This window comes from Micromonospora sp. R311 (genome assembly GCF_056780015.1).
The window spans coordinates 1-99752 of record NZ_JBSWCE010000031.1 but is presented as its reverse complement, the minus strand read 5'-3'; the positions used below and the strand labels follow the sequence as shown (position 1 = coordinate 99752).

At 73.6% G+C, this 99752-nt stretch carries 88 protein-coding genes and 4 pseudogenes; 51 read left to right on the top strand and 41 right to left on the bottom strand.

The window, feature by feature from the left end; genetic code table 11:
• Both AC1WTP_RS25015 and AC1WTP_RS25010 read left to right on the top strand, forming a co-directional pair.
• A pseudogene (locus AC1WTP_RS25015) lies at nucleotides 1–90 on the top strand (C39 family peptidase); the annotation flags it as partial.
• Nucleotides 91–245: 155 nt separating this feature from the next.
• Nucleotides 246–1919 carry a right-handed parallel beta-helix repeat-containing protein gene (locus tag AC1WTP_RS25010; RefSeq protein ID WP_481651701.1) on the top strand — a complete coding sequence of 558 codons (1674 nt, stop codon included), beginning with the start codon at nucleotides 246–248 and terminating at the stop codon, nucleotides 1917–1919.
• Nucleotides 1920–1941: 22 nt separating this feature from the next.
• Here the strand turns inward: AC1WTP_RS25010 and AC1WTP_RS25005 are convergent, their stop codons facing one another.
• A complete protein-coding gene (locus tag AC1WTP_RS25005; RefSeq protein ID WP_481651700.1) occupies nucleotides 1942–2130 on the bottom strand; it encodes a hypothetical protein in 189 nt (62 codons plus the stop codon).
• A gap of 87 nt (nucleotides 2131–2217) precedes the next feature.
• Between AC1WTP_RS25005 and AC1WTP_RS25000 the strand changes: the two genes are divergently transcribed.
• Entirely contained in the window at nucleotides 2218–2895 is a 678-nt protein-coding gene (locus AC1WTP_RS25000; protein ID WP_481651699.1) for a hypothetical protein, read from the top strand.
• Between the two features lie 37 nt (nucleotides 2896–2932).
• Nucleotides 2933–3322: a hypothetical protein gene (locus AC1WTP_RS24995; RefSeq protein ID WP_481651698.1), complete on the top strand. Its 390-nt coding sequence runs from the start codon at nucleotides 2933–2935 to the stop codon at nucleotides 3320–3322.
• Nucleotides 3323–3326: 4 nt separating this feature from the next.
• On the opposite strand, the gene AC1WTP_RS24990 is transcribed toward AC1WTP_RS24995, so the two are convergent.
• The gene (locus AC1WTP_RS24990) at nucleotides 3327–3872 is read right to left on the bottom strand and encodes a GNAT family N-acetyltransferase (protein ID WP_481651697.1); all 546 of its coding nucleotides are present in this window, start codon (nucleotides 3870–3872) and stop codon (nucleotides 3327–3329) included.
• Nucleotides 3873–4054: 182 nt separating this feature from the next.
• On the opposite strand from AC1WTP_RS24990, the gene AC1WTP_RS24985 reads away from it, so the two are divergent.
• The 3 genes from AC1WTP_RS24985 to pulA all read left to right on the top strand — a co-directional run bounded on the left by AC1WTP_RS24985 (nucleotide 4055) and on the right by pulA (nucleotide 11151).
• Nucleotides 4055–4732 (top strand): cellulose binding domain-containing protein, encoded by a 678-nt coding sequence (locus AC1WTP_RS24985; protein WP_481651696.1) that lies wholly within the window; start codon nucleotides 4055–4057, stop codon nucleotides 4730–4732.
• A gap of 87 nt (nucleotides 4733–4819) precedes the next feature.
• A complete protein-coding gene (locus AC1WTP_RS24980) occupies nucleotides 4820–5503 on the top strand; it encodes a cellulose binding domain-containing protein (protein WP_481651695.1) in 684 nt (227 codons plus the stop codon).
• A gap of 152 nt (nucleotides 5504–5655) precedes the next feature.
• On the top strand, nucleotides 5656–11151 hold the full coding sequence (gene pulA, locus AC1WTP_RS24975; RefSeq protein WP_481651694.1) for a pullulanase-type alpha-1,6-glucosidase: 5496 nt from the start codon (nucleotides 5656–5658) through the stop codon (nucleotides 11149–11151).
• Nucleotides 11152–11230: 79 nt separating this feature from the next.
• On the opposite strand, the gene AC1WTP_RS24970 is transcribed toward pulA, so the two are convergent.
• Together AC1WTP_RS24970 and AC1WTP_RS24965 are read right to left on the bottom strand one after the other, a co-directional pair.
• Entirely contained in the window at nucleotides 11231–13597 is a 2367-nt protein-coding gene (locus AC1WTP_RS24970; protein WP_481651693.1) for a hypothetical protein, read from the bottom strand.
• Between the two features lie 481 nt (nucleotides 13598–14078).
• Nucleotides 14079–15560 carry an aminopeptidase P family protein gene (locus AC1WTP_RS24965; protein ID WP_481651692.1) on the bottom strand — a complete coding sequence of 494 codons (1482 nt, stop codon included), beginning with the start codon at nucleotides 15558–15560 and terminating at the stop codon, nucleotides 14079–14081.
• A 284-nt stretch (nucleotides 15561–15844) separates the two neighbouring features.
• Between AC1WTP_RS24965 and asnB the strand changes: the two genes are divergently transcribed.
• Entirely contained in the window at nucleotides 15845–17806 is a 1962-nt protein-coding gene (gene asnB / locus AC1WTP_RS24960) for an asparagine synthase (glutamine-hydrolyzing) (protein ID WP_481651691.1), read from the top strand.
• A 112-nt stretch (nucleotides 17807–17918) separates the two neighbouring features.
• Here the strand turns inward: asnB and AC1WTP_RS24955 are convergent, their stop codons facing one another.
• Nucleotides 17919–19040, bottom strand: a complete 1122-nt coding sequence (locus tag AC1WTP_RS24955) for a lytic polysaccharide monooxygenase auxiliary activity family 9 protein (protein WP_481651690.1) — start codon at nucleotides 19038–19040, stop codon at nucleotides 17919–17921.
• Nucleotides 19041–19309: 269 nt separating this feature from the next.
• Complete coding sequence (locus tag AC1WTP_RS24950) at nucleotides 19310–19630, bottom strand: 2Fe-2S iron-sulfur cluster-binding protein (protein ID WP_481651710.1); 321 nt, start codon at nucleotides 19628–19630, stop codon at nucleotides 19310–19312.
• 228 nt (nucleotides 19631–19858) lie between these two features.
• Between AC1WTP_RS24950 and AC1WTP_RS24945 the strand changes: the two genes are divergently transcribed.
• Nucleotides 19859–21013, top strand: a complete 1155-nt coding sequence (locus AC1WTP_RS24945) for an XdhC family protein (RefSeq protein ID WP_481651689.1) — start codon at nucleotides 19859–19861, stop codon at nucleotides 21011–21013.
• 70 nt (nucleotides 21014–21083) lie between these two features.
• On the opposite strand, the gene AC1WTP_RS24940 is transcribed toward AC1WTP_RS24945, so the two are convergent.
• On the bottom strand, nucleotides 21084–21302 hold the full coding sequence (locus tag AC1WTP_RS24940; protein WP_481651688.1) for a hypothetical protein: 219 nt from the start codon (nucleotides 21300–21302) through the stop codon (nucleotides 21084–21086).
• A 108-nt stretch (nucleotides 21303–21410) separates the two neighbouring features.
• Between AC1WTP_RS24940 and AC1WTP_RS24935 the strand changes: the two genes are divergently transcribed.
• Nucleotides 21411–22346 (top strand): PfkB family carbohydrate kinase, encoded by a 936-nt coding sequence (locus AC1WTP_RS24935; RefSeq protein ID WP_481651687.1) that lies wholly within the window; start codon nucleotides 21411–21413, stop codon nucleotides 22344–22346.
• A gap of 11 nt (nucleotides 22347–22357) precedes the next feature.
• On the opposite strand, the gene AC1WTP_RS24930 is transcribed toward AC1WTP_RS24935, so the two are convergent.
• From AC1WTP_RS24930 to AC1WTP_RS24920, 3 genes are read right to left on the bottom strand one after another with little or no spacing between them, the layout of a single operon-like run.
• On the bottom strand, nucleotides 22358–23188 hold the full coding sequence (locus AC1WTP_RS24930; protein ID WP_481651686.1) for an MBL fold metallo-hydrolase: 831 nt from the start codon (nucleotides 23186–23188) through the stop codon (nucleotides 22358–22360).
• Nucleotides 23185–23589 (bottom strand): thioesterase family protein, encoded by a 405-nt coding sequence (locus AC1WTP_RS24925; protein WP_481651685.1) that lies wholly within the window; start codon nucleotides 23587–23589, stop codon nucleotides 23185–23187. The genes AC1WTP_RS24930 and AC1WTP_RS24925 overlap by 4 nt, the downstream gene beginning before the upstream one ends.
• A gap of 57 nt (nucleotides 23590–23646) precedes the next feature.
• Nucleotides 23647–23982: a VOC family protein gene (locus AC1WTP_RS24920; protein WP_481651684.1), complete on the bottom strand. Its 336-nt coding sequence runs from the start codon at nucleotides 23980–23982 to the stop codon at nucleotides 23647–23649.
• An 83-nt stretch (nucleotides 23983–24065) separates the two neighbouring features.
• Here AC1WTP_RS24920 and AC1WTP_RS24915 point away from each other — a divergent pair, with 83 nt between their 5' ends.
• Both AC1WTP_RS24915 and AC1WTP_RS24910 read left to right on the top strand, forming a co-directional pair.
• Nucleotides 24066–24668 (top strand): CGNR zinc finger domain-containing protein, encoded by a 603-nt coding sequence (locus AC1WTP_RS24915; protein WP_481651683.1) that lies wholly within the window; start codon nucleotides 24066–24068, stop codon nucleotides 24666–24668.
• 59 nt (nucleotides 24669–24727) lie between these two features.
• Nucleotides 24728–25759 (top strand): phosphatase PAP2 family protein, encoded by a 1032-nt coding sequence (locus AC1WTP_RS24910; protein ID WP_481651682.1) that lies wholly within the window; start codon nucleotides 24728–24730, stop codon nucleotides 25757–25759.
• Nucleotides 25760–25830: 71 nt separating this feature from the next.
• On the opposite strand, the gene AC1WTP_RS24905 is transcribed toward AC1WTP_RS24910, so the two are convergent.
• The 3 genes from AC1WTP_RS24905 to AC1WTP_RS24895 are packed head-to-tail and all read right to left on the bottom strand — an operon-like array spanning nucleotide 25831 to nucleotide 28098.
• Nucleotides 25831–27258 carry a PH domain-containing protein gene (locus tag AC1WTP_RS24905; RefSeq protein WP_481651681.1) on the bottom strand — a complete coding sequence of 476 codons (1428 nt, stop codon included), beginning with the start codon at nucleotides 27256–27258 and terminating at the stop codon, nucleotides 25831–25833.
• The gene (locus tag AC1WTP_RS24900; RefSeq protein ID WP_481651680.1) at nucleotides 27255–27833 is read right to left on the bottom strand and encodes a PH domain-containing protein; all 579 of its coding nucleotides are present in this window, start codon (nucleotides 27831–27833) and stop codon (nucleotides 27255–27257) included. Before AC1WTP_RS24900 ends, AC1WTP_RS24905 begins: the two co-directional genes overlap by 4 nt.
• Nucleotides 27834–27855: 22 nt before the next feature.
• On the bottom strand, nucleotides 27856–28098 hold the full coding sequence (locus AC1WTP_RS24895) for a hypothetical protein (protein WP_481651679.1): 243 nt from the start codon (nucleotides 28096–28098) through the stop codon (nucleotides 27856–27858).
• A gap of 235 nt (nucleotides 28099–28333) precedes the next feature.
• On the opposite strand from AC1WTP_RS24895, the gene AC1WTP_RS24890 reads away from it, so the two are divergent.
• From AC1WTP_RS24890 to AC1WTP_RS24880, 3 genes are read left to right on the top strand one after another with little or no spacing between them, the layout of a single operon-like run.
• A complete protein-coding gene (locus AC1WTP_RS24890) occupies nucleotides 28334–29440 on the top strand; it encodes an AAA family ATPase (RefSeq protein ID WP_481651678.1) in 1107 nt (368 codons plus the stop codon).
• A complete protein-coding gene (locus AC1WTP_RS24885) occupies nucleotides 29419–30423 on the top strand; it encodes a DUF58 domain-containing protein (protein ID WP_481651709.1) in 1005 nt (334 codons plus the stop codon). The genes AC1WTP_RS24890 and AC1WTP_RS24885 overlap by 22 nt, the downstream gene beginning before the upstream one ends.
• A complete protein-coding gene (locus AC1WTP_RS24880; protein ID WP_481651677.1) occupies nucleotides 30420–31370 on the top strand; it encodes a VWA domain-containing protein in 951 nt (316 codons plus the stop codon). The genes AC1WTP_RS24885 and AC1WTP_RS24880 overlap by 4 nt, the downstream gene beginning before the upstream one ends.
• Before the next feature lie 489 nt (nucleotides 31371–31859).
• Here the strand turns inward: AC1WTP_RS24880 and AC1WTP_RS24875 are convergent, their stop codons facing one another.
• The 4 genes from AC1WTP_RS24875 to AC1WTP_RS24860 all read right to left on the bottom strand — a co-directional run bounded on the left by AC1WTP_RS24875 (nucleotide 31860) and on the right by AC1WTP_RS24860 (nucleotide 35870).
• Nucleotides 31860–32981 (bottom strand): acyltransferase family protein, encoded by a 1122-nt coding sequence (locus AC1WTP_RS24875; RefSeq protein WP_481651676.1) that lies wholly within the window; start codon nucleotides 32979–32981, stop codon nucleotides 31860–31862.
• The gene (locus tag AC1WTP_RS24870; protein WP_481651675.1) at nucleotides 32978–33886 is read right to left on the bottom strand and encodes an alpha/beta hydrolase; all 909 of its coding nucleotides are present in this window, start codon (nucleotides 33884–33886) and stop codon (nucleotides 32978–32980) included. Before AC1WTP_RS24870 ends, AC1WTP_RS24875 begins: the two co-directional genes overlap by 4 nt.
• A 98-nt stretch (nucleotides 33887–33984) precedes the next feature.
• The gene (locus tag AC1WTP_RS24865; RefSeq protein WP_481651674.1) at nucleotides 33985–34647 is read right to left on the bottom strand and encodes a response regulator; all 663 of its coding nucleotides are present in this window, start codon (nucleotides 34645–34647) and stop codon (nucleotides 33985–33987) included.
• On the bottom strand, nucleotides 34644–35870 hold the full coding sequence (locus tag AC1WTP_RS24860) for a sensor histidine kinase (RefSeq protein ID WP_481651673.1): 1227 nt from the start codon (nucleotides 35868–35870) through the stop codon (nucleotides 34644–34646). The genes AC1WTP_RS24865 and AC1WTP_RS24860 overlap by 4 nt, the downstream gene beginning before the upstream one ends.
• A 151-nt stretch (nucleotides 35871–36021) precedes the next feature.
• On the opposite strand from AC1WTP_RS24860, the gene fabG reads away from it, so the two are divergent.
• From fabG to AC1WTP_RS24840, 4 genes are all read left to right on the top strand, one after another.
• Complete coding sequence (gene fabG, locus AC1WTP_RS24855) at nucleotides 36022–36726, top strand: 3-oxoacyl-ACP reductase FabG (protein WP_481651672.1); 705 nt, start codon at nucleotides 36022–36024, stop codon at nucleotides 36724–36726.
• A 37-nt stretch (nucleotides 36727–36763) separates the two neighbouring features.
• Complete coding sequence (gene fabI, locus AC1WTP_RS24850; RefSeq protein ID WP_481651671.1) at nucleotides 36764–37531, top strand: enoyl-ACP reductase FabI; 768 nt, start codon at nucleotides 36764–36766, stop codon at nucleotides 37529–37531.
• Nucleotides 37532–37645: 114 nt separating this feature from the next.
• On the top strand, nucleotides 37646–38677 hold the full coding sequence (locus tag AC1WTP_RS24845) for a ferrochelatase (RefSeq protein WP_481651670.1): 1032 nt from the start codon (nucleotides 37646–37648) through the stop codon (nucleotides 38675–38677).
• A 46-nt stretch (nucleotides 38678–38723) separates the two neighbouring features.
• On the top strand, nucleotides 38724–39503 hold the full coding sequence (locus tag AC1WTP_RS24840; RefSeq protein WP_481651669.1) for an HAD-IIA family hydrolase: 780 nt from the start codon (nucleotides 38724–38726) through the stop codon (nucleotides 39501–39503).
• Between the two features lie 133 nt (nucleotides 39504–39636).
• Here AC1WTP_RS24840 and AC1WTP_RS24835 read toward each other — a convergent pair whose 3' ends face one another.
• The gene (locus AC1WTP_RS24835; RefSeq protein WP_447136350.1) at nucleotides 39637–40431 is read right to left on the bottom strand and encodes a hypothetical protein; all 795 of its coding nucleotides are present in this window, start codon (nucleotides 40429–40431) and stop codon (nucleotides 39637–39639) included.
• Between the two features lie 200 nt (nucleotides 40432–40631).
• On the opposite strand from AC1WTP_RS24835, the gene AC1WTP_RS24830 reads away from it, so the two are divergent.
• Nucleotides 40632–41444 carry a DUF3097 domain-containing protein gene (locus AC1WTP_RS24830; RefSeq protein WP_481651668.1) on the top strand — a complete coding sequence of 271 codons (813 nt, stop codon included), beginning with the start codon at nucleotides 40632–40634 and terminating at the stop codon, nucleotides 41442–41444.
• A gap of 538 nt (nucleotides 41445–41982) precedes the next feature.
• Here the strand turns inward: AC1WTP_RS24830 and AC1WTP_RS24825 are convergent.
• A complete protein-coding gene (locus AC1WTP_RS24825) occupies nucleotides 41983–43299 on the bottom strand; it encodes a serine hydrolase domain-containing protein (RefSeq protein ID WP_481651667.1) in 1317 nt (438 codons plus the stop codon).
• A gap of 87 nt (nucleotides 43300–43386) precedes the next feature.
• Here AC1WTP_RS24825 and AC1WTP_RS24820 point away from each other — a divergent pair, with 87 nt between their 5' ends.
• The 4 genes from AC1WTP_RS24820 to AC1WTP_RS24805 all read left to right on the top strand — a co-directional run bounded on the left by AC1WTP_RS24820 (nucleotide 43387) and on the right by AC1WTP_RS24805 (nucleotide 48665).
• Complete coding sequence (locus tag AC1WTP_RS24820) at nucleotides 43387–43860, top strand: NfeD family protein (RefSeq protein ID WP_481651666.1); 474 nt, start codon at nucleotides 43387–43389, stop codon at nucleotides 43858–43860.
• A 4-nt stretch (nucleotides 43861–43864) separates the two neighbouring features.
• Nucleotides 43865–44971, top strand: coding sequence for an SPFH domain-containing protein (locus tag AC1WTP_RS24815; protein ID WP_474582366.1), 1107 nt, complete (start codon nucleotides 43865–43867; stop codon nucleotides 44969–44971).
• A gap of 450 nt (nucleotides 44972–45421) precedes the next feature.
• Nucleotides 45422–46234, top strand: coding sequence for a hypothetical protein (locus tag AC1WTP_RS24810; protein ID WP_481651665.1), 813 nt, complete (start codon nucleotides 45422–45424; stop codon nucleotides 46232–46234).
• Between the two features lie 220 nt (nucleotides 46235–46454).
• On the top strand, nucleotides 46455–48665 hold the full coding sequence (locus tag AC1WTP_RS24805; protein ID WP_481651664.1) for a transglycosylase domain-containing protein: 2211 nt from the start codon (nucleotides 46455–46457) through the stop codon (nucleotides 48663–48665).
• A gap of 102 nt (nucleotides 48666–48767) precedes the next feature.
• On the opposite strand, the gene AC1WTP_RS24800 is transcribed toward AC1WTP_RS24805, so the two are convergent.
• Together AC1WTP_RS24800 and AC1WTP_RS24795 are read right to left on the bottom strand one after the other, a co-directional pair.
• Nucleotides 48768–49376 (bottom strand): dTMP kinase, encoded by a 609-nt coding sequence (locus AC1WTP_RS24800; protein ID WP_481651663.1) that lies wholly within the window; start codon nucleotides 49374–49376, stop codon nucleotides 48768–48770.
• Between the two features lie 67 nt (nucleotides 49377–49443).
• Complete coding sequence (locus AC1WTP_RS24795) at nucleotides 49444–51309, bottom strand: thiamine pyrophosphate-requiring protein (RefSeq protein WP_481651662.1); 1866 nt, start codon at nucleotides 51307–51309, stop codon at nucleotides 49444–49446.
• Nucleotides 51310–51438: 129 nt separating this feature from the next.
• On the opposite strand from AC1WTP_RS24795, the gene AC1WTP_RS24790 reads away from it, so the two are divergent.
• From AC1WTP_RS24790 to AC1WTP_RS24775, 4 genes and pseudogenes are all read left to right on the top strand, one after another.
• Nucleotides 51439–52248 carry a TrmH family RNA methyltransferase gene (locus tag AC1WTP_RS24790; RefSeq protein ID WP_481651661.1) on the top strand — a complete coding sequence of 270 codons (810 nt, stop codon included), beginning with the start codon at nucleotides 51439–51441 and terminating at the stop codon, nucleotides 52246–52248.
• Between the two features lie 37 nt (nucleotides 52249–52285).
• Nucleotides 52286–52864 carry a hypothetical protein gene (locus AC1WTP_RS24785; protein WP_481651660.1) on the top strand — a complete coding sequence of 193 codons (579 nt, stop codon included), beginning with the start codon at nucleotides 52286–52288 and terminating at the stop codon, nucleotides 52862–52864.
• A 69-nt stretch (nucleotides 52865–52933) separates the two neighbouring features.
• A pseudogene (locus AC1WTP_RS24780) lies at nucleotides 52934–54229 on the top strand (PucR family transcriptional regulator ligand-binding domain-containing protein); the annotation flags it as partial.
• Nucleotides 54230–54313: 84 nt separating this feature from the next.
• Nucleotides 54314–54802: pseudogene (locus AC1WTP_RS24775) on the top strand (PucR family transcriptional regulator); the annotation flags it as partial.
• A gap of 121 nt (nucleotides 54803–54923) precedes the next feature.
• On the opposite strand, the gene AC1WTP_RS24770 reads toward AC1WTP_RS24775, so the two are convergent.
• Nucleotides 54924–56273, bottom strand: coding sequence for a MurL-like N-terminal domain-containing (locus AC1WTP_RS24770; RefSeq protein ID WP_481651659.1), 1350 nt, complete (start codon nucleotides 56271–56273; stop codon nucleotides 54924–54926).
• Nucleotides 56274–56360: 87 nt separating this feature from the next.
• Here AC1WTP_RS24770 and murD point away from each other — a divergent pair, with 87 nt between their 5' ends.
• Nucleotides 56361–57707: a UDP-N-acetylmuramoyl-L-alanine--D-glutamate ligase gene (gene murD, locus AC1WTP_RS24765; protein WP_481651658.1), complete on the top strand. Its 1347-nt coding sequence runs from the start codon at nucleotides 56361–56363 to the stop codon at nucleotides 57705–57707.
• Between the two features lie 75 nt (nucleotides 57708–57782).
• Here murD and AC1WTP_RS24760 read toward each other — a convergent pair whose 3' ends face one another.
• Complete coding sequence (locus tag AC1WTP_RS24760) at nucleotides 57783–58835, bottom strand: hypothetical protein (RefSeq protein ID WP_481651657.1); 1053 nt, start codon at nucleotides 58833–58835, stop codon at nucleotides 57783–57785.
• Nucleotides 58836–58983: 148 nt separating this feature from the next.
• Here AC1WTP_RS24760 and AC1WTP_RS24755 point away from each other — a divergent pair, with 148 nt between their 5' ends.
• The 4 genes from AC1WTP_RS24755 (at nucleotide 58984) to AC1WTP_RS24740 (ending at nucleotide 63640) form a co-directional block, all read left to right on the top strand.
• The gene (locus AC1WTP_RS24755; RefSeq protein ID WP_481651656.1) at nucleotides 58984–59853 is read left to right on the top strand and encodes a hypothetical protein; all 870 of its coding nucleotides are present in this window, start codon (nucleotides 58984–58986) and stop codon (nucleotides 59851–59853) included.
• Between the two features lie 6 nt (nucleotides 59854–59859).
• Nucleotides 59860–60711, top strand: a complete 852-nt coding sequence (locus AC1WTP_RS24750) for a hypothetical protein (protein ID WP_481651655.1) — start codon at nucleotides 59860–59862, stop codon at nucleotides 60709–60711.
• 113 nt (nucleotides 60712–60824) lie between these two features.
• A complete protein-coding gene (locus tag AC1WTP_RS24745; protein WP_481651654.1) occupies nucleotides 60825–62132 on the top strand; it encodes an aspartate aminotransferase family protein in 1308 nt (435 codons plus the stop codon).
• Nucleotides 62133–62149: 17 nt separating this feature from the next.
• Complete coding sequence (locus AC1WTP_RS24740) at nucleotides 62150–63640, top strand: CoA-acylating methylmalonate-semialdehyde dehydrogenase (RefSeq protein ID WP_481651708.1); 1491 nt, start codon at nucleotides 62150–62152, stop codon at nucleotides 63638–63640.
• Here AC1WTP_RS24740 and AC1WTP_RS24735 read toward each other — a convergent pair.
• Complete coding sequence (locus tag AC1WTP_RS24735) at nucleotides 63612–65033, bottom strand: acyltransferase family protein (RefSeq protein ID WP_481651653.1); 1422 nt, start codon at nucleotides 65031–65033, stop codon at nucleotides 63612–63614. The two genes, AC1WTP_RS24740 and AC1WTP_RS24735, sit on opposite strands and share 29 nt — an antisense overlap.
• A gap of 204 nt (nucleotides 65034–65237) precedes the next feature.
• Between AC1WTP_RS24735 and ngcE (AC1WTP_RS24730) the strand changes: the two genes are divergently transcribed.
• The 6 genes from ngcE (AC1WTP_RS24730) to AC1WTP_RS24705 all read left to right on the top strand — a co-directional run bounded on the left by ngcE (AC1WTP_RS24730) (nucleotide 65238) and on the right by AC1WTP_RS24705 (nucleotide 69725).
• Nucleotides 65238–66653, top strand: coding sequence for an N-acetylglucosamine/diacetylchitobiose ABC transporter substrate-binding protein (gene ngcE / locus AC1WTP_RS24730; protein WP_481651652.1), 1416 nt, complete (start codon nucleotides 65238–65240; stop codon nucleotides 66651–66653).
• Between the two features lie 69 nt (nucleotides 66654–66722).
• Nucleotides 66723–67631, top strand: coding sequence for a carbohydrate ABC transporter permease (locus tag AC1WTP_RS24725; protein ID WP_481651651.1), 909 nt, complete (start codon nucleotides 66723–66725; stop codon nucleotides 67629–67631).
• Complete coding sequence (locus tag AC1WTP_RS24720; RefSeq protein ID WP_481651650.1) at nucleotides 67628–68536, top strand: carbohydrate ABC transporter permease; 909 nt, start codon at nucleotides 67628–67630, stop codon at nucleotides 68534–68536. Before AC1WTP_RS24725 ends, AC1WTP_RS24720 begins: the two co-directional genes overlap by 4 nt.
• 77 nt (nucleotides 68537–68613) lie before the next feature.
• Nucleotides 68614–68991, top strand: a complete 378-nt coding sequence (locus tag AC1WTP_RS24715) for a VOC family protein (RefSeq protein ID WP_481651649.1) — start codon at nucleotides 68614–68616, stop codon at nucleotides 68989–68991.
• Nucleotides 68984–69304: an ArsR/SmtB family transcription factor gene (locus AC1WTP_RS24710; protein WP_481651648.1), complete on the top strand. Its 321-nt coding sequence runs from the start codon at nucleotides 68984–68986 to the stop codon at nucleotides 69302–69304. Before AC1WTP_RS24715 ends, AC1WTP_RS24710 begins: the two co-directional genes overlap by 8 nt.
• On the top strand, nucleotides 69297–69725 hold the full coding sequence (locus tag AC1WTP_RS24705; RefSeq protein WP_481651647.1) for an SRPBCC family protein: 429 nt from the start codon (nucleotides 69297–69299) through the stop codon (nucleotides 69723–69725). The genes AC1WTP_RS24710 and AC1WTP_RS24705 overlap by 8 nt, the downstream gene beginning before the upstream one ends.
• Before the next feature lie 297 nt (nucleotides 69726–70022).
• Here the strand turns inward: AC1WTP_RS24705 and AC1WTP_RS24700 are convergent, their stop codons facing one another.
• Nucleotides 70023–71012 (bottom strand): N-acetylglucosamine kinase, encoded by a 990-nt coding sequence (locus tag AC1WTP_RS24700; protein WP_481651707.1) that lies wholly within the window; start codon nucleotides 71010–71012, stop codon nucleotides 70023–70025.
• A gap of 198 nt (nucleotides 71013–71210) precedes the next feature.
• Between AC1WTP_RS24700 and AC1WTP_RS24695 the strand changes: the two genes are divergently transcribed.
• The 8 genes and pseudogenes from AC1WTP_RS24695 to AC1WTP_RS24660 form a co-directional block, all read left to right on the top strand.
• Nucleotides 71211–72167, top strand: a complete 957-nt coding sequence (locus AC1WTP_RS24695) for a MurR/RpiR family transcriptional regulator (RefSeq protein ID WP_481651646.1) — start codon at nucleotides 71211–71213, stop codon at nucleotides 72165–72167.
• Entirely contained in the window at nucleotides 72164–72913 is a 750-nt protein-coding gene (locus AC1WTP_RS24690) for a sugar isomerase domain-containing protein (RefSeq protein ID WP_481651645.1), read from the top strand. Before AC1WTP_RS24695 ends, AC1WTP_RS24690 begins: the two co-directional genes overlap by 4 nt.
• Nucleotides 72914–72939: 26 nt before the next feature.
• Nucleotides 72940–74373: an N-acetylglucosamine/diacetylchitobiose ABC transporter substrate-binding protein gene (gene ngcE, locus AC1WTP_RS24685; protein ID WP_481651644.1), complete on the top strand. Its 1434-nt coding sequence runs from the start codon at nucleotides 72940–72942 to the stop codon at nucleotides 74371–74373.
• 31 nt (nucleotides 74374–74404) lie between these two features.
• The gene (locus AC1WTP_RS24680; RefSeq protein ID WP_481651643.1) at nucleotides 74405–75316 is read left to right on the top strand and encodes a carbohydrate ABC transporter permease; all 912 of its coding nucleotides are present in this window, start codon (nucleotides 74405–74407) and stop codon (nucleotides 75314–75316) included.
• Between the two features lie 14 nt (nucleotides 75317–75330).
• Nucleotides 75331–76266 (top strand): carbohydrate ABC transporter permease, encoded by a 936-nt coding sequence (locus AC1WTP_RS24675; protein WP_481651642.1) that lies wholly within the window; start codon nucleotides 75331–75333, stop codon nucleotides 76264–76266.
• Between the two features lie 386 nt (nucleotides 76267–76652).
• The gene (locus AC1WTP_RS24670; protein ID WP_481651706.1) at nucleotides 76653–78320 is read left to right on the top strand and encodes a bifunctional 3'-5' exonuclease/DNA polymerase; all 1668 of its coding nucleotides are present in this window, start codon (nucleotides 76653–76655) and stop codon (nucleotides 78318–78320) included.
• Nucleotides 78321–78511: 191 nt separating this feature from the next.
• The gene (locus AC1WTP_RS24665; protein ID WP_481651705.1) at nucleotides 78512–79105 is read left to right on the top strand and encodes a nucleotidyltransferase family protein; all 594 of its coding nucleotides are present in this window, start codon (nucleotides 78512–78514) and stop codon (nucleotides 79103–79105) included.
• 79 nt (nucleotides 79106–79184) lie between these two features.
• Nucleotides 79185–79306: pseudogene (locus AC1WTP_RS24660) on the top strand (IS5-like element ISFal3A family transposase); the annotation flags it as partial.
• Between the two features lie 64 nt (nucleotides 79307–79370).
• Here AC1WTP_RS24660 and AC1WTP_RS24655 read toward each other — a convergent pair.
• Entirely contained in the window at nucleotides 79371–79745 is a 375-nt protein-coding gene (locus AC1WTP_RS24655) for a carboxymuconolactone decarboxylase family protein (RefSeq protein ID WP_481651641.1), read from the bottom strand.
• 491 nt (nucleotides 79746–80236) lie between these two features.
• Nucleotides 80237–81058: an alpha/beta fold hydrolase gene (locus AC1WTP_RS24650; protein ID WP_481651640.1), complete on the bottom strand. Its 822-nt coding sequence runs from the start codon at nucleotides 81056–81058 to the stop codon at nucleotides 80237–80239.
• A 114-nt stretch (nucleotides 81059–81172) separates the two neighbouring features.
• Here AC1WTP_RS24650 and AC1WTP_RS24645 point away from each other — a divergent pair, with 114 nt between their 5' ends.
• A complete protein-coding gene (locus AC1WTP_RS24645) occupies nucleotides 81173–82192 on the top strand; it encodes a sigma-70 family RNA polymerase sigma factor (RefSeq protein ID WP_481651639.1) in 1020 nt (339 codons plus the stop codon).
• Here the strand turns inward: AC1WTP_RS24645 and AC1WTP_RS24640 are convergent.
• Nucleotides 82106–82426 carry an STAS domain-containing protein gene (locus AC1WTP_RS24640; protein ID WP_481651638.1) on the bottom strand — a complete coding sequence of 107 codons (321 nt, stop codon included), beginning with the start codon at nucleotides 82424–82426 and terminating at the stop codon, nucleotides 82106–82108. The genes AC1WTP_RS24645 and AC1WTP_RS24640 overlap by 87 nt on opposite strands.
• A gap of 119 nt (nucleotides 82427–82545) precedes the next feature.
• On the opposite strand from AC1WTP_RS24640, the gene AC1WTP_RS24635 reads away from it, so the two are divergent.
• Together AC1WTP_RS24635 and AC1WTP_RS24630 are read left to right on the top strand one after the other, a co-directional pair.
• Complete coding sequence (locus AC1WTP_RS24635) at nucleotides 82546–83793, top strand: FAD-binding oxidoreductase (RefSeq protein WP_481651637.1); 1248 nt, start codon at nucleotides 82546–82548, stop codon at nucleotides 83791–83793.
• Nucleotides 83794–83863: 70 nt separating this feature from the next.
• Nucleotides 83864–84439: a DinB family protein gene (locus AC1WTP_RS24630; protein WP_481651636.1), complete on the top strand. Its 576-nt coding sequence runs from the start codon at nucleotides 83864–83866 to the stop codon at nucleotides 84437–84439.
• A 46-nt stretch (nucleotides 84440–84485) separates the two neighbouring features.
• Here the strand turns inward: AC1WTP_RS24630 and AC1WTP_RS24625 are convergent, their stop codons facing one another.
• From AC1WTP_RS24625 to AC1WTP_RS24570, 12 genes are all read right to left on the bottom strand, one after another.
• Nucleotides 84486–85895, bottom strand: coding sequence for a GH1 family beta-glucosidase (locus AC1WTP_RS24625; RefSeq protein ID WP_481651635.1), 1410 nt, complete (start codon nucleotides 85893–85895; stop codon nucleotides 84486–84488).
• Complete coding sequence (gene yicI / locus AC1WTP_RS24620) at nucleotides 85892–88123, bottom strand: alpha-xylosidase (protein WP_481651634.1); 2232 nt, start codon at nucleotides 88121–88123, stop codon at nucleotides 85892–85894. The genes AC1WTP_RS24625 and yicI overlap by 4 nt, the downstream gene beginning before the upstream one ends.
• On the bottom strand, nucleotides 88120–89013 hold the full coding sequence (locus AC1WTP_RS24615) for a carbohydrate ABC transporter permease (protein ID WP_481651633.1): 894 nt from the start codon (nucleotides 89011–89013) through the stop codon (nucleotides 88120–88122). Before AC1WTP_RS24615 ends, yicI begins: the two co-directional genes overlap by 4 nt.
• Nucleotide 89014: 1 nt before the next feature.
• The gene (locus AC1WTP_RS24610) at nucleotides 89015–89986 is read right to left on the bottom strand and encodes a carbohydrate ABC transporter permease (protein ID WP_481651632.1); all 972 of its coding nucleotides are present in this window, start codon (nucleotides 89984–89986) and stop codon (nucleotides 89015–89017) included.
• A gap of 64 nt (nucleotides 89987–90050) precedes the next feature.
• Nucleotides 90051–91355, bottom strand: a complete 1305-nt coding sequence (locus AC1WTP_RS24605; protein WP_481651631.1) for an ABC transporter substrate-binding protein — start codon at nucleotides 91353–91355, stop codon at nucleotides 90051–90053.
• A gap of 77 nt (nucleotides 91356–91432) precedes the next feature.
• Nucleotides 91433–92572 (bottom strand): LacI family DNA-binding transcriptional regulator, encoded by a 1140-nt coding sequence (locus tag AC1WTP_RS24600; RefSeq protein ID WP_481651704.1) that lies wholly within the window; start codon nucleotides 92570–92572, stop codon nucleotides 91433–91435.
• A 227-nt stretch (nucleotides 92573–92799) separates the two neighbouring features.
• A complete protein-coding gene (locus AC1WTP_RS24595; RefSeq protein WP_481651703.1) occupies nucleotides 92800–93693 on the bottom strand; it encodes an amidohydrolase family protein in 894 nt (297 codons plus the stop codon).
• A 50-nt stretch (nucleotides 93694–93743) separates the two neighbouring features.
• Nucleotides 93744–94553, bottom strand: coding sequence for a metal-dependent hydrolase (locus AC1WTP_RS24590; RefSeq protein ID WP_481651630.1), 810 nt, complete (start codon nucleotides 94551–94553; stop codon nucleotides 93744–93746).
• A 102-nt stretch (nucleotides 94554–94655) separates the two neighbouring features.
• A complete protein-coding gene (locus AC1WTP_RS24585) occupies nucleotides 94656–96215 on the bottom strand; it encodes a serine/threonine-protein kinase (RefSeq protein ID WP_481651702.1) in 1560 nt (519 codons plus the stop codon).
• Between the two features lie 167 nt (nucleotides 96216–96382).
• Nucleotides 96383–96613, bottom strand: coding sequence for a cation:proton antiporter regulatory subunit (locus tag AC1WTP_RS24580; RefSeq protein ID WP_481651629.1), 231 nt, complete (start codon nucleotides 96611–96613; stop codon nucleotides 96383–96385).
• Nucleotides 96614–96638: 25 nt separating this feature from the next.
• Nucleotides 96639–97445: a rod shape-determining protein gene (locus AC1WTP_RS24575; protein WP_481651628.1), complete on the bottom strand. Its 807-nt coding sequence runs from the start codon at nucleotides 97443–97445 to the stop codon at nucleotides 96639–96641.
• Between the two features lie 144 nt (nucleotides 97446–97589).
• Nucleotides 97590–97796: a hypothetical protein gene (locus AC1WTP_RS24570; RefSeq protein ID WP_481651627.1), complete on the bottom strand. Its 207-nt coding sequence runs from the start codon at nucleotides 97794–97796 to the stop codon at nucleotides 97590–97592.
• A 153-nt stretch (nucleotides 97797–97949) separates the two neighbouring features.
• Here AC1WTP_RS24570 and AC1WTP_RS24565 point away from each other — a divergent pair, with 153 nt between their 5' ends.
• Nucleotides 97950–98825 (top strand): rod shape-determining protein, encoded by an 876-nt coding sequence (locus AC1WTP_RS24565; RefSeq protein WP_481651626.1) that lies wholly within the window; start codon nucleotides 97950–97952, stop codon nucleotides 98823–98825.
• A gap of 12 nt (nucleotides 98826–98837) precedes the next feature.
• Here AC1WTP_RS24565 and AC1WTP_RS24560 read toward each other — a convergent pair.
• Nucleotides 98838–99752, bottom strand: a 915-nt coding sequence (locus AC1WTP_RS24560) for a glycosyltransferase family 4 protein (protein WP_481651625.1), incomplete at its 5' end; no start/stop codon positions are given.

Below are 99752 nucleotides of genomic sequence, written 5' to 3'. Positions count from 1 at the left end.
GCCGACTCGGCCAACCCGGACACCGCCTCCTACCGGATGAGCGTGGACAACCTGGCCGACTGGATCGCCACCCGCGGCTACACCGCCTGACCCACAACACCACACCACCAGAACACACCGTGAAGGGCCGACCCCCACCCCGGGGGCCGGCCCTTCACCGTCTCCGGCGCGCGTTTTCGGGCACCGGGAGCGGGAACCCGGCCGGCGGGAGGGGCAACCGGCCGAACGCCGAGGGGAGTGGTCCGGTGGGGCAGCGCAGCGTGGGTACGGTCGCCCCGGTGCGGCGTACGCCCGTGGCTGGCGCGCCGCTGTACTGCGACGCCCGGGAGTACGGGCTCACCGGCGACGGCGTGACCAACGACCAGCCCGCGCTGGCCGCGCTGGTGGACCGCCTCGGCGAGGGCTACGCGGCCGACGGGCGGGCGCGGGTCATCCACTGCCCGCCGGGGATCTACTCGATCCGGGACGCGGGCACGGTCTGGCGCAGCGGGGTGTCGCTGATCGGCGCCGGACCGGGGGCGACCCGCTTCGTGCTGAGCAACGAGGGAAACCGGGCGGAGCCCACCCCGCTGGCGTTCTGGACCACCGAGCAGCACGGCGCGGACCGGGACCGGCACATCGCCGACTGCACCTTCGCCGACTTCGAGATCGACGGCTCCGGCGTGGCCATGGTGGAGTACAACTACCTGGCCAAGGGGCTCGGCCTGCAGTACGTGGTGCGCGGCGTCTTCCGCAACCTCTACATCCACCACACCGGGGCGACCGGTCTCGGCTGCGACTTCCTCCAGGACAGCCTGATCGACGGGGTGGTGGTGGTCGGTTGCGGCCGGCTCGACAACGGCGAGGAGATGGGCGGCGCCGGCATCGGCGTGGGCATCGGCGGCTGGGGCGCGGTGGAGCGGCTCACCATCGCCAACTGCACCGCTCTCGGCAACGGCACCAACGGCATCTTCCTGGAGCTGCAGAAGGACTACTGGACCCCGCCGCGCGGCTACCGCATCATCGGCTGCCACAGCGAGGCGAACCGGTTCGGCATCTCCGACTGGGGCGCGGACGGCCTGATCGTCTCGGCGTGCACCATGACCGGCAACCTGGAGGCCGGTTTCGACGTGTCGGCCAACGGCACCGCAGGGATCGCCGGTCGCGGCGGCCTGCTCACCGACTGCGTCATCGACGGCAACATCGGCGACGGGGTGAACATGGGCAACACCCCGGGCCCGTACGCGGTGCGGGGGAACCGGATCAGCCGCAACGGCGGGCACGGCTACCGCGAGCACGTCCTCGGCGACGGCTTCCAGGGCCCGGCCCTGGACGTCGTGATCGAGAGCAACGAAATCTGGGAGAACGGCGGCGACGGGATCCGGATCGACCGGCCGATGACCGACCTGGTGCTGGTCGGCAACCGGATCCGCAACAACGGGCGGCGGTGCGCGCCGGCGGCGAGCGGCGGCGGCGAGTCGGTGCGGTACGGCAGCAAGTCCGTGACGGACCGGAGCGCTCACTGGACGCCCGACGGGCACCGGGGCAAGGTGCTGCGGGTCGGGTCCCGTACGGCGGTGGTGGCCGGCAACACCGACACCGAACTGAGCCTGGCCGAGATCCGGCCGGACAGCGCGACCGCCTGGAACGAGGACACCCCGACCCCCGGCACCCGGTACGAGCTGCCCGAGGCCCGGTCGACGCGGGCCGGGATCACCGTCAACGCCGCCGTCGACTCGGCCATCGTGCGCGGCAACCGGATCTGGGACCGGCGGGACCAGCAGACCCAGACCTACGGGGTGTGGGTCACCGAGCGCGGCAGGTGCGTGGCCTGTCGGATCGAGGACAACGACTTCGCGGGCAATGCCCAGGGCCCGGTGCGGCTGGACGCGCCCCTGACCGGCGGGGCCTGGGAACGCAACCACCACGACGTCCCCTGACCGCGCCGTCCCGGCGGGACGCTCAGGCCGCGTCGTCGGCCGGTTTCGCCGCGCTGGCCTGCGCGTGCCGGTCACGCAACCGGGCCCGGATCTCCTCCGGGGTGTACGCGCGCCGCCGCCGTTCCGCGCGGGCGATCACCACGCCGGACGCCGCGACCCCGGCGAGACCCGCGAGCCCGAGCACCTTCCACCACCGCATCCGTCGCCGCATCGGCCTAGGGTAGACGCCCATGAGGGTGCGAATCAGCGGTCCGGCCCCCGGTGGCGTGTCGCCGGCGGCCGTCGAGCGGGCGCGGGCATGAGTATCAGCCTGGACGAGGCGGTCGAGCTGACCCGGACCGGTGACCTGTGGGTGTTCCGCGGTCGCAGCGTGCCGGACCGGGCGATCCAGTTCACCACCAACAGTCCGGTCAACCACGTCGGGATGGCCGTGGTGCTGGACGACATGCCGCCGCTGATGTGGCACGCCGAGCTCGGCCGGTCGCTGCCGGACCTGTGGTCGGGCACCCACCAGCGCGGCGTGCAACTGCACGACCTGCGGGACGCGGTCTGCGTCTGGGCGAACCGGTACGGCCAGCGGGCCTGGCTGCGCCAGCTCGATCCGCCCGCCGACGCCGGGATGGAGGACGCGGTGCTGCGCACCGTCGCCCGCCTCGACGGCACGCCCTTCCCGTCCACCGCCCAGCTCGCCTGGCGCTGGCTGCGCGGCCGGGTCCCGGCGGTCCGGGTCCCGGCGGTCCGGCCGCCCGCGCCGGGGCGCCGGGGTGGTTCCGGCACGCCGGTGCGCGACCGCGCGCTGGAGTCGGCGTACTGCGCGGAGGTCGTCGCGGTCACCTACGAGGCGATGGGGCTGCTCCCGGCCGGACGGCGGCCGAACTGGTACGACCCGGGCCGGTTCTGGAGCGGCGACGATCTCGGCCTGGCCGGCGGTGCCCAGCTCGGGGCCGAGATCGAGGTACGCGTCCCGGCGCGCTGAGGTTTGGCGGGCCGGCTGACCGGCAATTGTCAGCGCCGTGAGAGCCTCCACCGATCTGGACACGCTGACCGACTTCTTCGACCGGTACGGCGTGGCGCTGACCGCCGGCGACGTGCCCGCCATCGCCGGCTGCTACGCCCTGCCCGGGCTGGTGGTGGCCGACACGTACAGCTTCTCGTTCACCTCGCCGGCGGCGGTCGCACTGTCCTTCGTGGGCGCCGCGCCGGATTACCAGGAGCGCGAACTGGTCGCCGCGCACGCCGCCATCGAGGACGTGCAGCCGGTCTCCGCCCTGCTGACCATGGTGGCCGTCGAGTGGGAGTTCCTGGACAGCCAGGGGCGGGCGGTGCCCGGGGAGCGGTACCGCTACCTGGTGCGCACCACCGACCAGGGCCCGGTCATCTGCACGGTGGTGCGGGCCGGCTGACGGGTCAGGGCCGGCCGGTGGGCACCCGGAACCGCAGTTTGCCGGCCCGCTCGTCGGCGAGCACCCCGCCGTTGCGCTCGATCACCCGGCGCGAGCCGACGTTGTCGACGTCGCAGGTGACCAGGGCCGGGTCGATGCCGAGCCGGTGGGCGACCGGCAGGGCCGCCCGCAGCATCGCGGTGGCGTGCCCGCGTCGGCGGGCGGTGGGCCGTACGTCGTAGCCGATGTGGCCGCCGACCTCCCGCAGCAGCGGGGTGAGCCGGTGCCGGACGGAGATCCGGCCGAGGTACTCGTCGCCGTCGACCCACCACAGTGTGGTGTCCGGCGCCCAGCCCTCCGGCCGGGGCGTGTCCGACAGCGCCTGTGCCCGCAGGTCGGCCACGAAGCGGGCGAACGCCGCCGGTCGGTGCCAGGTCGCGGCGTACCGGCGGATCTCGGCGCCGACCATGGTGTGGTCCTGGCGGTCGCCCCGGCCCTCGGCCCGGAACTCGGCCATCGCGGCCAGGAAGCTGGCGTGTACCCGTTCGGTCGGCGGCGTCAGGGCGGGCATGTGTCGATCACACCCGAACCGCCGTCGGCCGGCCAACCGTTTTCGGCGGCGTACCGGCCGGTCGGTCGGATCGCGGTCGGCCCCGTTCCGGCCGACCGGACAGGTGGTTAGGCTGGCGCCTCGGCTCGACGTGCGGTGGGCCGGAGATCTCCGACGAGGAGGCTCTGACAAAAGGGGGACGGATGTCGGTGCGGCCCGCCGGGGAGCCCGGCCCGCGTACCGCATCCCGGGTGCTGGCGTCGGCGCCCTGGGTCATCGTCCTGCTCGGTGTCGGCCTGCTGGCCGCGATGCTCGTCGTCGCGCTGGTGGCGTTCCGCGGTCCCGAACGCCGTCCGGCGGCGGCGCCACCCCCGGCGCAGCCGCTGTCCATGCCCTCCCTGCCGGCGCTACCCGGGGAGCCGGCGGCGTCCCCGCTGGCACCGACGCCGACCCGGACGGCGGTTTCGCCCTCGGCTTCGGCGCCCTCCCGCCCGCCGGCGCCCGCCGTCGACCCTTCGCCGGACACCGCCGCCGGCCGCCCGAGCGTCGACGACGACGGCGAGCTGACCGCCAGCTACCAGGTGACCGAGAGCGACCGCGACTCCTTCACGGCGCGGCTGGTGATCCGCAACGGCACCGACCAGGCCCGCGACTGGCGGGTGGAACTGCTGTTCAGCGGCAACGTGAAGAGCATCGCGGTCTCCTCCGGCGGCTCCGGGATCTCGGTGACCGCCACCGGCGGCGGCGGGTACGTGCTGCGCGGCACCAGCCCGCTCGGTGCCGGGCAGACCCGGACGATCGGCCTGCGGTTCACCCGGCACGGCACCGGTGACCGTCCCGGCACCTGCACGGTGAACGGCGCCGCCTGCGTCATCGGCTGAGCGGCGGTACCGGGCAGCGCGGGACCGGGCCGACGCCACCACCGCGCCGCCGACCGCTACGCTGCGGACGACCGCTGGAGGAGAGACATGTCCGGCACGCGCCGACCCCCGAGCAAGTCCTACGGCAGGACCGCCCTCGCGTCCTCGCCCTGGATCGTGGTGTCGATCGGCGTGGCTGTGATGGTGGTCCTGCTGGTCGTCGCGCTCGGGGCGTACCGGGGGCGCAGCCCGGGGTACGATGCGCAGCCCGGCCCGCCACCCACGGTCGCCCTGCCCGAGCTGCCGCTGCCCACGACCGGTTCCGCCACGCCCACCCCGCGCGCGTCGCGTACGCCGGCCGCCCGCACGTCCAGCCCGTCCACACCGGACCGGCCCACGCCGAGCCGCGGCAGCCGCTCGCCCTCGCCCACGTCGAGCGGTGACGACGCCCCGCTGGCCGCGCCGCCGCCCGCGTCGTCGCCGACGAGCGGCCGGTACCGGGTGGTGGAGTCGTTCCACGGCGGGTTCGTCGGCGAGGTGCTGGTCCGCAACACCTCGCCGACCGGACGAGACTGGCGGGCCCGGTTGGTCTTCCCGGGCGGGCGGCTGGTCAGCGCGTGGCTGGAGGGTGCGCCACAGGGGACCGCGGATCGGTTCGAGGACGGTTTCACCTATCGCAGCGGCGAGGATCTGGCCGGCGGTGCCTCGGTCGCCCTGCGGTTCTACGTCGAGGACGCCGACAGCCGCCCGGCGAGCTGCACCGTCGACGGCGTCGCCTGCACCGGGCGGTAGAACACCAGGAACGTCACGGCCCGGCGCGGGACAGCGCCGGGCCGTCCTTTTGCAAGCGCACTGCTTTGTTGCGACGCTGTTTGCAAGGTATTGCAGAATGTTTCGGCAAGGGCTAGCGTGCGGGCGAATCAGCGACCAGAGGAAGGCCGTCGATGAAACCCCCGCCGATACCGCGCAAGGCCCTGCTCGCCCTCGTCTGCCTGCTCGCCGTCACCCTCGTCGCGGCTCCGGTCGCCGTACGCCAGTTCGACGGCACCGCCACCGGCCAGGCGGGCACCGACCCGCTCGCGGTCGCCGGCGCGGTCCAGTGGCCCGCCGAACCCTCCGCCGCGGCGCTGCTCGAGGCGGGCGCCGACGACGCCCGGGCCGAGCAGTTCTACTTCGTCCTGCCGGACCGGTTCGCCAACGGCGACCGACGCAACGACCGGGGTGGACTGGGCGGCGACCGGCTGAGCACCGGCCTCGACCCGGCCGACAAGGGCTTCTACCACGGCGGCGACCTCAAGGGCGTGATGGACCGGCTCGACTACATCCAGGGGCTGGGGACGACGGCCATCTGGCTCGCCCCGGTCTTCAAGAACCGGCCGGTGCAGGTCAGGGGAGCCGACGTCTCCGCCGGCTACCACGGTTACTGGATCACCGACTTCACCCAGGTCGACCCGCACTTCGGTACCAACGAGGACCTGAAGCGGCTGGTCGAGCTCGCCCACCAGCGCGGCATCAAGATCTACCTGGACGTCATCGTCAACCACACCGCCGACGTCATCCGGTACGGCGAGTCCGCCACCTACGTGGACAAGGCCAGCGCGCCGTACCGGGATGCGCAGGGGCGCGCCTTCGAGGACCGCAACTACGCCGACGGCAGCCGCGACTTCCCGGCGGTGAACGCGAAGTCCTTCCCGTACCCCCCGACCTTCGCCAGCCCGACCGACGCCAGGGTGAAGGTGCCGGCGTGGCTGAACGACCCGACCATGTACCACAACCGGGGCGACTCCACCTTCGCCGGGGAGAACAGCGAGTACGGCGACTTCTTCGGCCTGGACGACCTGTGGACCGAGCGTCCCGAGGTGGTGCGCGGCCTCACCGAGGTCTACTCCGACTGGGTGCTGCAGACCGGGGTGGACGGCTTCCGGCTGGACACCGTCAAGCACGCCAACCTGGAGTTCTGGCCGCAGTTCAGCCAGGGCGTCGAGCGGGCCGCCGCCCGCGCCGGCAAGCCGGACTTCTTCATGTTCGGCGAGGTCTACAGCGCCGACCCGGAGTTCACCTCCAGCTACGTGCGGCGGGGCGGGTTGCCGGCCACCCTCGACTTCGCCTTCCAGGAGGCCGCCCGCGGCTACACCGCCGGCGACGGCTCGGCCAGGGCGCTGGCCGACGTGTACGCCCGCGACGACCTCTACAACGCCCGGGACACCGACGCCCGCCGGCTGCCCACCTTCCTCGGCAACCACGACATGGGCCGGATCGGCGCGTTCATCGCGGGCGGTGGCACCGACCCGGCCAGCCACCTGCGCCGTGACCAGCTCGCCCACGAGCTGATGTTCCTCACCCGCGGCCAGCCGGTGATCTACTCCGGCGACGAGCAGGGCTTCACCGGCCCGGGCGGCGACAAGGACGCCCGGCAGGACATGTTCGCCTCGCGCACCCCCGACTACCTCGACGACGACCTGCTCGGCACCGACCGCACCCACGCGGTCGACCAGTTCGACCCCACGCACCCGCTCTACCGCTCGATCGCCGAGCTGGGCCGGCTACGCCAGGCCCACCCGGCGCTGCGCGACGGCGTCCAGGTCACCCGGTACGCCGCCGACGGCCCCGGCGTCTTCGCCTTCTCCAGGATCGACCCGAAGCAGCGCACCGAGTACGTCGTCGCGGTGAACAACGCCGCCACCGCGCAGACTGTCACCGTGGAGACCTGGTCGGCCGGCGCCATGTTCACCGGCGTCTACGGCGGGTCGGCCGCCCCGGTCGCCGCCGCCGACGGCCGGCTCACCCTGACCGTGCCGCCGCTGTCGGCCGTGGTGCACCGCGCCGGCACCCCGATCGCGCTGCCCGACGGCCCGCCGTCGGTCACCGTCACCGCCCCGGCCCCCGACCAGCCGGTCGCCACGAAGGCCGCCGTCACCGCGCAGGTCGCCGGAGACCCCCTGGCCACCGTCACCGTCGCCGCCCGGGTCGCCGGCGGCAGGTGGACCCTGCTCGGCAGCGCCGACCGGGCGCCGTACACGGTGCACCACGACCTGACCGGCCTGGCCGGCGGCACGACGATCGAGTACAAGGCGGTGGTGCGGGACGGCAGGGGGCGGACCGCGACCGCCCGCTCCACCGCCACCGTGGGCACCCCCGGGCAGGCGGCCGCGCGGGACTGGGTGGTGGTGCACTACCAGCGCCCCGCGGGTGACTACGCCGACTGGGGCCTCTACGCCTGGGGCGACATCGACCCGGCGTACGCCACCGAGTGGCCGAAGGGTCAGCCGTTCGCCGGCGAGGACTCCTACGGCCGGTTCGCCTGGGTGAAGCTCAAGCCCGGCGCGAAGTCGGTCGGCTTCCTGGTGGTCGACAAGGACGGGAACAAGGACGTCGGGCAGGACCGCACCATCGACGTGACGCAGACCGGCGAGGTCTGGGTCAAGCAGGGCGACCCGACGGTCCACCCGACCCGGCAGGCGGCCACCGGCGAGCCGGACCCGCCGGTCGCCGACGGCACCGCGGTCATCCACTACCGGCGGGCCGACGGCAACTACGACGGCTGGGGCCTGCACCTGTGGGACGGCGCGGCCAACCCGACCGACTGGGCCACGCCGATGCCGCCGACCAGCGTGGACTCCTTCGGCGCGGTCTTCCGGGTGCCGCTGGCCGCCGGCGCCACCGGACTGAGCTACATCATCCACTCCGGCGACGAGAAGGACCTGCCCGAGGACCAGCGGCTCGACTTCGCCAGTGCCGGCCGGGAGGTCTGGCTGCTCGCCGGCACCCGCGGCCGGCTGCTGCCGTCGACCGCGACCGGCAGCGGGCGGGACACCGACATCACCAAGCAGCAGGCGCACTGGATCGACCGGTCCACCGTCGCCTGGCGGACCGGTCCCACCGACGGCCGGACGTACGCCCTGGTGACCGCGGCGGCCGGCGGGGTGACCGTGGTCGACGGCGAGCTCGCCGGCACGTACACCTCGCTGCCGCTGCGGGCGCAGCGTAACGGGCTCACCGAGGCCCAGCGCGCGGCCTTCCCGCACCTCTGGGCGTACCAGAGCTTCACGCTGGACCGGCGGGACCTGGCCCGGGTGCCGGCGGCCCTGCGCGGCCAGCTGCTGGTCACCGAGCGGGACGCCGAGGGCGCGCTGCTCGCCGCCACCGGCGTGCAGATTCCCGGGGTGCTCGACGACGTCTACGCCCGGGCCACCGACGCCCGCCTCGGCCCGACCTTCACCGGCGGGGTCCCGACGCTGGCGGTCTGGGCGCCCACCGCCCGCACGGTCTCGCTCCAGCTCTTCGACTCGCCCACCGGGCAGCCGAGGACGGTGGCGATGAGCCGGGACGACCGCACCGGCGTCTGGTCGGTACGCGGCGCGCGCGCCTGGACCGGGAAGTACTACCGCTACCGGGTCGAGGCGTGGCAGCCGGCGGCCCAGCAGGTGGTCACCGCCGCGGTGACCGACCCCTACTCGCTGGCCCTCGCGCCGAACTCCACGCACAGCCAGATCGTCGACCTGGCCGACCCGGCGCTGGCCCCGGCGGGCTGGGCGCGGCTGCGCAAGCCGGCCACGGTGCCGCCGACCAGGGTGCAGATCTCCGAGCTGTCGGTGCGGGACTTCTCCATCGCCGACACCACCGTGCCGGCGGAGCGGCGGGGCACCTACCTGGCGTTCACCGACCCGGCCACGGCCGGCATGAAGCACCTCACCGCGCTCGGCGCGGCCGGGGTGACCCACCTGCACCTGCTGCCCGCGTTCGACTTCGCCACCATCCCCGAGCGGCGCGCCGACCAGCGGCAGCCCGCGTGCGACCTGGCCGCGCTGCCGCCGGACTCGGACGAGCAGCAGAGGTGCGTCGCGGCCGTCGCCGACACCGACGGCTACAACTGGGGGTACGACCCGCTGCACTACACGGTGCCCGAGGGCGGCTACGCGGTCGACCCGGCCGGGGCGCGGCGGACCACCGAGTTCCGGCGGATGGTCGCCGGGGTGAACGGCGCCGGCCTGCGGGTGGTGATGGACGTGGTCTACAACCACACCTCGGCCGCCGGCACCGACGCCAGGTCGGTGCTCGACCAGGTGGTGCCGGGCTACTACCACCGGCTGCTGGAGGACGGGACGGTGGCCACCTCGACCTGCTGCGCCAACACCGCCCCGGAGCACGCGATGATGGGCAAGCTGGTGGTGGACTCCGTGGTCACCTGGGCCCGGGCGTACAAGGTGGACGGGTTCCGGTTCGACCTGATGGGCCACCACCCCAAGGCGAACATCGTGGCCGTGCGGAAGGCGCTGGACGCGCTGACCCCGGCCCGGGACGGGGTGGACGGGAAGTCGATCCTGCTCTACGGCGAGGGCTGGAACTTCGGCGAGGTGGCGAACGACGCCCGCTTCGTGCAGGCCACCCAGGCGAACATGGCCGGCACCGGGATCGGCACCTTCAACGACCGGCTCCGCGACGCGGTACGCGGCGGCGGGCCGTTCGACGCCAACCCGCGTGCGCAGGGCTTCGCCTCGGGCCTGTTCACCGACCCGAACGGCGACCCGGTGAACGGGTCGGCCGCCGACCAGCGGGCCCGGCTGCTGCACCAGCACGACCTGATCAAGGTGGGGCTGGCCGGGAATCTCGCCGGCTACCGGTTCACCAACTCGGCCGGCGACCGGGTCACCGGCGCCCAGGTGGACTACAACGGCTCGCCCGCCGGCTACACCGCCGCGCCGGGGGAGGCGGTCACCTACGTCGACGCGCACGACAACGAGATCCTGTACGACGCGCTGGCGTACAAGCTGCCGCAGGACACCTCGGCGGCGGACCGGTCCCGGATGCAGGTGCTCGCGCTGAGCACGGCGGTGATGGGGCAGGGCACCGGCTTCGTCACCACCGGCACCGAGCGGCTGCGCTCGAAGTCGCTGGACCGCAACTCGTACAACTCGGGGGACTGGTTCAACCAGATCCGCTGGGACTGCACCGGTGGCAACGGGTTCGGCGTCGGCCTGCCGCCCGCGCAGGACAACCAGGACAAGTGGTCGTACGCCCGGCCGCTGCTGGCCGACCCGGCGCTGGTGCCGGACTGCGCGGCGATCGACACCACCGCCGCCCGGTACGCCGAGCTGCTGCGGATCCGGTCCTCCTCGCCGGTGTTCGGGCTGACCACCGCCGAGCAGGTGCAGCAGCGGGTCGCCTTCCCGCTCTCCGGCGCCGCGGAGACCCCCGGCGTGCTGACCATGACGCTGGACGGTCGCGGCCTGGACCCGCGGTGGACGTCCGTCACCGTGGTCTTCAACGCCACGCCGCAGACGGCGACGCAGCGGCTGACCGGGCTGCGCGGGGCGGACGCGGCGCTGCACCCGGTGCTGCGTACCTCGGCCGACCCGGTGCTGCGGACGGCCTCGTTCGACGCGTCGACCGGCACGTTCACCGTGCCGGCGCGGAGCGTCGCGGTGTTCGTGCAGCGCTAGCTCGCACGGGATCGGCCCCCTGCCACCGGAGGTGGCAGGGGGCCGATCCTTTTCCGTCGCTGTTTCGCTGTCGCGTTGCTCAGTCGAAGCAGTCCTCGACGGTGTTGGCGCAGTTGGTGGGGTCGTTGTCGGTGATGGTGGAGTCGTCGTCGAGCTTGACCTTGCCATCGTCGTTGAAGATGCCGCCGGCGATCCCCTTGTGGTCCTTGTCCTTGCCGTTGTTCCAGTCCTTGTCCCGGTCCTTGTCCCGGTCCTTGTCCCGGTCGTTGTGCCTGTCGTTGCCGTTGTCGGCCTTGTTCTTGGTGACCTTGGTGTTGGTCAGGGTCACCTTGCCCTCGTTGTTGTAGATGCCGCCGCCGTTCTTGCCGGCGAAGTTCTCCTTGATCTTGGTGTCGCGCAGGACCAGGGTCGCCCCGTCGTCCTTGCGGTCCTCGTGGTCCTTGTGGTTGGACCAGGAGCCCTGCCAGGCGGCCGGGCCGGACATGTTGCCGCCGTTGTGCTTGTCCTCGAACGGCTTGCCGTTGAAGATGCCACCACCGAAGCGGCCCGCGCTGTTCTCGAGGACCTCGCTGTCGGTGACGGTGGCCGTGGCGCGCTTCTCCTCGTCCTTGTCCTTGTCCTTGCCCTTCGACCAGTGGTTCTTGTCATCCTTCTGGTCGCTGCTGACGTTGTAGATGCCGCCGCCGTCCTTGTGGGCCTTGTTCTTCTCGATCTTGCTGTCCTTGACCTTCAGGACCGTGTCGACGGCGGCGATGCCGCCGCCGTTCTCGCCGGCGGTGTTGTTCTTGACGAAGGTCCAGCTGACCTCGACGAAGCCGTCGTTGCTGAACAGTCCGCCGCCGTTCTTCTTGGCGGTGTTGCCCTCGATCAGGGTCTTCTCGATCGTGACCGTGCCGGCCTTGTTGTCGTCGCGCTCGTCGCGGTCGTGGTGGTCGTCGTGGCGACCGCCGCTGTTGCGGTTGTCCTTGCCGTACTTGTCCTTGTCGTGCTTGTCCTTGTCGTGCTTGTCCTTGTCCTTGTCGCCGTGGCCGTTGGCGACGCCGCCGCCGTTCTTGCCCGCGGTGTTGTTGGTGATGCGGGACTCCGGGCCCTTGCCGTCGTGGGAGCCCTTGACGTCGAGGATGCCGGCGTTGAAGATGGCGCCGCCGTCCTTTCCGGCGTGGTTGTTGTCGAAGGTGCTGCCCTCGGCCTTGACCCGGCCGAAGTTGGCGATGGCACCGCCGTTGTTCTCGGCGCTGTTGAGGAAGAACTTGGCGTTCACCAGGTGGGCCTCGCCGCCGCGTTCGACCAGCAGGCCACCGCCGTCGCCCTCGTGCTCCTTGTCGTCCTTGTGGTCCCGGTCCTCGTGGTCCCGGTCCTTGCCGTCCTTGCCGGACTCCCAGCCGTTCTGGCCCTGCCAGTCCTTGCCGGACTCGTTGCCGGACGACGCCTGGCCGTTCCCGGACGGCGCCTGGGCCGCCCGCTGCGCGGCCGCCTTCTGGATAGCAGCCTTCAGGGCCTCCGCCAGCTTGGCCTCCGCCGGCTTCGCGGCCGCCGGCTGCGCCGGGGCGGGCGCCGGGGCCGGAGCACCGCCGCCGGTCCCGGACTGCTTGCCGTCGTGCTGGTTCTTGCCGTCGTGCTTGTCCTTGCCGTCGTGCTGGTTCTTGCCGTCGTGCTTGTCCTTGCCGTCGTGCTGGTTCTTGCCGTCGTGCTTGTCCTTGCCGTCGTGCTGGTTCTTGCCGTCGTGCTTGTCCTTGCCGTCGTGCTGGTTCTTGCCGTCGTGCTGGTTCTTGCCGTCGTGCTTGTCCTTGCCGTCGTGCTGGTCCTTGTCGTGGTCCTTGCGGTCATCGCCGGCGGCGCCGTTACGGACCTCGACGTCCTTCAGGGTGAGGTTGCCGCCGTTGGCGACGCGGAAGATCCGGAAGCCCTCCTCGGCTTCCCGCTTGATCGTCGCGCCGTTGCCCTCGATGGTGATGTCCTGCTTGATCGTCGGCAGGCCCGCCTCGGACTTCTTGTCGTGCTGGTCGAGCTCGTAGGTGCAGTCCTTGGCCAGCTTCAGCGTGCCGCCGTCGTCACGGTTGGCCAGGTCGAGGGCCTCGACGAGGTCGTCGTCGTCGCAGTCCACCTCCCGCACGTCATCGTGGTCGTCCTTGTCCCTGCCCTTGTCGTCCTTGTCCTTGTGGTCCTTGTCCTTGTGGTCCCGGCCCTTGTCGTCCTTGTCCTTGTGGTCCTTGACCTCGTCCTTGGCCTTGTCCTTGCCGTCGTCGCTGACCAGCTGTGAGGTCGACCACTTGACGTCGGTCAGTCGGTGCGCGCCGGTCACCCCGGTCGTGGCGTAGGCGACGCCCGCGAGGCTGACCGCTCCCGTGAGGCCAGCAACGCCGGTGACGAGCCAGAGCCGGCGCCGGCGGAACGGTGACGTCTTCTCGCCGGTCGCGTCAGTGTTATTGCGAAGGTAGTTGGACATCAGAGCTCTCTGCCCTCTCCTTGTACCCAGACAAGGTCGCTTCGCCGTGGCGAGGCGGCCTTCGCTACAAATCGGTTGTAGCTGCTGAACAACACCGTATGAGAGGGTTCTTCACTATGGGGGCGTATCTGAAGAAACCCCACATTAGGTATGCCCGACGCGGACGGCAGGAGCGGGGACACCGGGGCCCGCCCGGCATGACCGGTGCGGAGAACGCGGCCGGTGGCGGAAAGCTCGCGGCGAATCCGCGGAGGGGTCAACGGTGATGATCGGGCACGCTCCACCCGTAGCGCCCTGGCGGTGGCAGGCGCAGCCCGACAGCCGGTTCGGCCCTACTCGGTGGTGGCGGAGCGGCCGCGATCCGGGCGGGTGGGCAGGGTGAGATCAGGCCACGACGCCGACGGGCCCCACCATCGGCATCCTGACGACGAGATACGTCGCAGACGCCGGCGGTGGGGCCCGCCGTGGTCGTACGCGCGGGTCAGACGGGTAGGCGCGGCCCCGCCTCGCGCTGCTCGGCCAGCCAGGTCTCCACCTCGTCGGCCGACCGGGGCAGCCCGGCGGAGAGGTTCACCGCGCCGGTGGCGGTGACCAGGACGTCGTCCTCGATCCGCACGCCGATGCCGCGCAGCTCCTCGGGGACCAGGTCGTCCTCGGGCTGGAAGTAGAGGCCCGGCTCGACGGTGAGCACGTAGCCCTCGCCCAGGGTGCCGTCCCGGTACATCTCCTTGCGCGCGTTGGAGCAGTCGTGCACGTCGATGCCGAGCATGTGGCCGAAGCCGTGCAGCGTCCAACGCCGGTAGACGGTCGACTTCTCGTCCATCGCCTCGTCCACGCTCACCGGCAGCAGGCCCAGCTCGGCCAGGCCCTCGGCGAGCACCCGCATGCAGGTCAGGTGCACGTCGCGGAACTTCACGCCCGGCCTGATGACGTCGATGCCGGCCTGCTGCGAGGCGTGCACGATGTCGTAGACCTGCCGCTGTAGCGCGGTGAACCGGCCGTTGACCGGCAGCACCCGGGTCACGTCGGCGGTGTAGAGGTTCCGGTTCTCCACGCCCATGTCCATCAGCAGCAGCTCACCCGGACGGGTGGCGCCGTTGTTGTGCACCCAGTGCAGGATCGTGGCGTGCTCGCCGGCGCCGACGATCGAGTTGTAGCCGACCTCGTTGCCGTCGTGCCGGGCACGCAGCGCGAAGACCCCCTCCAGCAGCCGCTCGGAGACGCTCCGGTCCGCCGGCAGCACCCGGGCCACGTCCTCGAAGCCCCGGACGGTGGCGTCGATGGCGTCCTGGAGCTGGGCGATCTCCCACTCGTCCTTGACCAGCTTCAGCTCCGAGACGGCGATCGCCAGCTCCCGGTCCCGGGCCGGCTGGCCCTCGGCGCGCGGCCCGTCGTACGGGCGCACGGCCGCGTCCACCCGGGCGTCGAAACCGCGCAGCACCCGGGTACGCCCCGGCGCGAGGTCGGCCAGCGCGGCCTCCAGCTCGGTCAGGTCGGCGGTCGGCAGGCCCAGCTCGGTCGACTTCTCGCCCAGGGTGTGCCGGCGCCCGACCCACAGCTCGCCGTGCCGGCTGCGGAAGAACTCGTCGGTGGCCCGGGAGGATCGGGGCCGCATGTACAGCGTCGCGTCGTGCCCCGAGCCGTTCGGCCGCAGCACGAGCACGCTGTCCGGGTCGTGGTCGCCGGTCAGGTAGGCGAAGTCGCTGCCCGGCCGGAACGGGTGGTCGGTGTCGTTGGCGCGTACCTTCTCGCCGCCGGTGGGGATCACCAGCGTCTCGCCCGGGAAGGCCGCGGAGAGCGCGGCCCGGCGCTTGGCGTAGTTCGGCACCTCCGGCCGCGGGCCGACCGGCAGCGCGGTGTCCCGCCAGCCCTGCCGCATGAACGACAGGAACGCCTCCGGGAAGTCCGGGTCGTGCGATTCGGTGCCGTCCGCCGGCTTGCCGCCGGTGCGTTCCTCGGTCATGCTCGCTCCCTCCTCGTTGCTGGTCCCGACGGTACCGCGCGCCGGGCGGTCGGACGGACCCGGCGGTCGCCCCCGCGGGGCGGGTGGGCACGACCTCCTCCGACGTGGCGGCGGGCGCTGCCGCGGGCCGGCGGTGGTACGGGCCGCGACCGGGTCGGGCCCGTTACCGACAGGCGCCGCGCGAACCGCCCGAGCGTCGGTGCCGCAGGGCGCCGCGGGCCGGGGCGGGAAGAGAGCCTGCGGTGCCGCGACGTCCGCTCCGGTCGCGTGAAAAGATGACCCCCATGTGCGGACTCCTGGCCTTCTTCAGCGCGCGCGGTGACGCCGCGGCCCACCGCGACAACATCGCCGGAGCGTTGGAATGCCTGCACCACCGCGGGCCCGACGAGACCGGTGTCGAGGTGGTCGGTGACGCCTCCGGCCGCTACGCGGACGGCGTGTTCGCCCACAAGCGGCTGGCGATCATCGACGTGGCGCTCAGCCACGAGCCGCTGCCCTACGCCGGCGGACGCTACCTGCTCACCTTCAACGGCGAGATCTACAACTACATCGAGCTGCGCGAGGAGCTGATCCGCGACTACGGGGCCCAGTTCGCCACCAACGGCGACGGCGAGGTGATCGTCGCCGGCTACCACTACTGGGGTGAGCAGGTGCTCACCCGGCTGCGCGGCATGTTCGCCTTCGTCATCTGGGACCGGCAGGAGCGGCGCGCGTTCGGTGCCCGCGACTACTTCGGCATCAAGCCGCTGCACTACCTGGAGACGGCGGACGGTCTCTACCTCGCCTCCGAGAAGAAGGCGCTGCTGCCGTTCGCGCACTCGAACTACCAGGGCGACGCGGGCATCGAGACGGCCAACCTCAGCCACTACCTGACGCTGCAGTACGTGCCGGAGCCCGGCACCCTGCACAAGGGGATCAACCGGATCGGCTCCGGGGAGTACCTCACCTGGACCCCGGGCGGGCGGATCGAGGTGCGCCGGTGGTACCGGCCGGTGTTCCGGCCCGCCCCGGTCGACGACGAGCAGAAGCTCTACCACGAGATCCGGGAGACGCTGCGGGAGAGCGTCCGGATGCACATGCGCTCGGACGTGCCGGTCGGCTCGTTCCTGTCCAGCGGCATCGACTCCACCGCGGTGGTCGCGCTGGCCCGCGAGTTCAACCCGAACATCCTCACCTTCACCGTCGGCTACGACGTGCCCGGCTACTCCGAGATCGACGTGGCCCAGGACTCGGCCCGCCACCTCGACGTGACCACCATCCCGACCAAGATCGGGCCGCAGGACATGATGGAGGCGCTGCCGAAGATCGTCTGGCACCTGGACGACCCGGTGGCCGACCCGGCGCTGGTGCCGCTCTACTTCGTGGCGAAGAAGGCCGCCGAGCACGTCACGGTGGTGCTCTCCGGTGAGGGGGCCGACGAGTTCTTCGGCGGCTACACGATCTACCGCGAGCCGCTCTCGCTGAGCGGCGTCAACGGCCTGCCCGGCGGCGTGCAGAAGGGGCTGCGGGCGGTCTCCAAGGCCATCCCGCAGGGGGTCAAGGGCAAGAGCTTCCTGGAGCGCGGCACCACCCCGATCGAGCAGCGCTACTACGGCAACGCCCGGATGTTCACCGAGGAGGAGAAGCAGCACCTGCTGCGCCGCTACGACCCCTCGGTGCGCTACACCGACGTCACCGCGCCGATCTACGCCGAGTGCACCGAGCTGGACGACGTCACCAAGATGCAGTACGTCGACCTCTACACCTGGCTGCGCGGCGACATCCTGGTCAAGGCCGACCGGATCTCGATGGCCCACTCGCTCGAGGTCCGGGTGCCCTTCCTGGACCGCGAGGTCTTCGACGTGGCGGCGAAGATCCCGGTGGACCTCAAGCTGCCGCCCCGCTCCGACGCCACCAAGTACGCCATGCGCCAGGCGCTGCAGGGCGTGGTCCCGCCGGCCATCGTCAACCGCAAGAAGCTGGGCTTCCCGACCCCCACCCGGGTCTGGCTGCGGGGCGAGATGTACGAGTGGGCCCGGCACGTGCTGGCCACCTCCGGCGCCGGCGACCTGCTCGACCTGTCGTACGCGCTGCGGCTGCTCGACGAGCACAAGCGGGAGGAGGCCGACCACTCCCGCAAGGTGTGGACGGTGCTGATCTTCTGCATCTGGCACGCCATCTTCGTCGCCAAGACCCTCGACCCGGGCATCCAGCGCAACCAGTCCGCCCTGCTCACCAAGCCCGTGGTCGGCTCCATGGTCCGCTGACCCCACCCCCCGCCCCCTTTTCGCGTTGATCATGAGGTTTGCGTCACCGGGATCGCTCCCGGATGGCGCAAACCTCATGATCGTTTCGGGGGGCGGGGGTGGGGTGGGTGGGTTAGCGGCCGGTGCAGGTTACGGTGGGGAGGGTGTTGGTGCCGGTGGTGGTGGCGAGGAAGCCGAAGGTCGTGGTGCCCTCCGGGGCGATCGTGCCGTTCCAGGAGAGGTTGCTCGCCGTCACCGACGCTCCGGACGTGGTCTGCGACGCGTTCCAGACCTGACTGATCGACTGGCCGCTGGGCCAGGTCCAGTTCGCCGTCCACCCGGACCAGGTCGACGTGGTGTGGTTCATGATCACCACTTCGCCCTGGAACCCGCCATGCCAGGAGTTGACCACCTTGTAGACCGCCATGCAGTCGCCGCTGTGCGGCGGCGGGGTGGTCGGGCTCGGCGGGGGCGTGGTCGGGTTCGGCGGCGGGGTGGTCGGGTTCGGGGGCGGGGTGGTCGGGTTCGGGGGCGGGGTGCCACCCGGCCCGACGCCGGTCACCTCACCGTTGCCGCCGTCGAAGGTGACGTCCGAGCAGCCGAAGAAGTTCTCCTGGCTGTCCGAGCGGACCCAGCGGGAGTAGATGATGTGCCGCCCGCTCTTGCCGCTCGGCAGGTTGCCGCTGAAGTAGTAGTGCCCGTCGTTGGTGCCGACCGCGCCGCGCTGCGGCGGGTTGGTGACCGTCAGGAACGGCTGCTCCTCCAGGTCGCTCCAGGCCAGCGGCCGGGTCGGGCTCCAGCTGTCCTTGGTCACGTAGAAGTAGAACGTGCCCGGATGGTGGGCCCAGTTGCTGTACCGGAACTCGATCCGCGCCCCGGCGGTCAGGTGGGTCAGCGGCCAGTCGGTGCGGGCCAGGTTGTAGCCGCTGAACCCGGTGTTGCCGCCGCTGCACAGCTGCCCGTCCGGGATGAAGCCGACGGTCCGGCCGCCCGCGTCCGAGCGGAGCACACTGAACCAGTTGTAGAGCGAGTTCGCGCCGCTCTGCGCGACCGCGGCGGAGCAGGCGGGGTTGTTCGGCCGGATCTCGCCGGTGGCGGTGAGTCCGTCCTTCCAGCACAGGAACGTCCGGCTGCCCGGGGTCATCGCGGCGCCGTGCGCGGCGGCCGGGTCAGGGCCGCTGACTAGGGCGACGGCCCCCACGAGGAGGGTCGCGGCCGCGGTGAGCAACGCGGCCGTACGGGAACGGTGGGACACGGGTTCTCCTGACTCGCGGGGCGTGCCGCCCGAGCCGCCCCGCCGGGAAACGCGCGGGGTGGCGGTGGCCGCCCCACGGCGACGAGCGGATACGACGATCGCGGCGACGTGCCCCGGCCGGCGGGACACGCGCCGTCAACGGCCCGCCCGGCGGGCCGGCGCCCTCGCGAAGGAACCCGGCAGCCGGCGGCGCGGCAGCCCCCGCACCGCCCGGCATGCGTCATCCCACCACGCGGGGGACCGTGGCGCAATAGCCGTCTCTCGATGTGTCAATCGACGATCAGAGCAGGTTCTCCAGCGTGATCGGCAGCTCGTACTGGCGGCGGCCGGTGGCGTGGTGGACGGCGTTGGCGATGCGCCTGCTGCATCGGGTGCAGCGGATCGCCGTCGGAGAGCCCCTCGATCGTGGTCACCTCGCGGTTCTCGCAGCTGCTCGCGAGCGTCAGGCAGGCCAGCACCCGCCGCCGGTCCACCCGGACCGTGCAGGCGCCGCAGGCGCCCTGGTTGCAGCCTTCTTCGTCCCGGTCAGGTCCAGCCGGTCCCGGAGGGCGTCGAGCAGGCTGACCCGTGGCTCGACCGACATCGTCCAGGCCTTCCCGTTCACCCGCAGGCGCACCTCGACCTCGCCCGGCCCCGGACCACCGCGCTGTCCGGGGCCGGCGCGGTCCGGGTCGCCTGGTACGACTTCGCCAACTCGCACCCCCTCATGTCCGGCCCGACCATATATTCCAGATCAGCATGCTTTGTAGGGGATAGCCGGACTTAACCCTTCCGGCGCGCAGACGCCGAAGCGGCGCCGGGACAGGGGGGCGGGACGCGTGCGGGACGTCTTCGACGAGCTGCACCGCCGCTGGCGGGCCGGCGAGGCGGTCGCCCTGGCCACCGTCGTGGCCACCTGGCGGTCGGCGCCGCAGCCGCCCGGTGCGGCGATGCTCGTGGCCGTGGACGGCGCGGTCACCGGCAGCGTCTCCGGCGGCTGCGTCGAGGCGGACCTCTACGAGCGGGCCCGCGGGGTGCTCCACACCGGAACGCCGGAGCTGACCCGCTATGGCGTCAGCGACGACGACGCGTTCGCGGTCGGCCTGACCTGCGGCGGGGTGCTGGAGGTCTTCGTCGAGCGGGTCGAGGCCGACGGTTATCCGGAACTCGACGCGGTCGTCGCGGCACGCCGGGCCGGACGCCCGGCGGCCGTGGTCACCTGCGTCGCGGCGGACGCCGGCGAGCCGCCCGGCACGGCGTTGCCGGCCGACCCGGCGGGACGGCTGGGCCGGCGGCTGGTGCTCACCGGGGACCGGGTGGTCGGGTCGCTCGGCGGCGACCGGCTGGACGCCGCGGCCGCCGCCGACGCCCGCGGCCTGCTCGCCGCGGGCCGCAGCGGGATCCTCCACTACGGCTACGACGGGCAGCGCCGGGGCAGCGGCGTGAGCCTCTTCGTCGCCGCGTACGCCACCCCACCGCGGATGATCGTGTTCGGCGCCATCGATTTCGCCGCCGCGGTGGCCCGGATCGGCGCCTTCCTCGGCTACCGGGTGACCGTCTGCGACGCCCGGCCGGTCTTCGCCACCGCCCGCCGGTTCCCCGACGCGGACGAGGTGGTGGTCGACTGGCCGCACCGGTACCTGCGGGCGGAGCTGGACGCGGGCCGGGTCGACGGGCGGACGGTGGTCTGCGTGCTGACCCACGACCCGCGCTTCGACGTGCCGGTGCTCGCGCTGGCCCTGCGGCACCCACTGGCGTACGTCGGGGCGATGGGCTCCCGGCGCACCCACGACGAGCGGCGCAAGCGGCTGCGCGAGGCGGGGGTGAGCCCGGGGCAGCTCGACCGGCTCGCCTCGCCGATCGGGCTGGACCTGGGCGGGCGTACCCCGGAGGAGACCGCGGTGAGCGTGGCCGCGCAGATCGTCGCGGCCCGCTGGGGCGGCACCGGCCGCCCGCTGGCCCAGCTGGCCGGCCCGATCCACCACCCGGGATAGGCCGGCCACCGCTCGGCCGCGTCCCGCGGGCGGGCCCGGCCGGCGGCGGTGGCGATCGTCCCCGGGGCGGTCAGTCGGGCTGCGGCGCATCCGCGGCGTAGCGCTCGGCGAGGTGCCCCCGGCCGGGCGGCGGCTCGTAGGGCTCCGGCCAGAACTCGGTCACCCCGCTGACCCGCCCGGCGTCGTCCGGGTCGAAGAAGCTCACCGCGGGCAGCGCCGCGAATCGCGGCCAGTCCCGCGCCTCGCACGCGTCCCAGTACGCCAATACCGTGTCTTCGGCGGTCGTCAAGCCGCGCACTGTGCCAGCCTGGTGCGACACGATCTTCCGGGCGCGGCGAAGGATGCGGGCGCGCCGTGCCACGACGGCGGGGCGGCTCGCGACGACGGAGGGAGCGGGATGGGATACGCGGTGGTGCTCGGCGAGGCGCTGGTCGACCTGCTCGACGCCGAGTGCGACGGGGAGCCAATCTACCGGCAGGCGATCGGCGGTGGCCCGCTGAACGTGGCGGTCGGCGTGGCCCGGCTCGGTGGGGCGGTGCAGTTCGTCGGGTCCCTCGGTGACGACGTGCTGGCCGGCCGGATCCGCGACTTCCTGGCCGGCGCCGGTGTGGGGGTGGCCGGCGCGGTCACCGTGCCCGCGCCGACCGCGCTGGCGGTGGCCACCTTCGCCGGCCCGGAGCCGGACTTCCGCTTCTACGGCGAGCCGCCCTCGTACGGGCTGCTCACCGCGGACGACCTGGACGCGGACCTGGTCGCGGCCGCCGACGTGCTCTACTGCGGCTCGATCGTCCTGCTCCAACCGCCGGTGCTGGCCGCCGCGCGGCGGGCCTGGTCGCTCGCCACCGGGCTGCGGGTCTTCGACCCGAACGTGCGCCCCCGGCTGCTCGCCGGTCCGGCCGCGCTGGCCGGGCTGCGCGAGGTGGTGGCCGAGTTCGCCGCGGGCGCCCACCTGGTCAAGCTCAGCACCGCCGACGCCGCCCTGCTCTACCCCGGCGAGCCGGTCGAGGGGGTGGCGGCCTACCTGCGCGAACTGGGCGCCGCGACCGCCGTGGTCACGCTCGGCGCGGACGGCGCGATCGTCGCGGCCGCCGGTGCCGACCCGGTACGCGTGCCCGCGCCCAGGGTGCGCGCGGTGGACGCCACCGGAGCCGGCGACTCGGTGATGGCGGCGCTCGTCGCCGACCTGCTGGTCGACGGGGAGCCGGTGGCCCCGGCCGGCTGGCACGAGCGGGTGGCGTTCGCGCTCCGGGTCGCCGGCCTGGTCTGCGAGTCGCCGGGCGGGGCCACCGCGATGCCGACCCGCGCCGAGGTGACCCGCCGCTTCGCGGGCTGACCCGGCGCGGCTCAGCTCGTGCCGTCGAGCTCGGCGTAGCCGCGGCGGGCGGCGACCAGCGCGGGGCGGGCGCCGAAGGGGGCCTCCGCGGCGACCCGCTCGGGCGGGGCGCCCCCGGTGTGCCCGGCCCGGATCAACCAGGCCAGCTCGACCAGCTGCGCGTGCTGGGCGCGGACGAACTCGACGTCCACCGGCTCGCCGTGACCCGGGATCACCACGGTCGACGGGGTGCTCAGCCGGAGCAGCTCGGCGACGGCGTCCGGCCACTGCAGCGGGTACGACTCCTCGAACGCTGGCGGGCCGCTCTGCTCGACCAGGTCACCGGCGACCAGCACGCCCGCGTCGGGCACGTGCACCAGCAGGTCGGCGGCGCTGTGGCCGCGCCCCGGGTGGCGCAGCAGCACCTCCCGCCCGCCCACGTCGAGGGCGGTCTCGGTGTGCACGGTGTGCGTCGGCGCGAGCAGCACCGTGTCGAGCAGCTCGTCGGCGAGGGCCGGCCGCTCACCGCGGATCTCCTCGTACGCCTCCCGGCGCAGCTGGTCGGGGCGCTCGCGCAGCGCCTCGGCGGCGAGCGCGTGCGCGTACACCGGGCGGGGCGGGTCGGCGGCGAGCGTCGCGTTGCCGAAGCAGTGGTCGAAGTGGTGGTGGGTGTTCACCAGCGTCCACGGGTGCGGGGTGACCGCCCGGGCCGCCGCGGCCAGCTCGGCGGCCTGCCCGGCGGTGGAGAGCGTGTCGACCAGCAGGGCCGCCCCGTCGCCGACGACCAGCGTGACGTTCACTCGCAGCAGTGGCTCGCGGTAGACGTGCACCCGGTCGGCGACCTCGACGAAACGGCCGGTCATGACGCCCGCGAGGCGTGCTCCACGAAGCGCTGCCGGTCGACCAGCACCCGCTCCACCCGACCCTCGGCCACCGGCTCGCCGCCCTCGGTGACGGTGACCTCGAAGAGCAGCCGGCGACCGTCGACCTTGGCCAGTCGGGCCTGCGCGACGACCGTCCGGCCGACCGGCGTCGCGGCCAGGTGCTCCAGCTCGACCCGGACCCCGACGGTGGTCGACCCGGGCTGGATCCGGGTCGCCGTCGCGGCCACCGTCGCCGCCTCGGCCAGCGCGAGCACCCGGGGCGTGCCGAGCACCGGCACGTCGCCGGAGCCGACCGCCTGGGCGGTGTCGGCGTCGGTGACGGTCAACTCCACCCGGGCGGTCAGCCCTGGCGTGACGGCGTGCTCCGGCTGCTCCTGCATGGACAAAGCCTAGACGAGCCGGCGGTCCGGCGTCCGCCTCCCGGCGGCCCCGGCCCGCTACGCGGCGACCACGCAGAACTGGTTGCCGTCCGGGTCGGCCAGCACGGTCCAGCCGTCGAAGGTGCGCACCTCGGTCGCGCCGAGCCCCCGGATCCGGGCCACCTCGCCGGCCGGGTCGGCGGTGACGAGGTCCAGGTGCAGCCGGTTCTTGCCGGCCGCGGGCTCGGGGACCAGCTGCACCCAGAGGCCGACCCCGGCCTTGGTCGGGTCCTCCAGGTAGTTGCCGCCCGCGTCCGAGGAGGCGAGCTGGTAGCCGGTCACCGCCTGCCAGAAGGCGGTGGTGCGGGGCAGGTCGTTCGTGTCGATGCCGACGGTGCCGATGCGGATGCTCACGATGGGGTCCCTCTCTCTAACCAACGTAAGCCGTACGCTAGTTAGGTAACCGGCTACGGTCAATAGCCGGTTAGGATGGGTTCATGGCACCCGACGCCGTCCCCGGCGCCCCGTCGGACGACGACGCGGCGCCCGCCCCGCTCGACCGGATCGAGGCGTTCGTCAACACCCGCAACGAGGACCGGGACGACCTCGGCACGCCGGCGCAGCTCGTCGACTGGCTGCACCGCCGCGGCCTGGTCCCCGCCGCCAGCACGGCCACCAAGGCGCAGCTGGACCGGGCCCGCGCCGTCCGGGAGGGGATCCGGGCGCTGATCGCCGGGAACAACGCCGAGCCGGTGGCCAGCCCCCGTCCGGACGGCCTCGACCCGGCCGCCCGGACCGGCCTGGCCGAGCTGACCCGCGACCTGCCGCTGGTGCTGGACGTCACGGTCAACCCGCCCCGCCTCGTGCCCGCGACCCGGGCGCCGGTCGACGCCGCGCTGGCCGGGCTGCTCGCCGTGGTCGCCGAGGCGGTGGCGCTCGGCACCTGGAGCCGGCTCAAGGCGTGCCGGGAACCGAGCTGCCGCTGGGCCTACTACGACCACTCCCGCAACCGGCGGCGCACCTGGTGCTCGATGGAGCTGTGCGGCAACCGGGCCAAGGCGCGCGCCGCCCACCAGCGCCGCACCGCCCCGCGACGCTGAGCCCGGCCCGAGGTGGTCCGCGTCGGTCGATCCCGCTCCCGCCGTTAACCTTGACCGCGATGGCCGTCGTGACTGACCCCCAGCCCCCCGCCCCGACCGACCCGCCCGCGTCGCCCGACGGCGGGCGCCGCCGCGTGGTCGCGATGACCGCCTGGGGGGTGGCCTTCGTCGCCGGCTGGCTCGCCATCGGCCTGCCGACCGACCCGGCCTACGCGTTCCTCTGGATCTGGGCCGCGACGGTCGCCTGGAACTCCTCCCGGCCGTGGCGCAGCCACCTGCGCTTCGCGCGGGACTGGGTGCCGGTGGTGCTGCTGCTCGCGATCTACAACCTGTCCCGCGGGTTCGCCGACAACGGCGCCACCCCGCACGCGTACGAGCTGGTCGTCGCCGACCGGTTCATGTTCGGCTGGGCGACCGGTGGTGAGGTGCCCACCGTCTGGCTCCAGCAGCACCTCTACCGGCCCGCGGTGCAGTGGTGGGACGTGCTGGCCAGCTGGGTCTACTTCTCGCACTTCGTGGTGGCGCTGGCCGCCGCGGCGGTGCTCTGGCTGCGCGACCGGGGGCGCTGGGCGGCGTTCATGCGGCGCTGGGGCTTCCTCTGCGCCACCGGCCTGGTCACCTACTTCCTCTACCCGGCCGCCCCGCCCTGGTGGGCGGCGCAGAACGGCCTGCTGGACGAGGTCGCGCGGATCTCCACCCGGGGCTGGAAGGCGTTCGGCATGCACGGCGCCGGCAACCTGCTCAACGCCGGCCAGATCGCCTCGAACCCGGTCGCCGCGATGCCGTCGCTGCACACCGCGTTCGCGCTCTTCGTGGTGCTGTTCTTCCTCCGGCAGACCCGCCGCCGCTGGTGGCCGCTGCTGCTGGCCTACCCGCTGGCGATGACCTTCACCCTGGTCTACTGCGGCGAGCACTACGTCATCGACGTGCTGGTCGGGTGGGCGTACGTGGGGATGACCTTCCTGGCGGTCGGCCTGGCCGAGCGCTGGTGGGCGGCCCGGAAGGCCCGCCGGGCCCCGACCCGGAGCGAGCCCGGGCCGACCGAGCCGCCGGCCGGCGCCGAACCACCGGCGGTACCGGCGACGCGCTGACCGGCGATCGCCCGCGCGCCCTGCCCGTACCGGTGCGGCACCCGCCCGCCGGCGGTCCCGCCCCGCCCGGGTCAGCCGGCCCGGCGGGCGCCGTGCGCCCGGGCCGCCAGCTCCGCCGCCAGGGCCCACGCCTCGGCCAGGTCCCGGTCGCGGGCGGCCGCGCCCGCCCCGCCGGCGGTGTCCGCGTGCACGGTGGCCAGCCGCAGCCGCCGCTGGATCGGCCCCTGCACCACCCGCACGCTCTGGATCCGGGCGTACGGCACGATCGCCAACTGCCGGGTGAGCAGGCCGGAGCGGACCGCGAAGACCCGTTCGTGCAGGCCGGCGCCGAGCACGCCGAGACTGAGCGGGTTGAGCCAGCGGGCCCGGGGCGGCGGCCGGTGCAGCGGCAACGCGGCGATCCGCACCCCGGGCAGCACCTCGGCGACGATCGCCTCGCCGGTCGGCAGGTCGCCGACCGGGAGCAGCCGGTCCGGCCGGTTGCGGTCGGCGGTCTCCCCGGTGGCGTAGCCGGCCACCTCCAGCCGCAGCCGGAGCCAGCCCTTGACCCGCCAGAGCAGCGGCCAGGTCACCCCGACCGTCTGCACCCGGTGCAGCGGCACCGTCTGCGCGCGGGTCTCCAGCAGCCCGTTGCGCACCCGAAGCGTGTCCTCGTCCCGGGCCAGCCGGAAGTTCCAGTCGTCGAGCACCCGGCGGATCGGCTGCAGCAGCACGCCGGCCATCGCGGTGAGGGTGCTCGCCACCGCGATGAACGACCAGGAGCCCTCGGAGAGGAACTGCACCACCACGAAGGCCAGACCGAACGGCAGGAAGAACGCCTGCGGCGTGAGCAGTTGGCTGACCAGCAGGTCCTGGTTACGCACCGTGTGCAGCGGCCGGCCGGGCGGGATGTCCGGGGCCGGAGCCACCGCCCCCGCCGGCGCCGTCCCGGGGGCCGCCGGGACCGGCCTCGCCGTCCCCGGCGGGACCCGGCCGGCCAGGGCCAGCAGCCGCTGGCGCAGCGCGGCGGCGTCGGCCACGCTCAGGTACGCCAGCGGCGCCTCGGTCTTGCCCCCGCCGACCACCTCCAGCCGCAGCTCGGCCAGGCCGGTGAGCTGGGCGAGCAGCGGACGGACCACCTCGACGGCCTGGAGCCGCTCCAGCGGGATGGCCCGGGTGCGCCGCCAGAGCAGCCCCTCGTGCACCCGCAGCTCGCGGCCGACCACGTGATAGCCGGTGTTGTACCAGCTGACCACCGACAGCACGGTGGCGCCCAGGGCGATCACCACCACCATCGCGACGAACCAGCCGAAGCCCACCCGGGACAGCGTCGACCAGGACAGGCCGGCGATCACCACCACCAGCGACTTGGCGCCGTGCAGCGCCGGGCTCAGCGGATGCAGCCGCTGCCGTGGCTCCTCGGCGCCCGGCGGCGTCGCGTCCGGTGGCGGGGCGGCGGGACGCGTGCCGGGCAGTTCCGGCCCGGGCTGGTCCGGGACGCGCCCGACCGGATCGCTCACAGGCCCTCCGCCCGGTCCTCGCCGAGCGCGGTGAGCCGGTCGCGCAGCCGCGACGCCTCGGCCGGGCGCAGCCCCGGCACCCGGGCGTCGCTCGCCGCCGCGGCGGTGTGCAGCTGCACGGTGGCCAGGTCGAAGGCCCGCTCCAGCGGCCCGGCGCTGACGTCGACGAACTGCATCCGCGAGTACGGCACGATCGACAGCCGGCGGACCAGCAGCCCGTGCCGGACCAGCAGGTCGTCCTCCCGCTCGGCGTAACCCCAGGCCCGGACCGCCCGGACGATGGCGACGACCCGCAACACGGTGAGCAGCAGCACCGCGCCGAGCGCCGCGCCGAACAGCCAGTGGCCGCTGAGCGCCCAGCCGATGCCGAGCCCCAGCAGGACCAGCCCGGCCACCGTGGCCAGCCGGAGCAGCTCCACCCAGATCAGATCCGTCGAGATGGGCTGCCAGCGGACGGTGTCCGGCCACGGCTCCAGCGGGCCGGCCGCCGGCCCGGGCGGTGCGGTCGGGCCGGCCGGTGGCCCGGCGGAGCCGGGCGGCGCGGGCGTCGGCCGGGTGGGCTCGTCACCGCTCACCGCGGGAATCCGTTGTGCACGCTCACAGGTCGAGCGTAGGCGATCCGGCCACCGGTACGACCTCCCGCAGGAAGCCCCGGGCGTCGAGAAAGTCGCCGAGCGTGGCCCGATGCTCGGTGCAGGCCAGCCAGGTCTTGCGCCGTTCGGCGTCGTGCAGGCGGGGATTGCGCCACCGCAACGCCCACCGCGCCGGGGCGCGACACCCGCGCGCCGAGCAGACCAGCGCGCTGTCGGCGGCCTCGCCGGACGGGGAGGGGGTGCTCATCCGGGCCAGTCTAGGCGGGATGGAAGAGTGAGCGCCGGGCGGCCACGGGGGGAGCCGCCCGGCGACGGGGTGAATCGTACACGCGCCGGGCCGGTCCCGGTAAGCCCGTGATCGGCGATTCGGCGGCCGGGGACGGCGCGGCGAAAATCGGCTTCTCCCCACCTCGGCTCTCAGCCGGGCATGCGAGTCTTGATACGCACCACCCCGCGACGACCGACCATGCTGTGGAGGACCGGTGGCCCAGCCGACCACGCCCGACGTACCGACCCCGAACGGGGCGGGCCCGGAGACCCTCGCGCCGGCGACCACGCCGGCCGAGGACGCGACCCTGCTCGAGCGGGCGTTGTTCGAGATCAAACGGGTGATCGTCGGGCAGGACCGGATGGTGGAGCGGATGTTCGTCGCGCTGCTCGCCCGCGGCCACTGCCTGCTGGAGGGGGTGCCCGGGGTGGCCAAGACGCTCGCCGTGGAGACCCTCGCCCGGGTGGTCGGCGGCTCCTTCGCCCGGGTGCAGTTCACCCCCGACCTGGTGCCGGCCGACATCATGGGCACCCGGATCTACCGGCAGTCGAGTGAGAAGTTCGACGTCGAGCTGGGGCCGGTCTTCGTGAACTTCCTGCTCGCCGACGAGATCAACCGGGCGCCGGCCAAGGTGCAGTCGGCGCTGCTGGAGGTGATGAGCGAGCGGCAGGTCTCCATCGGCGGCGAGACGCACCGGGTGCCCAACCCGTTCCTGGTGATGGCGACGCAGAACCCGATCGAGCAGGAGGGGGTATACCCGCTGCCCGAGGCGCAGCGCGACCGCTTCCTCATGAAGATCCTGGTCGGCTACCCGACCGACGCGGAGGAGCGGGAGATCGTCTACCGGATGGGGGTCGCCCCACCGGAGCCGACCCCGGTGTTCAGCACCGAGGACCTGATCGCCCTGCAGCGCAAGGCCGACCAGGTCTTTGTGCACAACGCCCTGGTCGACTACGCGGTCCGGCTGGTGCTGGCCACCCGGACCCCGGCCGAGCACGGCATGCCGGACGTGGCCCAGCTCATCCAGTACGGCGCCAGCCCGCGCGCCTCGCTCGGCCTGGTCCGGGCCACCCGGGCGCTGGCCCTGCTCCGCGGCCGCGACTACGCTCTGCCGCAGGACGTACAGGACATCGCGCCGGACATCCTGCGGCACCGGCTGGTGCTCAGCTACGACGCGCTCGCCGACGACGTGCCGGCCGACCACGTGGTGCACCGGGTGATGTCCACCATTCCGCTGCCCTCGGTCGCGCCCCGGCAGCAGGCGACGCCGACGCCGGCCGCCGCCCCGCCGGGCGCCGGCTGGCCCGGGCAGCGGCCGTGACCCCACCCACCCGTCGACCGCCCGGCGCCTCCGCCGACCGCAGCGAAGCCGTGCTGTCCCGGCTGCAACTACTGGTCACCCGCAAGCTCGACGGCCTGCTCCAGGGCGACTACGCCGGGCTGCTGCCCGGGCCCGGCAGCGAGGCGGGGGAGTCCCGCGAGTACCGCCCCGGCGACGACGTACGCCGGATGGACTGGCCGGTCACCGCCCGGACGACGACGGCCCACGTGCGGCGTACGGTCGCCGACCGGGAACTGGAGACGTGGCTCGCGGTGGACCTCTCGGCCAGCCTGGACTTCGGCACCGGGCGGTGGCTGAAGCGGGACGTGGTGGTGGCCGCCGCGGCGGCGATCGCCCACCTCACCGTGCGCGGCGGCAACCGGATCGGCGCGGTGATCGGCAGCGGCGGCGGCGGGCCCGCCCCGGCGGGCCGGTGGCGGGGCGCCAAGCCGGCCGCCGGTCCGGGGGTGTTCACCCGGCTGCCCGCCCGGTCCGGGCGCAAGGAGGCGCAGGGCCTGCTCCGGGCGATCGCCGGCACCGAGATCCGCCCCGGGCGCAGCGACCTCGGCAGGCTGGTCGACATGCTCAACCGCCCGCCCCGGCGGCGGGGCGTCGCGGTGGTCGTCTCCGACTTCCTCGCCCCGCCGGCGCAGTGGGTGCGGCCGCTGCGCAAGCTGCGGGTCCGGCACGACGTGCTGGCCGTCGAGGTGGTCGACCCGCGGGAGCTGGAACTGCCCGACGTCGGGGTGCTGCCGGTGGTCGACCCGGAGACCGGTGAGCTGCACGAGGTGCAGACCGCCGACCCGGGGCTGCGGCACCGCTATGCCGCGGCGGCGGCCGCCCAGCGCGCCGAGATCTCCGCCGCGCTGCGCTCCGCCGGCGCGGCCCACCTGCGACTGCGTACCGATCGAGACTGGCTGCTGGACATGGTGCGGTTCGTGGCCGCGCAGCGGCACGCCCGCACCCGGGGGACGACACGATGATCCGTTTTCTGCAACCGTGGTGGCTGCTGGCCGTGCTGCCGGTGCTCGCCCTGGCCGCGTTCTACGTGTGGCGGCAGCTGAACCGTCGGGCGTACGCCATGCGGTTCACCAACGTCGACCTGCTGCGCACCCTCGCCCCGCAGGGGCTGGGCTGGCGGCGGCACGTGCCGGCCACCGCGTTCCTGCTCTGCCTGCTGGTGCTGGCCTCCGCGCTGGCCCGGCCGGCGGTGGACACCAAGCAGCCGCTGGAACGGGCGACCGTCATGCTCGCCATCGACGTCTCGCTCTCCATGCAGGCCGACGACGTGGCGCCGAACCGGCTGGAGGCGGCTCAGGAGGCGGCCAAGCAGTTCGTCGGCGAACTGCCGGAGACCTACAACCTCGGGCTGGTCTCCTTCGCCAAGGCGGCGAACGTGCTGGTCGCGCCGACCAAGGACCGGGACGCGGTGACCAGCGCGATCGACGGGCTGGTGCTGGCCGAGGCGACCGCGACCGGCGAGGCGGTCTTCACCTGCCTGGAGGCGATCCGCTCGGTGCCCGCCGACGGCGCCGCCGGGATCCCGCCGGCGCGCATCGTGCTGCTCTCCGACGGGTTCCGCACCTCCGGCCGGTCGGTGGAGGAGGCGGCCGCCGCCGCGCAGGCGGCCAACGTGCCGGTCTCCACCATCGCCTTCGGCACCGACGCCGGCCAGGTCGACATCGGCGGTCAGCTCCAGCGGGTGCCGGTGGACCGGCTGGCCCTGGCGGAGCTGGCGGAGACCACCGAGGGCTACTTCTACGAGGCGGCCTCGGTGAGCGAGCTGAAGCAGGTCTACCAGGACATGGGCAGCTCGATCGGGTTCCGGACCCAGCCCCGGGAGATCACCCAGTGGTACGCCGGGGTGGCCCTGCTGCTCGCCCTCTGCGCGGGGGCGTTGAGCCTGCTCTGGTCCTCCCGGATGCTGTGACCGGCGGGACCGGCGGAACCGGCGGAACCGGCGGGCGGCCGGTGCGGGTCAGTGACCCGCGCCGGCCAGTACGAAGACGACAGCGACCCAGACGGCGGCGAGAGTGAAGCCCAGCGGGGCGAGGTAGCGGCTCATGGACAGCTCCGGGTGGCGACTGGACGGTCCGGGCGCGGGGGCGGGGACCGCGAGGGGTGGATCAGGACGCGCACACAGGAAGTCGTGGCCGGGCGGCTCCCGGCGCGCCGGCCGGCGCGGCACCGGCCGCCCCGGCGGATCGCCGGGGAGCGGGCGGTGCGGGGAGCGGGAATCGGGTCAGCTCAACTGCTGAGGCGTGGCTCAGCGGAGCGGACGTCCGGCCCGGCCACGACTGGGAGGATCGCTATCTCGCACAGCGATCACCTCCTGGCGGTCGGCGGGGCCCGGAACGCGGGCCGCACGTGGGCCCGCAAACGCCGATCATCGTACACCCGCCGGGGGGTGCGTCCGCACTCAGCCGACCGGTCGGACGACCCCGTCCATCGGTGGGCGTTCCGCCGGGCGAGCGGTCGTCCGGTGGCCGTCCGGCCGGCCGCGCACCAGCACCAGCAGCACGGCGGCCAGCACCGGCAGCCAGCAGAGGCGGGCCACCAGCCAGCCGGGCCCGTCCGGCGCGGTGTGCAGGCCGGGCAGGGCGACGCCGGTGCGGGCGGCCAGCACGGTGACCCCGACCAGCACCGGTTGGTGCCAGAGATAGACGCGCACCGCGTGGCGGTTGACCAGGCCGACCGCCCGTCCGGCGCGGGGCCGCGTGGTCAGCCGTTCCAGCACCGGCCGGGCCAGCAGCCCCACCCCCACCTGGGTCACCGCCAGGGCGACCGCCAGCAGCGACGGTGGGTGCAGGTTGGACACCCCGGCACCGGGCACGCCGACCGCGCTGACCGGGTAGCCGAGCGCCACCAGCCCGGCCAGCCCGGCCGCGCCCGCGCCGGTCAGCCCGAGTGCGGCCGGCCGCCCGGCGAGCCGGCCGTCGGCGTGCGCCAGCCCCAGCAGGTAGGGCACCGCCCAGGCGGCCAGCAGGGCGACCGGCAGCCGGCCGGGGGCCTGCGGGAGCAGCCGTCCGGCCAGGTCGGCCACCGCCACCGCGGCCACCGCCGGCGCGGCGCAGCGCAGCGGACCCCACCGGCGTACGGCGGCGCGCAGCGGGGCGGTCAGCGCCACCAGGGCGAGCAGCGGCAGCAGGAACCACAGTGGACTGACCGCCAGCGTCAGCGCCACCGACAGCGTGCCGTCCGGGGTGCCCAGCACGGTGGCGGTCAGCAGCACCGCCGCCCCGGTGCCGAGCAGCGCCACGGCCGGCAGCACCAACCGGCGCAGCCGGCGGGCGAGCCAGGCCCGGCCGTTCGGGTGCCGGGCCACCGAGCGGGCCGAGGCGTACCCGGCGGCGAAGAAGAACAGCCCGAGCGTCTGCAGCAGCCAGCTCGCCGGCGCCAGGGACGGCATCGCGGCCAGCGGGCTGGCCTGGGTCAGCGCGCCGTCCGGGGCGAGCACCAGGCCGGTGACCAGCCAGTGCCCGAGCACCACCCCGCCCACCGCGTACGCCCGCAGCGCGTCGACCGCGCGGTCTCGGCTCACCGGGCCGGCCCGCCCGTCGCCGGAGCGTCGGCGGTGCCGGTGAGCACCACCGACGCGACCGCACCCAGGGTGGCGCCGTCCGGGGTCAGGTACCGGTCGTGCCCGGTCACCCCGTCGACCGGCAGCGGCCGGGCGCCGAAGGCCGGGTCGGCCGGCCGGATGCCGTGCCCCAGCCCGGGCAACCGCAGCGGTGGCACCCGGCGGATCCAGTCCGTCTCCGCCTCCGCCGCCCAGACCCGTACGCCGTCGAGCCGCTCCGCCCGGTCCACCCCGGCGCCGATCCCGCCGAGGGTCACCACGTCGGTCACCTGCGCCGGCGCCCGGACCGCGGCCAGCCCGACGACCAGCGCGCCGTAGCTGTGCCCGACCAGGGTGACCCGGGCCCGCGGCCGTCGCGCGGACAGCTCGGCCAGCAGGTCGGACAGGGCGGCGGCGCCGTGCCGGGCGACGGCCGACCCGGCCGCCGTGAGCACCCCGTCCGGCGGGTCGTAGCCCAGCCAGGCGAGCACGGCGACCCGGGCACCGGGATCGGCCGACCGCAGCGCGGCGTGCAGGTCGGCGGCCTGCCGGGCGGGCGCCCGCCGGGCCACCCCGCCCAGCCCGCGGTCGAAGTCGCGCAGCGTGCCGCCCACCCCGGGCACCAGCACCGCGATCCGGTCCGCGGTGGCCAGGTCGCCGACCACCTCGACGGCGAGCCCGTCGCCGCGCGGGTCGAAGGCCAGGAACCGCCGGCCCCGCTCCGGCCAGCCGGCGTACGGCGGTCCCGCCGCCCGCAGCGCCGCCGCCGTGGCCGGATACGCCTCCACGAACCCGGCCGGGGCCACCGGGGCGGGCCGGGCCGGCAGCACCACCCCGGCGCCGAGCAACCCGGCCAGCGCGACCTGCACCACACCTCTGCACCGCATCACCGTGCTCCCTCCGTCGTCGTCACGGGGGAGCGTGCGGTGCCGGCCGCCGCCCGGGCGTCACCCCGGGGAGCCGTCGTCGGCCTGCCACCGGGGAGCTACTCCCCGGCGGCCACCAGACCCGTCTCGTACGCCAGCACCACGGCCTGCGCCCGGTCGCGCAGCCGCAGCTTGGCCAGGATCCGGCCGACGTGCGTCTTCACGGTCTGCTCCGCGACCACGAGGTCGGCGGCGATCTCGGCGTTCGACCGGCCGCGGGCGATCAGCCGCAGCACCTCGGTCTCCCGCGGGGTCAGCGCGGCCAGTTCGGTGGGGCGCGGGCGGCGCCGCTGCGGCCGGGCCGCGAACTCGGCGATTAGCCGGCGGGTGACCGCCGGGGCGAGCAGCGCGTCGCCGGCCGCCACCACCCGCACGGCGTGCACCAGGTCGGCCGCCGGGGCGTCCTTGAGCAGGAAGCCGCTCGCTCCGGCGCGCAGCGCCTCGTAGACGTAGTCGTCCAGGTCGAAGGTGGTCAGGATGAGCACCCGGGGGCGGTCCGCCGGCCGGTCGCCGAGCAGCTTCCGGGTGGCCGCCAGCCCGTCCAGCACCGGCATCCGCACGTCCATCAGCACCACGTCGGGATCGAGCCGGCGGGCCGCCTCGACCGCCTGCGCCCCGTCGGCGGCGTCGCCGACCACGAGCAGGTCCGGCTGGGCGGCCAGCAGCGCGCCGAAGCCCTGCCGGACCATCGCCTGGTCGTCGGCGATCAGCACCCGGATCATCCCGTCCCGTCCTCCCCGTCGCAGGGCAGCACCGCCTCCACCGCGTATCCGCCGCCGTCGGTCGGCCCGGCGGTGAACGTACCGCCCAGGGAGACGGCCCGTTCCCGCATACCGGTCAGCCCGTGTCCGGCCCGACCGCCGCCATCGGCGGGGGGACCGCCCCGGTCGTTCTCCACCCGTACCGCCAGCGCCCCGGCCACCCCCCGGAGCGCCACCCGCACCGCGGCGCCGGCCGCGTGCCGGGCCGCGTTGGCCAGCGCCTCCTGCACGATCCGGTACGCGGCCAGCCCGACCGGCGCCGGCGGGTCGGCGGGGACGTCGGTGTGCGCGGTCACCGTCATGCCGGCCCGCCGGGCGGCCTCGACCAGGGCCGGCACGTCCGCCAGGCCGGGCTGCGGCGCGGTGGCCGGATCCTCCGACTCGCTGCGCAGCACGCCGAGCAGCCGGCGCATGTCGGTGAGCGCGGCCCGGGCGGCGCCGGCGATGGCGGTGAACTCGGCGTGCGCGGGTTCCGGCACCGCCGTCAGCCGGTACGGGGCGGTCTCCGCCCGCACCGCGATCATCGACATGTGGTGGGCGACCACGTCGTGCAGTTCCCGGGCGATCCGGGTGCGCTCCTCCAGCACCGCCCGGCGGGCCTGCTCCAGCTCGCTCCGCTCGGCCTGTTCGACCAGCGCCCGGCGGGTGAGCACGTTGCGCCGCACCAGGTCGCCGAGGAGGAGCAGCACGACGAAGAGCAGGATGATGCCGACCTGGTTGCGCGGCGCGACGAAGAGCCAGACCGGGGTGACGCTGAACAGCCCGATCCAGGCCAGCACGGCGCGGTCGACCCGCGTGGCGACAAGGGTCAGCACGACGAGGATGACGAGGATCTGGGTGGGGCTCCACGGCCAGTCGTCCGTCGGCCGCCGGTTGAAGGTGCCGAACAACTGCCCGACGAACATGATCCGCCAGGCCCACAGCGGGCGGACCAGCAGGATCGGCAGCGGCGCGACCGTGAGCATCGCGATCAGCCAGGCGGTGGCGACGGGCAGTTTCCGTGAGTCGATCAGGAACGCCGCGGTGATCAGCGTCAGCCCGACGAGCGCCAGCAGCCCGACCGTCGGCGCGACGGCGGCGATTCGCGGCCAGCGGTCCAGCGGTGGCCGGAACGCTGGGTAGTCCGGCCCTGCCGCGACGCGGCGGAGGGCGGCCCGGGCGGCGCGGACGGGACTACGGTCCATCCCCGGCAGGGTAGTTCGGCGGCGCGCTCCGGTCGTGCTCCCGCAGGATGATCCAGCGCGTCGTACCTCGGTATGACGTCGGGCGGGTTAGTGATTACCGGGCGGTAACGCCTAGTCTCCAAGCCGCACGATCTTCGGAGAGGAACCCACCGTGGCTCGAACAGTGCTGGTTACCGGAGGTAACCGAGGGATCGGCCTGGCCATCGCGCAGGCCTTCGCCAAGCAGGGCGACCGGGTGGCGGTGACGCACCGCAGCGGCGAGCCTCCGGCGGGGCTGTTCGGGGTCCGCTGCGACATCACCGACTCCGCGTCTGTCGACGCCGCCTTCACTACCGTGGAGGCCGAGCTGGGACCGGTCGAGGTGCTGGTCTCCAACGCCGGCATCACCGACGACACGCTGCTGCTGCGGATGTCCGAGGAGCAGTTCACCGGCGTGCTGGACACCAACCTGACCGGGGCGTACCGCTGCGCCAAGCGGGCGGCGGGGAAGATGCTCCGGGCCAGGTGGGGCCGCATGATCTTCATCTCCTCGGTGGTCGGCCTCGCCGGCGGCGCCGGCCAGGTCAACTACGCCGCCAGCAAGGCCGGCCTGGTCGGCGTGGCCCGCTCGATCACCCGCGAACTGGGCAGCCGCAACATCACCGCGAACGTGGTGGCGCCCGGCTTCATCGACACGGACATGACCGCCGTGCTGTCCGACGAGCGCAAGGCGGAGATCCGCAAGTCGATCCCGGCGGGCCGGATGGCCAGCCCGGACGAGGTCGCCGCGGTCGTCACCTGGCTGGCCGGGGACGGCGCCGGCTACATCTCCGGCGCGGTGATCCCGGTCGACGGCGGCCTCGGCATGGGTCACTGAGCACCGGTCACTCGAGAAAGTACGGAGGAACCCCTGTATGTCCGGACTGCTGGCCGGTAAGCGGCTGCTCGTCACCGGCGTGATCACCGACGCCTCGATCGCCTTCTCGGTGGCGAAGCTCGCCCAGGAGAACGGCGCGCAGGTCGTGCTCACCGGCTTCGGCCGGCTCTCCCTGGTGGAGCGGATCGCCAAGCGGCTGCCCGAGCCGGCCCCGGTGATCGAGCTGGACGTCACCAACGCCGAGCACCTCGCCGGGCTCGCCGACAAGGTGCGCGAGCACGTCGACGGCCTGGACGGGGTGGTCCACTCGATCGGGTTCGCCCCGCAGAGCTGCCTCGGCGGGGGCTTCCTCGACGCGCCGTGGGAGGACGTGGCCACCGCGCTCCAGGTCTCCACGTACTCGTACAAGTCGCTGGCGATGGCGGCGCTGCCGCTGATGTCCGCCGGCGGCGCGGTGGTCGGCCTGACCTTCGACGCGACCAAGGCGTGGCCGGTCTACGACTGGATGGGCGTGGCCAAGGCCGGGCTGGAGTCCGCCTCGCGCTACCTCGCGCTGCACCTCGGTAAGCAGGGCATCCGCAGCAACCTGGTCGCCGCCGGGCCGCTGCGCACCATGGCCGCGAAGTCGATCCCCGGCTTCGAGCAGTTCGAGGAGGCCTGGGCCGAGCGCGCGCCGCTGGGCTGGGACCTCACCGACCAGGAGCCGACCGCCCGGGCCTGCCTGGCGCTGCTCTCCGACTGGTTCCCGGCCACCACCGGCGAGATCGTGCACGTCGACGGCGGCTACCACGCCCTCGGCGCCTGAGCCGTGCCGGCCGGCGCCCCGGGCACCTCGGGGCGCCGGCCCACGCGGGTCGCCCGGCTCACGCACCCCGGGGGCGTCGCCGGACCCGCGCGGGCGGCGGGGAAGAATGGGCCCATGGCGTACGACGCGGTGGTGCTGGTGTCCTTCGGCGGCCCGGAGCGGCCGGAGGACGTGATGCCGTTCCTGCAGAACGTGACCCGCGGGCGGGGCGTGCCGCCGGAGCGGCTGGCCGAGGTCGCCGAGCACTACCAGCACTTCGGCGGGGTCTCCCCGATCAACCAGCAGAGCCGCGACCTGCTCGCCGCGATCCGGGCCGACTTCGCCGCCCACGGCCTCGACCTGCCGGTCTACTGGGGCAACCGCAACTGGCACCCGATGCTCGCCGACACCGTCACGCAGATGCGCGACGACGGGGTGACCCGGGCGCTCGCCTTCGTCACCAGCGCCTTCGGCGGCTACTCCTCCTGCCGGCAGTACCAGGAGGACATCGCCGCCGCCCGCGCCGCGGTCGGTCCGGACGCCCCGCTGATCGACAAGCTCCGCCAGTTCTGGGATCATCCCGGCTTCGTCGAGCCGCACGCCGACGCGGTCCGGGCGGCCCTGGCCCAGCTCGACCCGGCGAAGCGGGACAGCACCCGGCTGGTCTTCACCGCCCACTCCGTGCCGACCTCGATGGCGGCCAGCGCCGGCCCGCACGGCGGCCGGTACGAGGCGCAGCTGCACGAGACGGCCCGGCTGGTCGCCGCCGCGGCCGCCCCGGACGTCCCCTGGGACCTGGTCTGGCAGAGCCGCTCCGGCCCGCCGCAGGTGCCCTGGCTGGAGCCGGACGTCAACGACCACCTCGCCGCGCTCGCCGCCGCCGGCACCACCGGCGTGGTGGTCAGCCCGATCGGTTTCGTCTCCGACCACCTCGAGGTGGTGTGGGACCTGGACACCGAGGCGCGCCAGACCGCCAAGCAGCACGGCCTCGACTTCGTCCGGGCCGGCACCCCGGGCACCGATCCCCGCTTCGTGGCGATGGTGCGCGAACTGGTCCTGGAGCGGACCGAGCCGGACGGGACCATCCGGCGCCGGCGCCTCGGCGAGCTGCCGATGTGGGACACCTGCCCGACGGTGTGCTGCGTGCCCACGCGCCGCCCCTCCTGACCCCCGGCGGACCGATCCGCCCCCGACGACCCAGGGACGAGACACGATGCACGAGCGCAGGACCGTGGAGAGCTGGCTGACCGACATGGACGGCGTGCTGGTGCACGAGGGCCAGCCGGTGCCCGGGGCGCCGGAGTTCATCAAGAAGCTGCGGGCCTCCGGCAAGCCCTTCCTGGTGCTCACCAACAACTCCATCTACACGCCCCGGGACCTGCGGGCCCGGCTCGGCCGGATGGGGCTCGACGTGCCGGAGGAGGCGATCTGGTCGTCCGCGCTGGCCACCGCCCAGTTCCTCGCCGACCAGCGGCCCGGCGGCACCGCGTACGTGATCGGGGAGGCCGGGCTGACCACGGCGCTGCACGCGGTCGGCTACGTGCTGTCCGACTTCGCGCCGGACTACGTGGTGCTGGGGGAGACCCGCACCTACAGCTTCGAGGCGATCACCAAGGCGATCCGGCTGATCAACGACGGGGCCCGCTTCATCTGCACCAACCCGGACGCGACCGGCCCGTCGGTGGAGGGGGCGCTGCCGGCCGCCGGATCGGTCGCCGCGATGATCTCCAAGGCGACCGCGGTGGAGCCGTACTTCGTCGGCAAGCCGAACCCGATGATGATGCGCTCGGCGCTGAACACCATCGACGCGCACTCCGAGTCGACGGCGATGATCGGCGACCGGATGGACACCGACATCCTCTGCGGCCTGGAGGCCGGGCTGGAGACCATCCTGGTGCTCACCGGGATCAGCACCCGCGCGGAGGCGGAGCGCTACCCGTACCGGCCGTCGCGGATCGTCGACTCCGTCGCCGACCTGCTCGACGAGGTCTGACCGGCGGCCGTGCGGTCAGCGCCCGCGCCGCCCGTACTGGCGGAGCGCCGCGGTGACCGCGCAGCCCACGAAGATCACCTCGATCGCGGCCAGGGTCCAGGTGAGCGCGGTCCCGACCATCGGGTGCCTCCCGTCAGGGGCGCAGCGGGGCGTTGCAGGCGGCCACGAGCGCCTGCCGGCAGGCGGCGGTGAGCGGCCGCAGCGCGGCGTCGCGCTGCTGGGCCTCGTAGTTGTTGATCGCCCCGCCCGGCGCGGCGTGCCCGGCCAGCGCGAGCACCCGGTCCAGCACGGCGGCCCGGGCGAAGAGCCGACGGGCCCGCGGGTCGAACCCGGGTGGCAGGTCGGTGGTGCCGTCCGGCCGGCGCAGCGCCTCCAGCGCCCCGGCCAGCTCGGGCCGCCACTGGGCCACGTCCAGCCGGGTCAGCGCCGCGGTGGTCTCGGCCAGCGCGGCGGCCAGCTCCGCCTCGGCCTCGGCCGCCCCGGGAAGGGCCAACGAGGCCGCCGGCGCGTTCGCCGGCAGCGGGTAGACCCGCCAGAGCACCGTCTCGAAGGTGTCCCCGGAGCCGGAGGTGTGCGTGCGGACCTCCGGGATCAGCCCGAGGCCGCCGGCGACCACCGCCTCACCGGCGAGCAGCGCCGCCCCGGCGAAGTCGCCCGGCCCGGGCAGCCCGCGCGGGTCGCCCGGCGCGGGGAGCACCAGCCGGATCTCGTCCGGCGAGAGCTTGGCCAGGGTGGGCAGCGCGTCGCGCAGCGGCACGTCCGTCCAGGTGCCGGGCGCGTCGGCGACGAGGTGCTCCTCGGGGCCGGCGATCGCGTCGGCGACCTCGTCGAAGGGCACCAGCCCGGCGCGCCACGCGCGCACCCAGGCGACGAACCGGCTCGACCGGCGCGGCGCGAGTGTGGCCGCACCCGCTGCGGGGGTGGACATGCCGAAAGGGTACGTGGTCCCCGCCGCCCCTGTCTCGACTGCCGCTCCGCCCGTTCCTTCTGCCGTCGATCATGGAGTACCGGTGGGCGGATCGTCGATTTCTGCCGGATTTGCGGGCTGCCGCGACGGCCTGGTCGACCCGTCGCGGATCGTCGGCGTGTCGGGTGCGGGGGTGTGGTCGGGCGATTAGCTTGATCGGCATGGCTGGGCGGTATGCGGACGACGTGCTCGCGGGGGACTGGCGGCGGCGGAAGGTCACCCCCGAGGTGGACGCGGAACCGGACCTCGTGGTCGAGGACGCCGATTCCGGGTTCTGCGGCGCGGTGGTCGGCTTCGAGGCCGGTGCGGTGGTGCTGGAGGACCGGCACGGGCGCCGGCGCAACTTCCCGCTGCTGCCGGCCGCCTTCCTGCTCGACGGCCGGCCGGTGACGCTGCGTCGCCCGGCCCGCGCCCCGGTACCGGCGGCCCGCCGCCGCACCGCCTCCGGGTCGATCGCCGTGGACCGGGTGCGCGCCCAGGTCGCCAAGGCCAGCCGGATCTGGGTGGAGGGCATCCACGACGCCGCGCTGGTCGAGCGGATCTGGGGCGACGACCTGCGGATCGAGGGCGTCGTGGTGGAGCCGCTGGACGGCATCGACGCGCTCGACGCCGAGGTGCGCGCGTTCGCCCCCGGGCCCGGCCGGCGGCTCGGCGTGCTGGTCGACCACCTGGTGCCCGGCTCCAAGGAGAGCCGGATCGTGGCGCAGGTGACCTCCCCGCACGTGCTGGTCACCGGGCACCCGTACGTGGACGTGTGGCAGGCGGTCAAGCCGAAGGCGCTGGGCATCCCGGCGTGGCCGGTGGTGCCGCCGGGGCGGCCGTGGAAGGAGGGCGTCTGCGCGGCGCTCGGGGTGGCCGAGCCGGCCGACATGTGGCGGCACATCCTGTCCCGGGTCGACAGCTTCGCCGACGTGGAGACGCCACTGATCAACGCGATGGAACGCCTGATCGATTTCGTCACCGAGCCGGCGTAGCGGGTTGGTCGCTGCCGGGGCCGGGGCCTCGGTGCCCGGCTCCGGCGGGTTGCGGTTGGGTCTCGGGGTCGCGCTGCCTGGTTCCGGCGGGTTGCGGGTTGGGCCGGGGGCCGCCGTGCCCGGCTCCGGGCGGTCAGGCTTGATCCCTCCGCCGGGCACGGCGGCCCCCGGCCCGTCGGGTGACCTGCGCGTCCGTCCGTCGCGGTCCGCGTCTCCAAGATCGTGGCGGGCTCGTCCCCTGCTCCGCCCCATCGGTGTGCGGGCGCGTCCGCCAGAGCGTTGGCCGTCCTGCCGCCGACCGGCCGGCCCCCGGTCCTATCCCGGCCCCCGGCCCCGGCACGCTTGACGGGGGCGTCCAAGGTCGTGCTCGATCCTGGATGTAGTGGCCTCCCTGTTCTTGCGAGGCCACTACATCCAGGTAGTTGTGCGATCTTGCCGGGCCGAGCCTGGCGGGACCGAGCCGGACGGGGCCGGGCCGAGCCGGGCGGGGCGGGGTCGGGCCGGGCGGGGCGGGCTGGCTGGTCGGGGGTCGGGGTGGTCAGGGTTCCTGGTCGGGGGTGCGGGTGAAGACGAAGGTGGCGATGTCGAGCGCCACCGGTCGGCCCGTCCCGTCGCGCAGCACCGACAGGATCTCGCCGTTCTCCGGGCCGGAGCGGCCGCGCCAGCGGTCCGCGCCCTCCCGGGCGAACCGGCTCACCCGCTCACCGCGTACGTGGGCCACCAGGTCGCCGGTGGCCGCGTCCCAGGTCAGGTCGAGGGTGACTCCCATCCACCACCAGCGGCCGGTCACCTCGGCGAGCTCGGCGGGCGGGGCGTCGGCGGTCGGTCGCCAGGGCCGCGCGAACGCCGGCTCGGCGTCCAGCACGGTGGTCAGCACGCGCTGCCCGAGCGCCCCGATCCCGCCGGTGCGGAAGCCGTACGAGTTGGCGAAGCCGACCACGGCGGTGCGCGACGGGCGGTGCACGGCCAGGGCGGCCACGTAACCGGGCATCGACCCGCCGTGCCCGACGTACACCCGGTCGCCCTCCCGGTAGAGCTCCAGGCCCAGGCCGTGCCCGCCGGTCCACGAGTCGAGGTCGCTGATCACCACCGGCGCGCACATCTCGGTCAGCGTCTCCGCCGCCAGCACGCGGGGGTCGGGGTCGGCCAGGAAGGCGGCCCACCGGGCTAGGTCCTCGACCGTGGACCAGAGCTGCCCGGCCGGGGCCATCGCCCCGGTGTCGGTACGCGGCTCCTCCCGCAGCGTGTCGTGCCACGGGTGCACCACGTAGCCCCGGGCGAACGGCTCGGTCGCCGCGTACGTGGTGCGGCGCATGCCCAGCGGCTCCAGGATCCGCTGCCGCAGCAGGTCGGCCCAGGGGATGCCGGTGATCCCTTCCAGCACCCCGCCGAGCAGCCCGTACGCCAGGTTCGAGTAGTGGTACCACCGGTGCGGCGGGTAGGTGATCTTGTCCGTGCCGACGCCGGGCAGCAGGGTGGCCAGGTCGACGCCCTCGGCGCGCTCCCACCACGGCCCGTCGGGCTCGCGCTGGAGGCCGCTGGCGTGCCCGAGCAACTGGCGCAGGGTGAGCGAGCCCACGGCGGTGCCGGGCAGGTGCTCGGCCAGCGGGTCGTCCAGCCGCAGCCGACCGGCGTCGCGTTCCTGCAGGACCAGCGTCGCGGTCATCGTCTTGCTGATCGAACCGATCCGGTACTGCAGGTCGGCGTCCGGGCGGGGGTGCTCACCCGCAGCGGCGAGGTGGGCCAGCGCGCCGTCCCGCACCACCCCGATCACCAGCGACGGCGTACGGCCGGCGGACTGCGCCGTGGTGACGAGTTCGTCGACCTTCCGGGCGGTCTCGGGCAGCAGCGACACGGTTGTCTCCTCGTCTCGTCGGTCGGTGCCGGCAGCTTACTGATCTTCGCGGTGGGCGCGCGTGCGTCGACGTGTCACGATCTAAGGGTGGACGCCGTGCTGTGGATCGTGCTGGGTGTGGTGCTGGCGGTCGCCGAGATCTTCACGACGACCCTGTTCCTGATCATGTTCGCGGCCGGTGCCTTCGCCGCGGCGGGCGCCGCCGCGCTCGGGGCTCCGGTCGGGGTGCAGGCGATCGTCTTCGCCGGGGTGTCGGCACTGACCGTGCTGGCCGTCCGGCCGACCCTGCGCCGGCACCAGCGCTCCGCGCTGACCAGCGGCGAGCAGCCGTTCGGCGTGGAGGCGATCGAGGGCAGCACCGCGCTGGTGCTGGAGCGGGTCGACGCCGACCGCGGCCTCGTCAAGATCGACGGCGAGCTGTGGAGCGCCCGGTCGTACGACGCCGGCCAGGTCTTCGACCCCGGTGAACGGGTGCAGGTGATCCAGGTCCGGGGCGTGACCGCCCTGGTCTGGCGGGACGAGGTTTCCACTTCCGGCGAGCTACCCGACGCGAAAAGGTGAGTACATGGAATTCGTGTTCCCGGTCCTGCTGATAGCCGTGGCGCTGATCGCGGTGGTCACCCTGGCCAAGGCGGTGCGGATCGTGCCGCAGCAGCGCCAGGACGTGGTGGAGCGACTGGGCAAGTACAAGCGCACGCTCAACCCCGGCCTCAACCTCCTGGTGCCGTTCATCGACGCGGTACGCACCAAGGTCGACATGCGGGAGCAGGTGGTCAGCTTCCCGCCGCAGCCGGTGATCACCTCCGACAACCTGGTGGTCTCGATCGACACCGTCCTCTACTTCAAGGTGGTCGACTCGGTCCGGGCCACGTACGAGATCTCGAACTTCCTCCAGGCCATCGAGCAGCTCACCGTCACCACGCTGCGTAACGTGATCGGCTCGCTCGACCTGGAGCGCGCGCTGACCAGCCGGGAGGAGATCAACCGGCACCTGTCGGGCGTTCTCGACGAGACCACCGGCCGGTGGGGCATCAAGGTCACCCGGGTGGAGATCAAGGCGATCGAGCCGCCGCCGAGCATCCGCGACTCGATGGAGAAGCAGATGCGCGCCGAGCGGGACCGCCGGGCGGCGATCCTGAACGCCGAGGGGCACAAGCAGTCGCAGATCCTCACCGCCGAGGGCGAGAAGCAGGCCGCGGTGCTGCGCGCCGACGGCGACCGGCAGGCCCGGATCCTCCAGGCCGAGGGCCAGGCGAAGGCGATCCGGACCGTCTTCGACGCCATCCACCAGGCCAACCCGAGCCAGAAGGTGCTCGCCTACCAGTACCTTCAGGCCCTGCCGCAGATCGCCAACGGCAGCGCCAACAAGGTCTGGATCGTGCCGGCCGAGCTGACCAAGGCCCTCGAAGGGATGGGCGGCGCGCTCGGCGGGCTGAGCCGGATGGTCGGCGACGAGCCGGCGCCGGAGGCCGCCGACGGGGCGAGCGAGGTCGAGCGCGAGGCGGCGGAGGCCGCGCAGGCCGCGGCCGCCGCCGCCCAGCAGATCCACGACGAGGTACGCGTCGCCGAGGCGCAGGCCTCCGGCGGCAAGCCGCAGGGGCTGCCGGCGCCCGAGCCGGTCTCCCCGGCGAGCCTGCTGAACGACCCCGCCGACCAGCGCGAACGCGGCTGAACCGGGCGCGCCCCGCCGCGGGCCGCCAGGAGGTTCCCGATCGGGGACTCGCCTGGCGGCCCGGCGGGGTGCGGCAACATGATCTCGGCGGCACGGCGGCACGGCGGCACGGCGGCACGGCGGCACGGCGGCACGGCGGCACGGCGGCACGGCGGCACGGCGGCACGGCGGCACGGCGGCACGGCGGCACGGCGGGGTCGTGACCCGGGGTGAGGCTTGTCCCGCCGGGCCGGATGGCCGGAGTGACCCGGCCCGGGTGGGGCCGACCCGCCGGCCCCGGTGGCGCCGGGCCGAGCGATGGCGGTTCTGCGGCCCCGGCAGCCGCGAATAACGCGAATCCCCCTCGCAGATGCCCCGATCGCTGCCACGATCGGGGCGAGGACGGGCGGCGGCCAGGCAACGGGACGCCCGGGGCGTCCCGCGCCGCTCGTCGGATGAGCGAGGTGACGCATGAAGGATCCGGCGAAGCGGGTGTGGTCCTCGGCCCCGATCCCCGGCGCGCACGACCCCGCCGGGCCGCTCGGGACGCGGCGTACCGGTGGGGGATTCGGGGTGTTGCCCTTCGTCGGTGAGCCGACCCCGGCCGGCCCCGCCACCAACGCCAGTTGGGCGTGGTCGGTGCGTCGCTTCGCCCGGGCGGCGGTCTGGTTGCTGCCCGCGTACGCCGTGCTGTACGGCCTGGTGTCGATGGTCAGTGACGGCGGGGTGGGCAACGACCCGTACCCGGCCGACGGTCAGCTGTTGTACCTGGTCGGCTGGGTGGCCGCGGTCTGGCTCGGGCTGCTCGCCCTGCTCGCGTTGACCGGGCTGCTGGCCGCGACCCGCAGCCGCCGGGTCGCCGCCACCGGGCTGCTGGTCAGCATCGCCGGCACCGTGCTCATGCTGCCCTTCGCCGGCCTCGCGGAGCAGACCCCGGTCTTCGGCACCACCGCCCGGACCCTGGTGCTCGTCGGAGCGACCTGTTACAGCCTGGGCTGGATCCTCACCGGCTGGTCGGTGGCCCGGTCCGGCATGTTCAGCATGGGCGACGGGGTGATGCTGATCATCGCCGCGCCGCTGCTCGGCCTCGGTGGCGCTCTGCTCGGCTCGTTGCAGACCTTCGGGGCGATCTTCGTGCTGATCGCCGGCATCGGCATCGGCTACCGCTCGGGCCGCCTGGTCCCGCGCGACATCGCCCGGGACGCCGCCAGCGCCAGCCTCGCCACCGCCGCCGCCCCGACCACCCCGAACGGACCCGCCGGCGGCCCCCTCTCCCCGGCCTGACCCACCCACCCCACCGTTCTCCCCTCCACCCGCCCTTTCGGTCCCGTTGATCACGAGGTCGGCGGCGGTGATGGAGATCGACTTCGCCGTCCACCTCATGATCAACGGGATGGGGGAGGGTCGGGCTGGGTGGGAGGGAGCTGGCAGGGGGCGGTGAGGTTGCTGACAAAGCGGGAGCAGGGCTGGTCGGTTGGTGGCATTCGCGGTAAATCTGGGGACCATGGCCCCGCCTCGCTCGCCGCTGTCGCGGCTGTTCACCGTGCTGCTCGCCGGCGTGCTCGCCGGGCTCGTGCTGGCGGTCGCCGCGCTGCCGGGCAACCTGCTGTTCGGGTTCGCCGCCAAGGCGGCGCTCGGGTCGTACGCCGCGTTGCCGGAGGCGCTGCGCACCCCGGTCACCCCGCAGCGTTCCTACCTCTACGCCAACGACGGCAAGACGCTGATCACCACGTTCTACGACGTGAACCGGAGCGACGTCCCGCTGTCGGAGATCGCCCCGGTGATGCGGCAGGCGATCGTGGCGGCCGAGGACCGGCGGTTCTACTCGCACGGCGGCGCCGACCTGCGCGGCCTGTTCCGCGCGCTGGTGGCGAACGTCAAGGGTGGCGGCACCGAGCAGGGCGGTTCGACGCTGACCATGCAGTACGTCCGTAACGTGCTCAAGACCGACCCGACCCGCACCGCCGAGGAGCGCGCCGCGGCCACCGAGCAGACCGTCGGGCGCAAGCTCCAGGAGATCCGGTACGCGGGCGCGCTGGAGCAGCGCCTCGGCAAGGACGAGATCCTCAACCGCTACCTGAACATCGCGTACTTCGGTTCCGGCGCGTACGGCGTCGCGGCGGCCAGCCAGCGCTACTTCGCCAAGTCCCCCGCCGACCTCACCCTCGCCGAGGCGGCCCTGCTCGTCGGCCTGGTCCAGTCGCCCGAGGCGTACAGCCCGATCGACGGCGACGCCGGGGCCGCGCTGGAGCGCCGTGCCTACGTGCTGGACTCGATGGTCGAGACCGGGGCGATCACCGCCGAGCAGGCGGCGCAGGCCAAGGCCGAGAAGCTGACCCTGCGCCCCACCGCGCAGCCGAACGGCTGCACCGCGGTCGCCCAGGGGCACGACGACTGGGGCTTCTTCTGCGACTACCTGCGGCAGTGGTGGCTGGCCCAGCCGGCGTTCGGCGCCACCGTGCAGGAGCGCGAGCAGGCACTGCGCCGTGGCGGCTACACCGTGGTGACCTCGCTGGACCCGCAGGTCCAGGCCACCGCGCAGCAGGAGGCCACCCGGATCTACGGGTACGACAACGAGCGGGCGGTGCCGATCGCCGCGGTCGAGCCGGGCACCGGCCGGGTGCTGGCGATGGCGGTCAACCGGCACTACAGCCTGGAACCGAACCCGGACGGGCAGACCAACCGCCCGAACACCGTCAACCCGCTGATCTCCGGCGGCGACAGCGTCGACGGCTACCAGGCCGGTTCGACGTTCAAGCTCTTCACGATGCTCGCCGCGCTGGAGGCCGGCAAGCCGCTCGCCACCGGCTTCGACGCGCCCAGCCGGCTGCCCACCCGGTACGCCGCGGAGGGCGAGGGCAGCTGCGACGGCCGGTGGTGCCCGGCCAACGCCAACCCGGAGTGGATGGACGGCTACCGGATGATGTGGGACGGCTTCGGCCGTTCGGTGAACACCTACTTCGTGTGGCTGGCCGAGCAGGTCGGGCCGGAGAAGGTGGTGCGGATGGCGCAGCGGCTGGGCATCACCTTCCGGGCCGACGCCGACGCCGAGTTCGCCCGCGAGCACGCCGAGGACTGGGGTTCGTTCACCCTGGGCGTGGCCGCCACCACCCCGCTCGACCTGGCCAACGCGTACGCCACCGTCGCGGCGGAGGGCACCTGGTGCACCCCGCTGCCGGTGGTCTCGGTGACCGCCCCGGACGGCGGGCGGGTGCCGGTCGGCGACCCCTCCTGCAAGCGGGTGCTCGACGCCGACGTGGCCCGGGCCGCCACCGACGCCGCGCGCTGCCCGGTCGGCCAGCAGTCGCCGTACGGGCAGTGCAACGGCGGTACGGCGACCTCGGTGAACCGGATCCTCGACGGTCGCCCGGTGGCCGGCAAGACCGGTAGCTCGGAGCGGAACGCCACCGAGACGTTCGTCGGCTTCACCCCGCAGGTCGCGGTCGCCGGCATCGCCGCCAACCCCGACGACCCGACCGACTCGGTGGGCTCGGCGGTGCAGGCGCGGGTGATCGACGCGGTCGCCCGGGTGATCGCCACCGCCGTCGACGGCCAGCCGGCGCAGGGCTTCGCCGCCCCCAGCCGGGAGTTGGTCGGCGACCCGCGGCGCCCGGTCGAGCGGCCGCCGGTCGTCCGGCCGCCGTCCGACGACCGGCGTCCCGCCGACGACGACCCGCTGGCCGACCTGCGCCGCTGGCTCAACCGCCGCGGCTGACCCCCGGCACCGCCCGCCCGGCGGGCTGATCCCGGACGTCCCGGAGGGTGTGGCACGGGCGCGCCGGGAGACCGCACGGTGCGCGCCGGTGCCGGACGGTGGTCAGCCGGTGCGGGCCAGGGCGGTCCGCACCACCTCGTCCAGAGCGGCGGCGACCTCGGCCGGCTCGCCGTCCGCGGCGACGACGGTGAAGGCGTCGAACTCCGGCAGCGCCCGGTAGCCCGCGTCCAGGGCGCGCAGGTGCGCCAGTTCCTCGGTGTCGATGCCGCGGGCCAGCACCCGCTGCCGGGCGCGCTCCGGGCAGACCGCGAGGAACACGACCAGGCCAGGCCGCGGAAAGATCGCGTACGCGGCCCGGGCCAGCCGCCCGACCCGGTCGCCGCGGGATCGCATGGCCACCCACTGGCACCACGACCAGCGGTCCATCACCGCCACCCGGCCGGTGAGCCGGGTCGCCAGCACCGACCGGGCGATGGCCAGCCACCGTACGGTCGCCTCCAGGGCCCGGTAGCCGGCGCGGCCGAACAGGTGCACCCCGTCACGGCGGCCGAGGGCTTGGCCGAGCCGGTTCCACAGCGGCCGCCCGCCGGCGTTCTCGAAGTAGCTGGCCGGGACCCCGCGGGCGGTGAGCCGGTCGGCCAACGCCCTCGCCTGGGTGGTCTTCCCGGCCCCGTCGATGCCGACCAGGGCGATGATCATCGGGCGGCGCATGACCGGCGGCTAGCCCGGCCGGGCAAGCGGCAGAAGAATCGCAGGCCCGGGCGGGCCGCCGCGCCGGTCAGCCCCGGCGGGGGCGGAAGGCGGCGACCGTGGCGGGCAGCCCGCGCCGGAGGATCCCGGCCCAGTCGGTGTCGCCGCGCAGCATCGCCGCCGCGGTCTTGCGTGCCTGCTCGGCGGTGAAGTGCGGTGGCAGCATCAGCTCGGCCGGGTCCACCAACGCGTTGATCACCACCGGCCGGTCGGCGGAGAGGACCCGCTCCCAGACGGCCGGCACCTGGTCGGGGGAGTCGACCAGTTCGCCGCCGAGCCCGAGCACCTCCGCCCACCGGTGGTAGCCGATGTCGGGCAGCTGCTGGCTGTCCGGGAACATCGGCGTCCCCTCGCTGGAGCGCTGCTCCCAGCTGACGAAGGCGAGGTCCCGGTTGTTCAGCACCAGCACCACGAAGCGCGGGTCGGACCAGCCGCGCCAGTACTTGGCCACGGTGATCAGCTCGTTGACCCCGTTCATCTGCATCGCGCCGTCGCCGATCAGGGCCACCAGCGGGCGGTCCGGGTGGGCGAACTTGGCCGACAGGGCGTACGGCATCGCGCCGCCCATGGAGAGCAGGGTGCCGGAGAGGCTGGCCAGCATGCCGGGGCGGACCTGGATGTGCCGGGCGTACCAGGCGGTGGTGGTGCCGCAGTCGACGGCGAGCATCACGTCGTCGGGGAGCCGGTCGCTGAGGGTGCTGAACAGCAACTGCGGGTTGACCGGGTCGGCGGACTGCCCGGCCAGGTCCCGCTGCGACTGCCGCCACGCCGAGGTGGCGGCGGCGATCGTCTCCCGCCAGCGGGTCGGAGCCGGCCCGGGGCCGAGTTCGCGCAGCAGCGCCCGCAGGGTGGGGCCGGCGTCGCCGGCCAGGTTCACCTCGGTCGGGTAGCGCAGCCCCAACTGGGTGCCGTCCCGGTCGATCTGCACCGCCCGGGCCCTGCCCGGCGGCGGATAGAACTCCGAGTACGGCATGTTGCTGCCCACGATCAACAGCCGGTCGCAGTCGCGCATCAGGTCCCAGCTCGGGCGCGTGCCGAGCAGACCGATCGCGCCGGTGACCCACGGCTCCCGGTGGTCGACCGCGGCGAACCCGAGCAGCGCGGTGGCCACACCCGCGCCCAGCCGGTGGGCCACCTCGCGTACCTCGTTCTCGGCGCCGAGCGCGCCCTGCCCGACCAGCATGGCCACCCGCTCGCCGCCGCCCAGCACCTCGGCGGCGCGACGCACCTCCGCCTCCGGCGGCACGGTCGGCCCGCTGCTCGGCACGCTGCTGGTGTGGTAGTAGCCGTGCGCGTACGGCGGTTCCGGGACGGCCGCCTCGTCCTGCACGTCCAGCGGGAGGACCAGGGCGGTCACCGTGCGGCGGGCCAGTGCCGTCCGGCAGGCCCGGTCGACCAGGTGGCGGACCTGTGCGGGGTGGTCGAGCTGGGCCAGGAACGCCGCCGCCACGTCCTTGTAGAGGGCGAGCAGGTCGACCTCCTGGTAGTAGCCGCCGCCCTCGGCGGTGAGCGCGGTGTGGCCGACCAGGGCGACCACCGGCTGGTGGTCCAGCTTGGCGTCGTAGAGGCCGTTGAGCGCGTGGATCGCGCCGGGACCGCTGGTCACCAGGACGCAGCCCAGCGGCCCGCCGCCGTACTTGACGTGCGCCGACGCGGCGAAGCCGGCGGTCTCCTCGTGGCGGACCTGGACGAACTGCGCCCGCTCGTCGGTGCGTTGCAGGGCGGAGGTCATGCCGTTGATGCCGTCGCCCGGGTAGCCGAAGTAGCGGCGCACGCCCCAGCAGGCCAGCCGTTGCACGATGTGGTCGGCGACGGTGGCCTCCCGGGGCAGCGGCCACGGCTCGGCCAGCACCCGCCCGTCGCCCCGCCACCCGTCACTGTGGTCTGCGCTCACCTGACTGGTCCTTCCGGTCGGCCGGCTGCTGCGCCGGCATTCCCCATCTTTACCGGACAAAACGGCGTCGGTTGGGCGTTCGCCGGACGGGTCCGCAGGCCCACCGGCCCGGTCCGGCAGAATCGGCGGGTGCCCGTCCACCAGATCACCGACCCCGACGACGACCGGATCGCCGACTACCGTGCGCTGACCGACGTCGAGCTGCGCACCCGCTGGGAGCCGCCGCACGGGCTGTTCATCGCCGAAGGGGAGCTGGTGCTGCGCCGGGCGCTGCGGGCCGGCTACCCGGCCCGGTCCTACCTGGTGGACGCGAAGCGGGTGGACCAGCTCGCCGACCTCGACACCGGGGACGCGCCGGTCTACGCCGCCAGCCCCGACGTGCTCCAGCGGGCCACCGGCTTCCACGTGCACCGCGGGGTGCTGGCGTCGTTCCGGCGCAAGCCGCTGCCGCCGGCGGCCGAGGTGCTGGCGACCGCCCGCCGCGCGGTGATCCTCGAAGACGTCAACAACCACACCAACCTGGGCGCGATCTTCCGGGCGGTGGCCGCGCTCGGGGTGGACGCCGTGCTGCTCTCGCCGTCCTGCGCCGACCCGCTCTACCGGCGCAGCGTCCGGGTCAGCATGGGCGAGGTGTTCGCCGTGCCGTACGCCCGGCTGGAGCCCTGGCCGGACGCGCTCGACCAGGTGCGCGCGGCCGGCTTCACCGTGCTGGCGATGACCCCCGCGCCGGACGCGGTGCCGATCCAGCGGCTCGACCCGGCCCAGCGGGCCCGCCCGGCGCTGCTGCTCGGCGCGGAGGGGGCGGGGCTCACCAGGGCCGCGATGGACGCCAGCGACGCCCGGGTGGTGATCCCCATGCGCCGCGGCGTCGACTCGCTCAACGTCGCCGCCGCGACCGCGGTGGCCTGTTGGGAGCTGGGCCGCGACGATCCGCTCTGACCCCCACGGCCGGCCGGCGGGCCGCTAGGGTCGCGGCGTGGATCGCGTGGTGGCCCGTCGCCGGGTGGTGTGGGCGGCCCACGCCGTCATGGTGGGCGGGGCGACGGTCCTGCTCTGGGCGTTCAGTGTGCCCGGCTTCTCGGTGCTGGTCGCGCTCACCGCCCTCCCCGTGCTCGCCGTGGCGGCGCTGCTCTGGACCGTCGGGGCGCAGATGTCGCACACCGCCGGCCGGACGTTGCCGTGGTGGCTGCTGGTGGCCCCGGTGATGGCGGTGGTCACCCTCGCCCTCCTGGTCACCCGGGCCCCGCTGCACCTCCGGTGGGAGCTGAGCCGCGGCGCCTTCGAGTCGGTCGTGGCCGACCTGCCGGAGCCCACCTCGGCGACCCGATTCGACCGGGTGGAGGTGCCGGCCCGGGTGGGCAGCTACCGGATCACCCGCGCCTACCTGGTGCCCGGCGGGGTGATCTTCTACGAGGAGAACGGGGCGTTCTTCGACGACGCCGGCTTCGCCTACCTGCCGGGCGGGCCGCGTCCGTCGCCGCACAACGGTTCGTTCGAGTCGCCCAGCTTCAGTCCGCTCGGCGACGGCTGGTACCGCTGGACGGCGAGCTGGTGAGCAGCTGACCGGACCCGCCCGAGGGGCGGGTGGTCGAGAATCCAGGTCACGGACGGTAGCGTGTCGGCCGTGTTCCCTACCGTCCGTGAGGTCCTCGCCCTGGACCCGGTCCGCCGTGGCGCCCCGCGCCTGGTCGCCGGGGACGCCGGGCTGGACCGTCCGGTGCGCTGGGTGCACGTGGCCGAGGTGCCGGACATCGCCACCCTGCTCGGCGGCGGCGAGCTGGTGCTGACCACCGGCATCGGGCTGCCCGCCGACGACGCCGGGCTGCGCGCCTTCATCGGCGACCTCGCCGACGTCGGGGTCTCCGGGCTGGTGGTCGAGCTGGGCCGCCGGTACGCCAGCGAGGTGCCCCGGGTGATGGCCGTCGCCGCCGAGCGCCGCGGCCTGCCCCTGGTCGAGCTGCGCCGGGACACCCCGTTCGTACGGATCACCGAGGCGGTGCACGCGCTGATCGTCGACGCCCAGCTCACCGAGCTGCGCGCCACCGAGGAGATCCACCAGCGCTTCACCGACCTCTCGGTCGAGGGCGCCGGCGCCGCCGAGGTGATCCGGCAGGCGGCCGAGCTGTCCGGCTGCCCGGTGGTGCTGGAGAACCTCTCCCGCCAGGTGCTCGCGTACGACCCGGCGGGGGAGAGCGCCGAGCTGCTGCTGGACGGCTGGGAGCAGCACTCCCGCCGGATCCGGCCGGCCGGGCGGACCGCGTACGACCGGGACAGCGGCTGGCTGGTCACCACGGTCGGCGCCCGCGGCCAGGACTGGGGCCGGCTGCTGCTGCGCTGGCCGGCCGGCGGCGAACTGGCCCGGCCCGGCCGCCCCGGGGCGGAGGCCGACCCGGGGGTGGCCCGGGACGGCGGCGCGCCGGTCGCGGACAATGGCCCGCCCACCCGGCTGACCATCCTGGTCGAGCGGGCCGCGTCCACCCTGGCGCTGGTCCGGCTGATCCGGCGCGACGCCGAGGGGTTGGAGCGGCAGATCCACCGCACCCTGCTCACCGCCCTGCTCGACCACTCCCGGCCGGTGGACGAGGTGGCGCTGCGCGCCCGGGCGCTCGGCGTGGTGCTGGAACGCCGGCACCTGGTCGGGGTGGTGGTCCGGTACCGCACCGACGACCCGGCCGGCGAGCACGCCCCGGCCGGCGACGCGGGTGAGCCGGGAGCCTTCGGCGAGCCCGCACCGGACGCCGGCCCGGCCCGGCTGCGGGACCTCGCCGAGGCGGTCGGGCTGGCGCTGCGCGAGGCGAAGCTGACCGCGCTGACCAGCGCGGTCGACGACCACGCCGTCGGCGCGCTGCTGGCCCTGCCCGACGCCGCCGCCGAGGAGCGGGCGCTGGCCGCGTTCGCCACCGCGCTGCGCCGGGTCCGTCCGGACGGCCGACACCTCGACGCCGTGCCCCGGCAGTTCGACGCCGTCGTGCCCCGCCAGCTCGACGGCGCCGGGCAGCTCGCCGGGTCGGCCCGGTCGGCCGTGGGCGGCCGGAGCGGGCTCGCCGGACTGATCGTCGCCGCCGGTTCCGGGGTGGGCAGCCTGCGCGAGGCGCGCCGGTCGCTCACCGAGGCCCGCCAGATCGCCGACGCCGCCCGGCGCGACCGGCGGGAACTGCCGATCTTCCGGCTGCCGCACGTCGGCCTCGCCGGCCTGCTGCACCTGCTGCGCGACGAGCCGCGCCTGCAGACCTTCGTCGAGCGCGAGCTGGGCGCCCTGCTGGCGTACGACGCGCAGCACCCGCGCGAGCAGCTGCTCGGCACCCTGCGCGCGTACCTGGACCAGGGCCGGAACAAGTCCGCGGCGGCCGCCGCGGCGCACCTGTCCCGGCCGGCGTTCTACGAGCGGCTGGCCCGGATCGGCCGGATCCTCGACGTCGACCTCGACTCGGTCGACGCCTGCCTCTCCCTCCACGTCGCCCTGCTCGCCCTCGACGCCGTCCGCACCCCCTGACGCGTCCCCGCGCCCGCGCCGGCCCGCGTTGATCATGAGGTTGGCGGTGCGGTTCGGGCATTTCGTCCCCGCCAACCTCATGATCAACCAGGACGGTCAAGGGGCGGTGGTGCGGGTGGGGTCAGGTGAGAGAGGTGAGGGTCTTGGCGTAGGTGGGGGGGATGTGGTGGGGGCCGCCGGGGGTGAAGACGTCGGAGGTGGCGGCGGCCGACCAGGCGGTGCCCGGGACGGCGTCGACGAGGGCGCGGACGACCGGGGCGTCCCGCCACTGGTCCTGCTCGGCGAGCAGGCTCAACGCCACCACCGACTCCTCGACCTCGCCGACGCACTCGAACGGCTTGTGCCCGTCCACGCCGAGCAGTTCCCGGTAGCCGGGGATCTGGGCGGGATCGGCCAGCAGGTCACCGCCGAAGATGTGGGTGATCCGCTCGCGGGACATGAACGGCGCCATGGCCAGGAAGACGAACCGGCACTTCGGGCAGTCCCGGCACCACCGCTCGCTCGGGTCGTGCAGCTTGAACGCGGCGTTGCAGCTGGTCACCACGTCGTCGTAGCGGTCGATCTCGGCGAAGAGCCGGGCGATGTGCAGCTCCGACAGCGAGCGCAGCAGCGAGAAGTACGGCTCGGCGAGCCCGGCGTGCTCGGTCAGCGCCGCCCGCACCAGCCCCTCCGCCTCGACCCCCTTGGACCACTGGTGGTTGATCTCGTGACCGTTCCAGACCAGGTTCGGGTCGGACGCGGAGCGCTCGTTGGACATCACCACCGGGCCGAGCCCGTGCAGCACCGCGGTGGCCACCGCGATCAGCGAGTTGATCGCGGTGACCGGGATGTGCCCGTTCAACGCGCCGGCGGCGTTCAGCTCGAACAGCCGCGGGTCGATCCGCCGGCGGGCGGCCAGCGGGGCGAGCCCGGAAGCCTCGTTCACCGAGACGATCACGTGGTTGGGGTTGACCGAGAACGGCACCGGGTCCAGGCCGGCCCGGCGCAGCGCCTCCAGGGTGACGATCGAGTCCTTGCCGCCGCCGACCGCGGAGAGCGGCCGCCGGTCGGAGTTGTCCAGCGGCGACGCCGGGTGCACCGAACCCGCCGGGATCTCCGGGGTGAGCCGCAGCACGTGCGGCAGCTTGTTGCGGTACGCGTACTCCGCCAGGCCCTTGGTGTAGAGGCCGGTGACCAGCGCCGCGGCGGCCGGGCCCAGCGGGGCCGGCGCCACCAGCCGGCCGGGCGCGGCGGCCTTGTAGTAGCTGACCCCGGCCGCCAGGTGCAGCAGCTCCAGCACCCGGCCCAGGGCGGCGACCGTGGCGTCCGAGGGCGGCTCCGCGGGCAGCGGGAAGGTGACCACCTCGGTGAAGCGCAACTCCGCGTCCGGGCCGGTCAGCGTGTAGTCGAACAGGGCCTCGCCGGTCGAGAGGTCGATCGAGTAGGACGGGAAGGTGAAGGCGTCCATCCGCCGGAGCTGTCCGTTGAGCACACGCCATACTAGGCCGTGGTTCACCCGCCCGCGCCCGGCTGCGCCAGACTCGGCCGCCGACCGACCACCGCCCGGAGGAGATCACCTGTGCGCCTGTCTGACCTGCGCGGACGTACCGTGGCCGTCTGGGGGACCGGTCGGGAGGGCCGGGCGGCGGTCACCGCGATCGCCGCGCACGGCCCGGCCGGCCTGGTCGCGGTCGACGACAGCGCCAACTTCCTCTCGCTGCCCTGGGACGGCCCGCTGGCCGAGGCGGCCCCGCTGGTCACCGGCGAGGAGGGCTTCGACCGGCTGGCCGCCGCCGACGTGGTGGTGCGGTCGCCCGGTGTGCCGCAGACCCACCCGTGGCTGGTCGAGCTGCGCCGCCGGGGGGTCACCGTCACCCAGGGCACCGCGCTCTGGATGGCCGACCACGCCGACCGCACCGTCGGGGTCACCGGCAGCAAGGGCAAGAGCACCACGTCCAGCCTGATCAGCCACCTGCTCGCCGCGGTGGACCGGCCGAACGTCTTCGGCGGCAACATCGGGGTGCCCACCCTGGACCTGCCGGAGGCCGAGCTGTACGTGCTGGAACTCTCCAGCTACCAGTGCAGCGACCTCACCGACTCACCCCGGGTGGCGGTGGTCACCGCCCTCTTCCCCGAGCACCTGGACGCGCACGGCGGCGAGGCCGAGTACTACCGGGACAAGCTGAACCTGATCGCGTACGGCCCGCGGACGGTCGTGGTCAACGGCGCCGACCCGCGGCTCGCCCTCGAACTGGGCGACCGCGCGGCGATCCGCGCCGGCCGGCCGGACACCGCCCACGTGGCCGCCGGGCCGGACGGCGCGCCCTGGTTCCACCTCGCCGACCAGCCGCTCTTCCCGCGCGCGGTGCTGCCGCTGGTGGGCCGGCACAACGAGAGCAACCTCTGCGTCGCGCTGGCCGTGCTGGACGCGCTCGGCGTCGACGTGGTCGCCCGCAAGGACACCCTCGCGGTGGCCGTCGCCGGCTTCCAGGGGTTGGCCCACCGGCTCACCGAGATCGCCGACCCGTCCGGGCTGACCTTCGTCGACGACACCCTCGCCACCAGCCCGTACGCCGCCATGCACGCGATCGACGCGTACGAGGGGCGGCCGTTGACGGTGATCGTCGGCGGCACCGACCGGGGGCTGGACTACGGCCCGCTGCGTGAGCACCTGGCGGAGCGCGAGCTCACCGTGATCGGCATCCCGGACAGCGGCCCGCGGATCGTCGAGGCGCTCGCCGGGCTGCCCAAGGTGCGTACCGAGGTGGTCGACGAACTGGTCGACGCGGTCCGGCTGGCCCGCGAGCTGACCCCGGCCGGCGGGGTGGTGCTGCTGTCGCCGGCCGCGCCCAGCTACGGCCGGTTCCGCAACTTCGAGCACCGCTCCGAGGTCTTCGCCCGGGCCGTCGCCGACACCGCCGGCTGACACCCGCGCCCACCGGGGCGCACCTCCGGGGCGAGACGGCAGCGGTCGCCGGCGAGCAGGGCCGGCGGGCGGCGGTCAGGGCGCCACGAGGGTGGCGTGCAGGGCGCGCATGGACCGGATCGCGGAGCGGATCTCCTGCAGGTAGCGGCCCGGACTCAGCGTCGGCTCGGGCAGGGTGGCCAGGTCGGGCAGGGCCGGGTCCACCCCGACGGTGTCGATGGCGCAGCCGTACGGCACGGCCAGGGTGCGCAGCGCGTCGCAGTGCTGGAACGGCACGTAGATCGGCGCGGTCACCATCAGCACCGCGTCGCCCGGGGCGAGCCGGACGTGTTCGGCCCAGAAGCGCTGGGTGTCGGCGGTGTGCGCGCGGCGCCGGTCGGGCTCGCTGGACGGGGCGGCCAACACCCGCACCGGTGGTGTCCCCACCGGCCGGTAGGTCCGGGACGACCACGAGTGGTGCGGGTGCCCGGCGTCCACGCCGTCCCGCTCGGCGGGTTCGGCCACGCCGAACGCCAGCCGGACCGCCGCGTCCAGCGCGGCCACCTCGGTGTCGCACCGGGCGACGCCGGCGGTGGCCAGCATGGCGTGCTCGGCGTCGGAGAGCGGCCGGAAACTGCCCAGCACCGCCACCTCGCCGGTGACCCGGGTGCCGGCGCGCAGCAGGTGCGCGGCGTACGCCACCCGGCGCAGGCAGGCGTGTGCCAACCCGCCCAGCACGACCAGGTGGACGTAGTCGGGCCGGGCCGGGGGCCGGGGCCGGACCAGGCCGAGCGCGCCCGCCGCGGCGAGCACCCGTCCCGCGGTCGCCGGGTCGAAGGCCGGTTCCCGCGCCTCCGGCCGCTCCCGGCCACCCCGGAAGTCCCAGTGCCGGGCGGAGAAGTCGTCCAGCCCGGCCAGCACCGCCGCGAGGTCGCCGCCGGGCCAGTCGCCGCCGAAGTCGGCCACCAACCCGCGCAGCGGGGCGGCGCCGATCCAGGCGGCGATGCCGGCGGCGATGGTGGCGGCGTCCGCGCCGGCCGCACCGCCGGGCAGCGGCAGCAGCGTGGCCGGCGGCCGATCGGCGGCGACCACCGTGGACGGTGGCGGGCCAGGAGCGCCCGGCGACGACGGGACGGGACGCTCGGGCACGCTCGGATGCTACCGGCCGGCGCACCGCCGTCCCGGCGACCCGGACGACCTCACCGGATCGGACCGAGGCGGGGGACGGGCGGCGTCCGGCCGGTGCCGTGGTGTGCGGGTCGTACCCTGGCGGCAGCCGGCACCCGGGAGGTCGTCGATGGCCGATCTGCTCCGCCGACCGCGCTCCGGCCGGCTCGGCACCGCCACCGGGTTCGCCCGATTGGTGGCGCACACCGATCCGGTCGCGCTGGTCGGCATCACGCTGTCGATCGCGCTCTCGGTCACCCTCGACCTGACCGGCGCGGCCACCGGGGTGGAGTCCCTGCTCGCCGGGCTGATGGGCATCACCATCTCGCTGCTGGTGGATTCGCTCGCCCGCGCCGAGCGCCGGTTCCACCTGCGGACGCTGCTGGCGGGCCCGCCGTGGCTGCTGCACGCCGTGCCGGAGGTGGTCACCGGCACCCGGGAGGCGGTGGAGCGCCACCCGGGCACCCGGGTGGCCGACGAGGCCCGCCGCTCGTTCGAGCGGTTCCGCGCCGAGACCGAGCAGCTGCGCCACGGCCGGATCGTCCGGCCCGGCCACGACTACCAGGACCTGCTCGGCGCCACCCGGGACTGCGTCCGGGAGCTGCAGGCGCTGACCAACGTGATGCCCCGGGCCAGCGGCGCACTCAGCTGGTGGCACAGCGACATCGGCCGGCACCACTGGGCGGTCAACGAGCGCGCGCTGGCCCGGGGCGTACGGATCACCCGGATCTTCGCCTATGCGACGATCTGCGACGAGCTGGAGGAGCTGCTGGAGACGCAGCGCAAGGCCGGCGTCCGGGTCGGCCTGCTTCCGGCCGGCGCGGTCGACCCGGCACTGCACGTCAACCTGGTGCGCTGGGACGCAAGCGCGTGCTGGACGGCGGGGATGAGCGCGCACGGCGAGATCAGCGAGAACCGCTACTCGGTGAACCCGGCCGACGTGGCCCGGGCCGGTGAGACCTTCCAGGCCTGCGCCAACCTCGCCACCTTCCTGGACTGACCGGCGGTGACCGCGTCCGGCGTGCTGCTGGTGACCGCCGTGGTCTGGGCGGTGAGCCTGCTCCGCTCGGTCCGGCTCCGGGCGTTCGTGTACAGCCTGCCGCTGCCCATGACGCTGGCGCTGCTGACCACCGGGTACCGGGTCGACGGGTCGCACCTGCTCGGCGTCGTCGGCCTGAACCTCTTCTTCGTCCTGGTCACCGTGGCACACCACCGGCTGCGCTGGCCGATCCTCCTCGCCGACCTGGCCGGCGTCGCCGGATACGTGGCACTCGGCGCCGCCCTGCTCACCGTCTCCGTGCCCTTCGCCCCGGCGCTGGCCGGCACGGTGCTGCTCTGGCTGCTCGCCGCGCTGCTGCTCCGCCGCCACCCGCCGTCCCCGCCGACGGGGACCGAGGGCCCGGGGCGGCACCCGGCGACCGGGGCACCCGCGGACAGGACGGACCCGGCCGGGGACGGGTCGGGCCGGCGGCTGCCGGCGCTGGCGAAGCTGGCGCTGATCCTCGGCGGGGCGGTGCTGACCGGGCTGCTCGGGCAGCTGCTGCGCGGGCTGGTGGTCACCTTCCCGTACGCCGGGGTGCTGGTCGCCGTCGAGGTCCGGCGGGACCTGCCCACCTTCTGCCGGCACTTCGCGCGCAACAGCCTGGCGCTGGTCGGCTTCCTCACCGGCCACCACCTGTGCCAGGACGTCTCGGCCGGGGCCGGGCTCGCGGCCGGCTGGGCCGGCTTCGCGCTCACCGCCGCCGTCCTGCACCTGCCGCTACCCCGCCACGGAAAGCGCCGGTCAATCTCCGCCGTGGCTACCGGAAACGTGCCCCGATTCCGCAGCGGCCACGAAAAGCGTGGCGTCGAAGCTTGACGATCTGTCAGGCCGAAGCGGTCCGCGCGCTACAGGCTGGCACTTGTCCGCCGGGGCCCGGTGGTGAAAGCGTGCGGTATCCGCGTACCGCCGCTGAAGGGTGACAGGCCACCATGACCTCCGACGACCTGCTGGCCCGGCACCGGGCCGTGCTTCCGTCCTGGATGCCGCTCTACTACACCGAGCCGATCGAGCTGGTCTCCGGTTCCGGCCGGCGGGTCACCGACGCCCAGGGCCGCAGCTACCTGGACTTCTTCGGGGGCGTGCTGACCAACATGATCGGCTACGACATCCCGGAGATCCGCGAGGCGGTCGAGCGGCAGCTGCGTACCGGCATCGTGCACAGCTCCACGCTCTACCTGATCCGGCAGCAGGTCGAGCTGGCCGAGAAGATCGCCCGGCTCTCCGGGATCCCCGACGCCCGGGTCTTCTTCACCAACTCCGGCACCGAGGCGAACGAGGCGGCCCTGTTGGTGGCCACCAACCACCGCCGCTCGCACCAGATCCTCGCGGTGCGCAACAGCTACCACGGCCGGTCGTACGCGGCGATGGGCGTCACCGGCAACCGCGGCTGGTCGGCCAGCCCGCTCAACCCGCTCCAGGTGGCCTGGCTGCACTCCGGCGAGCGGCTGCGTGGCCTGCTGGCCCGGCTGAGCGAGTCCGAGCGGATCGACGCGGCGGTGGAGGACCTCCGGGAGGTGCTCGCCACCCAGACCGCCGGCGACGTGGCGGCGTTGATCGCCGAGCCGATCCAGGGCGTCGGCGGCTTCGTGCACCCGCCGGACGGCCTCTTCGCCGCCTGGAAGAAGGTGCTCGACGAGACCGGCATCCTCTTCATCGCCGACGAGGTGCAGACCGGTTGGGGGCGCACCGGCGAGCACTTCTGGGGCTACCAGGCGCACGGCGTCACCCCGGATCTGATCACCTTCGCCAAGGGCATCGGCAACGGCTTCGCCCTCGCCGGCGTGGTCGGCCGGGCCGACGTGCTGGAGTCGGTCCCGGCGATCAGCTTCTCCACCTTCGGCGGCAACCCGGTCTCCACCGCCGCCGGCAACGCGGTGCTCGACTACCTGCTCGACCACGACCTGCAGGCCAACGCCGCGCGCACCGGCGCGATCCTCGCCGACGGCCTGCGCGCCGCGGTGGGCGACCTGGACCGCGTCGCCGAGGTACGCGGCAAGGGGCTGATGCTCGGCGTCGAGTTCGTCCGGCCGGGCACCGCGGAGCCGGACCCGGCGTTGACCACCCGGGTCTTCGAGGCGTGCCGGGCCGGCGGGCTGCTCGCCGGCAAGGGCGGCCTCTACGGCAACGTGCTGCGGATGGGCCCGCCCCTCACGCTGACCGAGGACGAGGCGCGCGAGGGGCTGGCCATCCTGGTCGATGCCATCCGCTCCAGCGCGGCGGCGGAGGTGGCGGCGTGAGTACCGCGGACAACGGCCTGACCACCATCGGCCACTTCGTCGACGGCAAGCGGTTCAGTGGCACGTCGAACCGGCGCGGCGACGTCTTCGACCCGGCCACCGGCCGGCGTACCGCCGAGGTGGAGCTGGCGAGCGCGGCGGACGTGGCGGTCGCGGTGCAGGCCGCCGAGCGCGCGGCCCGGGCCTGGCGCGACGCCTCGCTGGCGAAGCGGACGGCGGTGCTCTTCGCCTTCCGCGAGCTGGTGCACGCCCGGCGGGACCGGCTGGCCGCGGTGATCACCGCCGAGCACGGCAAGGTGCTCGCGGACGCCGCCGGCGAGGTGCAGCGCGGCCTCGAGGTGATCGAGTACGCCTGCGGCATCCCCTCGGCGCTGCGCGGCGGGTTCAGCGAGAACGTCTCCACCGAGGTCGACTCGTACAGCCTGCGGCAGCCGCTCGGCGTGGTCGCGGTGATCTCGCCGTTCAACTTCCCGGTGATGGTGCCGCTGTGGTTCGTGCCGGTGGCGGTGGCCTGCGGCAACGCGGTGGTGCTCAAGCCGAGCGAGAAGGACCCGAGCGCGGCCCTGCTGCTCGCCGAGTGGTTCGCCGAGGCCGGCCTGCCCGACGGGGTGCTGAACGTGGTGAACGGCGACAAGGAGGCGGTCGACGCGTTGCTGGACCACCCGGGTGTGCGGGCGGTCTCCTTCGTCGGCTCCACCCCGATCGCCCGGTACGTCTACCAGCGCGGCACCGCGGCCGGCAAGCGGGTGCAGGCGCTCGGCGGGGCGAAGAACCACATGGTGGTGCTCCCGGACGCCGACCTGGACCTGGCCGCCGACGCGGCGGTGAACGCCGGGTTCGGCTCGGCGGGGGAGCGGTGCATGGCCATCTCGGCGCTGGTCGCGGTGGAGCCGGTCGCCGACGAGTTGGTCGCCCGGATCGCCGAGCGGATGGCCGGGCTGCGCACCGGCGACGGCCGGCGCGGCTGCGACATGGGTCCGCTGGTGACCGAGGCGCACGCGGCGAAGGTCCGCTCGTACGTCGAGGCCGGGGTGGCCGCCGGCGCGGTGCCGGTGGTGGACGGCCGCGACGTCGAGCCGGACGGCGACCCGGCCGGCTTCTGGCTCGGCCCGACGCTCTTCGACCGGGTCACCCCGGAGATGTCCGTCTACACCGACGAGATCTTCGGCCCGGTGCTCAGCGTGGTCCGGGTCGGCTCGTACGACGAGGCGGTCGACCTGGTCAACGCCAGCCCGTACGGCAACGGCACGGCGATCTTCACCAACGACGGCGGCGCGGCCCGGCGCTACCAGCACGAGGTGGAGGTCGGCATGGTCGGCATCAACGTGCCTATCCCGGTGCCGATGGCCTACTACTCCTTCGGCGGCTGGCGCTCGTCGCTCTTCGGCGACCTGCACGCGCACGGCGAGGACGGGGTGCGCTTCTTCACCCGGGGCAAGGTGGTCACCAGCCGCTGGCTGGACCCCCGGCACGGCGGGGTCAACCTCGGTTTCCCCACCCAGACCTGAGCAGCCGCAGGACGCCCGCCCCGGCCAGGTACGCCACCAGGGCGGCGACGGGCATCCCCAGCGGCGCCGGAGCCTCCTTCGGCGCGGTGCTGTTGGCCACCAGCCCGTAGACCACGGCGGCGAAACCGGCGGCGGTGAGCACGGTGCGGACGGCCGCCCGCCGCCGGTCTGCCCGCCCGGGGCGCGTCGCGTCGGGGCCGGTTGGTGCCCGCGCCGCGGCGGGCCGGCGGGTGCGGGCCTCGATCGGACCGAAGACGGCGATCAGCACGGCCAGCACCACGGTCAGCATCAGCACCCACGGCAGCCGCCAGGCCAGCCAGGCCGCCGAGCCGGGCGGCGGCGTCGGCAGGACGCCCGCCGCGTCCAGTGCGCCGACGAGCAGGATCACCGCACTCAGGTGCCAGAGGAAGACGGTGAGCACGACCGCGTTCACCGCGATCACCGCCTGCCACGGGCGGGAGCGGTGCAGCCACCGTTCCGCCGGGCCGCGCAGCAGGAGGATCAGGCCCAGCTGGCCGGCGGTCACGGCGAGCAGCGCCACGCTCGGCGGCGCGGCGTTGTCCAGCGGCTCGCCCGGTATGTTGATCATGCTGACCGGGTAGGGCCCGGGCCAGGTCAGCAGCACGGCGACGGCGAGCCCGCCGAGCAGCATCGCCGCGCCGGCCCGGCGGGACATGGGCAGCCGGCGGGACCGGATGCCGCCGGGGCCGGTGGCGCCGTTCCGGTCCGTCGCGGTGCCGGCCCGGGCGTCGTGCCAGGCGAAACCGAGCTGGTGGACGGCCAACCAGCCGAACAGGTAGTTGGGCAGGGCGAGCTCGGCCGGGCCCAGCGCCCGTCCCAGGTCACCGGCGGCGACCAGGGCGGCCAGCGCCACCGGGACGGCCAGCCCGAACCGCCGGTGCAGCGCGTACGTCACCGGGGTGAGCGGCACCACCACGAGGTACGCGGCGAGGAACCAGAGCGGGATGGTGGCGAACCAGACGACGGTGCGGATCAGCGGCGCCTCGGCCCCGAGGAGCCGGGCGGTGAGCGCGCCGGCGGCGAGCACCACCAGCAGCGCGGTGGTCGGCCGCAGCAGCCGGGCGCTGCGGCCCAGCAGCCAGCCGGTGGCGTCGCCGCCCCGGCGCCCGTGCGCCGTCAGCGAGGCGGCGTTGGCGAACCCCCCGACGATGAAGAACACCGGCATCACCTGGACCACCCAGGTCAGCGGGTACGCCCAGGGCAGCTCGGGCAACGCCGACCGCCCGGTCGGGTCGCCGTCCGGGTCGTAGGTGATCGCGGCGACCGCCCAGTGACCGAGAACGACCAGCACGATCGCGAGCGCCCGGAGCAGATCGACGTACCGCTCCCGGCCAGCGGGCGTCCGCGCGGCGAGTTCGCGCAGTCGGCGCATGATCCGAGGCTATGCCACCTTCCGGTGGCCGGTGCTGATAACGGTTCGGTCGTCGGGTCTTGAAGTCCAGGCCCGGCTGCCGTAGAAATTCTTCAGCAACATTATGTGAATTGAAGACAAGCAACGATTCCCCCTGTGCCTCGAACGGCGGGACGCCACCCCCAGACGACCGGCGACCGCCAGGACCCGATCCGAGGAGAGACCATGAACAGGCGTGACATCCTGCGGCGTACCGCCGCTGCCGGCCTGCTGGCCACCCCCGCCGCCGGCCTGCTGGCCGGCTGCGCCACCGGCGGTGGCGACGACAAGGACGACTCCGGCACCTACAAGGGCACCAAGAGCGAGCAGAACCCGCTCGGGGTGAAGGAGGACGCGCCGCTCGAGGTGGTGATCTTCAACGGCGGCTTCGGCGAGGAGTACGCCAAGGCCCACGAGGCCATGTACACCGAGAAGTACCCGAAGGCGAAGATCAACCACTCGGCGACGCAGGAGATCAACAAGACCCTCCAGCCGCGCTTCGTCGACGGCACCCCGCCGGACGTGGTGAACAACTCCGGCGCCGGCCAGATCGACTTCAACGGTCTGGTGTCCCAGAACGCCATCGCCGACCTCGGCGAACTGCTCGCCGCGCCGAGCCTCGACATCCCCGGCAAGACGGTCAAGGACACGCTGCTGCCCGGCGCGGTCGAGGTCGGTTCGTACGACGGCAAGTTCCTGGTGCTCAACTACACCTACACCGCCTACGGCATCTGGCACTCCACCAAGCTGTTCACCGAGCGCAACTGGGAGTACGCCAAGACCTGGGACGACCACATCGCGCTCTGCAAGCAGATCAAGGCGGCCGGCATCGCCCCGTGGACGTACGCCGGCAAGCACCCCCGCTACATGAGCTGGCCGCTGATCGCCACGGCCATCAAGTTCGGCGGGCCGTCCGTCGCCACCGCGATCGACAACCTCGAACCGAACGCGTGGAAGTCCGACGCGATGAAGGCCGCCGCCGACGCGTGGCACCAGATCGTCAAGGACAAGTACATCATGGACGGCTCGCCGGGCCTGGACCACGTGCAGTCGCAGACCGCGTGGTGCCAGGGCAAGGCCGCCTTCATCTCCTGCGGCTCCTGGCTGGAGAGCGAGCAGAAGAAGGTGACCCCCGAGGGCTTCAACATGACGATCCAGCCGACGCCGAGCCTGGGCAGCGGCGACAAGCTGCCGTTCGAGGCGATTCGCGGTACCGCCGGCGAGCCGTTCATGGTGCCGGCCAAGGCCAAGAACCTGGCCGGCGGCCTGGAGTACTTCCGGGTCATGCTATCGAAGAAGGGTGCCCAGGACTTCACCAAGAAGGTCTCCAGCCTGACCGTGGTGGCCGGGTCGACCGAGGGCGTCGAGCTGCCGTTCGGTCTCAGCAGCGTGACCAAGGCGCTGGACGCCTCCGGCAGCAACGGCTTCAACTGGGTCTACAACAACTACTACCGGAAGCTGGAGCGCGAGCTCGTCGACGCGGCGTGCGGCGAGTTCTTCAGCGGCCGGATCGGCCCGGCCGAGTTCCTCGAGCAGTGCCAGAAGGGCGCCGACTCGATCGCCCAGGACAGCTCGATCAAGAAGTACAAGCGGGCCGCGTGACATCCGGCCGGTGGGGACGGGCGAGACCCGTCCCCACCGGTCCACCGCTTCCGGGAGTAGGTCCTTCTAGTGAGACATGGCAAGTACCCGCTGATCATCACGTTCCTGGTGCCGCCGCTGCTGCTCTACGGCATCTTCGTGATCTCGCCGTACCTGCAGGCGTTCCAGATCTCGACCACCGACTGGCTCGGCTACTCGGCCGAGGCCAATCCGGTCGGGCTGGCCAACTTCGAGCGGCTGCTGGACGACGGTCGGGTGTGGAACGCGTTGAAGAACAACGCGTGGCTGCTGGCCGTGGTGCCGGTGCTGACCATCGGGTTGGGCCTCTTCTTCGCCACCATGCTCGCCATGGGCGGTCGCAAGGGCCGGGCCGGGGTGACCGGCGTCCGCGGCACGTCGTTCTACCGGATGGTCTACTTCTTCCCGCAGGTGCTCTCGGTGGTCATCATCGCCCTGCTCTGGCGGGAGGTCTACCACCCCAACAGCGGCCTGCTCAACGGCGCCCTGGGCGCCCTCGGCCTGCCCACCCCGACCTGGCTCGGCGATCCGCGTACGGCCTTCTGGTGCGTGCTGGCGGTGATGGTCTGGAGCAACGTGGGCTTCTACGTGGTGCTCTTCGGCGCTGCCATGTCGGCCATCCCGCGGGACATCTACGAGGCGGTGATGCTCGACGGGGCGTCCCGCTGGACCACCCTGCGCAAGGTCACCATCCCGCTGCTCTGGGACACGGTGCAGGTCGCCTGGATCTACCTGGCGATCGCGGCGCTGGACGGGTTCATCCTGATCCAGCAGATGACCAACGGCGGGCCCAACTTCTCCTCCGACGTCATCGGCCTCCGGATGTACGAGACCGCGTTCGGCAGCGAGAACAGGTTCGGCTACGCGTCGGCGATCGGCGTGGTGCTGTTCTTCCTCACCCTGTCGGTGGCGGTGCTGGCACTGCGCGCCGCCCGACGTGATCGGATCGAGTACTCGTGACCATTCTCGACAAGCCCGCGCCCGACGGCACCGCCGCGGCGGAGCGGCCCGCGTCGAAGGACCGGAAGCTGCGCCGCGAGGTCGGCGTCGCCAACGTCTTCTCGCACGGGTTCCTGCTGTTCTGGGGCGCGCTCACGGTGCTGCCGCTGCTCTGGATGTTCCTCAGCTCGTTCAAGAGCGACGGGGAGATCCTCTCCGACCCGTGGGGGCTGCCGGGCGCGCTGCGGCTCGAGAACTGGGCGCGCGCCTGGACCGAGGCGCACATCGGCCAGTACTTCCTGAACAGCGCGATCGTGGTGGCCGGATCGCTCACCCTGACCATGCTGATGGGCGCCACGGCGGCCTACGTGTTCGCCCGGTACGAGTTTCCCGGCCGGCAGGTCTTCTACTACCTGTTCGTCGGCGGGATGATGTTCCCCGTCTTCCTGGCCCTCGTGCCGCTCTTCTTCGTGGTGCGCAACGCCGGTCTCTTCGGCACCTGGACCGGGCTGATGCTGGTGTACGCCGCCTACTCGCTGCCGTTCACGGTGTTCTTCCTGACCGCTTTCTTCCGGACCCTGCCGACCGCGGTCGCCGAGGCGGCGCTGATGGACGGGTGCGGTCACTTCCGGCTCTTCTTCCGGGTGATGCTGCCGATGGCGCGACCGGGTCTGATCAGCATCGCGATCTTCAACTTCCTCAGTCACTGGAACCAGTTCATCCTGCCGCAGGTGCTGATGCAGGGCGACGACTCCAAGTGGGTGCTGGCGCAGGGGCTCGCCGCGCTCGCGGTCAGCCAGGGCTACCAGGGCGACTACAGCGGCCTCTTCGCCGGCCTGACCATCGCGACGCTGCCGGTGCTCGCGGTGTACGTCGCCTTCCAGCGGCAGATCCAGGCGGGCCTGACGGCGGGTCAGCTGAAGTAGGCCCAGTCCGCTACCGATCACCTGCCGCCACGGCTGCCGGTTGACCGGTAGGAAAGTTCCTACCTATTGTGGGTGACATGGCGATCACACACGTGCAACTGGTCTCCGTACCGGTGAGCGACCAGGACCGGGCCCGCGACTTCTACGTCGGCACGCTCGGCTTCGAGCTGCAGGGCGACAACCCGATGGGCCCGGACCGGCGCTGGGTGCAGGTCGCGCCGAAGGGCGGTGCCACCGCGCTGACCCTGGTCACCTGGTTCCCGACCATGCCGCCCGGCTCGCTCAAGGGGCTGGTGCTGGAGACTGACGACCTCGACGCGGACGTGGCGGCGCTGGCGGCGCGTGGCGTCGTCTTCGCCGACGGCGGCATCCAGATCGCCCCCTGGGGGCGGTACGTCACCTTCGACGACCCGGACGGCAACGGCATCGTCCTCCAGGCCACCGCCCGTGGCTGAGTCGGACGTCTTCGCCGCGCTGGCCAACCCGACCCGGCGGGCGGTGCTCCGGCTGCTGCTCGAGCGGGGCGAGCAGCCGGTGCACCGGCTGGCGGAGCACTTCGCCATGCGCCGGCCCAGCCTGTCGGAGCACCTGCGGGTGCTCAAGGAGGCCGGCCTGGTCGTCGAGCAGCCCGCCGGCCGGCAGCGGCTCTACTCGCTGCGTCCCGAGCCGCTGCGCGAGGTCGTCGACTGGCTCACCCCGTACGAGCGGTTCTGGCGCGACCGGCTGGCCGGGCTGCGCGCGGTGCTGGACGAGCTGCCCGATGAGTGACCCGACGACGATCCAGCTGGACGAGTTCCTGGCCCACCCGCCGGCCAAGGTGTGGCGCACGCTGACCGATTCCGATCTGATCGCCCGGTGGCTGATGCCGAACGACTTCGTCCCCGCCGTCGGGCACCGGTTCACGTTCCGTACCGACCCGCGCCCCGGGCAGGAGTTCGACGGGACGGTGCACTGCGAGGTGCTCGACCTCGATCCGCCCCGGCGGCTGGTCTGGGGCTGGCGCGGCGGCCGGCTGGACACGGTGGTGACGTGGACCCTGGTCTCCGAGGGGCGCGGCACCCGGCTCTTCCTGGAGCACGCCGGCTTCGACCCGGACGACCCGATCCAGCGCCGCACCCAGGACCTGCTCGGCGGCGGCTGGCGCTCCCACGTCTTCGCCCGCCTCGCCCGCACCTTCACCACCCCCTGACCCTCCCTGGCCCCTCCCCTCTCTCCGGCCCAAAAGGGTTGATCATTAGCTTTGCGTCAGGATCCCGCTGGCCTGACGCGAACTTCATGATCAACGCCGTGGGTCTCAAGATCGTGCTTCATCCAGGAAGTAGGCCCCTCGGGTCGGGTCGGAGGCCACTACAACAAGGATCGAGCACGATCTTGGCGCGGGGCGCGGGGCGCGGGGCGCGGGGCGCGGGGCGCGGGGCGCGGGGCGCGGGGCGCGGGGCGCGGGGCGCGGGGCGCGGGGCGCGGGGCGCGGGGCGCGGGGCGCGAGTCAGGTGGCGGTGGCAACGAGGAGGGCGTGCAGGGCGACCGGGTCGTCCACCTCGGGCAGTTCCCGGGCGGCGAGCCAGGCCGCCGCGGCGGCGCCGTCCCCGGCGGAGCGCAGCGGTGTGTCCGGCCAGCGCCGGGCCGCCTCGATCCGCACCGCGGCGGCCAGCGGGGTGTCCCCGGTGAGCAGTCCGCCGCCGAGCACGAGCGGGCTGACCGCGCCGGCCGGCCGGATCCGGCGCACGCTCTCCACCAGGTGACCGGCGGCCTCGGCGATCAGTCCGGTCGCCGCCGGCTCGCCGGCCACCGCCGCGGCGACCACTCGCGGGGCCAGCCGGGCAAGTTCCACCGGCGGGCGCCGGGTGACCGCCTGGATCAGCGCGTCGACGGTGTCCCGGGGGCGGGCCGCCACCTCGGCCGTGCCGAGCAGGTCGGTGAGCACCTGCCGGCCCAGCGTCCCCGGCGCCGCTGCGGAGTCCAGGTCGGCCAGGAGCCGGCGGACCGCCTCCCGGCCGAGCCAGAACCCCGAGCCGGCGTCGCCGAGCAGCCAGCCGTGGCCGTCGGCGACCCGGTCCAGCCGCAGGTCGTGCACCTGGGCGGCGATCGCGCCGGTGCCGGCGATGAGCACCGTTCCGTCCGGGGCGGCGGTGCCCGAGGCGTACGCGACGAGCGCGTCGCCGTGCACCGCGTACGGGCAGCGCAGGCCGGCGTCGTGCCAGGCCCGGTCGAAGGCGTCCCGCCCGGCGGGGTCGGCGAGCAGGCGGCCGGCCCCGGCGAGCCCGATGGTGCCGGCGCGTACCCGGGCGGGGTCGACGTCGGCGAGCGCGCCGCGCAGGGCGGCGAGGAGTTCGGCCGCCGCCCGTTCGGCGCCGTGGCTGGTCGGGTTTCCGCCGCCGGCCCGGCCGTCGCCCAGCCGCCGCCCGTCCAGGGTGAGGGCGGTCGCCCGGGTGGACGTACCCCCGACGTCGAGACCAACCACGACGGTGTCGGACATCGGCACGGGCCCCTCCTGCTGCGCTGCGGTGGCGGATTCATGCTGGTCGGCCCGGTGCGCGCAGGCAAGGTCGGGGACCGCCGGCGAGCTGTGCGCCAGGTAACAGTTTGAAAACTTCGCCCACGGTCTTGACACGGAGGGCCCTGCAGTAAGAACTTTTACCACTAACAGTTAACAGTCTTTTCGGAAAGGCGTCCCATGGTTGATCACGAGGTGGACACCTCCGCGGGGACCGCGGTGGTCGACGCCGACGCGTTCGACCGACGGGGCGGGCTGCCCTCCGACGGGGTGTTGGCCCGGGTGCGCAGCGGCCTCGACGAGCTGACCGGTGCGCTGCGCCGGGTCGCCGAGCACGTGCTGAGCGACCCGGAGGCGGCCGCCAGAGCCACCATAGTGGAACTGGCCGAGCGCAGCGGGACCTCGCCCGCCACCATCACCCGATTCTGCCGGGCGATGGGCTTCGAGGGCTACGCCGACCTGCGACTGGGCATCGCCGCCGAAACCGGGCGGGCCCGCTCCGCGGGCTGGACCGTCGACATCGGACGCGAGATCCAGCCCAACGACCCGCTGGAGCGGGTGCTCGACCAGATCATGGCCGCCGACACCCGGGCCATGCACGACACCGCCGCGCTGCTCGACCTCGCCGAGGTGGAGCGGGCCGCGGTGGCCATCGCCGGCGCCTCCCGGGTGAACATCTTCGGCGCCAGCGGCAGCGCGCTGGTCGGCGAGGAGATGCAGTTCAGCCTGCACCGGATCGGGGTGGCCGCCTGGGCCTGGAACGACGTGCACTCCGGGCTCGCCTCGGCCGCGCTGCTGCGCCCCGGCGACGTGGCGCTCGGCATCTCGCACACCGGGCAGACCCGGGAGACCATCGAGGTGCTCGCCGAGGCGGGCAGCCGGGGCGCGACCACGGTGGCGCTGACCGGCTTCCCCCGCTCGCCGCTGGCCGAGCTGGCCGACCTGGTGCTGGTCACCGCCAGCCAGGCGACCACCTTCCGGCCCGACGCGCTCTCCGCCCGGCACCCGCAGCTGGTGGTGCTCGACCTGCTCTACATCGCCGTCGCCCAGCGCACCCACGACCGCGCCCACGCGGCCTTCCGGCGTACCGCCCAGGCCGTCGACGGGCACAAGGCCGCGAAGGAGGCCCGCGCATGATCAGTGCCCAGGGGTACGCGGAAGCGGTCCGTCCGGTGCTCGACCGGCTGGTCGACGCCAGCGCGGACGGGATCGCCGCCGCCGCCGACCTGATCGCCGGCAGCCTGCGCGCGGGCGGGGTGCTCCAGGCGTTCGGGGCCGGGCACTCCGAGGCGTTCGCCGCCGAACTGGTCGCCCGGGCCGGCGGCCTGGTCCCCACCAACCGGCTCTCCATCCACGACCTGGTGCTGCACGGCGACGCCCCGCGCGGCGTGCTCGCCGATCCGAAGCTGGAGCGCGACCCCACCATCGCCCACCAGATCTACGCCCTGGCGGACCCCCAGCCGCAGGACGTGTTCGTGGTGGCGTCCCAGTCCGGCATCAACGGCTCGGTGGTCGAGCTGGCGGCGCTGGTCACCGGGCGCGGTCATCCGTTGATCGCGGTCACCTCGGTCGAGCACACGGCACGGGTCGCCCCCCGGCACCCGTCCGGCCGGCGGCTCGCCGACCTCGCCGACGTCGTGCTGGACAACGGCGCGCCGTACGGCGACGCACTGCTGCCGCTCGAGGGCGGCGGCGCGGTCTGTGCGGTCTCCTCGGTCACCGCGGCGCTGCTGGCGCAGCTGCTGACCGCCGAGGTCGTACGACGGTTCCACCAGGCCGGAGAGGTACCCCCTATCTACCTCTCCGCCAACGTCCCCGGCGGGGACGAGCACAACCTCGCCCTCGAGTCGCGGTACGCCGGGCGCCTCCGGCGGACCGCCTGACCCGAACATCTCAAGGAGAGACGACGATGTCGATTACCCCCGAGAACCCGGCCGACCTGAGCCGCCGGACCGTGCTGCGCCGGGCCGCCGCGGTGGGCCTGCTGGCCACCCCGGCCGTCGGTCTGCTGAGCGGTTGCGTCAGCGGCGGCGACGACGAGCCGACCGACCAGGCCGCCGGTGAGAAGTCCGCGGAGAACCCGCTGGGCGTCAAGGACGACGCCGCCCTGGAGGTGGTCATCTTCAACGGTGGCCTGGGCACCAAGTACGCCACCGACGTGCACATCCCGTCGTACAAGAAGAAGTTCCCCAAGGCGGAGGTGAAGTTCTCCCAGACCGAGGAGGTCGCCACCGTCCTGCAGCCGCGGTTCACCAGCAACACCCCGCCGGACATGGTGAACAACGCCGGCTCGAAGCTGATGGACCAGGGCGCGCTGGTGCAGGCCGGCCAGGTGCAGGACCTCACCGAGCTGTTCGACGCGCCGTCGCTGGACGACGCGAGCAAGAAGGTCAAGGACACCCTGATCCCGGGCACCGTCGAGCAGGGCACCTTCAACGGCAAGCCGTACGTGCTCAACTACGCCTTCACCGTCTTCGGGCTCTGGTACGACAGCGCGTTGTTCGAGAAGAACGGTTGGGCCGCGCCGAAGAACTGGACCGAGTTCACCGCGCTCTGCGACAAGATCAAGGCGGCCGGCATCACCCCGTACTCGTACGCCGGGGCGAACGCCGCGTACTACCAGTACCTGGTCATCCTGACCAGCGCCGCCAAGATCGGCGGGCCGGACGTGCTGAAGAACATCGACAACCTGGAGGACGGCGCCTGGCAGGCCGAGCCGGTCAAGCAGGCCGCGGCGGCCTGGGCCGAGATCGGCGCCAAGTACGGCAACAAGGCGCACCTGGGCCTCAAGCACACCGAGGTCCAGCTCCAGCAGAACCAGGGCAAGGTGGCGTTCTACCCCAGCGGCTCCTGGCTGGAGAACGAGCAGGCCAAGGACACCCCGCCCGGGTTCAAGTACGCGGTCATGCCGGTTCCCAGCGTGACCACCTCGGACAAGCTGCCGCAGACCGCGATCTACGCGGCGGCCGGCGAGATGTACTTCGTCGCCTCGAAGGGCAAGAACCCGCGCGGCGGCATGGAGTACCTGCGGCACATGCTCTCCAAGGAGGGCGCGAAGGGCTTCACCGAGCTGACCAAGGTGCTCACCGTGGTCAAGGGCGCGGTCGACGGCCTGGAGATCTCGCCCGGTCTCACCAGCGGCAACGCGATGCTGTCGGCGGCCGGCAGCGACTACTTCGCCTACCGCTTCGACACCTGGTACAAGAAGCTCGACGACGAGGCGCGGGCGGCCACCAACGAGCTGATGTTCAACGGCGGCAACGCGCAGAAGTTCTGCGACCGGATGCAGAAGGTCGCCGACGCGGTGAAGAAGGACTCGTCCATCGAGAAGTTCAAGCGCTGAGCCGGGCGTAGGGAACGAGCGGAGAACAACCATGCGGCATGGCAGGTACCCGTTCATCGTCGGCTTCCTGGCGGTGCCGGTCGCGATCTACGTGACCTTCGTCATCGGGCCGTACGCCCAGGCGTTCTATCTCGCCACCACCAACTGGCGGGGAGTGAGCGCCAACCCGAAGTTCATCGGTCTGGAGAACTTCGAGCGGCTGCTGTCCGACGACATCTTCTGGAAAGCGGTCCGGCACCACGGTGTCCTGCTGCTTGCCATGCCGCTGCTCACGATCGTCATCGCGCTCTTCTTCGCCTTCATGCTCAACGTGGGCGGGGGGAGCCGGGGCGGCGTGATGACCGGGGTCTGGGGGTCGAGGTTCTACCGGGTGGTGTTCTTCTTCCCCCAGGTCCTGGCCGTGGTCATCGTCGGCGTGATCTTCAGCCGGGTTTACGCCCCGGACGACAGCGGGCTGCTCAACGGTGCGCTGGGGCTGGTCGGGGCGGACCCGGTGCTCTTCATGGCCAATCCGAAGATCGCGCTCTGGTCGATCGTCGGCGTGCTGGTCTGGCAGGCGGTCGGCTTCTACGTGGTGCTCTTCAGCGCCGGCATGGCGTCGGTGCCGAAGGACATCTACGAGGCGGCGACCATCGACGGGGCCGGCCGGTCGGCGATGTTCTTCCGGATCACCCTGCCGCTGCTCTGGGACACCCTCCAGGTCGCCTGGGTCTACCTCGGCATCGCCGCCTTCGACGCCTTCGCCATCGTGCAGGTGCTCTCGGTCGACCAGGGCGGCCCGGACGGGGCCACCACCGTGCTGGGCATGGAGATCTACCGCAACGCGTTCAGCTACTCCCAGTTCGGCTACGCCTCGGCGATGGGCGTGGCGCTGTTCTTCCTGACGATCACGTTCGCGGCGCTCACCCTGCGCGTCAGCCGGCGTGACACGATCGAGCTGTAAGGCGGGGTCTGAAGATGACGACAGAAATCGCTCCGAGTGCGCCGGCGGCCCCGGCCGGCCCGGGCACCCCCGACCCCCGGCGGGGCCGGCTCGGGCGGCGCGGGCAGCGCGCCGAGGTCGGCCTGCTCAGCGGCCTCGGGCACATCGCCCTGCTGGTCTGGGCGATCCTCGTGGTCGCTCCGCTGCTCTGGACCATCCTCGCCTCGTTCAAGAGCAACACCGAGATCTTCCTGGGCAGCCCCTTCGCGCTGCCGACGGAGTTCAGCTTCGGCAGCTACGCCCGCGCCTGGAGCGAGGCGAACGTCGGCCGGTACTTCCTCAACAGCGTCTTCGTGGTGACGCTGAGCACCGCCGGCACCATGCTGTTCGGGTCGATGGCCGCGTACGTGCTGGCCCGCTATCCGTTCCCGGGCAACCGGGCGATCTACTACCTGTTCGTCTCCGGCCTGGCGTTCCCGGTGTTCCTCGCCCTGGTGCCGCTCTTCCTGGTGGTCAACAACCTGGGCCTGCTGAACACCTACACCGGCCTGATCCTGGTCTACATCGCCTACTCACTGCCGTTCACCGTCTTCTTCCTGGCGGCGTTCTTCAAGACCCTGCCGCAGTCGGTGGCGGAGGCGGCGATGATCGACGGCGCGTCGCACACCCGGCTGTTCTTCCGGATCATGATGCCGATGGCCCGGCCGGGCCTGGTCAGCATCGCGATCTTCAACATCATCGGCCAGTGGAACCAGTACCTGCTGCCGGTGGCGCTGATGCAGGGGCAGGGCGCCGACCAGAAGTGGGTGCTCACCCAGGGCATCGCCAGCATCTCCACCTCAGCCGGCTACGAGGCGGACTGGGCGGCGCTCTTCGCCGCGCTGACCCTCTCCATCCTGCCGATGATCGTCGTCTACGCGATCTTCCAGCGGCAGATCCAGTCCGGCCTCACCTCCGGCGCCGTCAAGTAACGCCGGCCGCCGAACCCCGGCCGGTCCGGGCCGGGGGCTCGGTGCGGGAAGGCATTCAAAGAGTGGCCGTTCCACGGGGACGGCCACTCTTTGGGTGGCCGCTCCCGGGCATCTGGCCGACGCCGCACCACGCCGCCGCCCGGCGACGCCCGTTCCGCCGCCGGCACCCCGGACGCGGGCGGTTCGACACGGACGCGCGTCGCTCCCGGCGCGGGTGTGCGTCGCTCCGGGGGCGGGTGTTCGTCGCCCCGGGCGGGGGCGGTGTCGGCCGGGTAGGGCGGTGTCGCCCGGGCGGGGGCGGTGTCGGCCCGGGGGCGCGGTGTCGCCCCGGGCGGGGGCGGCGGGGAGTGTCGCAGGGGCGAGGCAGAATCGCATCCGTGCTGGTGATGGCGGTGGTGTCCGACGAGCGGGGCGGGGGCGTCCTGCAACCGCTCGACGCCACCGGCCGGCCGGCCGGCCCGGTCGAGCCGGCCGCCGACCTGGCCGCCGCGGTGGCCGCCCGGGAGCGCGCCGAGCAACCGCGCTGGGTCTGGGCGTCCGGGGCGGTGGTCTACCCGGCCCTGCTGCGCGCCGGGGTGCGGGTCGAGCGCTGCCACGACGTGGAGCTGACCGAGGCGCTGCTGCTGGGTCACGCCGGCCGCTGGGGCGAGCCGCGCTCGCTGGCCGCCGCCCGGGCCCGGCTCACCGGCGCCCCGGTGCCGGCCGACCCGCCGCCGCGCCCGGCCGCGCCGCCCGGCCACGGCCAGGGCGCGCTCTTCGACACCCTGCCCGGCCCGCCGGGGCCCGGCATCGAGGCCCTGGTCGAGGTGTACGCCGACCAGCTCGCCCGGATCGCCGCCACCGAGCATCCCGGCCGGTTCCGGCTGCTGGTGGCCGCCGAGTCGGCGGGTGCCCTGATCGCCGTGGAGATGGGCGCCGCCGGGCTGCCCTGGCGGGCCGAGGTGCACGACGAGATCCTCGCCGAGCTGCTCGGCGAGCCGTCCCCGGTCGGCGGTCCGCCCCGCCGGCTGGCCGAGCTGGCGGCCCGGATCGCCGACGCGTTCGGCGTACGCCAGCTGCACGCCGACTCCCCGGCGGAGCTGTTGCGGGCGTTCGCCCGCGCGGGCGTCGAGTTGCCCAACACCCGGGCCTGGGTGCTGCGCGGGGTGGACCACCCGGCGGTGCCGCTGGTGCTGGAATACAAGGAGCTCTACCGGATCTGGACGGCGCACGGCTGGGCCTGGCGCGACGCCTGGGTGCGCGACGGCCGGTTCCAGCCGGAGTACGTCCCCGGCGGGGTGGTCTCCGGCCGGTGGGCGACCCGGGGCGGCGGCGCGTTGCAGATCCCGAAGGTGATCCGTCGGGCGGTGGTGGCCGATCCGGGCTGGCGGTTCGTGGTCGCCGACGCCGGCCAGCTGGAGCCCCGGGTGCTCGCCGCGGTCTCCGGCGACGCCCGGCTCGCCGCGGCCGGCGGGGCCGGCGACCTCTACGCCGCGCTCGCCCAGGACGCGTTCGGCGGCGACCGGGCCCGGGCCAAGGTGGCCCTGCTCGGCGCGATGTACGGACAGACCGGCGGCGCGGCGGTGCCGGCGCTGGCCGTGCTGCGCCGCAACTACCCGACCGCCTTCGGCTACGTCGAGGCGGCCGCCCGCACCGGCGAGGCCGGCGGGCTGGTCCGCTCCTGGCTCGGGCGCACCTGCCCGCCCGGGACGGCCGGCTTCGCCGACGGCGACCAGGGCGATCCGGACGCCGGGGCCGACCCGCAGTCGAGCCGGGCCCGGGCGGCTCGGTCCCGGGGCCGGTTCACCCGCAACTTCGTCATCCAGGCCACCGCCGCCGAGTGGGCCGCCACGCTGCTGGCCACGCTCCGCGGCGAGCTCGCCGGCAGCGCCGCCGAGCTGGTCTTCTTCCAGCACGACGAGGTGATCGTGCACTGCCCGGCCGGGCAGGCCGACGCCGTGGCCGAGGCGGTGCGCCGCTGCGGCGAGCGGGCTGCCGGCCTGCTCTTCGGCGACACTCCGGTGCGGTTCCCGCTCGACCTGTCCATCGTCGACTGCTACGCCGACGCGGCCTGACGAGCCTGATCGCCGGCACAGGCGGCGACCGTTGGTCCGGTGGATAACGGTTGCACTATTCTTCCTTTTCGCCCCGCTACCCGATCCCCCTCCTCCTCGTTGCTCCCGATGTCCGTACGACGGAGCGGGCCGTGCCTCGGGCCACGGTCCGCTCCACGGTGGAGGGGGCGCAGCTGAACCGGATCGCAGGAATGATCATCGCCGCGGGCGGCGGCCGCCGGATCGGTGGCCCGGAGGCGTTGCTGCACCAGGGGGAGAAGCCCCTGGTCAGCCGGATGATCGACACGATGGCCGAGGCGGGCTGTGCGCGGATCGTGGTGGTGCTGGGCGCCGCGGCCGACCAGGTCCGCGAGACGGCGGACCTGACCGGGGCCACCGTGGTGGTCAACCGGGCCTGGGGGACCGGGGTCGGCTCGTCCATCCGCGCCGGCCTCGCCGCGCTGGACGACGAGGCGATCGAGGCGGTCGTGGTGGTACCGGTCGACATGCCCGGCCTGACCCCCGCCGCGGTGCGCCGGGTGGTCGCCCTCCCGTACCCGGACGTGCTGGTCTGCGCCACCTACAGCGGGCTGCGCGGCTACCCGATGCTGTTCGGCCGCCGGCACTGGTCCGGCATCGCCACCCTGGCCAGCGCCGACGTCGGCGCCCGGCCCTACCTGCTGGCGCACAAGGACCAGATCGTCGACATCTCGTGCGACTCGGTGGCCGACGGCAGCCGTGTGGACACGCCGGAGTTGATGGCGCTCTACGGCCTCACCGTCCCGCCGCAGCGCGTGGGCGTCTAGGCGACGGTCCGGGATTCAGCCTTAGCGGGTGTTCGAGAAGGTCTGTTGTGGACCGCCTGGCGAGACGAAACCTGACAGCCGGGGCTACGACGCTGGGAAGAAGATCAACGGTCGGAAGCGGTTCATCATCTCCGACACCTTGGGCCTGTTTTGGTCACCGTGACCGTGATCGCGGCGAGCTGGCAGGACCGCGACAGTGCCAAGGTCGCCAGCAGGAAGACCGGACGGCCGCCAGCCTGTTCCGACGACAGGGCCGGGTATCAACTCACCCGGGAGGCGCCGTCGTGGGCATGGCGCCCTCGGCGAGCTTGAGTCGCGTCCAGATGTTCATGTTGATCACAACGGCCACGATCTCCAGGATCTCGTCCTCCGTGAAGTGCGTGGTCATCCTGTCGTGTGCCTCCTGGACCCGGTTGTTGACGGTGGCGTCGGCGGCTCGGGTCAACGCCTCGGCGTAGGCCAGCGCGGCGCGCTCCTCCTCGGTGAACAGGTGCGTCTCCCACCACGCGGTGAGGGTCTCGATCTTGGACGGCGGGATGTCGGCGGTACGGGCGGCGGCGTGGTGCACCAGAAGGCAGTAGCTGCAATTGTTGATCTGTGCGACGCGTAACCGCAGAAGCTGGGCCAGGGCCTGTTCCACCTGGAGTGTGGCGGTATGGCCGAAAGCTGCGGCCCCGGCGTTGGCCAGAGCCATGAGTTGCGCGTTTGACGTGGCGTTCAGTCGGACGTTCCGGATCCTGGTATCCAAGAGATGACCTCCTGTAGGTCACAACGACAACACCAGTGGTGGGGACGTCCATGCCGGTGGACAGCCGGATCGGGATTCCCGGCAGCCTTGATAGGCGGGTGCAGGTCGGGTACCACGGCTCGATCAGCGCCACTGGGCATCGGTCACGCCGAGGGGGAGCCACGACGCGCAGACACCGGCCACCCTGTCCGACCTGCCAGCAGGTTTCATCCCGCCACGCCATCCACCGCAGACCTTCTCAAACACCCTCCTGGAGCTGCCTGGCTATGGCCGAGGGCGGCCGGTTCACTGGTGCACCGACCGCCCTTCGGTTGCCCATGGTCCGTCGACAGCGGCCAGCCGGAGGCGATGAGCGACCGCTGGCAGGTGACCCGGCCGCCGGCTCAGTTCTGCTTGTCGAGAAAGGCGAGGGTGACCGCGGCGAAGAGCGGGGAGACGCCGATGTCGTAGTGCGTCAACCCGGGCAGGATGGACAGCGCGTGGCCGCCCTTCGGCCGGCTCTCGCCCATCCAGCCGCCGTCCCGCAGGCCGCCGTCGAGCAGCTTGAAGACCTCGACGTAGTGGCTCGGCGGCGCCATGTCCGCGTCGGCGGCGACGATCAGCGTCGGCACCTGCAGGCCGCGGACCTCCTCGGTGTAGTCGAAGTCCTTCGCCATCGCCGCACCGATCTTGTCCAGCAGCCGGGGGAAGTCCTCCGGGCGCGGCGCCACCCGCTGGTAGAGCTCGTACATCGGGGTGTCCTTCATGAACTCGGCGGCCGCCGCGCTCACCTGGCCCTGCTGCTGAAGCATCTCCGGGTAGATCGCGTCGCGGCGGATGTGCGCCGACGCGGCGACGAGCCGGCCCACCGTGTGCGGGTGCCTGATCGCCAGCTGGAGCGCGACCCCGCCACCGAGGGAGTAGCCGGCGACGTCCGGCTTCTGCAGCCCGAGGTGGTCGATGAGCGCGGCAACGTCGTCGGCCATCAGCGTCACGTCGAGCGGCCGGTCGATGTCGGCGGTGCGGCCGTGCCCCTGCAGGTCCACCAGGATGACCTGGTGGTGCTCGGCCAGCACGGGCAGGATCGGCGCGAACATCTCACCCGAGCAGAGACCTCCGTGCAGCAGGATCATCGGGCGTCCCGCGCCGTGCGTCTCGTAGTACAGGTTGATGCCGTTGACGTCGGCGTACTGCCCCGAGCCGGTGCTCCACTGCGTGGCGGTCATGATGTGCTCCTCGTGAGTCGTCGTCGAGTTGACACCGGTACTGACCGGCGGGGCCCCGGGAACTCATCGCTGCCGGCGGCGTGAATTTTCCGAGCCGGGCGGGACCGGGCCGCGATGGTGGACGGCGCCGTCGGAGTGGTCGGCTACCGTGGTCGGGTGAGTGATGTGGCGACCGGCACACCGGTCGAGGCGCAACTTGAGGCGTACCGGTCGGAGCTGACCGGCTACTGCTACCGGATGCTGGGGTCCGTCTTCGAGGCCGAGGACGCCGTGCAGGACACGTTCGTACGGGCCTGGCGCGGCTTCGATCGGTTCGAAGGGCGGTCGGCGCTGCGCTCGTGGCTGTACCGGATCGCGACGAACGTCTGCCTGACCATGCTCTCCAGCGCCCAGCGGCGGGTCCTGCCGATGGACCTCGGCCCGGCCGGCTCCGGCCGCGCCACCGAGCCGGGTGAGCCGCGCCCCGACGAGATCTGGGTGGGCCCGGCGCCGGACAGCCGGGTGCTGCCGGAAACCAGCGACCCGGCCGACGTGGTCGCCGAGCGCGAGTCCGTCCGGCTGGCGTTCGTCGCGGCGCTGCAAAACCTGCCACCGCGCCAGCGGGCCGTGCTGATCCTGCGCGAGGTGCTGGCGTGGTCGGCCCAGGAGGTCGCCGATCTCCTCGACACCTCGGTGGCGAGCGTCAACAGCGCCCTTCAGCGGGCCCGCACCACACTCGCGACCGCCGACATCGCCACCGGCGTGTACAAGCCGATGGACGACGAGCAGCAGGCGCTGCTCGCGCGTTACGTGAAGGCCTTCGAGGCGTACGACCTGGAGGCGCTCACGACGCTGCTGCACGAGGACGTGACGCTGTCGATGCCGCCGCTGCCGCTGTGGCTGCGCGGCCACGCCGACATCCTCGCCTGGATGTCCGGTACGGGCAGCGGTTGCCGCGGGTCCCGGCTGGTGCCGGTGGCGGCCAACGGCATGCCGGCGTTCGGGCAGTACCGGCCCAGCCTCACCGGGTCGGGGCACGACCCGTGGGCGCTGATCGTGCTGGAGCTCTCAGCCGGGCGGATCACCGCGGTCACCAACTTCCTCGACACCGCCCGCCTGTTCCCGGTGTTCGGCCTGCCGGCCCGCCTCGGGTAACGCGTCGGCCAGCCCGAGCAGGGCGACGAGCTGCCGCAGACCCGGGCCGGCGCCGCTGACGACCAGGCACCAGCCTTGCCGCCGCGCGGTCACGCGCAGCCGAGCCAGCGCCTCGACCGTCACCACGTCGGGCCGGGCGATGCCGGCCACGTCGCAGGTCACGACGCCAGGGCCACGGCCACGTAGCCGCTCGGCGAGTTCCGCGCACACGACGGGAATGTCGGTGCGGGTCACCGTCGGACCGACGGGAAAGGAGATCGCGGGGGCCACCACCTGGATAGGACCATCCGGGGACGGGAAACTCATCGCTCCCCGGACCGATGAGTTGCGTGCGACCCGGGGGTCTGACGGGCATGACGATCCGACAGACGCTGCGTACCGGCGGCCCCGTCTTCCTGCCCGGCGACAAGGGCTACGACGAGCACCGCAGGCCCCTCAACCCCGCTCTCGACCCTCATCCCGCCGCCGTGGTCCGTGCCGCCGGCCCGGCCGACGTGCGTCAGGCGGTGCTGGCCGCCCGTCGCCACGCGTTGCCGTTCGCCGTCCAGGCCACCGGTCACGGCACCCACCTGGCGCACGACGGAGCGCTGCTGCTCAACACCGGCGCGATGGCGTCGGTCCTGATCGACCCGGACCGCCGGGTCGCCCGCGTCGGCCCCGGCGCGCGGTGGGGCGACGTGCTGAGGGCAGCCGCTCCGTTCGGGCTCGCGGCGCTCTCCGGCTCCTCACCCGACGTGGGGGTGACCGGCTACACGCTGGGCGGCGGCCTGGGCTGGCTGGCCCGCCGGCACGGCCTCGCCGCCGACAGTGTGCTGCGCGCACAGGTCGTCACCGCCGACGGAAGGCTGGAGACGGCCAGCGCCGAACGGAACCCCGACCTGTTCTGGGCGCTGCGCGGCGGCGGAGGCTCGTTCGGCGTGGTCACCGCACTCGAGTTCCGCCTCTACCCGGTCACGCGGGTGTACGCCGGCGCGGTCACCTTCGGCCGCGAGCGGGCCGCCGAGACGCTCGCCTTCTACCGGCAGTGGATCGAACGGGTGCCGGACTCGCTCAGCACCGCCGTGCTCCTCACCCGTGACGGATCGCTCGTCGTCAAGGCGATGTACGCCGGTGACGCCGACCGCGGCCGGGCACTGCTGGAGCCGCTGTGGGCGGTCGCCGGGCCGGTCGCCGCGGACGACATGCGGGTCGTCGACTACGCGCAGGCCGCGATGGGCGGCACCTTCGCCCGTACGTTCGACCAGGTCCGCACGCTCGACGATGATCTGGTGGCCGCGCTGGTGGCCGAGCCGGACGCCACCGTAGAGATCCGCCAATGGGGCGGCCGCATCGCCCGTGACGACGGCGCCGCCGCCCATCGCGACGCCCCACTGTCGGTCATCCTCGACACGGTGCCGTCCGCGCAGACCGGGGCGGCGCTGTCCCGCTGTGGTCTCGGCAGCAGCTTCCTCAACTTCCTGCGTGACCCGTCCCGCACCGCGTCGGCGTTCACCCCGCAGAACTGGGCAGCGTTGCGCCGCATCAGGGCGACCTACGACCCGGACGGCGTCTTCGACGCGGGCCATGCCGTCCCGCCGGCCGCGACCTCGGCCTCCGCCTAGGGTCTGTCCCGCGGATCATGATCTCTGTGCGGGGCAGCGCCGACCCTCGACCAGCTGCCATAGTGGCGCCGTGAAGGCAGACCTGCAGAGTTACTTGAAGGGCGGCCGCGACGCGCTGCTGTGGAAGCTCGACGGGCTCAGCGAATACGACATTCGGCGCCCGCTGACCCGGACCGCCACCAACTTGCTCGGTCTGGTGAAACACGCGGCGGCCTGCGAGATCCTCTACTTCGGCGTTGTGTTCGGCCGGCCGTTCGAGCAAAAGTTGCCGTACGTCGGCGACGGAGCGGAGACCAATGCCGACATGTGGGCGACCGCGGACGAGACCCGCGAGGAGATCGTCGCTCTGTACCGTCGCGCGAGCGCCCACGCCGACGCCACCATTGAAGCCCTCGCGCTGGATGACGTCGGGCGCGTGCCGTGGTGGGGGGATGCAGCGGTCACGTTGCACCACGTCCTGATCCACGTCATCGCGGAAACACAACGGCACGCCGGCCACGCTGACATCGTGCGCGAACTCATCGACGGCGCGGCCGGGCTGCTGCCCGGGAACGACAACCTGCCCCCCGCCGACGAACCATGGTGGCTGGACTACCGCCAGCGGGTGGAGCAGGCTGCCATCCACGCCGGCAAAGGCAGCGTCTAGATTTTCTGTCGATCATGGAAGTCAGATGGGCGGCAGATGTAGCTGCTCACTCCGCCGGCTGGTCCAGCCGGCCGCTGGCAACCAGGCGGCGGTACCAGTGCGCGCTCTCCTTCCAGGTGCGGACCTGGGTGTCGTAGTCGACCCGGATGATCCCGAAGCGGCGGTCGTACCCGTAGCCCCACTCGAAGTTGTCGAGCAGCGACCAGACGAAGTAGCCGCGCACGTCCGCACCCTGCGCCCGGGCCTCGGCCGTCGCGGCGATGTGCCGGCGCAGGTAGTCGATCCGCCGGTCGTCCTGGATCGTGCCGTCGGGCGCCACCACGTCGTCGAAGGCCGCGCCGTTTTCGGTGATCATCAGCGGCTGGCCCGGGTACTCCCGGTGCAGGCGGAGCAGCAGCTCGGTCAGGGCGGCCGGATCGATGTTCCAGCCCATCGCGGTGTGCGGGCCGGGCTGCGGCAGGAAGTCGACGTCGTCGGCGGCCACCCAGGGCGAGTACGCGGACGCGCCGTGCCCGTCCGCGTCCGACCGGGGCGAGACCCCGTCCCAGGCCCGGACCAGCGTGCTGGAGTAGTAGTTGACCCCGAGCACGTCCAGCGGCACCGCGATCAGCTTCTCGTCGCCGTCGTGGACGAACGACCAGTCGGTGACCGCGGCGGTGTCGGCCAGCAGGTCGGCCGGGTAGGCCCCGTCCAGCATCGGGCCGAGGAACGCGCGGTTGGCCAGCGCGTCGATGCGCCGCACCGCGTCCCGGTCCGCGGCCGAGTCCGACGCCGGGCGGACGACGTGCAGGTTCAGCGTCACCGACAGCTCGGCCGCCGGGGCCAGCTCGCGGACCACCCGGCCGGCCAGGCCGTGCGCGAGGTTGAGGTGGTGCACCGCGGCCAGCGCCGCCGCCGGCTCGGTACGGCCGGGCGCGTGCACCCCCGAGGCGTGGCCGAGGAACGCCGAGCACCACGGCTCGTTCAGCGTGGTCCAGGTGTGCACCCGGTCGCCCAGCGCCTCGACGATCCCGGCCGCGTACTCCTGGAACCGCAGCGCGGTGTCCCGCGCCGCCCACCCGCCGGCGTCCTCCAGCTCCTGCGGCAGGTCCCAGTGGTACATCGTGGCCACCGGCCGCACGCCGCGCTCCAGCAGCCCGTCCACCAGCCGTGAGTAGAAGTCCAGGCCGGCCCGGTTGAACGCGCCGGAGCCGCCCGGCTGCACCCGGGGCCAGGAGACTGAGAACCGGTACGCGCCGAGGCCGAGGTCGGCGATGTGTCCCAGGTCCTCCGGCCAGCGGTGGTAGTGGTCCGCCGCCACGTCGCCGGTGTCGCCGTTGCGCGTACGGCCGGGGGTGTGGCTGTAGGTGTCCCAGATGGACCGCCCCCGGCCACCCTCGGTGGCCGCACCCTCGATCTGGTACGCCGCCGTGGCGGAGCCCCAGACGAACCCCTCCGGGAAGATGTGTTCCGTCATCGCCGCACCCCCTGTACCTCGCAGTCGTACGCCGTCGAGGCGCCCGCCACCAGCTCGGCGGTGGCCGTCCCGCCCTCGTAGCGCACCTCGAACTCGGCGCCGCACCCCGCTCCCGGCGACGGCACCCGCACCCGGGTCCGCTGCCCCTCCGCCGGGGCGTAGAGCCGCAACCGCACGCCGTCGGCCCACTCGTAGTCCGGCCGGTCGGTGCGGGCGCCGAACGGGATCACCGCGCCGGGTCGGGCCAGCACGGGCAGGCTGTCGAACCCGTGCTTCTCGGTCACCCAGGCCGGCCCGGTGAGCTGCGCGCCGCTCACCAGGCGCGTCCAGGTGCCGGCCGGCACGTAGAAGGTGACCTGCCCGTCGGCGTTCAGCACGGGCGCCACCAGCACGTCGGGGCCGAGCATGTACTGCCGGTCGAGGTAGGTGGCGGTCGGGTCGTCCGGGAATTCGACCACCATCGGGCGCATCATCGGCACGCCGTCGCGGTGCGCCTCCTCGGCGACCCCGGCCAGGTACGGCATGAGGCTCAGCTTGAGCCGGGTGAAGTGCCGCAGCACGTCGACCGCCTCCTCGTCGAAGGCCCACGGCACCCGGTAGGAGCCGGAGCCGTGCAGCCGGGAGTGCGAGGAGAGCAGCCCGAAGGCGATCCACCGCTTGAACACCGCCGGGTCGGGGGTGCCCTCGAAGCCGCCGATGTCGTGGCTCCAGTAGCCGAAGCCGGACGCGGCGAGCGACAGCCCCCCGCGCAGCGACTCGGCCATGGACACGAACGTCGACTCGCAGTCGCCGCCCCAGTGCACGGGGAACTGCTGCCCGCCGGCCGTGGCCGACCGGGCGAACAGCACCGCCTCGCCCTTCCCGCGCTCGGCCTCCAGCAGTTCGAAGACCGCCCGGTTGTAGAGGTGGGTGTAGTAGTTGTGCATCCGCTGCGGGTCCGACCCGTCGTGCCAGACCACGTCGGTCGGGATGCGCTCGCCGAAGTCGGTCTTGAAGCAGTCGACGCCCATGTCCAGCAGCGCCTTGAGCTTCCCCGTGTACCAGGCGACGGCGTCCGGGTTGGTGAAGTCCACCAGCGCCATGCCGGCCTGCCACTTGTCCCACTGCCAGACCGACCCGTCGGGCCGGCGCACCAGGTAGCCGGCGCGCCGGCCCTCCTCGAACAGGTACGACCGCTGGGCGATGTACGGGTTGATCCACACGCACACCTTGAGGTCGCGCTCGTGCAGCCGGCGTAGCATCCCCTCGGGGTCGGGGAAGGTGGCCGGGTCCCAGACGAAGTCGACCCAGTGGTACTGCCGCATCCAGAAGCAGTCGAAGTGGAACACCGACAGCGGGAGGTCCCGCTCCGCCATCCCGTCGATGAACTCGGTGACGGTCTTCTCGTCGTACGCCGTGGTGAACGACGTGGAGAGCCACAGCCCGTACGACCAGGCCGGCACCCGGGCGGGTCGTCCGGTCAGCGCGGTGTAGCGCCGCAGCACGTCCTTCGGCGTGGGCCCGTCGATGAGGTAGTAGGTGAGCGTCTGCCCCTCGACGCTGAACTGGTTCTGCGACACCACCTCGGAGCCGATCTCGAACGAGACGTGCTCGGGGTGGTCGACGAACACGCCGTAGCCGCGGTTGCTCAGGTAGAACGGGACGTTCTTGTACGCCTGCTCGCTGGCGGTGCCGCCGTCGGCGTTCCAGATGTCGACGGTCTGGCCGTTCTTGACGAAGGCGCCGAACCGCTCGCCCAGCCCGTACACCGCTTCGCCGACGTCGAGGCCCAACCGCTCGTGCACGTACTCGCGGCCCTCGGCGTCGGTGACGATGCCGACGCTGCGTTCGGTGGACGAGGTGAGCAGGCGGTCGCCGTGCAGGAAGTCGACCCGCCACCCGTCGATCAGCGCGACCCGGGCGGTGAGTTCGCCGGTGGTCAGCGTGGCGGTGATGCCGGTGACGTCGACGGTGACCGGGTGCTCCTCGCCGCCGGCCAGTTCGAACGCGGGGAGCTTCGGGGCCCCGCCCAGGTGGTGGGCGATGGTCACGCCGACGATCCCGGGGGCGGGGGAGAAGAACCGGGCGGTGACGACCGGCCGGTTCAGGGTGCCGCCGCGGCCGGCGGTCCGGCCGGTGGGGGCGAAGACGGTGAACCCACGGTCGTCCGGCTCCACCGACTCGACCGTGCCGGGCCGCAGCACGGTGACCCCCGGTCGCAGTTGCCAGTACCCGTCGGTGAACTTCACTTCTCGGCTCCTGCCGTGATGCCGCGCGAAAGGGTGCGCTGGAAGATGAGGAAGAAGAGGATGGCCGGGAGGAGGCTGATCAGCGCGCCGGCGTTGGTGGTCGGAGCGTCCATCAACCGGTCGCCCTGCAACGACGCGAGCGCGACCGGGATGGTCTGCGTCTGGTTGTCGATGAGCATGACCAGCGGGATGAGGAACTCGTTCCACGTCCAGATGAAGAAGAAGATCAGCAGCACCGCGAGGGTCGGCCGCAGGTTGGGAAAGACCACCCGCCACAGGATCGTCCACCTGCCCGCGCCGTCCAGCGCCGCCGCTTCCAGCAGCGAGCGGGGGAACGTGCCGAGTACCGAGGCGAGCAGGTAGGTGCCGAACGCGCTCTGGATCACGGTGAAGATGATGATCACCGACAGCTGGGTGTTGTAGAGGCCGACCTGCTTCGCGGCGTAGTACAGCGGGTAGATCAGCGCCTCCTGCGGCAGCATGTTGGCCAGCAGGAAGAGCCCCACGATCCAGAGCCGGCCGCGGACCCGGCCGATGCCCAGGGCGTACGCGTTGAGCAGCGACACGACGACGCCGAGCACCGCGACGGAGCCCGCGATGAGCGTGGAGTTCCAGAGCTTGAGCGGGAAGTTGACCTCGGTCCAGTACGTCCGCAGGCCCTTGGTGTAGAACTCCGACGGCCAGCTGAGCGGGCCGCCCGTCGAGTAGTCGCCGGGCGACTTGAACGCGTTGAGCAGCATGAACGCGAACGGCACCAGCATGGCGAGGGCGCCGAGGGTGACCAGGGCGAGGATGATCCAGCGGCTCGCGCCGCGGTGGTGCCGGTCGCGGGCCGGTCGCGGCCGGCGCGGTGTCACCGCGGGCTCGGCCGGAGTGAGCGTGACGGCCATGTCAGACCCCCCGGTCCTGGCGCTCGCTGCGGTACTGCATCCAGATGAACACCACGGCCACCACGACGATGATCAGGGTGAGCACGGTGGAGATCGCGGAGCCGTAGCCGACCTGGAGCTTCTTGAAGAAGGTGTAGTAGGCGAAGTACGACGGCACGTTGGTGGTGTTCTCCGGCCCGCCCCGGGTCAGCGCGAACACCGGGCCGAACACCTTCAGCGCCGCGATCGTGCAGGTCAGCGCCACCACGAAGGTCTCCGGCCGGATCTGCGCCAGGGTGATGGCCCGGAACCGGTGGAACCAGCCGGCGCCGTCGACCTCGGCCGCCTCGTACAGCTCGGGATCGACCCGCTGCAGCGCGGCCATGAAGACGACCACCGGGTAGCCGATCTGCACCCAGATCATCACCGCCATCACGCTGGGCAGGGCGGTGTCCGGGTCACCGAGCCAGTCGTGGCGCAGCGCGCCGAGGCCGATCGCGTCGAGCAGGCCGTTGAACGCGCCGTCGGGGCGCAGGATCCAGCCCCAGACGATGCCGGCCACCACCACCGGCAGCACCTGCGGCAGGTAGAAGGCGGCGCGCAGCGCCGCGGCGGTGCGGGGTCGGAACTTGCGCCCGATGACGTCGAAGAGCACGGCGGCGAGCACCAGACCGACCACGGTGGGCACCACCACCATGGCGACGATCATCGCCAGCGTGTTCTTGAACGAGGTCCAGAACACCTCGTCCTGGAAGAGGTTGCGGTAGTTGTCCAGGCCGACGAAGGTCGGGTCGCCGATGCCGGACCACTTGGTCAGCGAGAAGTAGATGGTGCCGACCAGCGGCGCGCCGATGACGAGCAGGAAGAGCACCGCGCCGGGGAGCAGGTAGAGCCAGTAACCGGCGCGGCTGCCGCGGCGCTTCCGGCGGGTCGCCGGCCGCCCGGGTGGCGTGGCGGGCCGCTGCGGGCCGGCCAGGGTCTGGGGGAGTGCCATGGGAGATCCTTCCCGGCGGGGTGGACGCGCCGGCCGTGACCGGACGCGCCCACCCCTTGCCGTGTCACTTGCCGGTGATCTCCTTGACGCCGTCCGCGTACGGCTTGGCGATCCCGTCGAGCACCTGGTCCGGGGACTTGGACCCGTTGATCAGGCTCTGGAACCCGGAGACCAGCACGTCGTAGTAGCCGGGCACCGGCCAGTCCGGGTAGAAGGCGAGGCCGTCCTGCTGGCTGATCGTGTTGAAGTTCTCGATCAGCTTGCGGTCCTTCGGGTCACTGATCTTCGACGGGTCGGCGGCCACCGGCACGCCTCCGTTGTTGCCGATCAGCGCCTGGATCTCCGGACGCAGCGTGATGTCGATGAAGTCGTACGCCAGGTTCTTGGCCTTGCTGCTCGCGGGCACCACCCAGAGGTTGCCCGACGAGCCGGCCTGGAGGGTGTTGCCGGGGAACAGGAAGGTGTCCCAGTTGAACTTGATCTCGCTCTTGAACCGGCCGTACCACCAGCTGCCGGAGACGATCATCGGCGCCTTGCCGGAGATGAAGGCGGTGCCCATGTCCTCGGCCTTCAGGCTCGCGGAGTCCTTGGCGACGTAGCCCTTCCGCACCCAGTCGGCGAAGGTCTCCGCGCCGTACTTCAGCGGGTCGGCGTGGAAGTCCACCGGGTTCTGGTAGAGCTGGTAGTCGTTGACGAACTGCCGGTCCGCCTTGGCGAGCGCGAGCTGGTAGAAGAGCTGCCCGGCCGGGTACTCGGCACCCGCCTCGGCCAGCGGCGTGACACCCTTGCCGACGAAGGTGTCCATCGCGGCGGTCATCTCGGCCAGCGTCGTCGGCACCTTGACGCCGTGCCGGTCGAAGAGGTCCTTGTTGTAGTAGACCGTCACGTACTCGCCGTAGTTCGGCACGCCGTACCAGTTGCCCGAGCCCATCACGCCCTTGTCGCTGTAGCGGGCGGTGGTCTGCAGGCTGGGGCTGAGCTCCTTGTCCCACCCGCGCTTGGTGGCCTCGTCGCTCAGGTCGGTGAGCAGCCCCTGGGAGGAGAGCAGGCCGGCGGTCGCGTTGCCCTTGTTGTACTCCATGATGTCCGGGCCCTCGGACGAGTTGATGATCATGCCGGCGTTCTGCTGGATCTGCTCGAACGCCTTGCGCTCGAACTGCACCTCGACGCCCGGGTGCTCGTCCTTGAAGATCTGGATCGCCCGGTCCCAGGCGACGCCCATCGCGCTGTTCGCGCTCTCGTAGTGCCAGAGCTTGAGGGTCTTGGCGTCGCCGCCGTCGCCCCCCGCGTCGCCGCCGCACGCGGCCACCGTCGTCGTCGCGGTCGCGGCCAGCGCGACGGCGACGACCAGCTTGCGGAATCGCCCCATTGCTATCCTCCTGGTGAGTATCGAGCCGGTACTTACCTGGCCCGTCGTCGCGTGGCAGCGCGGCGGCGGGCCGTCTGTCACGTGCCCGGCGGGCCGGAGCCGGTCGGGTCGATGCGGTCGCGGCCGGTCGCGGCGGCCGGGAGGTCGCCGGTGGCCGCGGTGGCCGTCGCGCCGTCGCCGCCGCGCGGGACGGTGGCGGTCAGGGTGGCCGGCCGGGCGACCGGGCCGGTCGACCCGCGGATCTCCAGCCCGCACGGCAGCAGCTGCTGGTGGTGCTCGCCGCCGACGCCCTCCAGCTGGCGCAGCAACGCCTCGACCGCCATCCGGCCCAGCGCCGAGCCGGGCGAGGTCATCGCCGTCAGGGCGGGGGTGGCCAGCTCGGCCACCTGGGGTGAGGTGACCATCGAGACCACCGAGACGTCGTCGGGCACCGCGAGGCCCCGGGTGGCCAGCTCGCCGAGGATGCCGAAGACGCCGTTCTCGTTCATCGCCAGCAGGGCGGTCAGGTCGGGTGCCTGCGCGAGGGCCGTGGTCAGGGCGGCCCGCCCGCCGGCGGCGCTGTCCTCGGCGGGGATCATCACGGGCTCCAGGCCGTGGCCCGCCATCGCCGCGACGAACGCGTCCCGGGTACGCACCGCCGGGCCGTAGCCGGCCGCGATGGTGGCGGCCGAGTGGTTCACGTAGACGATCCGGCGGTGGCCGAGGCCGACGAGGTGGTCGACGGCCTCGCGGACGGTCTGGTCGAAGTCGATGTCGACGTACGACAGGCCGGTGGTGTCGCCGGTGCGGCCGATCAGCACCAGGGGTACGCCGGCCTCCTGGAGGGCGGCCACCCGCCCGTCGGAGACCTGCACCTCCATCAGCACCGCGCCGTCGATCATCCGCTGGCTCGCCAGCCGGCGCAGGTCGTCGAGATCGCCCACGCCCACCGGGGAGAGCACCAGGTGGTAGCCGGCGGCGCTGGCGGCGGCGGCCGCCCCGGTGACGAAGGCGGTCTCGGTGGCGCCCAGCCCGCGCTCGTCCATCGGCATGAGCAGGCCGAGGATCCGGCTGCGCCGGCTGGCCAGGCCCCGGGCCATGGCGTTCGGCTGGTAGTCGAGCTCCGCCATGGCGGCGAGGACCTTGTCCCGGGTGGCCTGCGAGATCGGCCGGGTGCCGGTGAGCACGTACGACACGGTGCTGACCGAGACCCGGGCGAGGCGGGCGACGTCGTGCATGGTGGCCACCGCGCACCTCCTCTGGCCAGCAGTGGGACCGCTCCCGGGGATGGTTGTCGAAACGTTTCGACTAACCGTTTCGACAGACGGTAGGGCACGTGTTACGAGGCCGTCAATAGCCGATGTCGAGCAGAAGTCCGGGCGAGCCGGCCGACGGGGGCGGGTCAGGGCCGGGGCGGGCGCCTGTCGGCCCGGGCAGGGGTGCCCCGGGGCGCTGGCCGGGGCGGTCAGCCCAGGTCGAAGAGGTCGGCGGCGTTGTGCCAGCAGACCGCGCGCAGCCAGTCGTCGCCGAGGTCGAGCCGGACCAGGCCGGCGAGCTGCTCCGCGTACGGGTAGGGGATGTTCGGGAAGTCGCTGCCCAGCAGCACCTTGCCGGCCAGCCCCAGCTCGCGCAGCCGGGGCAGCTCGTCGGCGGGGAAGGGGACGAACCGGTCGAAGAAGGAGGTGAAGGCCATGGTGGTGTCCAGCCGGACCCGCTCGTGGGCCTCGGCCAGGTCGAGGAAGGCCCGGTAGTCCGGCGCGCCCAGGTGTGCCACCACCGCGGTGAGCCGGGGGTGGCGGGCCAGCACCGCGGCGAACGGTTCCGGGCCGGTGTGCGCGGTGCCGACCGGGGCGTGCCCGGCGTGCACCACGACCGGCACCCCGGCGTCGGCGAGCAGCCCCCAGACCGGGTCCAGCGCGGGATCGGTCGGCGCGAACCCGCCGACCTGGACGTGCACCTTGAACACCCGGGCGCCGGCGGCCAGCGCGGCGGTGACGTACCGTTCGGCGGTCGGCTCCGGGAAGAAGGTCGCCGAGGGCAGGCAGCCCGGGGTGGCCCGGGCGAAGTCGAGCGTCCAGCGGTTCAGCTCCGCCGCCATGCCGGGCTTGTGGGCGTACGCCAGCGCGCTGAACGCCCGGACGCCGAGCCGGCGCAGGTGCGCCACCCGTTCGGCGTCGCTCCACCGGTACCGGATCGGCCACTCGGTGCCCACCAGCGGCCCGGCCGCGTCGAAGTAGGCCCACACCCGGCGCAGCAGCCGGGGCGGCAGGAAGTGCACGTGCACGTCGGCCAGCCCGGGCAGGCCGAGCCGGCGCCAGAACGCCGGCACCTCGGCGTCGTCGGCTCCGGTCAGCGGCAGCTCGGCGTCGTCGGCCCCGGACGCGGGGTCGGTGGGGACGGGCCGGTCGGTCATACCTGGATGTCGAAGCGTTGCAGCACCGACGGCGCGACCAGCCCGGCGGCGGCGAGCACCGCGATCACGGTCAGCGCGGCGCGGACCACGACCACCTCGGTCTTGCTGCCGGCCCGCAGCGCGATGCTGTTCGGCAGGCCGACCATCGTCCACATCCGACGTTTGATCGGGATGGGCCAGAGGATCGGCACCCCGGCCTTGGTGATCATGTCGCCGAGGATGTGCACGAAGCAGCCCACCCCGACGGCGGTGCCGATCAGCGGATAGCCGCGGCCACCGGGGAGGTTGGCGGCGACGAACCAGGCCGCCCCGGCCGACACCAGGGTCACGATCACCCAGCCGGCCCGCTCGGCCCACTCGTCGAAGAGCCCACGCAGCGCCAGCCCGATCATGAAGAACAGGATGCCGATCACCGCCCACTTGCCGTACGCGGCGCAGAGCGCGGTGGTGCCCCAGCCGACCAGCAGGGTGAACGGGATGGTGTGGGTCAGCGTCCGGTGGCCGTTGCTGCGGCGCGGGTCGCGGCTGAGCTTGGTGGCGTAGTAGACCCCGAGCGAGATCTTCTCCATCACCTCGGCGATGAACAGCGAGAACACCCCGAAGGTGCGGGCGACGGTGGCGCCGCCCTGGTTGCGGGTGACCTTGCCGGACAGGTCGAGGTCGGGGAAGAGCGCGCCACCCGCGCAGACCGCGGTGCCGACCGCGAGCGCCAGCGGGGACTGGTGGTAGTCGGCGAACTGGTCCAGGGCCCACGACCCGGCCAGCCACACCGCCGCGCCGGACAGCGCGTGGGACGGTCCCATCATCTCGGCTCACCCTCCCCAGGGATCTTGAGCGCCCAAGCTACGCCACTCTAGTCAGAGCCCGCGCCGCAGGGGCATCACCCGGACGGTCCACAGAGGATGGTGTCAGGGCAGGGGGGTGAAGCTCTGCCGGATCATCGCAAAGTATGCCGTGTTGACCTGCCAGTCGAACTCCTTTGTCAGCCATGAGACGGTGTACGCGCGGTCGGCGGAGACGTTGGCCAGCAGCCGCCCGGTGTGCACCCGCTCACCGGTCGCGCCGATCCAGGCGCACTCCCAGATCGCTGCGCCCTGGAACATGTCCAGCGCCGCGATGTCGTACCGCTGGTAGCCCGGGAGCGACCCGCCCCCGGTGAGCCGCCGCTCCTCCGCCCACCACCAGCCGACCGGGTCGGCCCGCCGGGGACCTGCCTCCACGCCGAGCACCCGGGCCCCGCCCGGTTCCCGGAAGCAGGTCGCCGCGCCGTCGGTCCAGTACAGCCAGGCCACCGGGGCGGCGATCCGGTAGCCGGCCGGGTCCACATGCCACGTCCAGTTGGCCACCAGCCGGTACGCGCCGGCCGGCGCGGGCACCGACGGCACCGGCGAGGCCCCGGACGGCGGCGCCGCGGCGCAGGCGAACGCGGCCGGGCGGGGACCGGCGGTGGCGCCGGCGCCGGAGCCGGACCGGGCGGTCAGCGGCTCGTCGGTCCGCCCGGCCAGGCTGAGCGCGACCCCCGCCGTGGCGAGCAGCGTGGCGACGGCCCCCACCGCGACCAGCCGCCGCAGCCGGGCCCGCCGCGACGCGCCCGCCCGCCGGCCGGTCGGGTCCGCCCGGGCAGCCGCGGGTGCGCGGCTGTCGCCGTGCGCCGTGGCCGGCACGCCGGCGGTTGGCTTCGGCGGGGTCGCCGGCGGCGGGGCGGCCGGCCGGTCCAGGTCGGCGGCGGCGCGCAGCAGCGGCTCGGCCTCGACGGCGGTCAGCCGCCGCCACGGGTCCCGTTGCAGCAGTCCGGTGAGGACCGGCCGCAGCACCCCGGCCCGGCGCATCGGGTCCGGCGGCTCGGTGGCCAGCGCGCTCAACGTCGCCATCGCGCTCGGCCGGGCGTACGGCGCCCGCCCCTCGACGGCCGCGTAGAGGGTCGCGCCGAGCGACCAGAGGTCGGTACGCGGATCGGAGATCCCGTCCCGGGCGCGTTCCGGTGCGACGAACTGCGGTGAGCCCAGCACCATGCCCGGCCCGGTCATCGTGCCGTCCCCGCCGGCGAAGGTGGCCAGCCCGAAGTCGGTCAGCACCACCCGGCCGTCGTCGGCGACCAGCACGTTGTGCGGCTTCACGTCGCGGTGCAGCACCCCGGCGGCGTGCGCGGCCCGCAGCGCGGCGAGCACCGCCAGGCCGATCCGAGCGGTACGCCGTGGGCTCAGCGGCCCGTCGGTGGCGAGGATCTGGTGCACCGAGCGCGACCGCACGTACTCCATCACGATCCACGGGCTGTCCTCGTCGTGCACCACGTCGTAGATCCGCACCACGTTCGGGTGGTTGAGCCGGGCCGCGGTGCGGGCCTCGCGGAGCGTACGCAGCCGCAACTCGTCGCGTTCGGATTCGGTCAGCCAGGCCGGCGGCCGGATCTCCTTGACCGCGACGTCGCGGTGCAGCATCTCGTCCCGGGCCAGCCAGACCCGGCCCATCCCCCCGGTCCCGACCAGGTCCAGCAGCCGGTACCGCCCCGCGATCAGCTGCTGCCGCACGGCCGCGATCCCCCTCGGTCACCCCGGGTCACACGATAGTCAGCGCTGCGCGATTTCTCATCCACCGCCGAGCGGGAGCCGCGATCCGGCGGGCACACCCACCGTCGTCAGCCGCCGGTGGGCACGATGTCGAGGACGCTGAGCAGGCTGGCGAGGGCGTGGGCCTCGGCCCGGGTCAGCCGGAGGCCGCAGCCGCGGTCCGGGTCGTCGGGGTCGTCGTGGACCAGGTCGCGGAGCCCTCCGCTGTGGTGGGTGACCACACCGACCCGGCGGCCCTCTTCGGTGGTGAACGTGTGCCGCAGCCCGATCCCGGGCAGCGGCACCGTCTCGATCTCCATGGCGTGCTCCAGATCCTCGGCGGGGTCAGTCGCCCGGTTGACCGGGCGAACCGTCGGTGTGCGACCGGGCCCGCGCCAGCAGGGCGAGGCCGTGGATGGTGGCGAGCCGGACGTCGGTGGGCATGGTGACGGCCCGGTTGGTCAGGGCGGCGAGCCGGGCGGCGAGTCCGATCGTGGCTGCCCCACCACCGGTGACGAGGAGCCGCCGCGGGCCGCCCCGGCCGGAACGGTCGCCGAGCCGCCGGACGGCGGCGGCGATGGCGGGAACCTGGTCGACGTCGTTCGACCCGTCGGCCCGGGCCGCGGCGGTAACCGCGCCGGCGGTGACGCGGACGACCTCGGTGCGCCCGTGGCCGATGTCGACCACCACCAGGTCCTCGGCGTCCAGGTCGACCCGGCAGGCCAATGCCGCGGCGAGCGGCTCCTCCACGGTGGTCACCCGTCCGCCGGTCGCCCGCCCGACGGCCGCGGTCAGCCGGTGCTGCTGCCGCAGGGTGGCGGTGGCGGGCACCCCGACCAGGACGGGAGTGTGCGGTGCCCAGGGCCGGCCGTTGGCGACGGTGAGTACGCGTAGCAGGTGCACGCAGGCGGGGAGGTGGTCCACGACGCCCGCACGCAGCGGCCACACCAGCGGAGCGCCGGTGCGTTCCGCCAGGTCGACGGCGGCCCGGCCGACGGCCCGCCGGGATCCCGGTGGTCCCCAGGCGACGACCGTCGGTTCCTCCACCACCCGCCCCAGGGCGGGCGACCAGATCCGTACGTGGGCCGTGCCCAGGTCGATGGTGAGTATCTGCCGCAGCCCTTCGCGGGCGTAGGCGCCGGGGGTGAGCATGTCGGCACCCTTCAGGGCGATTCGTGCGCAGGTCGTCGGGACCGGCGGCGGGCTGTGCGGTCCGGAACCGGTCCGCGCGGGGGCGGCGACAGCTCGGACAGCGGAGCGAAGACCAGCGGCCGCGAGGGCCGGTGGGGCGGGGCGTCAGGCGATGCCGGGGCGCGGCGGCGGAGCCCGATCGGCCGACCACGCCGGTACGCAGCCCGGGACCGATCGCTTCGTGAGCCGGAAGACGATGCACAGCCCCACCGCGCGGGCGGCCGAGCGGACCGCCGCGAGCACGGCGGCGACGACCAGCATCGACAGCGCGGTGGGCTGCTCGACGGTGCGTCGCGGCTCGGGGACTCGCATGCGGCACACCATAGCCGCGCCACACGCGGCCCGGCCAAGGTTGCCGGAGGTCGGCAAGGTGGCATGGCAGTTGTTGGCCCGCCGGGTCCGGTGCCGCCCGGGTGCTCCCGGCCGAAGCTGGAGGTCGTCCCGGGTCCGGAAAGTGAGGCCGCCATGCCTGCCACGACCAGTGTCGATCGATCGCCGCACGGCGACCACCGCGGCCCGGTCGGGGCGTACCGCGTCGGTGCGTGGCCGGCGCTGCTGGCGGTCGACGCCGGCAGCTCGCGGCTGCGGCTGTGGGGTCTGCACCGCGGCACGGTCAGCAGCTCCACCGGCGAGGGCCCCGGCCAGTGGACGGCGCTGGTGCGGCGCGGGCGCCTCGTCGACGCCCCGGCCTGCACCAACGCGCTGCGGCACCTGCTGCGTCGCTTCAGTCCGGCGGTGGGAGCGGAGCCGCTCGTCGTCGCCTGCCGCCCGGCGTCGACCACGCCGACGGACGAGCACATCATGCGGGAGGTGCTCACCACCGCGCTGGCGCCGCGCCGGCTGCTGTTCGTCGACACCGTCCGGGCCGCGGCGATCGGCGCCGGGGCCGGCGCGGGGCCGCTGCTGCTCGCCGACATCGGCGCGCAGGTCACCGAGATCGGACTGCTCAGCGACGGGCAACTGGTCGCCGCCCGGCGCGCCGATTTCGGCACCCACGACATCAAGGACCACGTCACCGTGCCCGTCCTGGCCACCATCGTCGCGCGGCTGGTGCGCGAGGTGTACCAGCAGCCGTCGACGCGGCCGACCGCGCTCGCGGCGCTGGCTCGGGGGATGGTGCTGGTCGGTGACGGCGCGGCGCGGCCGGACCTGATCGCGGCGCTGTCCCGGGCCCTGCGGATCGCGGTGCGGCCCGCTCCCGCGCCGTACACCGCCGCGCTCACCGGTGCCAGCCTCGCCGCGATGGCCGCCGCCCGGCACCCCCGCGAGGGCGGCGCCGCCATCCTGCAGGCACGAACCACCGACCACAGCATCCGGACGGGGCCAACCGGCGAGCCGTGACCGGTGCTCGGTTCAGCAGGCGGCGTGGCCGACGTCGAGCAGGTTGCCCTCCGGGATGACGATCCGCTGACCGGCGCCGGCCAGCCGCGCCGCCGCGCGCCGGGCCCGCCACGGCCCGTGCTCCCGGCGGGCCGCCGCATAGGTGCCGGCGGTCCGGTCCGCGACGGCCGCCCAGCCGTACCGGCGGCCGACCATGGTGCGGGCGCGGCGGGCGACCCGGCGCGCGAAGACCTCGTCGCCGAGGAGCTGGTCGACCGCGTCGGCCAGGGCGTCCGGGTCGCTGTGCGGGAAGGTCACGCCGGTGACGCCGGGCTCGACGATCTCGGCGAGCCCGCCGGTGCGGGCCACCGCGAGCGGGGCGCCGGCCGCCGCCGCCTCCAGCGCGACCATGCCGAACGGCTCGTAGAGGCTGGGCACCACGGTCGCGTCGGTGGCGCCCAGCATCGCGGGCAGCTGGGTGGTGTCCAGGAAACCGGTGAAGCGTACGGTCGGCCCGAGCGTGAGCCGCTGCGTCTCCTCCTCCAGCTCCGCCCGGTACGGGCCGTCGCCGGCGATCACCACCCGCAGTCCGGGGTGCCGCCGGCGCAGGTACGGCACCGCGTGCACCAGGTGCTGCACACCCTTCTCGTAGACCAGCCGACCGGCGTACCCGACCAGCGGCCCGTCCCCGGCGAACCGGGCCCGGGCCGCGGCGACCGCCCGGGGACGGGCCCGCCAGGCCCGGTCGTCCACCCCGTTGGGCACCACGTCGACCTGCCCGGTCGGCACCTCGAAGAGGGTGGTGACCTGCTCGCGCATGTAGCCCGAGCAGGCGATCACCCGGGTCGAGGCGTTGCTCAGCCAGTGTTCGACGCCGTGGATGGTGCGGTTCATCTCCTCGGGCAGCCAGCCCTGGTGCCGGCCGGCCTCGGTGGCGTGGATGGTGGT

Coding starts and splice junctions, on each gene's coding strand:
- AC1WTP_RS25005 (WP_481651700.1), bottom strand. CDS start 2,130: ATGCGGCGACGGATGCGGTGGTGGAAGGTGCTCGGGCTCGCGGGTCTC.
- AC1WTP_RS25000 (WP_481651699.1), top strand. CDS start 2,218: ATGAGTATCAGCCTGGACGAGGCGGTCGAGCTGACCCGGACCGGTGAC.
- AC1WTP_RS24990 (WP_481651697.1), bottom strand. CDS start 3,872: ATGCCCGCCCTGACGCCGCCGACCGAACGGGTACACGCCAGCTTCCTG.
- AC1WTP_RS24985 (WP_481651696.1), top strand. CDS start 4,055: ATGTCGGTGCGGCCCGCCGGGGAGCCCGGCCCGCGTACCGCATCCCGG.
- AC1WTP_RS24980 (WP_481651695.1), top strand. CDS start 4,820: ATGTCCGGCACGCGCCGACCCCCGAGCAAGTCCTACGGCAGGACCGCC.
- pulA (WP_481651694.1), top strand. CDS start 5,656: ATGAAACCCCCGCCGATACCGCGCAAGGCCCTGCTCGCCCTCGTCTGC.
- AC1WTP_RS24970 (WP_481651693.1), bottom strand. CDS start 13,597: ATGTCCAACTACCTTCGCAATAACACTGACGCGACCGGCGAGAAGACG.
- AC1WTP_RS24965 (WP_481651692.1), bottom strand. CDS start 15,560: ATGACCGAGGAACGCACCGGCGGCAAGCCGGCGGACGGCACCGAATCG.
- asnB (WP_481651691.1), top strand. CDS start 15,845: ATGTGCGGACTCCTGGCCTTCTTCAGCGCGCGCGGTGACGCCGCGGCC.
- AC1WTP_RS24935 (WP_481651687.1), top strand. CDS start 21,411: ATGGGATACGCGGTGGTGCTCGGCGAGGCGCTGGTCGACCTGCTCGAC.
- AC1WTP_RS24930 (WP_481651686.1), bottom strand. CDS start 23,188: ATGACCGGCCGTTTCGTCGAGGTCGCCGACCGGGTGCACGTCTACCGC.
- AC1WTP_RS24925 (WP_481651685.1), bottom strand. CDS start 23,589: ATGCAGGAGCAGCCGGAGCACGCCGTCACGCCAGGGCTGACCGCCCGG.
- AC1WTP_RS24915 (WP_481651683.1), top strand. CDS start 24,066: ATGGCACCCGACGCCGTCCCCGGCGCCCCGTCGGACGACGACGCGGCG.
- AC1WTP_RS24910 (WP_481651682.1), top strand. CDS start 24,728: ATGGCCGTCGTGACTGACCCCCAGCCCCCCGCCCCGACCGACCCGCCC.
- AC1WTP_RS24895 (WP_481651679.1), bottom strand. CDS start 28,098: ATGAGCACCCCCTCCCCGTCCGGCGAGGCCGCCGACAGCGCGCTGGTC.
- AC1WTP_RS24880 (WP_481651677.1), top strand. CDS start 30,420: ATGATCCGTTTTCTGCAACCGTGGTGGCTGCTGGCCGTGCTGCCGGTG.
- AC1WTP_RS24870 (WP_481651675.1), bottom strand. CDS start 33,886: ATGCGGTGCAGAGGTGTGGTGCAGGTCGCGCTGGCCGGGTTGCTCGGC.
- AC1WTP_RS24865 (WP_481651674.1), bottom strand. CDS start 34,647: ATGATCCGGGTGCTGATCGCCGACGACCAGGCGATGGTCCGGCAGGGC.
- AC1WTP_RS24860 (WP_481651673.1), bottom strand. CDS start 35,870: ATGGACCGTAGTCCCGTCCGCGCCGCCCGGGCCGCCCTCCGCCGCGTC.
- fabI (WP_481651671.1), top strand. CDS start 36,764: ATGTCCGGACTGCTGGCCGGTAAGCGGCTGCTCGTCACCGGCGTGATC.
- AC1WTP_RS24845 (WP_481651670.1), top strand. CDS start 37,646: ATGGCGTACGACGCGGTGGTGCTGGTGTCCTTCGGCGGCCCGGAGCGG.
- AC1WTP_RS24840 (WP_481651669.1), top strand. CDS start 38,724: ATGCACGAGCGCAGGACCGTGGAGAGCTGGCTGACCGACATGGACGGC.
- AC1WTP_RS24835 (WP_447136350.1), bottom strand. CDS start 40,431: ATGTCCACCCCCGCAGCGGGTGCGGCCACACTCGCGCCGCGCCGGTCG.
- AC1WTP_RS24830 (WP_481651668.1), top strand. CDS start 40,632: ATGGCTGGGCGGTATGCGGACGACGTGCTCGCGGGGGACTGGCGGCGG.
- AC1WTP_RS24815 (WP_474582366.1), top strand. CDS start 43,865: ATGGAATTCGTGTTCCCGGTCCTGCTGATAGCCGTGGCGCTGATCGCG.
- AC1WTP_RS24810 (WP_481651665.1), top strand. CDS start 45,422: ATGAAGGATCCGGCGAAGCGGGTGTGGTCCTCGGCCCCGATCCCCGGC.
- AC1WTP_RS24805 (WP_481651664.1), top strand. CDS start 46,455: ATGGCCCCGCCTCGCTCGCCGCTGTCGCGGCTGTTCACCGTGCTGCTC.
- AC1WTP_RS24800 (WP_481651663.1), bottom strand. CDS start 49,376: ATGCGCCGCCCGATGATCATCGCCCTGGTCGGCATCGACGGGGCCGGG.
- AC1WTP_RS24755 (WP_481651656.1), top strand. CDS start 58,984: ATGGCCGATCTGCTCCGCCGACCGCGCTCCGGCCGGCTCGGCACCGCC.
- AC1WTP_RS24745 (WP_481651654.1), top strand. CDS start 60,825: ATGACCTCCGACGACCTGCTGGCCCGGCACCGGGCCGTGCTTCCGTCC.
- AC1WTP_RS24735 (WP_481651653.1), bottom strand. CDS start 65,033: ATGCGCCGACTGCGCGAACTCGCCGCGCGGACGCCCGCTGGCCGGGAG.
- ngcE (WP_481651652.1), top strand. CDS start 65,238: ATGAACAGGCGTGACATCCTGCGGCGTACCGCCGCTGCCGGCCTGCTG.
- AC1WTP_RS24715 (WP_481651649.1), top strand. CDS start 68,614: ATGGCGATCACACACGTGCAACTGGTCTCCGTACCGGTGAGCGACCAG.
- AC1WTP_RS24705 (WP_481651647.1), top strand. CDS start 69,297: ATGAGTGACCCGACGACGATCCAGCTGGACGAGTTCCTGGCCCACCCG.
- AC1WTP_RS24700 (WP_481651707.1), bottom strand. CDS start 71,012: ATGTCCGACACCGTCGTGGTTGGTCTCGACGTCGGGGGTACGTCCACC.
- AC1WTP_RS24695 (WP_481651646.1), top strand. CDS start 71,211: ATGGTTGATCACGAGGTGGACACCTCCGCGGGGACCGCGGTGGTCGAC.
- AC1WTP_RS24690 (WP_481651645.1), top strand. CDS start 72,164: ATGATCAGTGCCCAGGGGTACGCGGAAGCGGTCCGTCCGGTGCTCGAC.
- ngcE (WP_481651644.1), top strand. CDS start 72,940: ATGTCGATTACCCCCGAGAACCCGGCCGACCTGAGCCGCCGGACCGTG.
- AC1WTP_RS24680 (WP_481651643.1), top strand. CDS start 74,405: ATGCGGCATGGCAGGTACCCGTTCATCGTCGGCTTCCTGGCGGTGCCG.
- AC1WTP_RS24675 (WP_481651642.1), top strand. CDS start 75,331: ATGACGACAGAAATCGCTCCGAGTGCGCCGGCGGCCCCGGCCGGCCCG.
- AC1WTP_RS24670 (WP_481651706.1), top strand. CDS start 76,653: ATGGCGGTGGTGTCCGACGAGCGGGGCGGGGGCGTCCTGCAACCGCTC.
- AC1WTP_RS24665 (WP_481651705.1), top strand. CDS start 78,512: ATGATCATCGCCGCGGGCGGCGGCCGCCGGATCGGTGGCCCGGAGGCG.
- AC1WTP_RS24650 (WP_481651640.1), bottom strand. CDS start 81,058: ATGACCGCCACGCAGTGGAGCACCGGCTCGGGGCAGTACGCCGACGTC.
- AC1WTP_RS24645 (WP_481651639.1), top strand. CDS start 81,173: ATGGTGGACGGCGCCGTCGGAGTGGTCGGCTACCGTGGTCGGGTGAGT.
- AC1WTP_RS24635 (WP_481651637.1), top strand. CDS start 82,546: ATGACGATCCGACAGACGCTGCGTACCGGCGGCCCCGTCTTCCTGCCC.
- AC1WTP_RS24625 (WP_481651635.1), bottom strand. CDS start 85,895: ATGACGGAACACATCTTCCCGGAGGGGTTCGTCTGGGGCTCCGCCACG.
- AC1WTP_RS24615 (WP_481651633.1), bottom strand. CDS start 89,013: ATGGCCGTCACGCTCACTCCGGCCGAGCCCGCGGTGACACCGCGCCGG.
- AC1WTP_RS24610 (WP_481651632.1), bottom strand. CDS start 89,986: ATGGCACTCCCCCAGACCCTGGCCGGCCCGCAGCGGCCCGCCACGCCA.
- AC1WTP_RS24605 (WP_481651631.1), bottom strand. CDS start 91,355: ATGGGGCGATTCCGCAAGCTGGTCGTCGCCGTCGCGCTGGCCGCGACC.
- AC1WTP_RS24600 (WP_481651704.1), bottom strand. CDS start 92,572: ATGCACGACGTCGCCCGCCTCGCCCGGGTCTCGGTCAGCACCGTGTCG.
- AC1WTP_RS24590 (WP_481651630.1), bottom strand. CDS start 94,553: ATGATGGGACCGTCCCACGCGCTGTCCGGCGCGGCGGTGTGGCTGGCC.
- AC1WTP_RS24585 (WP_481651702.1), bottom strand. CDS start 96,215: ATGGGCCGGGTCTGGCTGGCCCGGGACGAGATGCTGCACCGCGACGTC.
- AC1WTP_RS24580 (WP_481651629.1), bottom strand. CDS start 96,613: ATGGAGATCGAGACGGTGCCGCTGCCCGGGATCGGGCTGCGGCACACG.
- AC1WTP_RS24575 (WP_481651628.1), bottom strand. CDS start 97,445: ATGCTCACCCCCGGCGCCTACGCCCGCGAAGGGCTGCGGCAGATACTC.
- AC1WTP_RS24570 (WP_481651627.1), bottom strand. CDS start 97,796: ATGCGAGTCCCCGAGCCGCGACGCACCGTCGAGCAGCCCACCGCGCTG.
- AC1WTP_RS24565 (WP_481651626.1), top strand. CDS start 97,950: ATGCCTGCCACGACCAGTGTCGATCGATCGCCGCACGGCGACCACCGC.